Here is a 115,343-nt window from a genome sequence, read left to right on the forward strand (position 1 = left end):
GCCCGGCCCGACCACGTTGCTGGTCGCCGGCCGGATCGCCGCCCACTGGCTGACTTCCGGCGTACCGCTGGCGCTCGCGTCGCCCATCGTCGCGCTGCAATACGGCATGGAGCCCGCCGTGCTGGCCATCCTGGTCGCCGGCCTGCTGCCCGGTACCGCCGTCTTCAGCCTGGTCGGCGCGGTCGGCGCCGCGCTGACCCTCGGCAGCCGCGGCGGTAGCGTGCTCACGGCGCTGATCCTGGTTCCGCTGTATATGCCGGTGCTAATCCTGGGCTCCGGCGCCGTCGCGGCGGCGCTGACAGGCACGGACCCCGCCGCGCACCTGATGCTGCTTGGGGCACTGTCCTGCGCGGCCCTGGCCCTGGCGCCATGGGCCACCACCGCCGCACTGCGCATCGCTGTCGAGTAGTTTTCGGACGAATGGAGGCTGCCGCATGAAACGGCATGAACTGCTTACACATACCTCGGGAGAAGCCATGTTGCGCACACGGAAAGTTCCTTCCACCCTGCCCCATGCCGGGTTGTTCGCCTATGCCGCGCCGCCCAACTTCTATCGGCTGGCGGGCCGGCTGGTGCCGTGGTGCGCGGCGCTGGCCGCCATGGCCGGCCTGGCCGGGCTGGCCGTGGGGTTCCTGGTGGCGCCCAGCGACGCGCAGCAGGGCGAAGCCTACCGGATCATCTACCTGCACGTGCCCGCAGCCTGGCTGTCCATGCTGCTGTACGTGGCGATGGCGCTGTGGGCAGCGGTGGGGCTTGTCTACAACACGCGCATTTCGGCGATCATGGCCAGCGCACTGGCGCCCACCGGCGCGCTGTTTACCTTTCTCGCCCTGTGGACGGGATCGCTGTGGGGCAAGCCCACATGGGGCACCTGGTGGGTATGGGATGCGCGCCTCACGTCGGAACTGATCCTGCTGTTCCTGTACATCGGCTTCATGGCCCTGCATGCCTCGTTCGAAGATGTGCGCCGCGCCGACCGGGCTGCTGCTATCCTCGCCATCGTCGGGCTCATCAACGTGCCCATCATCTACTTCTCGGTTCGCTGGTGGAACACGCTGCACCAGGGAGCTTCGATCACCCTGACGGAAGCGCCGTCGATGGCCACGCTGATGCTCGTCGGCCTGTTGCTGATGACGGTGGCGTTCTGGGCCTACGCGGCGGCGGTCACGCTGCTGCGCGCCAGGGGCATCGTGCTGGAGCGCGAGCGCCATGCGGACTGGGCCCGGTCGCTTGTGGAGGAATCACAATGAGCTGGAACAGCCTGCAGGATTTCCTGGCCATGGGCGGCTACGGTGTGTATGTGTGGGGTTCATGCGGTGTCACGCTGGCCGCGCTGGTCCTTGAAACCTGGCTGGCCAGGCGGCGCCTGCGCCATGCGCGCCGCGTGATCGCCGATGCACGGAGGCCGGCATGAAGGCGCGGCACCAGCGGCTGGCACTGGTGGCCACGTCAGTGCTGCTGCTCGGCCTCGCCGCCTGGCTGGTGCTGTCCGCGTTCAAGGAAAACCTCGTGTTTTTCTATACGCCCACCCAGGTCGCCGAAGGCGAGGCGCCCGCGGCCGGGCTGTTCCGCATCGGCGGCATGGTCGAGAAAGGCAGCGTGCGGCGCCATCCCGATGGCCTGACGGTATCGTTTAGCGTCACCGACATGCACCGCACCATTCCGGTCCACTACCGCGGCGCGCTGCCCGACCTCTTCAAGGAAGGCAAGGGCGTAGTGGCGCAGGGACGGCTCGATGGCGGGCGCTTTGCCGCCGCGGAAGTGCTGGCCAAGCACGATGAAAACTACATGCCGCCGGAAGCGGCCTACGCACTGGCGCAGCAGGAAACACGCGCAAAGGGGGGAACATGCTGCCGGAAATCGGTAACTATGCGCTGATGCTGGCGCTCGCGCTGGCGCTCGTGCAGGGCATCGTGCCGCTGGTGGGCGCGCAGCGCGCCGACGCGCGCTGGATGGCGGTGGCCCGCCCTGCCACCTTCGCCCAGGTCGGGTTCTCGACGCTGGCCTTCGCCTGCCTCGCCAGCGCCTTCGTACAGCACGATTTTAGCGTGCTGTACGTGGCACAGCATTCGAACTCCCTGCTGCCCTGGTACTACCGCGTCACGGCAACCTGGGGCGGCCACGAGGGCTCGCTGCTGCTGTGGACCTGGATGCTGGGCGCCTGGTCGGCGGCGGTGGCGCTGTTCAGCCGCCGCCTGCCCGGCGACGTGGTGGCGCGCGTGCTGGCGGTACTCGGCCTGGTCAGCACGGGCTTCCTGCTGTTCATGCTGCTGACATCGAACCCGTTCGCGCGGCTGATCCCGGCCGCCCTCGATGGCCAGGATCTCAATCCGCTGCTGCAGGACTTCGGCATGATCATCCACCCGCCGCTGCTCTACATGGGCTATGTCGGCTTTTCCGTCGCCTTCGCGTTTGCCATCGCGGCGCTGCTGGCGGGCCGCCTCGACGCCGCATGGGCGCGCTGGTCGCGGCCATGGACGCTGCTGGCATGGAGCTTCCTGACACTGGGCATCTTCATGGGCAGCTTCTGGGCCTACTACGAACTGGGCTGGGGCGGCTGGTGGTTCTGGGACGCCGTGGAAAACGCATCGTTCATGCCGTGGCTGGTCGGCACCGCGCTGGTCCACTCGCTGATCGTCAGCGAAAAACGCGGCAGCTTCCGCAGCTGGACCGTGCTGCTGGCGATCCTGGCGTTCTCGCTGTCGCTGCTGGGTACGTTCCTGGTGCGTTCGGGCGTGCTGACCTCGGTCCACGCGTTTGCCACCGATCCGGAACGGGGAGCGTTCATCCTGGTCTTCCTGACCCTCGTCATCGGCCTGTCGCTGCTGCTGTATGCATGGCGGGTGGGCACGATCGGCGGCGGCGGCGGACGGTTCACGCTGTTCTCGCGCGAGTCGCTGCTGCTTGCCAATAACGTGGTGCTGCTGGCGGCCACCGCCGCCGTGCTGCTGGGCACCCTGTATCCATTGTTCGTCGATGCGCTCGAACTGGGCAAGATCTCCGTCGGGCCACCCTATTTCGAGACCGTTTTCGTGCCGCTGATGGTGCCGGCCCTGCTGCTCGTCGCGGTGGGGCCGTTCGTGGCGTGGAAGTCCGGCTCGGCACGCAGCGTGGCGCGCCAGCTGGCAGCCGTGGCGGCCGCCTCGGTGGTATTGGCCGGCGCCGCGGCGGTCGCCGTCGGCGCCACGCCGATGGTGGCGGTGGGATTGCTCGCGGCTCTCTGGATCGTGGCCGGCACGGCATGGCAATTGGTCTACCGGATACGGCGCGCCCCGCCAGGCATGCCGTTCCGGACGCGCCTGGCGCGAGAGCCGGCCAGCTGGTGGGGCATGCTCGTGGCCCACGCGGGCCTCGGCATCTTCGTGGCCGGCGTCACCGTGGCCAACGGGTTCGACGCCGCCCGCGATGCCAGCATGCGTGCCGGCGACACTGTCACGCTGGGCCAATACGCATTCAGGCTCACCGCGCTGGACAAGGTGGCCGGCCCCAACTACCACGCAGTGCGCGGCACGTTCGCGGTGACGCAAAACGGCAAGCCCGTCGCCGTGCTGACGCCCGAGAAAAGACTGTATACGGTGCAGAACATGCCGATGACGGAAGCGGCGATCGCGCGCGGTCCGCTGCGCGACCTGTACGTGTCGCTGGGCGAGGAAACGGCTTCCGGACGCTGGCTGGTGCGCGTGCAGCACAAGCCTTTCATGGCCTGGATCTGGGCCGGCGCGCTGCTGGTCGCGGCGGGCGGCCTTGCCGCTGCGGCCGACAGGCGCTACCGCGCGGCAATGGCGGTGCGCGCGGCGCCGGCCGCCATTGGCGAGCCGGTCCGGAAGGCGGCGCGGGCATGAACCGGCGCCGGCTCCTGATGCTGCTGCCGCTGGCGCTGTTCCTTGCCGTGGCCGCGTTCCTGGCCGTGGGACTGCAGCGCGATCCGCGCGAGCTGCCGTCGCCGCTAATCGGCAAGCAGGCGCCGCCATTCCAGGCGCCGCGGCTCGGTGCGCCGGGTGGCACGTTCGCGCCACGCGACATGGAAGGCAAGGTATGGCTGCTGAACGTGTGGGCTTCATGGTGCACGTCATGCCGCATCGAACACCCGATGCTGATGCGCTTCGCGCGGCAGGGCATCGCCCCCGTGGTGGGCCTGAACTACAAGGACAAGGCGGATGCCGGCCTGCAGTGGCTGCGGCTGCACGGCGATCCGTATGCGCTGTCCGTGTTCGACCCGGAAGGCCGGATCGGCATCGACTACGGTGTGTACGGCGTGCCGGAGACCTTCGTCATCGATGGGCGCGGCGCGATCCGGTTCCGGCATGCCGGACCGCTCACGCAGGATGTGCTCGATCGCCGCATTGCCCCGCTGATCAAGGAGCTCAATGGTGCCTAGAAGCCTGCCGCCGACCCCACACGCGGCCCCGTACGCCATCCGATATGTATTCCGCCTCGCCTTCCTGTTCGCGCTCCTGCGCTGCATGGCCTGTGCCAGCGCGGCGGCGGCGCCCGACAACGATACGCTGGAACGGCGCACGCAGTCCGTGGCGCAGGAATTGCGCTGCCTGGTGTGCCAGAACCAGACGATTGCCGATTCGCAGGCGGACCTGGCGGTCGACTTGCGCCGCCAGGTCCGCGAACAGCTGCGCGATGGCCGCAGCGAGGAAGAAGTGGTGCGCTACATGACGGACCGCTATGGCGACTTCGTGGTGTACCGGCCGCCGGTAAAGGCCAGCACGGCGCTGCTGTGGTTCGGCCCCGTGCTGCTGCTGCTGGCGGGCGCCATCGTGCTGGTGTTGCGCATCCGCCGGATGCCGCGCGACGCGGTGCTGTCCGCGGCCGAACGCGAGCGCGCGGAGCGGCTGCTGGACGGACAACTGAACAGAGAGGGAGACAGCCGATGATCCCGTTCCTCGTCATCGCCGTTGCCATGACGGCGATCGCCATGGGCTGCGTGCTGTACCCGCTGCTTCGCCCCGCTGCGGCCCGCACCGGTGGCACGCTCGACAACCTGGGGGTGCCGCGCGAACAGGTTCGCGAACTCGATGCCGCGCGCCGCGATGGCGTGCTGTCAGCCGCCGCGCATGCCGAGGCGGTCGATGAATTGCGCCGGCGCGTCAACCAGGAATCGGCCACGCCGGCCCGGCAGGGTACGCAAGGCGAATCGCGCGTGCTGGCAGGTGCGCTGGCGCTGCTGGTGCCCCTCGTGGCCGCGGGCCTGTACTACCACACCGGCAGCCCGGCGGCGCTGGCGGTGGCGAATCCGGCCGCCGAAAAACCCGCGCCACAGCACGAGATCACCACCGCCGATGTCAGTACCCTCGTGCAGGGCCTGGCCGAGCGCATGCGGCGCGACCCCACAGATGCCGATGGCTGGTACATGCTGGCCCGTTCGTACACGGCGATCGGCCGCTACGCCGATGCCGTCACGGCCTACCGGCGCCTGCTGGTACTGGTGCCGGACGACGCCGCCGTGCTGGCCGACTATGCCGACGTGCTGGCCACTGTCCAGGGCGGCACGCTGTCGGGGAAGCCGGAATCGCTGGTCGAACAGGCGTTGCAGCTTGAGCCGAACAACGTGAAGGCGCTCGCGCTGGCCGGCAACGCGGCCTTCCAGCGCGGCGATTTCAACGGCGCCGGCGAACGCTGGGAACGGATCCTGCCGCTGGTACCGCCCGGCTCGGCCCTCCACCAGGGCACGCTGGCCAGCCTGGCCCAGGTACGGCAGCGCACCGCGGCCGCGGCGCCAACGCAGACGCCGGCCGAAAAGCGTCCAGGACAAACTGCCGCAGCGGCCGGTGGCCTGACCGGCACGGTGTCGCTGGCACCGGAGCTTGCCGGCGGCGCGGCGCCAGGCGATGCCGTGTTCATCTTTGCGCGCGCCGCGCAGGGCACGCGCACGCCGCTGGCGGTGCAGCGCACGACAGTGGCGCAGTTGCCGTTCCGCTTCAGGCTCGATGATTCACAGGCGATGGCGCCTGGCCTGGAGCTGTCCGGCGCAGACCGCGTGATCGTGACGGCACGTATTTCGCGTTCCGGCAGCGCCATGCCGGCCAAGGGCGACCTGGAAGGACGCAGCGCCGCGGTGCCTGCCGATGCACGCGATATCGCCGTGCGGATCGGCGAACGCCTGGAGTGACCGTCGTGAAGGATGCAACGGTGCGCAGCCATGTCCGCAAGTTGCGCATAATGAGCCATAGCTGGCTGGACCACGCTCGATCACCGAGCCGAATACGGAGCTGAACATGGAACCCGATGTGCCTGATGTGTCTGTTGAACGACGCCGCCCTCCCACCCGGGCGGAAGAACTGAAAGCCTTCTTCTTCATCACCTGCATCCTCGCGCCCGCGCTTACCGTGGGATTCATCCTTGCCTACGGCTTCTTTGTCTGGATGTTCCAGGAAGTCACCGGCCGCCTGCCCGGCGCCTGATTTTCCCGCCGATTGGGAGTCCCGATGTCCGAAGAAATTCATATCGCCGGCGTGATCGTCGCCGTATCGCGCCAGCACACGGAAGACGTGCGCGCCAATCTTGCCGTGCTGCCGGGCGCCATCGTCCATGCGGTTGCCGACGACGGCCGCATGGTCGTCACGCTGGAAACCGGATCGGCGCCGGCCACGCTCGACTGCATGGATGCCATCCGGGCACTGCCGGGGGTGTTCAATGTCGCACTTGTTTACCAGCATGCCGAACCGGCAGCAGCCATGGAGGAGATGATTTCATGACCCACACGAGGCGAGACTTCATTACGCAGACAGCGGCGATCACGGCCGCCGCCACCGCCGGCATCCCGTTCGAGTCGTATGCCTCGAACGTGGTGACCGACGCATCGAAGACCCAGCTCACATGGAACAAGGCACCGTGCCGGTTCTGCGGCGTGGGCTGCGGCGTCAATGTCGGCGTCAAGGATGGCCGCGTGGTGGCCACGCACGGCGACATCAACGCCGAAGTGAACCGCGGGGTCAACTGCGTCAAGGGTTACTTCCTGTCGAAGATCATGTATGGCGCCGACCGCCTGACGCAGCCGCTGCTGCGCATGGCGAACGGCAAGTACGACAAGAACGGCGAGTTCACGCCGGTCTCGTGGAACACCGCGTTCGACGTGATGGCACAGCAGTTCAAGAAAGTCATCCGCGAGAAGGGACCGACGGCCGTCGGCATGTTCGGCTCCGGCCAATGGACGGTGTGGGAAGGCTATGCCGCGGTCAAGCTGATGAAGGCCGGCTTCCGCTCGAACAATCTCGACCCGAACGCGCGCCACTGCATGGCCTCGGCCGTCGCGGGCTTCATGCGGAGCTTCGGCATGGACGAGCCGATGGGCTGCTACGACGACATCGAGAACGCCGACGCGTTCGTGCTGTGGGGATCGAACATGGCGGAGATGCACCCGATCCTGTGGACGCGCGTGACCGACCGCCGCCTGTCCGCGCCGAACACGAAAGTGGCGGTGCTGTCGGTGTACGAGCACCGCAGTTTCGAACTGTCGGACCTGTCGGTGATCTTCCGGCCGCAGACCGACCTGGCGATCCTGAACTACATTGCGCACCACATCATCAAGACAAATCGCGTCAACCGCGACTTCGTCAACAAGCACACCCGTTTCGTGCTGGGCAATGCCAATATCGGCTATGGCCTGCGCAAGGAACATGCGCTGCAGCAGGCGGCGGCGAATGCCGCGAATGCCGGCGGCAGCAAGCCGATGACGTTCGAGGAATATGCGAAGTTCGTCAGTGCCTACGACCTCGACACGGTGGCGAAACTGTCCACGGTGCCGCGCGAGCGCCTCGAGCGCCTGGCCGAAATGTACGCCGATCCCAAGGTGAAGGTGATGTCGTTTTTCACGATGGGCTTCAACCAGCACACGCGTGGCACGTGGTGCAGCAACCTGCTCTACAACATTCACCTGCTGACCGGGAAGATCTCCACCCCCGGGTCCGGGCCATTCTCGCTGACGGGCCAGCCATCGGCCTGCGGCACTGCCCGCGAAGTGGGCACGTTCTCGCATCGCCTGCCGGCCGACATGATGGTCACCAATCCCAAGCATCGCGAGACGGCCGAGAAGATCTGGCGCCTGCCGCCCGGCACCGTGCCGGACAAGCCCGGCTACCACGCGGTCGAGCAGCCGCGTGCGCTGAAGGACGGCAAGCTCAACGCCTACTGGCAGATGTGCAACAACAATATGCAGGCCGGCCCCAACATCATGGGCGAGATCCTGCCGGGCTACCGTAATCCGGATACCTTCATCGTCGTGTCCGACGTCTACCCGAACGCCAGCACCACCGCGGCCGACCTGATCCTGCCGGCCGCGATGTGGGTCGAGAAGGAAGGCGCCTTCGGCAACGCCGAGCGGCGCACCCAGTTCTGGCACCAGCTGGTGACGGCGCCGGGCGAAGCGCGCTCCGACCTGTGGCAGTTGATGGAGTTTTCCAAGCGCTTCAAGATCGAGGAAGTGTGGCCGGCTCCCCTGCTGGCAGCGGCCCCCCAATACCGCGGCAAGACGCTGTACGACGTGCTGTTCCGCAATGGCCAGGTGAACCAGTACCCGGCAACGCAGATCGAGCGCGGCTACCTGAACGACGAAGCGAAGGCATTCGGCTTTTATGTGCAGAAGGGCCTGTTCGAGGAATACGCGATGTTCGGCCGCGGCCATGGGCACGACCTGGCCCCGTTCGACACCTACCACAAGGTGCGGGGCCTGCGCTGGCCGGTCGTGAATGGCAGGGAAACCCGCTGGCGCTACCGCGAGGGCTACGATCCTTACGTGAAGAAAGGCGAAGGCGTGCGCTTCTACGGCATGCCGGACGGGAAAGCCGTGATCTTCGCGCTGCCGTATGAAAAGGCCGCCGAGGAACCCGACAAGCAATACCCGTTCTGGCTGTCGACCGGCCGGGTGCTGGAGCACTGGCACACGGGCACGATGACCAGGCGCGTGCCGGAACTGTACCGCGCCGTGCCCAACGCGGTGTGCTTCATGCATCCGGACGATGCACGGTCGCTGGGGGTAAGGCGCGGCGACATCATCGAGGTGAAATCGCGCCGTGGCCTGATTCATTCCCGGGTCGAGACGCGCGGCCGCAACCGGCCGCCGAAAGGCCTGGTCTTCATCCCCTTCTTCGACGCGAGCCAGCTGGTCAACAAGGTGACGCTCGACGCCACGGATCCCATTTCGTTCCAGACCGACTACAAGAAATGTGCGGTCTCGATCCGGAAAGTGTGAGGAGCGCGCCATGAACAGGATAATCTTCTTCGCCGCCGCGCTGGTCCTGCTGGCGCAGTCGCCGCACGGCATGGCGCAACGTGCGCTCGACAGCATGCGCGGCCCCACGCCGCTGGCGGAAACCGTCAAGCCGGCGCCGATGGTCAACCCCGACAACAGCGACGTGCGGCGGGTGCGCAACTACGCGATGCAGCCGCCCGTGATTCCCCACAAGATCGAGTCCTACCAGGTCGACAAGAACGCCAACCGCTGCATGATGTGCCACGCCCGTACCCGCACCCAGGAAAGCCAGGCGCCGATGATCAGCGTGACCCACTTCCAGAACCGGGACGGCAACTTCCTGGCCGAACTGTCGCCGCGCCGCTATTTCTGCTTGCAGTGCCATGTGCCGCAGGCCGAGTTGCCGCCCCTCGTCCCGAACACCTTCAAGGATGCGGATACCATGCTGAACCAGGCCACCCCGGCGGCCCGGGCAGCCGGGAAGAAATAGGAGGCCGCCATGATCAAGCGAATCCTGCTGCGCTACTGGCGCTTCCTGACACAGCCCAGTGTGCACCTGAGCCTGGGCTTCCTGATCATCGGCTCCTTCATCGCCGGCATCCTGTTCTGGGGTGGCTTCAACACGGCGATGGAGGCAACGAACACGGAGAAATTCTGTACCGGCTGCCACGAGATGAAGGACAACGTGTACGTCGAACTGGGGCGCACCATCCACTTCACCAACCGCAGCGGCGTGCGGGCGAAATGCTCGGACTGCCACGTGCCGCACAACTGGACGGACAAGATGGCGCGCAAGATGAAGGCTTCAAAGGAAGTATGGGGCAAGATCTTCGGCACCATCGACACGCGAGAGAAGTTCGAGGCGATGCGGCTGACGCTGGCGCAGCATGAATGGGACCGGCTCAAGGCCAACAATTCCCTGGAATGCCGCAACTGCCACCAGTTCGAATCGATGGACTTCACGCGCCAGAGCAAGCGGGCAGCCGATGCGCACTCGACGCAGCTTGCCAGCGGCGAGAAGACCTGCATCGACTGCCACAAGGGTATCGCGCATACCCTGCCGGACATGGCCGGGCATTGACACAGGGGCTCGCGCAACACGATCCCCCGAACGGCTCAGCCCAGTCGCAACAGCGTTGACGGTGCCGCGGCGCCGATCTGGAATGCCGAGACGGCGCTGGCCAGGCTGGCCGCCTGGTCGCGCATCGTTTCCGATGCCGCTGCCGATTCCTCCACCAGCGCGGCATTCTGCTGGGTGACCGCATCCATTTGCCCGATGGCCTGGTTGATCTGTTCGATGCCGGCGGTCTGCTCGGTCACCGCGCTGCTGATCTCGCCCATGATGCCCGTGACCCGTTCGACGCTGGCGACGATGTCCGTCATCGTCGCGCCGGCCTGCGCCACGAGCGCGGCGCCCGCCGAGACGTTTTCGGCCGAGCTGCCGATCAGCTCCTTGATTTCCTTTGCCGCCGCCGCCGAGCGGTGCGCCAGGTTGCGCACCTCCGTGGCCACGACGGCGAAGCCGCGTCCCTGCTCTCCTGCCCGCGCGGCTTCCACGGCCGCGTTCAGCGCCAGGATATTGGTCTGGAACGCGATACTGTCGATGACGTTCGTGATGTCGCCAATGCGGTTGGCCGACGTCCGGATCGCGTCCATCGTCACCACGACTTCGCCGATCACATGGCCGCCCTTGCGCGCCACCGTGGAGGCCGTGCGTGCCAGGTCGTTGGCCTGGCGCGCATGATCGGCGCTCTGCTTGACGGTGGCGGTCAGCTCTTCCATCGAGGATGCGGTTTCTTCCAGCGAGCTGGCCTGCTGCTCGGTCCGGGACGACAGGTCCAGGCTGCCGGCGGCTACTTCGTCGGCCGCCGTGGCGATGGCCTCGGTACCGGAGCGCACCACGCCCACCGTGCGGGCCAGGCTTTCGTTCATGGCCTTCAGGGCCGCCAGCAGCTGCCCCATCTCGTCGCTGGACTGTATATCGATCTTGCTTGTCAGGTCGCCTGCGGCGACCGTGTTGGCCACCTCCAGTGCCCGCCGTACCGGCTTGACGATTGACGAGGTGATGAGCCAGGCCGTGCAGCCGGCGAACAGTACCGCGATGGCGCCAATCGACCAGGACAGCAGGCGCGCCTGGGCATAGGTCTCGGCCGCCGCCGTGGCGGATTGCTGCGTCAGCGTTTTCTGGAATTCGATCAGCGTGGTAGCGGACGATTTCAAGCGGCCCAGTACGGGGCGCAGTTCGTCGTTAAGCACCGTGCGCGCGGCTTCCTCGTCGCCGGCCTTCACCAGCCCGATCAGCTTGTCCTGCCCCGTGATGTACAGCGCCATTTCGCGCTGGATCTGCCCCAGCAGCTCGCGTCCCCTTGGCCGGTTCAGCTCACGGTCGAAATAGTGGAGGATGCGGGCGAGTTCAGCCCGCGACGACATGACGGCGGCAGCCTGGGCGTCGCGGTCCGATGTCTCATGGGCCAGGATGATGTTGCGCAGCGCGATGGCAATGTCATTTACACCCGTCAGCAATGTCTGCGTGGCCTCGATCCGGGGCATGCGCTCCACGATGATCTCGTCGGTGCTGGCCTTCACGCGGCCGAGCATCGTCGTGCTGATCACGACTACGACGACGAGTAACAGGCTGGCGATGCCGAATCCGGCCGCGAGACGTTTTCCGATGGACAGGTTGGACAACAGGCTGGACAATCTCATGATTCGTGTACTTTCGATATTCTTGCGACGAAGGACTCCATAGGCGCGTCTATTGCGTGCCGCCCGCCCGGCGATGGAGCCGTGAAAAAGCGTGATGCTGTAAGGCTTGGCACAGCGGTGCCGGAACGACTTGAAGTCTATCAAATGACGGGCCGGGGGTTTATTGATGCAGATCAAATTTCTTGAAGGCAATTAACATTCTCCGGAAATTTGCAACGAGGACGGCGTTTAACCGCGGCGGGCCCGCCGCAGCAGCGCAGCCAATGTGACGCAATGCGCTGCAGCGCCCGGTTGCCCGCCGGGTCGCCGGCTAGTGCCCTGAATCAGAAGTTCGTTGGTCAACAAATTTGACGAAATCTTCTCGAGGCAAGGCGGAACTGCCCGGTAGGGCCGGGGCCTTTCCCGGCATTTCCAACGCACCATCGGGGCAATTCACGTCGGATTTATTCAACGAATCTCTGATTCGGGACACTAGGGTACGACAATGCCTGGCTCAAATAGATATCCCGACAAATATCCCGTCACGCCGGATGGCCGCTATTTCGTCGTCAATGGCCGCCTCTGGCGCACCAGCAATCCACACCTCGCGCCGGATGTGCGGCAGGAACTGGTCGCGCAGTTGATGAACGCGCGCCGCCAGGTCGGCGCCGCGAAAAAGGCGGGCGATGCAGGGGCCGAACGCAACGCACGCGCCGCGGTCGATGACGCCAAGCGCGCCCTTGGCGAGCGGGGTCCTGTCTGGTGGACCGATGGTGCGCCGGATTTCAATCGCAGGATGGTGGCGAATACGGTGTATGCCGCCTGGTATGCGGCGCTGTCGCGCTGAAGCCAAGGTCACACGCCTGGAAATTGCCAGCCGAAGATTGGCACCGCAATGTTCTTCGGTATAAAATATACACCGTATAAATAACAGGGAGAACCGCATGACCACGGGCCACGTCTTCATTGCCACCAGCCTGGATGGCTACATTGCCCGCGCCGATGGCGACATCGGCTGGCTGCTCGCCCGGGACGATCAGGCGGAAGACCACGGCTACGACGCCTTCATCGCCGGCAAGGATGCCATCGTGATGGGCCGCGGCAGCTATGAAAAGGCGGTCACGTTCGATCCGTGGCCGTATGGCCTGCCGGTGCTGGTGCTGTCGAAGCAGCTGGCGGGCACGCCGGTACCGGCCGCGCTGCGGGGCAAGGTGCGCTTCTCCAGCCTCGACCCGGCGCAGGCGCTGGCGCAACTGGAAAAGGATGGCGTGCGCCGCGTGTATGTCGACGGCGGACAGCTGGTGCAATCGTTCCTGCGCGAGGGGCTCATCGAGGACATGGTGATCACCACGGTGCCTGTGCTGATCGGCGCCGGCCGGCCGCTGTTCGGCGCGCTGCCGCGCGACCGGGACCTGCAACTGGTGGCCAGCCGCAGCTTCCCGTCGGGCCTGGTGCAGTCGACCTACCGGCTGCTGCCATGACGCGGCCCCGTGGCCGTCCCGCCCAGGGCAGCGGCGTGGCGCGCGACGCCATCCTCGCCGCCGCGCTGGCCCTGCTGGAAGAAGGCAATGGCAGCGGCCTGACGATGAGGGGCCTGGCGGCGCGGCTGGGCGTCACGCCGATGAGCCTGTACCACCACGTGGCGGACCGGACCGCCCTGCTGGTGGCCTTGTCGGACTTGGTGTACGGCGAAGTAATGCCGGGCCCGGAGCCGGACGCCACCGGTATGGCGGCGGGTCCTCATGAAAAATGCCGCGCCGAACTCCGCGCGCTGCTGGTGCGCTACCACGACGCCGTGGCCCGGCATCCCCAGCTGACGCTGGCGATCTTCGCCGAGCCGGCCGCCTTTGCCGGGGTCACGCGGCGCATCACCGAACGGCTGGACACCCTGCTGGCAACGCTCACGCCCGCCCACCTGCTGTGGCGCGACGTGCTGGTCGACCATGCGCATGGCAGCGGGCTGGCGCTGGCGGCCGCACGCGGCGATGCGCAGGCCGCCGCGGCGATGCGGGAACAATATGGCCGGGCGCTCGACTGCCTGCTGGCGGGAGCAGCCGGCCCGGCCGCGGAGTAGCCCGCGGCCCTGCTTACTGGAACGCCACCTCGGCAAAGCTGCGCAGCTTGCGGCTGTGCAGCCGGTCCACGCCCAGGGCGCGCAGCAGTTCCAGCGCCCGGATGCCGATGCGCAGGTGCTGGTCCACGCGGTCCCGGTAGAACTGGTTGGCCATGCCCGGCAGCTTGATCTCGCCGTGCAGCGGCTTGTCGGACACGCACAGCAGCGTGCCGTACGGCACCCGGAAGCGGAAGCCGTTGGCGGCGATGGTGGCGCTTTCCATGTCCAGCGCCACCGCGCGGCTTTGCGAGAAGCGCCGCTCCGGCGTGCGCTGCGGGAGCAGTTCCCAGTTGCGGTTGTCGGTGCTGGCCACGGTGCCGGTGCGCAGCACGCGCTTCAGGTCGTGGCCCGTCAATTGCGTGACCTCGGCCACCGCCCCTTCGATCGCCACCTGCACTTCGGCCAGCGCTGGGATCGGCACCCACAGCGGCAGGTCTTCGTCCAGCACGTGGTCTTCGCGCACGTAGCCGTGGGCCAGCACGTAGTCGCCCAGCTGCTGCGTGTTGCGCAGGCCGGCGCAGTGGCCCAGCATCAGCCAGGCATGCGGGCGCAGCACGGCCACGTGGTCGGTGATCGTCTTGGCGTTGGCGGGGCCGACGCCGATGTTGACCATGCTGATGCCGCTGCCATCCTCGCGCACCAGGTGGTAGCCCGGCATCTGCGGCAGGCGCAGCGGCGGCGCGCCCAGCGTGTCCCCCGGCCGGGCATCCTGGCCCGCTCGGCGCGTGACGAGGTTGCCCGGTTCGACGAAGGCCACGTACTTGTCTTCCTCGCTGGCCGGTTCGCGGCTCATGATGGCATGGCCGAGGCGCACGAATTCGTCGATGTAGAACTGGTAGTTCGTGAACAGCACGAACTTCTGGAAGTGTTCCGGCGACGTTCCCGTGTAATGGCGCAGCCGCTGCAGCGAATAGTCGACGCGCGGCCCGGTAAACAGCGACAGCGGCAGCGCCTCGCCCGGTGCCGGATCGCAGGTGCCGTTGGCGATGCCGTCATCCATCGCGGCCAGGTTCGGCAGGTCGAACACGTCGCGCATCATCGCGCGGCGCTCCGGGCTCATGCTGCCTTCGATGTGGTCGTGCTCGGCGAACGAGAAATGGATCGGGATCGGCTGCGCCGACAGGCCCACCTCCAGCTGCACGTGCTGCTGGCCGTGGTTCTTCAACAGGAGCCGGAATTGTTCATGGTAATAGCGCGCGAACAGGTCGGGACGCGTCAGCGTGGTTTCATAGGTGCCGGGACCTTCGACGAAACCATACGAAAGCCGGGTGTCGGCGCGCGCGAACGTTTCCGTCTGCACGCGCACGAACGGGTAGCACGCGCGCACGTGGCTCGGCGTTTCGCCTTCCACGAAGCGCTGCAGGCTCTCGCGCAGGTGGCGGATGCTGCCATCGTAGATTTCCTGCACGCGCGCCAGCGCGGCGGCGGGATCGTCGAATCGTTCCGGGGGGATGAAGGGGCGGGTGGACACGGTGCACTCCTGTTCTTCTGTTGTTGTTCTTGATGTGATCCTAGCATGAGCGGCGGCGGCATGGCAGGCCGTACCGGGTGTGGCGGCGGCGGGGCGAGGCGGCGGCTGCGACGATCATTGCAGCGGACGAGATCATTGCAGCGGTACCTCGTCATGCAGCGCCCGGATCGCCCGGGCGAACAGCGCGCCGCTGTCCAGCACCGTGAACAGGGGGCCGGCGCGGACGCCGTCGTGCACGGTGTCGGCCACGGCGCCCGCGTCGAGCCCGGCGCGGGCCAGCGTCTCGGCCGCGTCGCCGGCGAACACGGCATGCGTGGCCGCCGCCATCACCCGCGCCGCGCCGTGCTCCCGGCTGGCTTCGACGGCCCGCGCCATCGTGCTGCCGGTGCCGATGATGTCGTCGAACACGATGGCCAGCTTGCCGGCCACGTCGCCGGCCATCAGGTCGCCCGTCAGTTCGCGGCCGCGGCGGTGCTTCTCGACGAAGGCCAGCGAGACCGGCCGGCCCAGCTCGCGCGCCAGCGCGACCCGCAAGCCTTCGGCCCGGCGGATGCCGCCGCCGTCCGGCGCCACCACGCACACCTCGTCGCTTCCCGCCACGCCGGCGAAATGCGCGGCGAACAGCGCGGCGCCGTCCAGGTGCTCGGTGCGGCAGCGGAAGGCGTTCTGGAAGGCCGACAGGTTGTGCACGTCCAGCGCCAGCACCGTATCGGCGCCGGCCGCCTCCAGCAGCGTGGCCACGTAGCGCAGTGTCAGCGGATCGCCGGCCTGGTGCCGCGTGTCCTGCCGCGCGAATGCCACGTAGGGCAGCACGGCCGTGACGCGCGCGGCGCCGGCATCGCGCAGCGCGCCGATGAAGAACAGCAGCCGGCACAGGCGGTCGCCGCTGCCCTGCCCCGGCCCGCCGGCCAGCGAATGGATCACGCAGGCATGGCCGCCGCGCACGGTGGCCGGGGCGCGCACCACGTACTCGCCGTCATCGAAATCCTTTTCCTCGTGGGCCGCCAGCGGCATGCCCAGGTGCATGGCCACGCGCTGGCCAAGCGGCGCGCTGCCAGCCAGCGCGAACAGGTGCAGGGTTGCGTTCATCGTCTCGTGCAAAGTATTCAAGGGGTTAAAGGATCGACGGGTCAAGGGATCGAGGGGTCAACGGGCCAAGGCCAGGGTCAGGGTCTGGCGAATCTCCTTTATTGTAGGCGCAAGCCGCGCGTCTCCAGCGTACGCGGGCGTACAAAACTGCGCCGGCCGAGCTGGTACGATGCAAACTTCAGCGGTGCACCAGCCCCGCGTGGTGGCAGACAGCGGGCGACATGACAGCCGAACCAAGCGATACCGACATCTTCATCCTCGGCCACGCGCCGCGGGCACGCGAATGGCTGCGAGCGCTGCCGTTCCGCGTGCGTGCGGTCACCGATACCTGGCTGGCGGCCGCCCAGCCGTGGCACGGCGTGCGCCTGGTGCTGTGCGCGCCCACCGTCGACGCCGGCCTGCTGGCCCGGCTGCGCGTGCTGCCGGCACTGCAGGATTGCGCCATGGTGGCGCTGTCGCCGGCGTGCGATGACGGCCGTGTCGAGTTCGACGACGTGGTCGACCTGGCCGCCAGCACGGCCGAAGCGTTCGCCGCGCGCATCCTGGCCACGCTGAACGGCGCCCGCGTGCGGGCCCGGCGCAATGCCCGGTACCGCCTGCTGCAACAGGTCGACGACGCCTTCCGCCACCTGGACGACCCGGGCGACATCGCGCTGGCCGCCGCCAGCCTGCTGGGCCGGCACCTGCGCGTCAACCGCTGTGCCTTCGCCGACGTGGAAGCGGACGAGGACACCTTCAACCTTACCGGCGACTACAATGCCGGCGTGGCCAGCATCGTCGGCCGCTACCGCTTCGCCGAGTTCGGCGCCGCCTGCCTGGCCGCCATGCGCGAAGGCGTGCCCTACGTGGTCGAGGATGCCGAGACCGACCCGCGCACGGCCGCCACGCTGGAACGCTACCGGCAGAGCGGCATCTACTCGGTGATCTGCGTGCCGGTGCGCAAGGAAGGCCGCTTCGTGGCCGCGATGGCGGTGCACACGGTGACGCCGCGCCGCTGGCGCACGGACGAAGTCTCGCTGCTGGTGGCGGTCGCCGAGCGCTGCCGCGAATCGATCGAACGGGGCCGCATCGCGCGCACGCTGCAGTCGAAGGAGGCGCGCTACCGCACCCTGGTCGAGACGATGTCCGCCGTGATCTGGCACATGGAAGGCGACTGCATGCGCGCCGGCGAGAATCCCAGCTGGTCCGCGTTTACCGGCCAGTTGCCGGAGGAATACGCCGGGGCCGGCTGGATGGACGCGCTGCACCCGCACGACCGGCCCGCCGCCGCGGCCGCATGGCACTCGGCCTTCACGCATGGCCATCCGTACGTGGCAAGCTACCGGTTGCGCCGGCACGATGGCGAATACCGCTACATGCTGTCGCGCGGCGCTGCCGTGCGCGCCGGCGAAACGGCTGTCGAGTGGGTCGGCAACTGCCTCGACGTGACCGATATCCGCCATGCCCAGGAAGCGCTGCGGGTAGCCAACACGCGGCTGCAGTTCACGCTCGATTCCGCGCAGATCGCCGACTGGGTCTACGATCCGGTGCGGCGCAGCGTCGGCGGCTCGGGGCGGCTGGCGCGGCTGCTCGGATGCGATGCCAGCGCCACCGAGTGGGAACTGGGCACGGTGACGGCCCGGGTGCACCCGGACGACCTGCCCCGGCTGGAGGCCAGTTTCCGCGCGGCCGTTGCGGCGGACCGGCCATGGCGCGACGAGTGCCGGCTGGTCGGCGCGGACGGCAGGGAACGGTGGGTGGCGGCCCACGGCAGCCGCTACAGCGACGATCCAGCCACCGGCTGGCGCCTGCTGGGCATCGTCTACGACATCACCGCCCATAAACGTTCCGAGCAGGCGCTGCGCGAGGCCGATGCGCGCAAGGATGAATTCCTCGCCATGCTGGCGCACGAATTGCGCAATCCGCTCGCGCCGATCGGCGCCGCCGCCCAGGTGCTGGCGGTGGCCGGCGCGGATACCGCCAAGGTCTCGATGGCCAGCGCCGTCATCGGCCGCCAGGTGCGCCACATGGCCGGCCTGGTCGACGACCTGCTCGACGTTTCGCGCGTCAAGCGCGGTTTCGTGCGGCTGGAAAAGCGCCGCTGCGACATGGCCGCCGTGATCGCCGCCGCGCTCGAGCAGGTGCGCCCGCTGGCCGAGCGGCGCGGCCACCGCGTCAACGTCGGACTGCCCGATCGCCAGGCCAGCGTGGATGGCGACGAGAAGCGCCTCGTACAAGTCGTCGCCAACCTGCTCAACAACGCCGTCAAGTACACGCCGGACGGCGGCGTGATCGACATCGCGCTGGCCCTCGCCGCCAGCACCGCCGTGGTCACCGTGCGCGACAACGGCGTGGGCATGAGCGCCGATTTCCTCGAACGGGCCTTCGACGTGTTCGCCCAGGCCGACCAGAGCGTCGCCCGCTCGCAGGGCGGCCTGGGGCTGGGCCTGGCGCTGGCCCGCAGCCTGGTCAACGCCCACGGCGGCGCCATCGAAGCCGCCAGCGCCGGCCCCGGCAAGGGCGCCCTGTTCACCGTCACCCTCCCGCTCACCACCGTCTAGCCCACCCCAAGTGCAAATTCCGGGGTCAGGGAGGAGTACTGGCTCGCAGGCCAGTACCGCTACGTCGGCAAGGAGCGATGCTCCTTGAAACCCCGACTACGCCCCGCCGGGGTGAAGCAGGGGTTTCGCGAAGCATGCTTCGCGCCTGCGCAACGGCCCTGGCATGCATGCCAGGGCTCCTTCCTGACCCCAGCCTTTCGCTGTTGGGGTGAATGCATTCGCTTTCAATGTGTTGGGCCGCTTGCCTTAACGGCCTGGGGCCAGACCCTGGTTTTGACTTTGAATCCACCACCGCCTCCCGCTCATCCCCATGAGCGAAATTGTGAATTTCATAATGTCGTTTCGTCGTTCTCTTAGTTGAAAACGTTTGCAAACCCTCGGATGATTCCCATGCCTTTGGGTTTTTATAAATAGAAGACAACAGCAAACAACAACCATCGATGGGAGACGCAACATGGGCATCAAGGTACAGCTGAGGAAAACAGCCATCGCCGCCGGCGTGGCGCAAGTGGCCATGCTGGCCAGCGGCGCGGCTTGGGCGCAGCAGGCCGGTGCGGAGCCGGGAGCACCCGCCGCCGCCGTGGTGACGGTCACCGGGCAGCGCGCGGCACTGAACTCGGCGCAGAAGATCAAGCAGCAATCGGACGAGATCGTCGATTCGATCGTCGCCGAGGACATCGGCAAGCTGCCGGACAAGTCGGTCACCGAAGTGCTGCAGCGCGTGGTGGGCGTGACCATCGACCGCATGCTGGCCAAGGGCGACGACGAGCACTTCTCGGTGGAAGGCTCGGGCGTGTCGATCCGCGGGCTGAACTACGTGCGCTCGGAACTGAACGGGCGCGATTCGTTCTCGGCCAACGGCGGCCGGGCGCTGAACTTCGAGGACGTGCCGCCCGAGCTGATGGCCGGCGTGGATGTCTACAAAAGCCCCTCGGCCGAGCAGATCGAAGGCGCGGTGGGCGGCCTGGTCAACCTGCGCACGGCGATGCCGTTCGACTTCAAGGGCTTCAAGTTCGGCGCCTCGCTCGACACCACGTATTCCGAACTGCGCAAGGACCGCGATACCCCGAGCGGCTCGGTGCTCGTGTCCCACCGGTGGAAGACTGGCCTGGGCGAATTCGGCGCGCTGATCGACGTCGCCTCGTCCAACAGCAAGGTACGCACCGACGGCTTCCAGGTCGACGCCTACTTCCCGCGCGACGACGTGAAGCCGGGCAGCCGCGTCTGGGTACCGAAGGCGGCCCAGTGGCGCACCATGACGTACGACCGCGAACGCGACGGCATCTACGGCGCGCTGCAGTGGAAGCTGAACAACGAGCTGAAAAGCTCGCTCACCTACTTCAAGTCGAAGTACAAGATCCACTGGGATGAGAACGCGGTGTTCGCCTCGGCCGAACCGTACCGCGTGAAGCCCAGCGCCGACACGATGTACGACGCCAATGGCGTGATGCTGGTCGGCACGCTGGAAACGCCCAACTCGACCGGCATCAACTTCGGCAACGACACGCGCTCGGCGGACCGCGAATCGTCGACCACCGACCTGGCCTGGAACGCCGAATGGCGCCCCAGCCAGGCCTGGACCCTGTCGGCCGACGTGCAGCGCATCCGTGCCCGCACCGCCGCCTTCGATTCGCTGATCGCCACCGGCATCCTGGTGCCGAAGGAACGGCTCGACCTGACCCGCGGCGTGCCGCACATCACCTTCGACGATGCCGACCGCGCCTTCCTGGTCGACCCCAAGAATTACTTCTGGGATTTCACGATGGAGCACCGCGACGCCAGCGTGGCCAACGAAACGGCCTGGCGCACGGATGCGAAATACACGTTCGACCACCCGGTGCTGCGCGACCTGCGCTTCGGCGTGCGCATGACGGACCGCGATTCGCTGAACACGAACTCGAACCCCAGCTACAACTGGGCGGCCGTGTCCGAACCGTGGATGCTCGGCTCGCAGATCGGGCAACTGGCTTCGCTGGGCGACCCGCGCTTCGCCGGCGGCGCCTCGCTGCGCACCTTCCCCAACTATTTCAACGGCGACGCGCCGGCGCCGCCGCCGATGCTGTTCCCGGACGTGGCCCTGACCACCGGCTATCCGGGCAGCTACGCCAAGCTGCACAGCTACCACGAGATCCTGTGCGCGGAATTCGGTTCCACCTGCCAGCCGTGGAAGCCGGCCGAGTGGGGCACCAACCCGGCCGGCATCAACCGGCAGGAGGAAAAGACCAAGGCGCTGTACACCCAGCTGCGCTTCGGCTGGGACGACCTGCCCTACCCGGTCGACGGCAACGTGGGCGTGCGCTATGTGCGGACCAACATGAAGGCGGCCGGCTACGTCACCTTCACGCCGCCCGCCAACCTGGTGCCGCCGGGCTACACGGTGATCGGCCCGGCCGTGCCGCAGATTCCCGCGTATGCCGAGGCGCGCGACTATGAACGCAGCTACGGCAACGTGCTGCCCAGCCTGAACCTGCGCATGAAGGTGAACGACAAGCTGCAACTGCGCCTGGCGTTTTCCAAGGGGATTTCGCGGCCCGACTTTTCACAGCTGCAGGGCTACACGAGCCTGAGCCAGTCGATCACCGCGTCGCCCGACGCGGCCACCCAGCAGCTGGTCGTGTCGAGCAACAACCTCACCGGCACGGCGTCCGGCAATCCGTACCTGAAACCGGTGTCGTCGAAACAGCTCGACCTCACCGCCGAGTACTACTGGTCGCAGGTGGGTTCGTTCACGGTGGCCCTGTTCAACAAGGACCTGAAGGACATCATCATCAAGCAGCTGTCGACGTTCACGGTCAGCGACACGTCCGGCAATCCGCAGGAATTCGTCGTCGATTCGCCCGTCAACGGCGCCAAGGGCCGCGCCCGCGGCATCGAGCTGGCCTATCAACAGTATTTTGATCAACTGAGCGACAAGCTGCCCGGCTGGCTGTCCGGCTTCGGCGTGCAGGCCAACTTCACCTATGTCGACAGCGAGAAGGACCTGTACAACCCGGTCTACCAGGAGTATTGCTCGGGCGGTTCCACCCAGTCCAACCTGAACATGGCGCTGAACGGCTGCGACACGGATGGCCGCACCTTCGGCAACCTGCCGCTGGAAGGCCTGTCCAAGCGCGCCGCCAACCTGGCGTTCATGTACGACAAGGGACCGTGGTCGGCGCGGGTGGCTTATGCATGGCGCTCGAAAAGCCTGCTGACGGCCAGCGGCACGCGCGGCGGCGAGGCGCTCGACACCAACCCGGCCAGCCCCACCTTCGGCCAGCGCAACCTGAACTGGAGCCTGCCGGTATGGACCGACCAGTATGGCCAGGTCGACGCCTCGCTGTTCTACAAGATCAACGAGCACATGACCTTCGGGCTGGAAGGCACCAACCTGACCGATGCGATCTTCCGCCAGGTGATGCAGCAGCACATCGGCATGAAGGGCCGCGCGTGGTTCGCCTCGGGGCCGCGCTACTCGGCCAAGCTGCGCGTCAACTTCTAGGGCGCCTGGGGCGGCGCGCCGCTCCCCTGCCCCGATGCCTCCCCCAATACCAGGCCGGATGGCACGATGCGCACGTCGTGCATCCGGTCCAGGTAAGCTTCCAGGTACCACTTGTGGCTGGCGCCGACGATGACCAGGGTGCGGCTTCCCGGCAGGGTGGCAATGGCTTCGCGGATGTTCGACGCCATGCGCAGGTTGCGCGTTTCCCAGTAGCCCAGGTAGCCGCGGCCGAACTGTTGCGGCGACGGTTCTTCGAGGGCCGCGCCAAAATCGCTGTCGTAGATGAGCCTTGCCTGCGCTGGATGGTTCATGGCCCGGTACATCGCCAGTATCCCCTCCGGCTTGCCCAGTCCCGCCGCGAATTGCTCGTCCAGCTGCTTGCGCCGGGCGGTCGCGGGATTGTCCCAGGCTCTGGAAATGGCCGCGCCGTACGCTACCGGATCGGCATCCGGCGCGGCCGCTGTCTGGTCATCCATCGCGATCACGCGTTCGAGGCCCAGCAACGCCGCCAGCGGCGCGGCGATCAGCGTGTCCTCGCTGCGCCGCTCGCGCAACTGGTCGAGCGCCCGGACCAGCGTGGCATCGAGGCCGCCATCGGCGCGACGCTCCGCGTGCGGCAAGCGCAGCCACTGCACCAGCGCCGACACGGGTTCTCCGCCGGCCAGGAACACCGCGGCAAGGCGGCGGCGCTGGGCCGGCGTGGGGGCCGCGGGCCAGCCCGCCAGCAGCCGGTCGATTTCCGCGGTGGCGGCCGGCACATCGAGGCCGGTGGCGGCACGTGCCGGCTCCGGGTCCCACTTGCAGAATGCCTGCACCGTCTCCTTGAAGCGGCTCGGATACCGCCGCATGAAATCGCACTGCGGACCGGAGCGCGCCTCGATGGCGACGATGCGGGGTTTCCAGGCAGCCAGGCGTTCCTGCAGCAGCCCGAGGCTGGCCGGCCGGAACGTGTCCGGAAGCGAGCGCAAGTGGGGCGTGCCGAGCACCATCACTTCGTTCGGCGTTCCCTTCGCCGGCCCCTTGAGGGCAGCCGGGTCGAATGGCTGCCGGGCGCCCGCGGCCGTGGCCGCGGCGTACAGCAGGGTAGCGATCAGCAGGCGGGTTCTTTGTCGCGGCATCCGGTTCGTCTCCGTCGGGGTTCATGGAGACGCTACTGTACGCGGGGCCAGGCCATGGAACCCGGGCCATGCGACAGACTGCCGGTTGCGCGGCATGGATTGCAGCCGGGCCGGCTACATTTTCGGACGCAGCTTGCGGCGCGCCGCCCGCGCATGCGGCACCCAGGCCTGCACGGCCCAGCGCCGCCACATGATCAGGCCGCGGATCCATTCGTCCGCGGCGAAGGCGATATACAGGCCGGCCAGGCCGAAGCCGAAGTGGATACCCAGCACCCAGCTGCCGCCGGCCAGCACCAGCGCCATCGAAGCCGCGCCGGCCATCACGGGGAAGCGCACGTCGCCGGTGGCGCGCAGCGCGTTGATGACCACCAGGTTGAAGGTGCGGCCCAGTTCCACCAGCACGCCGATCCACAGCAGGATGCAGCCTTCGGCGATGATCGCCGGGTCGCTGGTGAAGGCGCCCAGCAGCCACGGGCCGGCCAGCGCCACGGCGCCCGCCACCACGCCGCTGATGACGAGCCCGCGCCCCAGCGACGTGCGCACCAGGCGGTGAGCCTCGCCCAGTTCGCCCGCGCCGACCATGTGGCCGACCATGATTTCCACGGCGAAGGCGGTGGCCAGGCTGAACACGATCACCATGCTGCCGATCTGCTGCACGTAGGCGTGCGTGGCCAGCGCCGCGGCGCCCAGCGTGCCGGCGGCCGCCATCGCGGCCATGAAGGCCAGGCGCCAGGCGATGTTCTCGGCCGCCGCCGGAATGCCGATGTGCAGCACCTCGGCCAGTTCCCGGCGCGGCAGGTGCCACCAGTCCGGCGCGCGGGTGACCAGGCCGAGATGCTGGCGCCACAGCACCAGGTGCAGCACCAGGCCGAGCGCGCGGCTGAACGTGAGCGCGACGGCGAAGCCGGGCAGGCCCATGGCCGGCAGCGGCCCCCAGCCATGCATCAGCGGCACGGCCAGCAGCACGTGCGTGGTGTGCATGGCCAGCAGCACCAGCAGCGTGTCGCGCGTGCGCAGGTGGGCGCGCATCACGGCCGCCATCGACGCGTTCCAGGCATCGAACAGCAGCGCCGGCGCCAGCGCCATCAGGAACGGCGCCGCCAGCGGGAAGACATCGGCCGGTGTCTGCAGCAGTTCCAGCAACGGCCCGGCGCCGAATAGCGCTACCAGCGCCGTGACGACACCGATCCAGGTGCTCGCGCCGACCGACGCGAGCGCCACCCGGTTGGCACCCTCGCGGTGCCCTGCCCCGAGGCTTTGCGTGATGACCACGCCGACGCCGGAACCGACGATGCGGAACAGCAGGAACAGGGTGACGGAAATGTTATGGGCGATCGCGAACGCCGCGCCGGCCGTGTCGGACAGGTGCGACGCCAGCCACGTGCCGGCGACGCCGATGGCGACGGCCAGGACGAGTTCGACGAGCAGGGGCCACGCGAGCGTGAAGATGTGGGGACGGGGGGTAGTGGTGGAAAGAGACATGGCGGCGGCTGGGTAATCCGCCATTGTACGTGCTCCGGGCGGCTACAATGGCGCATTGCCCCATTTTGCAACGCCGCCATGTACGCCGCCGCCGATCCCGCATCCCTCACCCGCCTGGTCCACGAATTCTATGCCGACGTCCGGCGCGATGCCCTGCTGGCCGCCGTGTTCGGCCCCCGCATCGGCGACGACTGGGATGCGCACCTGGCGCGCATGGCGGCATTCTGGAGCGACGTGATGCTGGGCCGCAGGCCCGGCGTGCCGCCCTTCCAGGGCAATGTCTACGGCAGGCACATGACGCTCGAAGGCGTCACGCCGGCGCATTTCCAGCGCTGGCTGGACCTGTTCGACGCCACCGCGCGCCGCCTGTTCGAGACGCCGGTGGCCGACGAGCTGCTGGTGGTGGCGAAACGCATTGCCGCCAGCCTGCAATATGGCTTCTTCGGCAAGGTCGAGGTAGCCGGGCCTTCCGCCTGAGCCGCTGCCACCGGCACTTGCCTGGCACTTTCGTCGCCGTTACGTCACATACTGCGCCTGCCCGTTGCCGAACGACCAGTTCTCCTTCCTCACTTCGAGCAGGTTGATGAACACATCTTCCCGGCGCACGCCCGCTTCGGCATGCAGGCCTTCGGCGATACGCTGGTAGAGCAGCTTCTTCTGCTCCACGGTGCGGCCTTCGCTGATGGTGATCTGGATGAACACCATCCCGTCGGTACGCTCGATGCCGAGGTACGCGGGATCGTAGACGAAGTGCTGCTCGTCGTGCTCGTTGAGGATCTGGAAATTGTCGCGGTCGGGCACGCCGATCGTGGCTTTCAGCGCCTCGTAGACCACGGCGCCGAGCTTGCGGACATGGGAAGGGTCGGGATTCCTGCGGATATCGATGCGGACCAGGGGCATGCGTTTCTCCTCGTAGCGTTGGGCAGCCGACTATAACCCGGGAATGGCGCGTGCAACTGGTCGGCAACTTTTCACCGATACCGGTCGGCAGCGATCGTCCGGGCATCGAGGTGCCGAAGCGGCATTGGCACGCCTGTCGCCAACCCGGCTTCACAACCCCGTCAACGGCGGTACGATATCCCAAGGGACGGGAACAGGAGAACGCCATGCAGCATATCTACAAGCCGGAGGAGCACTGGAACACGGAGACCGGCTTCCCGGCCGCCCTGGCGATCGGCGATTCCTGGTTCTGGTACCTGAACGACAGCATGCTGGGCACGCTGGTGCGCCACCCGGACATGTCGGTTGACCACAGCAACGTGCAGCTGGTCGGCTACAACGGCGCCCGCCTGCAGGATTACGTGGGCGACGGCCGCTTCGCCGACACCGTCGCCCACTTCCTCCAGCCGCCCTATGCGGAAACGTTCAGCGAGTTCTATATCAGCGGCGCCGGCAACGACGCGGTGGACGTGCGCCTGGCGCTGCACCCCGATTGCAGCGGCGCCCGCAGCGCCGCCGACTGCATCGACGACGTGCGGATGGACGAGCTGCTGGGGGACCTGGCCGCCGCCCTCGACCTGCTGGTCGCCGCGATCCGCGCCGGCACGCGCGCCACCGTGCTGCCCCGCCCCATCTTCATCCACGGCTACGATTACCCGGTGCCGGACGGGCGCGGCTTCGGCTTCGGCCTGATCCGCTCCGGCCCCTGGCTGGCGCCGGCGATGGACCGGTGCCGCGTGCCGGCCGACATGGCGCTGCGGCGCGACATCGCCCGGGAACTGATCGACCGGCTGAACGACGACGTCTTCGCCCCCCTGCATGATCCGGACGGGCACGTGATCCACATCGACAGCCGGGGCATCCTGCAGAACAGCGGCAGCTATACGGATGACTGGTCCAACGAAATGCATCCGACCAACCGGGGCTTCGAACGCCTGTTCGAAACGGCCTGGCTGCCCGCCCTGCGGCGCTACGGCATCGCCCGCTGAGCTGCGTCGCTTGCCTCTGGAGAGCCGCAAAGGTCTCTCCCCGACAGTTGGTGGCGCTATTCTGATCGCCGGTCATGATCAAGGGGGGCTGACCCTGATGCCGCTTACCCTGGGCGTACTGGCATGCCGCTGGCGCGTGTAGTTACCCCAACCGCGAACTGCTGGGGTCAGACCCGGCGGGTCTGACCCCGGATTCTGCCCTTAGGTTGATCTATTCAAGCGGCATTTCGACTGACCCGGCTTTTGGCTGAAGAGACCGGAATGCACGCAATCGAACTTAACCATCCCTCTTTCAGCAGCAGCGTGATCACGTGCCGAGATCAGGGCTGCTTCAGCTGCCCGATGACACTGGCCACCTTGGTCGTGATGACATCGACCGCCGGCACATTGGCGCCATGCGGCAGGATGACATCGGCGTGGCGCTTGGTCGGCTCGATGAACTGCTTGTGCATGGGGCGCACGGTTTCCAGGTACTGGCCGACGATGCTGTCGACCGAGCGGCCACGCTCGGCGATATCGCGCTGCATGCGGCGGATGAAGCGGACATCGGCGGCGGTGTCGACGAAGATCTTCAGCGACATCATGTCGCGCAGGTCGGCGTCGTACAGCGCGAACAGGCCTTCGATCACGATGACCGGGGCCGGCTTCACCGTGATGGTCTGGCTGGAACGGTTGTCGATCGTGAAATCGTACACGGGCATCTCGATCGCCGCGCCACTGCGCAGGGCCGCCACGTGCTCGACCAGCAGCGGCCAGTCGAAGGCGTCGGGATGGTCGTAATTCTGCTTGCGGCGCACGTCGGGCGTGAGGTCGGACTGGTCGCGGTAGTAATCGTCCTGCATCACCACCGACACCGTCTCGGCACCAAAGGAAGCCAGCACCTGCTGGGATACCGTCGACTTGCCACTGCCGCTTCCGCCTGCAACACCAATGACGAACGGTAGGTAGGAAATATCGTTCATCCCCGAATGATACCGGAGATTGATACCGGAGATGGCGCCGCGGCGAGAGCCTGGAAGCTTTCAAGCCGCAAGCGACATTGCCTTATTGCTAATCGATAGCCTTCATGGCAGCATACGCAGCACTTCGATTTCACCTGCCCAGCCCATGACGAACACCCTGCCTGGCACGACTGCCGCCATCGACACCGGAACGCTGATCCACGCCAGCCTGCGCGGCCTCGACGCCCTCGTCCCGTCTCTCGGCGCCCGTGCCGCCGCCTTCGTCATCGACGGTGCCGGCGCCGGCGTCCTGGAAGAGCTGTCCAGGCTCGGCGCGCGCGGCGGCGAAGCGCTCGGCGAACCGGGCCGGCTGCGTGGGCAGCCCGGCTCTGGCGCCCCGGGCCTCGACGGGCTGGCCGCGCGCGATGCGCTGTACCGCGCAGTGGACCCGGCGGCGCCTGCCATCCCCGTGCTGGCACGCCTCGGCAAGGTGCTGGCGGCGGCCGATGGCGGCGGCTCGCTGGAAAAGACCGGCGCACCGATGCCCGACTGGCTGCATTACCTGTTGAACGACGCGCTGTGGGCCTCGTACGGGCGCTTCGACGAACGTACCGGCCCGCCGCCGCGCACGGCGTGGACGGTCGACGTGCTCGCCGCCATCCTGCGCCACGAGGGCTTGCCGGAAACGATGGTGCTGCCGATCGTGTTCGAGCGGGGCGAATTGCGCGAGTACTACCATGAGCAGACCTATCTTCCGCTGCTGGCGCCGGGCGCCCTGGATGCCTGGCTGCGCGCCCATCCGGATCGGGTGGCCGCCTGCGCGCCAGAACTGAGCAATGGCGGCAAGGTCGTGCTGGCCGCGCGCCTCGGCGCCGACGCGGCGCTGGCCGAGGCGTTCGCGCCGGTGCTGGCCGAGCTGGCGTGCAGCGAAACGAAAAGCATCCGCACGGCCGCGGCCCGCTTCGTCACCGGGAGCCCGGCATTCGCCGCGGCGCTGGAGGGTTTGCTGGCGGCGGGACCGGCCGCGCAGCGCGCCAATGCGGTCGACCTGCTGGTCCGCATGCAAGGCGCGGCGGCGCTGCCGGCGCTGGAACGGGCGTTGGCCGGACAGCCGAACAGGACGCAGCAGCAATTGCTGAACGATGCGATCAACCGCGTGCGGCAGATCGTGGATGGCGGCGAAGCGGCGCTGCCGGAACCGCCGCCACTGCCGTCCCTGCCGACCGCCGTGCTGGCGACGGACCTGCTGGACCTGGTACTGGCCAGCCATGCGGAAATGCTGGACGACTTGCGCGGCAAGGCCGAGGAAGAGGCGCAACGCGATGCCGGCGGCAAGCAGACCAGCGTGCTGGCACGCGAACGCCTGCAACGCCACCAGGATGTGACGGCCGGGGACCTGCGCCTGGCGCTGGCCGCGCTGGACGGGGACGGGTCGTCAACCGCCGCCGGCAAGCTGGCCGATGGTGCGGTCGGCAAGGTGCTGGCATGGCAGGGCCGGCTGCCGGCGCGGCCGGAATTCGGCCTGCAACACGTGCTGCGCTGGATTGCCAAGGTCCCCCACCCCAACGCCAGGGTGTGGGACGACGAGCGCTTCCGGCAATGGCTCGGCCAGCGCGAGCCAGGCGACATCGACCTGCGCCAGCTGGCGCAGCTGTCGGAAGAACACGGCCTGCCCGCGGACGCCGTGGCGCTCGCCTGCCTGCGCGGCACCTGGTACAGCGTTCCGTCGCCGCAGGCTGTCCTGCCGCCGGAGCGGATCTGGCCGTACTTCGCCGGGCGGCAGGACTTGCTCGACGAAGGCCTCGGCATGGCGCCCTCGCTGCGCGAGCGGGGCCGCGAACTGTGTCCCCTGCGAACGATGGCCGTGCTGCGCACCTTCCCCGTGCTGCCGGCCCGCTGGCAGCCGCGCGTGCTGGAGCTGGCCGTATCCGACATCGCCATGCACCGCGACGCCGCGCAAGCCACGCTCGAGCGCCTGCCCGACCTCGGCGCGAGGGTCGCCACCCTGCTGGCATCGAACCGGCAGGAAGTACGCATCGAGGCCGCGCAGTGGCTGGCACGGCTGGGTTCCGAACGGGCGCAGGAAGGCATCCCCGCCCTGCACGCCGCGCTGGCGAAGGAAACCCGCGAGGCCGCCAGCGCGGCCATGCTGACGGCGCTGGAAAGGCTGGGCGAGGATATCGCCCCGCTGCTGGCCCCGGAGCGGCTGCTGGCGCAGGCGAAGAAGGCCTTGAAAGGCAAGCCGCCGGCGGGCCTTGCGTGGTTCGACATGGCGCAGTTGCCGGCCTGCCGCTGGGAGGATGGCAGCCCGGTGCCGCCCGAGATCATCCAGTGGTGGGTCGCCCTGGCGTACAAGTTGAAGGAACCGGGCGGCAATCCGCTGTTCGACCGCTACCTGGGCCTGCTGGACCGCGCCAGCCGCGCGGCGCTGGGCAGCCACGTGCTGCGGCAATTCATCGCCCAGGATACGCGCGGCGCGTCACACGACGAAGCGGTGGCGTATGCGAACGGCAAGGCGCCGCAGCTGTATGCCGATTACCAGGAACTGGCGCAGCGCGAACCCGCATGGTTCGCCGAAAAGGGCAAGCTCACCTACGAGGAAGTGTTCGAGCAGTGCAAGCGCGAGAAGCTGGACATCTACCTGGGCACCGCGATCAACGAGAAAGGCATCCTGGCGCTGGCTTCCGGCATGGCCGGCCATGAAATGGTCACGGCCATCCGGCAATACATGCGCGACCATTACCCGCGGCGCGCGCAGGTCGAGGCGCTGCTGGAAGCGGCCGCCGCGTCCGACGAACCGGCGGCGATCCAGTTCGTGCTGGCCACCGCGCGGCGCTACCGTACCCGCTCCGTGAAGGAAAAGGCGCGCATGCTGGTCGACCGCATCGCCGCGCGCAACGGCTGGTCGACGGAGGAACTGGCCGACCGCACCGTGCCCACCGGCGGCCTGGATGACAGCGGCACGCTGCTGCTACACTACGGCAGCCGCGAGTTCACCGTCACGCTGGATGCGGCCATGAAGATCGTGCTGCGCAATGCGGAAGGCAAGACCGTCGCCGCCCTGCCCGAACCCCGCAAGGACGACGATGCCGAAGCCATCGCCGAAGCAAAACAGCAGCTCACGCAATGCAAGAAGGAAGTCAGGCAGGTCATCGAACAGCAGACCGCGCGGCTGTACGAAGCGATGTGCGCCGGCCGGGCCTGGCCGCTGGCGGACTGGCGGGAGTACGTGGAGCGGCATCCGCTGGTCGGGCGGCTGGCGCAGCGGCTGGTGTGGATGACCGATGGCGGCCTGTGTTTCCGGCCGGCCGGTGACGGCACGCTGGTCGACACGAACGACGACGACGTCGCCCTGGACGAAGGCGCCACCGTGCGGCTGGCCCACGCCGCCCTGCTGCCGGCCGAGCAGGCCGCGGCCTGGCTGAAGCATTTCAATGACTACAAGCTGGCGCCGCTGTTCGCCCAGATGACGCGCACGCTGCCGGCGCTGGACCTGCAGCGCAAGGGGGAGGAACATTCGGCGCCGCTGGAGATCGCCGATCGCCAGGGCTGGCTGAGCGACGCGTTCACGCTGCGCGGCGCGTTCACGAAGCTGGGCTACCAGCGCACGGCCGACTTCGAGGGCCACTTCTTCACCACCTACCACAAGGAATTCCCGGCCGCCGGCATCCGCGTGGCGATCGAATTCACCGGCAATGCGCTGCCCGAGGAGAACGTGCCGGCCGCCGTGAAGACGCTGGCCTTCCAGGCGATCACCCCGCGCGGCCAGGCCGACAGCCAGTTGCCGCTGGCCCAGGTACCGCCCGTGCTGCTGGCCGAAGCGTATGGCGACTATCACGCGGTGGCGGCATCGTCCCGCTTCGACGAACAGTGGCAAAAGAAGGTGCCGTGGCAGTCATAAAAAGGGTGTGCCGTCGCGGCAGGACTGGCTTGCTGGATGAATGTTTCTTGCAGCCTTGTAAATGGTCCTTCCCCATGGCAGCATACGGGCACTCCTGTCCTGTTGATTGCTTATGTTCAAAGCACTGCTCGGCGCCATCGGCGCAACCGTGCGCGTCCTGCGCTCCGATGAATCGCTGATCAAGGGCGGTGTCGCCAGCCTCGATGCGCTCGACACGCCGCTCGGCGCCCGCGCGGCCGCCTTCATCGCCCGTGGCGATGGCGTCGAGGTGCTGGCCGACCTGCAGGCGGCGGCGCCCCGTGCCGGCACGTTCCTCGGCTCGCCCGGCCGGCTGCACGCCACCTATGGCACTTCCGAACAAGGCAACGCGGCCCTGAAGGCACGCGCGGCGCTGTACACGAAAGTCGTTGCGGATGCCCCCGACATCCCGGTGCTGGTCCGCCTGGGCAAGGTGCTGGCGGCCGCCGACGGTGGCTCATCGCTGCAGCGCACCGGCGCCGCGATGCCCGACTGGCTGCATTACCTGTTGAACGACGCGCTGTGGGCGACCTGCGAGCGCCGGGGCAGCGTCGCCGACACGGAAACCCGTGCCGCGTGGACCGTCCAACTGCTGTCGGCCATCGTGGCGCATGAGGAACTGCCAGCGCCGCTGGCCCTCGTCATCGTGTTCGAACGCGAAGACGTCTACGACTACTACCGGGACAGGGTCTACCGCCCGCTGCTCGATCCGGCCACGCTGGACCGCTACCTGGACAGCCATCGGGAAGACGTGATCGCGTGCGCCGGCATGCTCTCCGTCGCCGGCAAGACGATGCTGTGCCAGCGCCTGGGCGGCAACCCGGCGCTGGCAACGGCGTTCGCACCGCTGCTGGTGGAGCTCGCGGTCGGCGAGGGCAAGACGGTGCGCGCCGCCGCCGCGCGCTTCGTGACCGCGGACGCCGCCTTCACGGAAGTGCTCGAGCGTGTCCTGGCGGAAGGCCCGGCCGGCCAGCGTGCCAACGCCGCCGAGCTCCTCGCGCGCATCTGCGGCGCCGATGCGCTGCCGGCGCTGGAAGCCGCGCTGGCCCTCGAACGGGGCAAGGCGGTGCAGCAGGCACTGCGCGACGCCGTTGGCCGTGTGACTGCGGCGCGCGATACGGCGGGCAGCGGCATGCCGGCGCCCCCACCGCTGCCCGAACTGGAAGAACGTACGCTGGGCGCCGATGCGCTCGACCTGCTGCTGGCAAATCACGCGGAGCGGTCGCAGGCTCTGCAACGCCAGGCGCAAGAGGAAGCGGAACGCAATGCCACCGCCAAGCATCGCTGGGACCATGCGCAGCGCAACTACGACGCGCAGCGGGCGCTGAAGCCGGACGATTTCCGGCTGGCGCTGGCGGCCTTGAACGGCGACACGGGCGAACGGGCCATGAAATGCCTCGCCAACGGCATGGTCCGCTCGACGCTGCAGCACGGCGGACGCCTGGCCGCACGCGCCGATTTCGGCATCCACCAGGCGTTGCGCTGGTTCGTCGCCGCCAGCCGGAACACGCCGTTCTGGTACGACTCCCTGGCGCGGGAATCCATCGGCGACCCGGAACAGGTGGACTTGCGCCAGCTGGCGCAACTGAGCCGTGCGGCCGGCCTGGCGGAGGACGACACTGCCTTTGCCTGCCTGAACACCCGATGGATCATCGAACCGCCGCAAGCGGTGCTGCCGCCCCATCGGATCTGGCCATACTTCGCGGAACACCCGGAATACATCGACGCGGGCCTGGGCATGGCCGCGCCGCCCGCCGGCACGCGCTTCGAGCCTGAGCTGGGCCGAACGCTGGAAGTGCTGCGCACCTTCCCCGCCATCGCGCCGCGCTGGCTGCCCCGCCTGATGGAACTGGCGCTGGGCGAAGGCAAGACGCACCGCCTGGCGGCCCAGGATGTGCTGGGCGCGGTGCCGGACATCGGCCGCCAGGTGTGCGAGGCACTGGGCTCCAGCAAGCAGGAAGTGCGGATCGAAGCGGCCCAGTGGCTGGCGCGCATGGGCTGGCGCGAAGCGGTTCCCGCCCTGCGCGCGGCGCTGGCGAAGGAAAGCCGCGAATCGGCCAGCGCCGCCATGCTGTCCGCGCTGGAAACGCTGGGCGAGGATATCGCCCCGCTGCTGGCACCGGAGCGGCTGCTGGCGCAGGCCACGAAGGCATTGAAGGGCAAGGCGCCGGCCGGCCTGGCCTGGCTCGACCAGTCACTGCTGCCCGCCTGCAGCTGGCGGGATGGCACGCCGGTACCGCCGGAGGTCATCCAGTGGTGGGTCGTGGTGGCCTGCAAGCTGAAGGAACCGGGTGGCAATCCCCTGTTCGACCGCTACCTGGCCCTGCTGGACGGCGCGAGCCGCGCCCGGCTCGGCAGCCACCTGCTGCTGCGGTTCATCGCCCATGACACGCGCCATCCATCCCATGAGGAAGCGGCGGCGCTGGCCAGCCAGCAGGCGCCCCAGCAGCTCGCGCAATACCAGGCGCTGGCGCAACGCTATCCGGACTACTACGCCGAAGAGGGCCGCCTGACGCTGGACCAGGTGGCCGAGCGGATCACGCGCCAGAAAATGGCCGAGTACATCGGCACGGCGATCGGCGAGAAAGGCATCCTCGCGCTGGTGTCCGGCATGCCGGGCCATGCGCTGGCGGCGGTCATCACGCAGTACATGCGCGACCATTATCCGCGCCGGGCCCAGGTCGAGGCGCTGGTGGAAGCCGCCGCGGCGTCCGACGATCCGGCCGCCATCCAGTTCGTGCTGGCCATCGCGCGCCGCTACCGCACCGCATCCGTGCAGGAACGGGCCCGCGTGCTGGTCGAACGCATCGCCGCCCGCAACGGCTGGACGCAGGATGAACTGGCCGACCGCACGACCCCCACCGGCGGGCTGGATGAAACCGGCACGCTGCGGCTCTGCTATGGCGCCCGCGACTTCACGGTCACGCTGGACGCGGCCATGAAGATCGTGCTGCGCAATCCCGAAGGCAAGGCGGTCGCCGCCCTGCCCGCGCCGCGCCAGGACGACGATGCCGATGCTGCGCGCGAGGCAAAGCAGCAGCTGGCGCTGTGCAAGAAGGAAGTCAGGCAGGTGGTGGCGATCCAGGCGGCGCGCCTGTATGAAGCCATGTGCGCAGGCCGCATCTGGCCGGCGGCGGAATGGCGCGAGTACCTGCAAGCCCACCCGCTGGCGGGCCGCCTGGTGCAGCGGCTGGTCTGGCTGACGGACGATGGCATCGCCTTCCGCCCCACCGAGGATGGCAGCCTGGTCGACACGAACGACGACGAGGTGGCCTTGCGCGATGGCGCCACCGTGCGGCTGGCCCATTTATCGCTGCTCAATGCACGCCTGCCCGATGCCGGGCCGGACGGCATGGCGCAAGCCAGCGCGTGGCAAGTCCACTTCAAGGACTACAAGCTGGTCCCGCTGTTCGCCCAGATGACGCGCGCGCAACCGGCGTTGGACCTGCAGCAAAACCCGGCGCAGCGCGAGATCGCCGACCGCCAGGGCTGGCTGAGCGACGCGTTTACGCTGCGCGGCGCCTTCACGAAACTGGGCTACCAGCGCGCGCCCGCCGAGGATGGCGGGGTGTTCACCTCGTACCACAAGGATTTTCCGGCAACGGGCATCCGCGTGGCGATCGACTTTACGGGCAGCTTTCTGCCCGAAGAAAATATCCCGGCCGCCGTCACGAAGCTGGGCTTTCATTCGCTGGCGCCGCGCCGCGCGCACCAGCCGCTGCCCCTGGGCGGCATTCCGCCCGTGCTGCTGGCCGAGGCCTATGGCGACTACCACGCCGTGGCCGGCGTGGGCGCGTTCGACGAACAATGGGAAAAGAAGGCGCAATGGTGACCATGCGGGAAGACACACTCCACGACCGCGATCCGGCAGGCATCCTGCGCAGCAGCGCCGAGCACCGTACGCGGACGAACTGGCGCGCCTGCGCGACAGCGACGCCGGCACGCGGCCCGAGGGCTGGCAGCTGTCGCCGCGCGCCGTACGCGCCTTCATCCTGGGCGACGAGGCGCTCGGCATCGGGCGCAAGTTCTACGGCGACGATCCGCTGGTGGAGCGCGCCATCGTCACGCTGATGGGCCACCAGGGCCTGATGCTGGTGGGCGAGCCGGGCACCGCGAAATCGCTGCTGTCCGAGCTGCTGAGCGCGGCCATCACCGGCGATTCCGCGCTGACCATCCAGGGCACCGCCGGCACCACGGAAGACTACATCAAGTATTCCTGGAACTATGCGCTGCTGCTGGCCGAGGGGCCGAGCCGGCGCGCGCTGGTGCCGTCGCCGCTGTACCGGGCCATGGCCGCCGGCAAGCTGGTGCGGTTCGAGGAAATCACCCGCTGCCCGCCCGAGATCCAGGACGTGATGATCTCGCTGATGTCGGAAAAGCAGCTCATGGTGCCGGAGCTGGGCGACGCGGCGCGCCTGCACGCGCGGCGCGGCTTCAACGTGATCGCCACGGCCAACCTGCGCGACCGCGGCGTGCACGACATGTCGTCGGCCCTGAAACGGCGCTTCAACTTCGAGACCGTGCGCCCGATCGCCGACCACGCGTTCGAGCTGGAACTGGTGATGGGCCAGGTGCGGCGCGACCTGGAAAGCGCCGGCGTGCAGGTCGAGGTGGAACGCGACGTGGTGGCACTGCTGGTCACCACCTTCCAGGAACTGCGCGCCGGCCGCACCAGCGAAGGCACGGCCCTGAAGACACCCGATGCGGTCATGTCGACGGCCGAGGCGGTCAACGTGGCCTATGCCGCCGCGCTGGAGGCGCGCCATTTCGGCGACGGGCGCCTCACGCCGCGCGAACTGGCCAACCAGCTGCAGGGCGTGGTGCTGAAGGATAGCGCGGACGACCTGCGCCGCGTGCAGCACTATTTCGACACCGTGGTGCAGGAGCGGGCCCGCCGCGATCGCCAATGGAAGCTCTTCCGCGACGCCGGGCGCGCGCTGTGGCCCTGAACGGCGCGGTTGCGGCAGAAGGGGTACCGGCCGACGGCGTGCCGCCCGATGTACGCGATGGCTTGGCCAGCCTGCACGGCGGGCACGGCGGACGGCTGTTCTTCGCGCCGGTGCGCCACCACAGCCCTGCGTGCGCGCTGGCGGTGCGCGAATTGATCCGCGAAGTACGGCCGGCCGCCGTGCTGGTCGAGGGGCCGGACGACTTCGATGCCCTGCTGCCGGCACTGCTGGACGGCGCCACGCGCCCGCCGGTGGCGGTACTGAGCCTGGCGCCGCGGCCCGGCGGCGGCAGCCGCGCGGCCTTTTTCCCATTCTGCGACTACAGTCCCGAATGGGTGGCCCTGCGCGCCCGTTCCGATGCCGGCGCCCGCCTCGCCTTCATCGACCAGCCATGGACAGCGCGCGCGGCGGACGACACGGATACGGCCGCGCACACGCTGATGGCCGAGCGCCACCTGGCCCACAGCGCCTACCTGAAGGCACTGGCGGCGCGCAGCGGCTGCCGCGACCAGGACGACCTGTGGGACCACCTGTTCGAGCTGCGCGGCCCGGCCGCCCTGCGCGACTGGCGCACGCTGCTGGCCGACGTGCATGCCTATTGCGCGATGGCGCGCCACGACTACGAGCCGCAGGTGCTGGAAGCGGAAGGCAGCCTGCCGCGCGAGCGGCACATGGCGGCGCACATCCGCCGGCACATGCAGGAAACGAACGGTGCGATCGTGGTGGTGACGGGCGGCTTCCATACCCCCGGCCTGCAGGCCATGCTGGCCGATCCCGTGGCTGCGCCGAAGGCGGCTCCCACGGCATCCCCGCCGCGGTCGCGCGGCGCCGCCGGCAGCGGCAACTGGCTGATCCGCTACAGCTTCGACCACCTCGATGCGCTGAACGGCTATGCCGCCGGGATGCCCGCGCCGGGCTGGTACCAGCGCGTCTGGAACAGTGCCGTCGACGATCCCGCCGGCCCCGCGCTGCACGAAGTGGCCGCCGCCTGCCTGGCGGAACTGGCGCGCGAGACGCGTACCCTGGGGCTGGCCGAGCAGGTGTCCACGGCGGACGTCCGCGCCGCCGTGCTGCAGGCCGGGCGGCTGGCCGCGCTGCGCGGCCACGCCGGGCCGGGCCGGGAAGACGTGCTGGACGCGATCCGCTCCTGCTTCGTCAAGGGCGCGCTGGGCGACGGCATGGCCGGCTTCGATGCCGATGTGCGCCGCCTGCTGTGCGGCCACGCGCTGGGCGACATACCGGCCACGGCGGCCGTGCCGCCGCTGGTGGACGATGCGCGGCGCCTGGCAGCGCGGCTGGGCGTGCGCGTCGACGACAGCGCTCCCCGCACCGCGCGGCTGGACATCTACCGCGACGAAGGCCACCGCGAGCGCAGCCGCTTCCTGCACCTGGCCGACTGGCTGGGGCTGGAGCTGGCGCAGTGGCGCGGCGGTCCGGACTTCCTGGCCGGCACCCGACTGGAATTGCTGATCGAGGAATGGCAGGTGGCGTGGACGCCGCTGGTCGAGGCCCGGCTGGTGGCCCTGTCCGCCGAGGGCGCCACGCTGCAGGACGTGGCGCTGGCCCGGCTGCGGCGCGACGAGGCGGCGCTGGCGGAGCGCGGCCTGGCCCGTTCGGCCGGCGCGGCCGCCGGCCTGCTCACGCGCGGCTGCCTGGTCGGCCTGCACGAGCGGCTGCCCGACCTGCTGGCGATGGTCGCGGCGCGCCTGGACGAGGATGGCGACCCGGCTTCCGTGATCGCCGGCTGCCACCAGTTGCTGGCGCTGTGGCGGGCCCGCGAGCCGCTGGGCGTGAAGGACGATCCGGCACTGCACGCCCTGCTGCTGCGCGCATGGGACGCGGCGCTGTACCTGCTGCCGCAACTGGCCGACACGGCGCCCGAAGGCGAGGAAGCGGCGATCGGCAGCCTGCAGTCGCTGCGCGCCTTCCGTCACGCGCTGGCGCACGCCGCGGCGGGCGACGACGCCAATGACGGCGACAGCAAGGACGACGACAGCAATGACGACGACAACAATGACAATGACGGCGCCGGCCGCTGGGCGCGCGTGCTGGAAGCGCTGGTGACGGCGCCCCGTGCCGCGCCCGGCATCGCTAGCGCCGCCGCCGTGCTGCTGTTCCTGGACGGCGCATGGAGCGAGGAGCGCCTGTGCGCCGTGCTGGCGGCCAGCCTGGGTCCCGGCGCCGAACGCGACGACGCGGCGCGCGCCCTGCAGGGCCTGCTGGCGGCGGGCCCGGAACTGCTGCTGACGCAGCCGGCGCTGCGCCAGGCCGTCGATGCCGTCCTGGCCAGCTGGGACGAACGGACGTTCCTGCGCCACCTGCCGGACCTGCGCCATGCCTTCACCCGGCTCAAGCCGGCCGAAACGGCGCAGCTGGCGGCGGCGCTGGCCGTGGCGGACGACGCCGGCCTCGGTTGGCAAGGCGAACTGGAGGCATCGGAAGCGGACATGCTGGCCGGCGCGGCGCTGCACGCGGACCTGCTGGCGGTGCTGGCGCGCGATGGCTTGCAATCGTGGACGAGAACGTCAGCGTCGACAACGCCAGGGATGGAAAAGCTCCGGACGGGCGAGGCGGTGACGGGAGGCGAGCCATGAGCGGCGCCGACACGCTGCGCCGCTGGCGCCTGGTGCTGGGCCGCTATGCCGAGCCCGAGACCGGCGACGCGCTGTCCGCCGCCGACCGCCGGGTCGACGATGCGCTCGACTACCTGTACGGCCGCGCCTACGACCGACAAGGCCTGCTGCGCCGGGACGGCCAGGGCGGCGGCCTCGATGCCAGCCAGGTCACGGCGCTCGACTGGCTGCAGCGCACACGCGAGTTGTTCCCGCAGGACGTATACGAGCGCATGCAGCGCCATGCGCTCGACAAGTTCGGCCTGAACGAGATCCTGCGCGATCCGGCCACGCTGCGCGCGCTGGAACCGGACGAGAACCTGGCGCGCGCCCTGCTGGCGATGCGCGGCCGGCTGGGCGCGGACATGCAGGACGCCGTGCGCGACGTGATCGGCAAGGTGGTGCAGGACATCACGCGGCGCCTGCGCCACGACTTCGTCAACGCCCTGTCGGGCCGCCGCAACCGCTTCCGCCGCTCGATGGTGCCCAGCGCCCAGAATTTCGACTGGCGCGCCACCATCGCCGCCAACCTGCGCCACTACGACGTGGCCAGCCGCCGGCTGGTGATCGAGCGGCCCCGCTTCAACAGCCGCGTCAAGCGCCAGCTGCCGTGGGACGTGATCCTGTGCGTCGACCAGAGCGCCTCGATGCTGGACTCGGTGCTGTACAGCGCGATCGTGGCCGGCATCCTCGTGTCGCTGCCGTCCGTGAACATCCGGCTGGTGGTGTTCGACACGAACGTGGTGGACCTGACGCGGATGGCGGCCGATCCGGTCCAGGTATTGCTGACCGTGCAGCTGGGCGGCGGCACCGATGTGGGCCGCGCCATGCGCTACTGCGAGCAGCTGGTGACCGCCCCGCAGCGCACCATCGTCGCGCTGGTCAGCGACTTCGCCGAAGGCGCGCCGCCCGGAGCGCTGCTGGCCTGCGTGCAGCGGCTGGCGCAGGCGCGCGTGCGCCTGCTCGGCCTGGCCGCGCTGGACGCGCGCGCACAGCCCGTGTACGACCGCGACATGGCGCAGCGGCTGGCCGCGCGGGGCATGGAAATCGCGGCCCTGACGCCCACCCGCTTTGCCGGCTGGCTGGCCGAGGTGATCGGATGACCGCGCCCTGGGCGGCGCTGTGCCGCAATTTCGACGACGACGCGCTGGCCGCCCTCGCCAGCACCGGCCTGCTGCGCCGCGCCGCCAAGGACGTGGAGGCGGGCAAGGTGGCCTGGGAGGCACCGCCCGGCCCGGCCGGCGGCACGTTCCGCGTCGATGGCCAGCGGGTCGCCATCGGCGCGAATGGACCGGCCGGCGCCACGTGCGACTGCCCGGCGCCCGGCATCTGCAAGCATGTGCTGGCCGCCGTGCTGTGGCTGCGCACGGACGATGCGGGGGCCGGTGCCGGCGGGGTCGATGGCGCGGCCAATGAGGTCGCCGATGAGGTCGCCAATGAGGCCGCCAATGTGGTCGCCAATGAGGTCGCAGGCGGCGCTCACGCGGCCGTGGCGGCGCCGGACGTGCTGGCCGAAGTGCTCGCGCTGGACCGTTCGGCCGTGCTGAAGGAAGCCGGGCGGGCCGCCGTGCGCAAGGCGGCCGCGCTGTTCCCCCGCGCCGGCCCGCCCGACTGCGAAGCCAGCGGCGGTGTGCTGCGCGTCGCACTGCCCGAGCTGGATTTCACGTGCCGCTACATCGGCGGCGGCGGGCTGGCCGGCATGGTCTCCGAGGGTCCGGCGGCGTCGCGCAAGGCGCTGCACCTGCTGGCACTGGCGGCGGTCTGGCAGCAGCACGGCCATGCGGTGCCCTGGCCGGCGGACGGCACACCCGAACCGCCGCCAGCGGGCCTGTCACCGGCCGAGCGGGACTTCCTGGCCCACGCCGGCCGGCTGGTACTGGAACTGTGCGGCATCGGCTGGTCGCACCTGCCCGCTCATTCGCACGATTACGCCGCTGCACAACTGCGCGCGCTCGGCACGTCGGCCCGCATCGAAGCGTTCCCCCGGCTGGCCGGCATGCTGCGCGAGCTGGCCGGCACCGCGGCGCTGCTGCAGCGGCGCGACGCGCATGCGGACGAGCGCGAAGCGATCGGCCTGGCGGCGCGCATCCACGCCCTGTGCACTGCGCTCGCCGGCGTCGAAGGTGAGGTGCCCGCAAGCTTGCGCGGGAGCGAGCGCCGCACCTTCGCCGACGGCGCGGCACTGCAACTGCTGCCCCTGGGCGCGCACTGGTGGGAACGGCGCGGTGGAGCGCGCGGCCTGGCGGTACCGTTCTGGGACCCGGCCAGCCGTACCATCGTGCAGGCCGTGCTGGCGCGCCGCGACGGCGCCGACCGCGCATTCCATCGCGGGGCCGCCTGGACCGTCGATCCGCTGTGGCAGGGCGTGACGTGCGAGCGCGCCCTCGCCGCCGGGCACTGGTCGCTGCGGGACGCGCGCCTGTCGCCGGACGGCCGGCTCGGCGTCGGCGGCGCCACCCGTGGCGAACCCCTGCCGCCCTGCGCCGCGGACGATCCGCTTTGGCAAGACGCCGGCTTCGACGACTGGGCGGCACTGGAAACCACGCTGCGTAGCGGCGCCGGGCTGGAAAGCGGTCCTTCGTACGTCCTGCTGCGGCCGGCCGGCCACGAAACGCCGCAGTTGCACGAGGCACGGCAGCGGCTCACCTGGACAGTGCTCGACCGGCACGGCCGCTCGCTCCCCCTGCAGGTACCGTGCGATGTGTTACGCCGCGAGCGCATCGAAAACCTCGATGCGTGGGTCGCCGCGGCCGGCCTCACGGTGGGCCCGACGGTTGGCCCGGCGGTGGACCGGATCGCCGGCATACTCGCGGCGGTCGAGCGGGATGCCGGTGCCGCCTGGCTGGAACCGGTCTCCCTGCTCATCGCCGGCGCCGGACGCCTGCGCGCCATCGCGCTCGACTACCAGGCGCCACCGAGCGCCACGGCCACCAACCCGGGCTTGCTGGCAAGGCTGGCCCGCCTGATGCGCCCGGCGGCGAATCCCGCGCCGGCGGCCGCCATGGCGCCCTTCCCCGCTATCGCCGCATCGGCCCAAGGGCAACGGCTCGGCGCCGTGCTCGCGGTGCTCGAACACCATTGCATGACGGGCCGGCATGCGCCGACGGCGCGCGAACGCCAGCAGGTCGACCTGGCGCGGCGCTTCTGGCTGGCAACGGGGCTGGACGTGCTGGTGCATGCCACGGATACCTGGCTCGCCGCCCCGTGCGCCGCCAATGCATTGATGCTGGTGCACCTGTGCCGCACGGCACTCGAGCTGGATCAAGGTGTCGGCGCCGGCACTCTTTCCTGAAGGATCGGTGCGGCGCTCCCGCAGCGCCGCTGCTAAGCTTTCGGCTCCGCGCCGGACCGCCGGCCAGCACGCATGAGGAGCGCCATGATGCCTGACAACCATTCCGCCATCCCGGCCCGCGGCACCGGCCCGATGCCGCGCGACGGCCGGCTCGATGCCACGCTCGCGCTGAAGCGGGACCCCTACGGCTACATCCGCAAGCAGAGCGAGCGCCTGGGCAGCGACGTGTTCCAGTCCCGCATCCTGCTGCAGCGGACCATCTGCCTGACGGGTCCGCGCGCCGCCGAACTGTTCTACGACCACGCCCGCTTCATGCGCAAGGGCGCCGCGCCGATGCGGCTGCAGGCCACGCTGTTCGGGCGCGGCGGCGTGCAGGCGCTGGACGATACGGCCCATGCCGTCCGCAAGCACATGTTCATGAGCCTGATGACGCCGGCGCGCATCGACGCGCTGGGCGAGCTGTTCGACGAACAGTGGGGGCTAGCGGCGCGCCGCTGGGCCCTGGCGCCCAAGGTCGAGCTGTACCGCGAAGTGCGCGAAGTGCTCACGCGCGCCGTCTGCCGCTGGGCCGGCGTGCCGCTGGCGGAAGACGAGGTGGCGCTGCGCACGCAGCAGCTGTCGGCCATGTTCGACCTGGCGGGCGCCGCGGGTCCGTCGCACTGGTTCAGCCGCTATTCGCGTTTTCGCGCGCAGCAATGGTGCGGCGGCCTGGTCGAACGCATCCGCGCCGGGCAAGTGGAGGTTCCTACCGACACCGCCGCACACACAGTGGCACACCATGTCGACGCCGACGGCAAGCGGCTCGATGCCCGCACCGCGGCGGTGGAATTGCTGAACGTGCTGCGGCCGACCGTGGCGATCGCCGTGTATATCGTGCAGGAAGCCCATGCGCTGCATGCCTTCCCCGCCTGCCGGAAGCCACTGCTGGACGATGCCGATGGCCGCCATGCCGGCTGGTTTGCCCAGGAAGTGCGGCGCTTCTACCCGTTCTTCCCCGCCACCGTGGCGCGGGTGCGGAAGGATTTCGACTGGCAGGGCTGCCATTTTCCGGCCGGGCGCCGTGTGATGCTGGACCTCTACGGCACCAACCACGATCATCGCGCGTGGGAGGAACCGCTGCGGTTCCGGCCCGAGCGCTTCGCCGACTGGCGCGAGAATCCGTTTACGCTGGTGCCGCAGGGCGGCGGCAACGCGGCCACCGGGCACCGCTGCCCCGGCGAATGGATCACGCTGGAACTGATGAAGCGCGCCGCCCGCTGGCTGGCCGGCGGCATGGACTACGAGGTGCCGCCGCAGGACATGACGCTGGACATGGCCCGCCTGCCGGCGGTCCCGAAAAGCGGCTTCGTGATCGCGGTGCGCGGGGCTTGACGGGCTTAGCGCTCGTCGAAGGCACGCGGATCGTTCCCGATCCACCCGGCGAGGCTGGCCACGAAGTCCTGCACATGGCGCCTGTCGCCGCGCTGCAGCCCGTGGCTGGCGCCTTCGTATTCGATGAACCGGAACGGCTTGTCCGGATGGCGCTTGTAGAAATCCTTCAGCGCCCTGCCGGACTCGATCGGTTCGCTTTCATCCTTCTCGCCCATCGCCACCACCACCGGGATGTCCAGCCGGGCGAAGTCGGGCAGCGAGTCATGGAACAGGTGCGAGCTCCAGTAGGCATACGGATGCCCGAAGAACGATTTGTCCAGCGCGGACGGGTCGGCGGCGATGGCGGCGAACTGCTTTTCCAGCAGCGCCCTGGAAGAAGGATTGGCGTACGGCGCGACGCCGCGGTCCGCGAACACAAGGAAACCGTCGGACTGCCGCATGCCGCCCTTGCCCGCCACCGCCAGCCAGCCGACCTTGCCGCTGCGGCCGGCCACGATCGGCGCCACGCGGCCGCCTTCGGAGAATCCCACCAGCGCGATGCCGCGCGGTGCCGAGCGTGCCAGCACCGGTTGCTGCTCCAGGAACGCCAGCGTGTCCCGCACCCGGCGCTGCAGGTTGTCGGCCTGCTCGAACGCCGGCGAACAGGTGCCGGGTTCGCCGGTCGCCCCCTTGCCGACATGGGGCTTCTCGAGATGGTAGACATCCACCGGCGCCGGATACTTTTCAAAGAAATACGGCAGGCGCGAACCGAATTCCGCGCAACCGGAACCGCTGACGACGACGATCACCTGCGCACCCTCCTTCGCTTCGGTATCGTGCAGGCGGAAGTAGCGGCCCGGCTGGCCGTCGATCGCGATCGGATGTTCTTCGATCACGCGCGCGGCGTGGGCCGGCACGCCCAGGATGAACGATGCGGCGGCGGCGATCAGCGCGTTCCGCCAGGTGGATGTCAGAGTCTTCGCAGTCATGGTTCGGCTGGGTTGGTCAATCGGTCTGTCGGCCGCCAGCTTAGCCTCGCCTTGCCATGAATGCAACTCCCCCGGCAGCGCCACCGCCTGCGCTGCCACGAAGCCGGGTACGGCTTACAGCTTGCCGGACAGCGTGAAGAACACCTGGCGCGGCGCGCCCGACAGCAGCGTCATCGAGGTGCCCTGCGGGTCGGAGGCCGAGAAGCCGTTCGAGCCGATGGTGCCGAAGTAGCTCCGGTCGAACAGGTTCGTCACGTTCACCTGCAGGGTCAGGTCCTTGACCATGCCGGCCGAGCCGAGGCGGTAGCCACCGGACAGGTTGGCCACCACGAAGGACGGCACCGAATTGTCGTTCAGGTAGGTGTAGTAGCGCTTGTCTGTGTATTTCGCGCCCAGGCGGGCGTAGAAGCCGTTGGCGTCGTACGCCAGCTCCGTGTTGAACATCTTCTTCGGCGCGTCGACCACCTGCTTGCCTGTCACCGCGACCAGCTTTCCATTGTCCGTGTAGTTCGATTCGTAGGTGGAATCGTTGTACGTGAAGGTGTTGAACCAGCTGACCGAGGGCGCGATCTTCCACACGGCCAGCGCTTCCAGGCCGCGCGTCTCCACCTTGCCCACGTTGACGATCGTGCCGGCGCAGCCGACGATGCCGGCGCAGGTGGCGATCCCCATCTGGCGGTCGTCGAACTTGGCGTAGTAGACGGCGACGGAGCCCTGCACCTGCTGTTCACCAATCGCACGCTTGAAGCGCATGCCGGCGTCGAACGTGGTCGAGGTCTCCGGTTTCAGGCCGGCGATCGACAGCGCGTAGCCGGCGCGGGTCTGCGAGAACGGGCCGTTCACGCCCGGCTGGTACGAACGCATGTTCTTCGCGCCCGAGGCGAACAGCTCGTCGCTGCGCGACAGCTGGTAAGTCACGCCCGCCTGCGGCAGGAAGGTCTTCTTCGCCGTGATCGCCCCATCGGCACGGTCGCCGGTGAAGGTATGCGCGTCGATCTCCACCTTCGGGCTCTTGAAACCGGCGTTGATCTTCAGGCGGCCATCCAGCAGCGCGATGGTGTCCTGCACGTAGAACTGGCGGGTATCGGTGACGAACGACTGGCGGAAGCCGGTGCTCATCGGGTCGCGCAGGAAGTCGTCGATGTAGCGGCCGTCGGTCACGGCATAGAAATTGCGCGTCAGCTCGTGCTTGTTGCGCTCGGCCCAGAAGCCGGCGTTCAGCGTATGCATGCCCAGTTCCCACGTCACGTCGCCCAGCACGCCGTTGCGGCTGATCGTGTACTCGGTGGTGCGGATCGAGATCGGCACCTCGGCCGACGTGGGGGTGTACGGCGTGTACCAGTGGCCCTGGCCTTCGTTGCCGTGGTGGTAGGCGGTGAGCTTGCCGGCCAGCGCCGGCGCCAGCTGCAGGTCGAGCGTGGCGCCGCCCAGCTTGTCCTTGCGCAGGCCCTGGCCCAGGTAGTAGGCGTCGTCCAGGCTGTTGACCGCGCCGCTGTAGACGCCCTTCGACGCGTTCACGGCGCGCTGCCAGTCCGGGTAGTAATTATCCCAGTCCATGCCCAGGCGGCGCGCCATCTCGTGCGACAGGTCCTGGTAGTCGACCTCGCGGCGGTCCGAATAGTTGAAGAAGACCGACAGCGTGTGCTCGCCGATGCGGCGTTCGACCTTGCTGTTGAACTGGTCCTGGTCCTGCGGTCCGGCGCCTTTCCATTTTTCCGAGCGCATGCGCGTGCCGCTGATATAGAACCGGGTGCCGCCGGCGAAATCGCCACTGTCGAAACGCACGAAGGTGCGTGCCGTGTCGTCGCTGCCCAGCGTTTGCGCGGCCGTGACGGCCTGTTCGCTGGCCGGGCCCAGCGTGACGAACTGCACGGTGCCGCCCAGGTTGTTGGTCGATGCGGTGCCCAGCGCGCCGGCGCCCTGCGACACGGCGACGCGGCCGATGTTCTCGGCGGAGATGGCGCGGGAAATGTGCAAGCCGTTGTTGTTCCCGTAGCTCATGTCGCCCAGCGGGATGTCGTCCAGCGTGAAGCCCAGCTGGTTCTGGTTGAAACCGCGGATCGAGAAGCGCGTCGACCATTCGTAGCTGCCGAACGGGTCGGCCGACTGGAAACTCACCCCGGGCAGTTTTTCCAGCGTCTTCAGGGGGCTGGTGCCGGGTGCCGCCTGCTGCAGGTCGGCACGGGTGATGTTCTGCACCTGGCGCGACTGGCCGGTGCGCGTCACTTCCACGATCGCCGTCGGCGGCGCCCCGGCCGGGTCCGGCGCCGGGTCGGCTGCGAACGCGAGCGCGGGCAGCGCGGCGAGCAGCGACAGGCAGAGGGGTCTCAGGCGTGGGCGGAACAGAAGCGGGCAAAGCTGAGGCTGGCGCATCGGCATCTTTCAGGCGAAGTTGGCTAAATGAAAACTGTGCCGAATGGTAAAGAGTGGATGTGACGACGCCATGACAGCCCGGCCTTCCCCGCCGGCCAGTGGCTTGGCCGCGACAGCGGGTGGACAGGAGCACTTGCTCGACAGTAATTGACTATAACTCTGCAAGCCGAGCTGATAGACTTGCAGGTTGATTTCACCTCGCCGCCGACAATAATTAACAATTTCATCACGTCGCGCGCGGGGTCCCGACCTGAAAGAGAAGCAATGCAACATCACCGCGGTAACCCCACCCTGCTGGCCGTCCTGGCGGCCGCCGCATGCGCCAATGCCGCGCACGCGCAGGTGGCCGATGGACAGCTCCAGGAAGTCGTCGTCACCGCGCAGCGCACCGCCTCGCTCGAATCGAAGACGCCGGTCGCCATGAGCGTGCTGTCCGGCGAGGCGCTGCGCGAGGCCGGCTTCGGCACGCCGGCGGAACTGGCCAAGCGCCTGCCGAACGTGCACCTCGACGGTGCCGCCGACGGCCTGCGCATCACGATCCGCGGCGTGTCGAATTCGGATGCCACCGACAAGGGCGATCCTTCCGCCGCCTTCATGCTGGACGGGATCTACATCGCCCGTCCGCAGAACCAGAACGGCCTGCTGCTGGACGTGGACCGGATCGAAGTGCTGCGCGGCCCGCAGGGCACGCTGTACGGCCGCAACACGACGGCCGGCGTCGTCCATGTGATCTCGCGGGCGCCGACGCGCGCGCTGGAAGGGGCGTTCGGCGTGGAGGCCGGCAACTTCCGCAGCCGCTAGGCGAACGGCATGCTGAACGTGCCCGTCACCGGCTGGCTGGCGCTGCGCGCCGCCGTCGCCGTCGACCGCCACGACGCCTACCTGCGCAATGGCCAGAGCACGCCGCACACGCCGGGCCAGGACGCCGACCGCCGCGCCGCCCGGCTGTCGGCCAGGGTGGCGCTGGGCCCCGCCGCTTCGCTGCTGCTGCGCGCCGATCACGCCCGCAACGACTACAACCCGGACAGCTTCGTGTCCGACAACAACTTCTTCCGCCACGCCGACAGCGGCAAGCCGGAGTGGTACGGCGCCGCCGCGCGGGACCGGCTGACCAACCGCTTCGTGCCGCGCAACGTGGTGCCGGAACAGGGCTGGGGGCGCAACCGCAGCGCCGGCGCCGGCGCCGAGTTCACGTGGAACCTGGGCCCGGCCACGCTGCATTACCTGGGCGCCCACCGCAAGTTCGACCTGGATTTCCTCACCAACTACATCTACCGGGTGGCGCCGCAGGCCACGCTGGGCGTGCGCCAGAATTTCACCGGCGGGCAGCGCCAGGATTCGCACGAGCTGCGCGTGGCCACCGGCGGCGATGGCGCGCTGTCCGCGCAGGCGGGCCTGTACTGGTTCGACGAACGCTCGCATTCGAACTACGTGTTCCGCGACTTGGCCCCGATCGGCCTGACGCCGTACTATGCCTTCCCCACCGACCCCACCGTGGCGAAGAGCCGCGCCGCCTTCGGCCAGCTGGCATACCGCGTCACCGGCCGGCTGCGCGCCACCGCCGGCCTGCGCCATACCGAGGATGAAAAATCGCGGGTGGGCGCCACCAGCTTCCAGCAGGGTCCGGCCTTCAACCCCGCCACCGACTTCCAGCTGCCGAACGCGGCGCGGATCGAGACCGGCAAGCGCACCTGGCGCCTGGGCCTCGACTACGACCTCGCGCCGTCGGCCTTCCTGCCGGCCACGTTCGTCTACGGCACGCTGTCCACCGGCTACAAGGCCGGCGGCTTCAACGACGGCTGCCTGGCCGGCCCGGCCTGCCCGGCGGCGGCGGCGGTGGCGCCCGGCTACCTGTTCTACCGGCCGGAAACGCTGAAGGCCCTGGAACTGGGCGCCAAGACGCGTTTCTGGCACCGGCGCGCCAGCCTGGACGCGGCCGCGTTCAAGTACGACTACACCAGCCTGCAACTGTCCGGCAATGCCATCATCGCCGGCGCGCCCCGCTTCATCACCACCAATGCCGGCATCGCCAGCGTGCGCGGCCTGGAACTGGACGGCAAGGTGCAGGCCAGTGCGGACGACCGCTTCAGCTATGGACTGACCCTGCTCGATGCGCACTACGTGTCGTACACGCCGGACGGCATCCATTCGTGGAACGGGCGCAAGCTGGACCGCTCGCCGTCGCACGTGCTGTCGGCCGGCTACCAGCGCCGCGTGCGCCTGGCCGGCCATGAAGTGCGCGCCGGCGTCGACGCGCGCCGCAGCGCGGCCTACATGATCGGCGTGCCGTCGAAGCTGGTGCAGTACCGCGTGCCGGCCATGGCCACCGTGGACGCCACGCTGGCCTGGCGCCCGGACGATGCGCCGTGGACCCTGGCCGCCTACGCGCACAACCTGGGCAACCGCATTGCGCCGGCCACCATCGACAGTTTCGGCATGGCGGTACCGGGTGCGCCGCGCGTGGTCGGCGTGCGCTTCGACTACCGCTACCAGTAAGCGGAGACGGCCATGCATCCACCCCGCCAGCCCGCCCGCCATGGCGGCGCGCTGCCCGCGGCCTTCCTTGCCCTCCTTGCCCTCCTGCGCCTGGTGCTCGCCGCCATGGCCTTCGGCTGGAGCACGCTGGCCGCGGCCGCGCCGGTCGTGCTGGACGACGCGCTGAACGAGGCCGACGCGTGGTCGGCGATGACGGTGCTGTCCGACCCGGATCGCCAGCTCGACGCGGCCGCCGCCCTGGCGGCCCGGGACCGGTTCGCGCCGCCCGCGCTGGCACGCGGCACCACGGGCAAGTACGAGCGGGTGCTGTGGCTGCGCATTCCGGTGCGGGTTCCCGAAGGCGCGAATGGCCAGTGGGTGCTGGCGCTGAACTATGCTCTGCTGGGCCGGGTCGATACGTGGATCGTCACCGATGGCCGCCCCGGCGGCCACCAGGCCGCCGGCAACCGCCTGCCGCCGCCCGAGCCGCACATGGGCGCGCGCGTGCCCGCTTTCGTGCTTACGCTGCCGCGGGGCGAGCACACGCTGCTGCTGCGGGTCGAGGCGCGCGGCCCCATCATCCTGCCGGTGCGGCTGGAGAAGGCCGCGCATTTCCACCGCACGGAACTGCTCGAGCAGATGATCCAGGGCCTGCTGGCCGGCCTGGCCTTCTGCCTGCTGGTCTACAGCCTGTCGCACTGGGTCACGCTGCGCGACAACACCTTCGGCAAGTTCGCGCTGGCCACCTTCGGCCTGGCGCTGTACGGCGTCGACTTCTTCGGCATCGGCCAGCAATACCTGTGGCCGGGCAACCGCTGGATGATCGAGCATGCCGGCGGCATCACGGCGATGATCGCCTCCTGCGGCTCCTACCTGTTCGTCGAGCAGGTACTGGCGCGGCGCGGCATGGACCGGCGTTTCAGCCTGCTGATGAAAGGCTGCGCGATGCTGATGGCGCTGACCGCCGTCACCTACGCGCTCGACATCCTGCCGATGAACGGCCTGCTGCTGGTGGTCTCCACGCTGGGCGCCGCGCCCAAGCTGTTCGGATTGCCCGGGGCATGGCGGCTGATGCGCCGTGGCGATCCGGTCGGCTGGTACTTCACCTCCAGCTGGATCATTTCCTTCACGGGCGCGGTGGTGCTCGGCCAGGTCTTCGCCGGCCAGCTGGAAGCCACCTTCTGGACCATGCATGCGCTGCAGCTGGCCAGCGCGGTCGACATGCTGGTGTACATGCGCATCCTCGGCCTGCGCACGCAGGGCATGCAGACGGCCATGCTGCGCGCCGAGGCGGCGGCGCGGCTGAAGGCGCAGTTCATGGCCAACATGAGCCACGAGATCCGCACGCCGATGAATGCGATCCTCGGCATGAGCCGGCTGGCCTTGATGGCCGGCCCGGACGCGCGGCTGCGCAACTACCTGGTCAAGATCCTCGGCGCCGGCGAGCACCTGCTGGGCATCATCAACGACATCCTCGACTTTTCCAAGATCGAGGCCGGCAAGATGACGCTGGAGCGGGTGCCGTTCAGCGTGCAGGCACTGCTCGACAACCTGGCCAGCCTGGCGGCGCCGGCGCAGGAGGGAGCATACGAGGGGGCGAACAAAGGGACACATGAGGGGACACATGCGGGGAGCGCGGTGTCGCTGGTGTTCCGCGTCGGCACCGGCGTGCCCCCGGCGCTGGTCGGCGACCCGCTGCGGCTGGGCCAGGTGCTGCTGAACCTCACCGGCAACGCCCTCAAGTTCACCGAGCGGGGCGAGGTGGTGGTTGCGGTGGAAGTGGACGGCCCGGCCACGGGCGACGGTTCGGCCGGCGTGGCGCTGCGCTTTTCCGTCAGCGATACCGGCATCGGCATGGGCGAGGACGAGCTCGCCAGCCTGTTCCACGCGTTCAGCCAGGGCGACGCTTCCATGACCCGCCGCTACGGCGGTACGGGGCTGGGCCTGACGATCTCGCAGCAGCTGGTGCAGCTGATGGGCGGCCGGATCACGGTGCACAGCCGGCCCGGCATGGGCAGTACGTTCATGTTCACCATCCATGCCGGCGTCGCCGACGCGGGCGCCGCGCCGCTGCGTCCCGATGCGGCGGTCCGCGGCGGCGCCGTGGCTGTACCGTCGCAGGCCAACCTGGCGCGCCTGGCGGGCGCCCGCGTGCTGCTGGTGGACGACAACGCCAACAACCGCGAAGTGGCGCTGGACTTCATGGCGGCCGCGCCGCTGCGCGTGGACGTGGCCACCAGCGGCCTGGACGCGCTGCGCATGGTGCAGGCGCACGACTACGACCTGGTACTGATGGATATCCAGATGCACGGCATGGATGGCCTGACGGCCGCGCGGCGCATCCGCACCCTGCCCGGCCGCGTCGGCCTGCCCATCGTGGCGATGACGGCGCACGCGCTGGCCGGCGACCTGGAAAAGAGCCTGGCGGCCGGCATGAACGGCCACCTGGTCAAGCCGATCGACCCGGAACTGCTGTTTGCCGCGCTGCTGCGCTGGATCGATCCGGCTCGCGTGGCCAGGCGCGCCGCCCCGCCGCTGCCGGCGGTGGTACCGGCGCCGTGGGAACCGTCGCAAGCGGGAACGCGCGAAGCCATGCAGCAGCCGACGCAGGAAGCCGCGCAGCTGCCGGCGCTGCCGGGCGTCGACTGGCATGCCGCGCTGGCCAGCGTCGATGGCCAGCGTGCCCGGCTGCAGAAGCGGCTCGATGGCTTCGTGCGCGAGTATGGGGCCGCGCCCGCGGCGCTGCGCGCCGCGCTGGCGGCCGGCGATCGCGACACGGTGGCGACGCTGGCGCACAACCTGAAGTCGAGCGCAGCCTACATCGGCGCCACCGACCTGTCGCGGGTGGCCGGCAGCGTCGAGCATGAGCTGCGCGCCGGACCCGACGCCGGTACCCATGCGGATGATTCCGGCGGCCTCCCCGTGCTGGTGGCCGAACTGGCCGGCGTGCTGCAGACCTTGCTGGCCGGCCTGGCACCGCTGGCCGCCGCGCCGGCCGTGGCGCGCGCCGGCGGCACCGACGTGCGGGCGCTGCTGCGCGAACTGGCCGCCTGCCTGCACGCCGACGATGCCCGCGCCGAAGACCTGCTGCGCGAACTGCAGGCGCTGCCTGCCGTGGCCGGCCATGGCGCCCTGCTGGCCGGGATCGGGCGGGCCGTCGCCGATATCGAGTATCATGCGGCAATCCAACCGCTGGGCCGCCTGGCGCATGCGCTGGATACGACCCTCGAAGACCCTGCATGAACGCCTTGCAAAAAGTGCTGGTGGCCGACGACGACGCGATCAACCGCGGCGTGCTCGCCGAGCTGCTGAAACCCGAGTACACCGTGCTGCTTGCCAAGGATGGCACGCAGGCGCTGGAACGCGCCTGGCGCCACCTGCCCGACCTGATCCTGCTGGACGTGCTGATGCCGGACATGGATGGCTTCGAAGTGCTGCGCCGGCTGCGCGACGACCCGCGCACGGCGGACATCGCGGTGATCTTCGTTTCCGGCCTGGGCCGGCCCGAGGACGAGGCGCAGGGCCTGAAACTGGGTGCCTCCGACTACATCGCCAAGCCCTTCAACGCCACCGTGGTGATGGCGCGCGTGGCCCTGCACCTGCAGATGGTGCGCCAGCGCCGCATGCTGGAGCGCCTGGCGCACGTGGACGGGCTGACGGAACTGGCCAACCGGCGCCGCTTCGACGAGACATTCGAAGCCGAACATGCGCTGGCGCGCCGGCGCGGCACGCCGCTGTCGCTGGCGCTGCTCGACATCGACGCGTTCAAGCAGTACAACGACCACTACGGCCACCCGGCCGGCGACCGCGCGCTGCGGGCGGTGGCGCGCACGGCCGCGGCCAGCGTGCGCGGCCCCGGCGACCTGGCGGCGCGCTACGGCGGCGAGGAACTCGTGCTGCTGATGCCGGGCGCGGATGCCGCCACGGCCGGCGCGGTGGTGGACCAGCTGCGCGATGCGCTGGGCCGGCTGGCGATCGACCACGTGGCGTCGCCGGTGGGGCCGCTGCTGACAGCCAGCGTCGGCGGGGCCACGCTGCTGCCCGGCGAGGACGCGGCGGCGCTGTTCGCGGCCGCCGATGCGCACCTGTACCATGCCAAGCAGGCCGGCCGCGACCGCGTGGTGTGGCGCGCCGCGCCGTGACCGGCGCGCAGGCGGGCCACGAACCACCGGGCGAAACGCAGATGGACGAACCGCAGGCGGACGACGGGCATGCCGATGCATCGTCGCCAGATCGGACGTACGCCAATGACTCGCAGGCGGATGGCACGCCGGCCGCCGGGCCGCGCTGCGGCTTCCTGCTGACCCGCCACTGGCGCGATACCGACGCCGGCACCGAAGTCGAATTCTGGATCGCCACCGAAGACGGTCCGCGCTGCGTGCGGCTGCCGCCGCAGCCGTCGGTCGCGTTCATCCCGGCCGAGTGGCTGGAGGCGGCGCAGGCGGTACTGCGCTCGGAGCGCGGCTGCGAACTGCGGCCGCTGGCCTTGCGCGATTTCCGCCACCGCCCCGTCGCCGGCCTGTATTGCCGCCATTACCGGCAACTCCTGAAGCTGGAAAAGCGCCTGCGCGAGCACGGCATCGACGTCTACGAAGCCGACGTGCGGCCTCCCGAACGCTACCTGATGGAACGCTTCATCACGGCATCCGTGTGCTGGGAGGGCAAGGAAGACCAACAAGCTCGAGGCATCGTCGTCGACGCGCGGCTCAAGCCGCACGACGGCTACCGCCCGGCGCTGCGCCTGGCGTCGCTCGATATCGAGACCACCGCGCACGGGGACCTGTACTCGATCGCGGTGGAAGGCTGCGGCGCGCGCGACGTGTACATGCTGGGACCGCCGAACGGCGACCCGGCCGGCATCGACTTCGACCTCACGTATTGCGCCGACCGCCCGGAACTGCTGGCGCGGCTGAACGGCTGGATGGCGCGCCACGATCCGGATGCGGTGATCGGCTGGAACGTGATCCAGTTCGACCTGCGCGTGCTGCAGAAGCATGCGGAGCGCTTCGGCGTGCCGCTGCTGCTGGGCCGCGGCGGCACGCCGATGGAATGGCGCGAGCACACCAATGGCCAGCACTTCTTCGCGGCCGCGCCGGGCCGACTGCTGATCGACGGCATCGAGGCGCTGCGCTCGGCCACCTGGAGCTTCGCCTCGTTCAGCCTGGAGAACGTGGCGCAGACCCTGCTGGGCGAAGGCAAGGCGATCGACAACCCGTACGACCGCATGGACGAGATCAACCGCCTGTTCGCCGAGGACAAGCCGGCGCTGGCCCGCTACAACCTGAAGGACTGCGAACTGGTCACGCGCATCTTCGCGCACACGGGCATTCTCGACTTCCTGCTGGAGCGCGCCAGCGTGACGGGCCTGCCGGCCGACCGCAGCGGCGGCTCGGTGGCCGCCTTCGAGCATTCCTACATGCCGCTGATGCACCGCGCCGGCTTCGTGGCGCCGCGGCTGGGCGACGTGGCCAATGCGGACAGCCCGGGCGGCTTCGTGATGGATTCGCGCTCCGGGCTGTACGATTCGGTGCTGGTGCTCGACTACAAGAGCCTGTACCCGTCCATCATCCGCACCTTCCTGATCGATCCGGTCGGCCTGATCGAAGGCCTGCGCGAGCCGGAAAGCGATACCGTGCCCGGTTTCCGGGGCGCGCGCTTCTCGCGCAAGGCGCACTGCCTGCCGGAGATCGTCACCCGGGTCTGGCAGGGCCGCGAGGCGGCCAAGCGCGATGGCAACAAGCCTCTGTCGCAGGCCCTGAAGATCATCATGAATGCCTTCTACGGCGTGCTGGGCTCGTCCGGCTGCCGGTTCTTCGACCCGCGGCTGGCCAGCTCGATCACCATGCGCGGCCACGAGATCATGCACCGCACGCGCGAACTGATCGAGGAACGGGGCTACCAGGTGATCTACGGCGATACCGATTCCACTTTCGTGTGGCTGGGCCGCGGCCACGGCACGCGGGAAGCGGACGATATCGGCCGCGCGCTGGTCGCCCACGTCAACGCTTGGTGGCAGGCGCACCTGCAGGAGGAATTCAAGCTGGCGAGCGCGCTCGAACTGCAATACGAAACGCACTACCGCCGCTTCCTGATGCCGACCGTGCGCGATTCCGACGAAGGCAGCAAGAAGCGCTACGCCGGCCTGGTGCTGCGCCCGGACGGCAGCGACGACATCGTCTTCAAGGGCCTGGAAACGGTGCGCACCGACTGGACGCCGCTGGCCCAGCAATTCCAGCAGACGCTGTACGGCCTGGTCTTCCGCAATGAACCGTACCGGGACTATGTGCGCGACTATGCCGAACGGATGCTGCGCGGCGAACTCGATGACCTGCTGGTCTACCGCAAGCGGCTGCGCCGCGCGCTGGGCGACTACGACCGCAACGTGCCGCCGCACGTGCGCGCCGCCCGCATCGCCGACGAAGTCAACGCCGCGCAGGGCCGCCCGCTGCAATACCAGAACCGCGGCTGGATCCGCTACCTGATGACCACCGCCGGCCCCGAACCGCTGGAACGGCGCCGCTCGCCGATCGACTATGCGCACTACCTGGACCGGCAGCTGAAGCCCATCGCCGATGCGATCCTGCCGTTTTTGGGGGACAGTTTTACGGGGTTGACGAGCCGGCAGCGGGTGCTGTTCTAGCCGAGGCGCCTGGTGCCGGGTGGCAGGCTGTCCCAGTCACTATCACGTACCGTCCTGCGGTTGACGCGCGCCCGGCAGGAGGATATGTTCTCGATATTTAAATGTTATCGAAAGATCATGACATGTTCACCATATCCTCGACTCCGCTGGGCTGGATCGACGTCGGGCGTGCCACGCAAGGCCTGTTCTTCAAGAGTTTCCTGCGGGTCCTGCCGTATGCGCTGGTGCCGGTGGTGCTCCTGATTGGTCTGCTCGGCCTGGGGGTCTGGGTCGCCGGCGAGCATGGCGACCGGGAGTGGATCCTTTACCTGTGCGCCCTGCTACTGCTGGTGAGCCCGGCGCTGATGTCGCCGCTGCTCCACCAGGTCAATGCGTGCGCCCACGCGCGCCCTGCGGTCGCGCGCGAGTCGCTGGCGTGCGGCCTGCGTTGCCTGCTGCCGTGCCTGGCGGCATCCGCGCTGTTCATGCTGGCGGTGGGCAGCGGCGCGGTCTTGCTGCTGCTGCCCGGCCTTTACCTGTTTGTCGCGCTGTCGTTCTGGTGGCCAGCGCTGGTCATCGACGGTGTGGGACCGGTCGAAGCGCTCAAGGCCAGCCGGCGCCTGGTGCGGGGACACTGGTGGCGCGTGGCGATCGGCTACTGCCTTGTCCTTGGAGTGGCGGTATTGGTCGATCGCTTCGACATCAGCACGGTATCGCTGCCCGACAACCTGGCCGGGGCGATCGCCGCATTGCTGCTTTCGGCCGCCGTCACGGCCCTGGTGCCGATGTTCGTATCAGCGAACATGGTCGTGCTTTACAATGACCTGGCACTGCGCGACCTGGCACTGCGCGACCTGGCACTGAGCCGCAGCCAGGTTCCGCCGGATCGCCTGCCCGCTTGACGCCGGCCCCTGCCACCGCACGTTAAAACCGATGTCAGACACTATTTAGACACTATTTTCCTGCGAAAATAATGTCTGACACCAGGCGCTAAGCTCCTGCGACCTGATCAACCCCTACTGCCCCATCAGCTTCCTTCCCGCCTCCAGGTACGGCGCGGCCTTCGGCGCATTGGTCCACGCTGGCCGCTTCGCATCGTTGGCGATGTCCTGCAGCCCCAGCGCGACCATGCGCGTGACGCGCGCCATGTTGTCGTAGTCCAGCTTTGACCAGTCGTCGTCCTTGCCGTGGTAGTCGGGGAAGCCGAAGGCCACGGCCAGGGTGTGCGCCGGCACGCCCACGTCGGCCAGCGCCTGGTTGTCGCTGCGGGCGAAGTAGCGGTCGCTGTTGGCCTCGTGCTTCCACAAGCGCACGCCGGAGCGCTCGCCGGCCTTCTTCAGGTACTCGGTCACGGTGGAATAATCGAAGCCGGTCAGCGTGGCGGTGCCCACCTGGGCGCCTTCGCTGTCATCGGTGCGGCCGATCTGTTCCAGGTTCAGGTGCGCCACCGTATCCTTCAGCGGGAACACCGGATGGCGGCCGTAGTAGCGCGAGCCGAGCAGGCCGAGTTCCTCGCCGAACAGCGCCATGAACACGATGCTGCGGCGCGGGCGGGTCTTCTCGGCGGCCAGCGCGGCGGCGATGTCGATCACCGCCACGGTGCCGCTGCCGTCGTCGTTGGCGCCGTTATGGATCACTCCGTTGCGGATGCCCAGGTGGTCGTAGTGCGCCGTCAGCATCGCATAGGTATTCTTCAGCGCCGGATCGGTGCCGCGCAATACGCCGATGACATTGCGCAGCTTCACCGCGCGCAACTGCGGCACGGCGATCGTGGCCGCCACCGTGGCATCGGCTTCCTGCAGCGCCGTGGCGGCCGCCGCGTCGTGCAGCACGACGACCGGGGCCGCGCCGGCGGGCGCCACCTGCTCCGGATCGATCAGCCAGCCGTCGCCCCGGTTGCGCTGATAACCCTTGGTATCGGCCAGCACCACCAGCGCGGGACGCGACTTCAGGCCGGCGCGCAGCACGCCGGCGGCGTCGGGCACCGGCGCGGCGGGTACCACGAGCACCTTGCCGTCGACTTCCGATCCCGCCGCCAGCGCTTCCTGCCATGTCATGCGCACCACGCCCGTGGCGGCCAGCGCCACCGGCTGCACGAAATTGGCGGTGGCCGCCGAGTGCGGCACGGCGAAGGTCTTGCCGCCCGCCTGCACGGTGAACGTGAAGTCCCGCGCATCGCGCTGCGCCTGCTGCCAGTTGGCCGTCTGGAAATAACCGTCGTCGCCCACCGCTTCCAGGCCGGCGCGGCGGAATTGCGCGGCGATGTATTCGGCCGCCAGGTCCAGTCCGCGCGACGGCGTGCCGCGCCCTTCCAGCAGGTCCGAGGACAGGAAGGACAGGTGGCCGCGCAGCGAATCCGCCGAGATGCGGTCGGCCACGGTGCCGGAAGGCGCCTGGGCGCAAGCGCCGGCGGCGGCGAGCGCGAGGGAAAGTGCGGTGAGGAGATGACGCATGCAATCGCTTTCTTAACAGGAAGAACATTCAATATTGCATGGGAGTTGCCGGTCAGTCAATGATGCGCGGCCGAGTGCGGGATTGCGGCAGAATGTGCCATCCCGCCGTGAGCCACGCACAACACTTTTAGCAATATTAGTTGATGGTAGGAAATATCAAGAGTATCGTCGCGGGGTTCGTGCCGAAATCGATTTCAAAGTGACTTCTTCCCCAGCCAACCGCCGTATGCACCGCCTGATGCACCGTGTGATCGCCGCGTTGGCGATGATCACGGCCGGCTTGCTGGTGTGGCACCACTTCGGCATGGAACGGGTGATCGACCTGACCACGCGGCCCGGCGTGCGGCGCGACGTCATGGACGACCGGTGGATGGGCGGCACCAGCCGCGTGGCGCTGGAACGCCACGGCAATGCGCTGACCATGCGCTGCCAGCTGGCGCGCACGATCGACTGGCCGGCCTGCAAGTACCAGTTCGCCATGTCCGATACGGAGACCGGCATCGACCTGTCGGAGTTCGACAGCGTGTCCTTCGACGTGACCTACCGTGGCCCCGGGCGCCGCTCGCTGCGCCTGATGGTGCTGAACTTCGAAGCGGGCATCTCGAAGCTGGACAACCCGATGTCGCAGAAGGTCAACGAAGTCGAATTCGAGGTGGGCGCGCCCGGCGTCATCCGCGTGCCGCTGAACGTGCTCCATACCGCGACATGGTGGATCGACTACATGAAGGTGCCGCTCGACGACACCGACATGCGCATCGATAACGTGACGCGCATCGAACTGCTGACCGGTGCCACCAGCACCGCCGGCGAGCACGTGATCGAACTGCGCTCGCTGCGCCTGCATGGCAAGTGGCTCACCGCGGACGAGCTGTACATGGGCCTGATGGCGGCGTGGATCCTGTGCGCGGTCAGCTGGCCCGCCCTGGCCGCGCTGCAGTTGCGCCGCGAACTGGGCGACAGCGGCCGGCGCCTCGCCCTGCTGGGCGAAATCAACGCCGCCCTGCAGCTGGAGGCGCGCGAACTGGTCGAGCAGGCCAATACCGATCCGCTGACGGGGGCGCTGAACCGGCAGGGGCTGCGGGCGGCGCTGATGAGCACGTCATCGCTGCTGGCGCCGCCGATGGCGGTGGTGTTCGCCGACATCGACCACTTCAAGCGCGTCAACGACCGGCACGGCCACGATACCGGCGATGCCGTGCTGCGCGATTTCGCCGCGACGATCCATTCGGAAATCCGCGCCAACGACAAGCTGGTGCGCTGGGGCGGCGAGGAATTCCTGATCGTCTGCCCCGCCACCGGTGCCGAGCAGGCGCGCCAGCTGGCCGAGAAACTGCGCGCCGCGCTGCATGCGGCGGCCTGGCCGGCCGGCCTGCGGGTCACCGCGTCGTTCGGCATCGCCTCGCGCGGGCAGGACGAGGACATCGGCGCCGTGATCAAGCGTGCCGACGCCGCCCTGTATGCGGCGAAAGCCGGGGGCCGCGATTGCGTCGTGCTGGCCGGGCCGCCCGTCTTGCCGGGCGCGGAGTCGCCCAGGCACCCCCTGGGCGCGCAGTACGACTGACGGGCCCTGCCTGGCGGTCACTTGCGAATCCGCAACAGTCGATATTGATCATAAGCAATCTTTTAGCGATTCCGGCACTTTCCCGGCTTACACTGGCCCCAGCGGCATCCGGACAGCGGCGCCGCACCGATCAACCGAGAGACATCGATGCCCACGCTTACCCAGTTCTTTGCCGACGTTAAACTGCCCGTCATCCCCGAGGTGGCGCATGCCCTGATCGCCACGCTCGACGACGAGGATGCCTCGTCGAAGAGCGTGGCCGCGATCATCGCCCGCGACCCCGCCCTGACGGCCAAGCTGATGCGCCTGGCGAACAGCGCCCGCTTCGGCTTCTCGCGCGGCGTGAGCTCGCTGGACGACGCGGTGGCGCTGGCCGGCCTGTCGCATATCCGCACGCTGGCGCTGGCCGCCTGCTTCGCCGAATCGTTCCCGCAACTGCCGGGCCTCGACTCGGACGAATTCTGGAAGAGCAGCATGGCCTGCGCCGGCTATTCGAAATGGCTGGCCACGGGCCTGGGCTGCGACGGCGGCGAAGCCTGGCTGGCCGGCATGATGCTGCGGCTGGGCGAACTGCTGATCTACCAGGTCTCCCCCGCCCAGTTCGCGGAAATCGAGCAGCAGCCGCACCTGCCCGGCGGCCGCTGGGAACGCGAACAGCGCCTGCTGGGCTTTTCCGAAGGCCAGATCACGGCCGAGCTGGGCCGCCGCTGGAACTTCCCCGCCCGGATCGTGCATGCGCTGGAAAGCTCGTCCGACCCGATGGCCGCCCGCCCGTTCTGCCAGCTGGCCGGCGTGATCCACCTTGCCAGCCTGCTGGCCGACACGCCCAGCGACGACCCGGAAACCATCGGCACCCTGCCGGCCGACGTGGTCGACGCGCTGCAGTTGCGGCGCGAGTGGATGATGGCCAGGTTCCCGTCGCACGAGTCGTTTTCGGCAGCGCCTTGAAGGCCGAATAGTTGCCTGCCGGCGCAGTTGGGACCAGCCAGCCGCCGTGAAGTACTGAGGCTGGCTAGAGGTTGCAAATAGCGGCTGATCAGCAGGGGTCTGTCCCCGCCAGTTGCTAGCGCTGGCCTTGGTCAGCGACGCCAAACCAGGGGACTGACCCCGGTATTTGCCAGCGCCACATCAGCGCACGCGAACACCGGGGTCAGTCCCCTTGATCCATGCCAGCGACCAGGCTTGTAGTCAACAACTGGCGGGGACAGACCCCTGCAGCTCACCCGCCAGCCGCCACATCGACCACACCAAACCGGTACCGTATACTTGCGCTTTTCCCCCGCGAGTCCCCGATGCTGACACCCGACCAATTCTTCCCCTTCCTGCTGGCCGCGATGGTGCTGACGGTCTCGCCCGGCCCGGACAACCTGATGGTGCTCGGCATGGGGATGGCGAAGGGGCGCAGGCAGGGCATCGCGTTCGGGCTGGGCTGCGCGTTCGGGTGCCTCAGCCATACGGCGCTGGCGGTGGTGGGCGTCAGCGCGCTGATCGCGGCATCGCCGACGGCGTTCACGGTGCTGAAGGTGGCGGGCGGCCTGTACCTGATCAAGCTGGGCTGGGGTGCCTGGCGCCATGCCGGCGCCGTCAACCTCGCGGCGTCGGGAGTGCCGGCCGAGTCCCCTGCCCGGCTGTTCTGGAAAGGCTGCCTGGCCAATGCCATCAATCCCAAGGTGGTCCTGTTCTTCCTGTCGTTCCTGCCCCAGTTCGTGGTGGCTTCGCGCGGCGACGCGCCCTGGCAGCTGGCTGCGCTGGGGGTCACGTTCACGCTGCAGGCGGCCGTGCTGTTCGGCCTCCTCGGCTGGTTCGCCGGCGCCATCGGCGGATGGCTGAGCCGCAAGCCGCGCGCGGGCGTGGTGCTCGACCGCCTGGCCGGCGCCGTGTTCATCGCGCTGGGGCTGAAGCTGATCGTGAGCCGCTAAGCGCTGGCAAACAAGCGTCGGCAAACAAGCATCAGCAACTCGCCTGCAAGCAAGCGCCTGCAAGCAAGCGTTTGCAAGTAAGCGTTTGCAAGTAAGCGTTTGCAAGCAAGCGTGAGCGGACAAGCCCGGCGTCCCCTGCGCCTGCCGGACGCGTCCGTGAAGTATAGTGCCGCCATCCGCAACAAGGAGCTGCCATGGCCGAGCACAAGACTTCCCTCGATCCCGACGACTGGTCGGCGCTGCGCGAGCAGGGCCACCGCATGCTCGACGACATGTTCGACTACCTGGAACACCTGCGCGAGCGGCCCGTGTGGCAGCCGGCGCCCGCCGAGGTGCGCGCGACATTCCAGGCGCCGCTGCCGCGCGCCGGCAGCGACCTCGCCGGGCTCCATCGCACCTTCATGGACGACGTGCTGCCCTACGCGGTCGGCAATGCGCATCCCGGCTTCTTCGGCTGGGTGCACGGCGGCGGCACGCCGGTCGGCATGCTGGCCGAGATGCTGGCGGCGGGGCTGAACGCGAACGTCGGCGGCCGCGACCAGGTTCCCGTCGAGGTCGAGCGCCAGGTGGCGCGCTGGATGGCGGAGCTGTTCCGCTTCCCGGCCGGTGCCAGCGGCATTTTCGTCACCGGCACGTCGATGGCCAACATGATCGCCGTGCTGGTGGCGCGCCGCCGCATGCTGGGGCTCGAGGTGCGCGACGCCGGCCTTGCCAGCATGGGACAGGGCCTGGTCGCCTACACGTCGGCCGCGGCGCACGACTGCATCGCCCAGGCGATGGACCTGACCGGCATCGGCCGCGCCGCGCTGCGCCTGGTGCCGCTCGACGACGACTTCCGCATGGACACTGCGGCGCTGGAACAGGCCATTGCCGCCGACGTGCGGGCCGGCCTGCGGCCCTTCTTCGTGGCCGCCACCGCCGGCACGGTGGACACCGCCGCGATCGACCCGCTGGCGCGCGTGGCGGCGATCGCCCGCGCCAACGGCCTGTGGTTCCATGTCGACGGCGCGTTCGGCGCGATGGCGATGCTGTCGGCGGAACTGGCGCCGCTGCTCGACGGCATAGAGCAGGCCGACTCGATCGCCTTCGATTTCCACAAGTGGGCGCAGGTGCCGTACGACGCGGGCTTCGTGCTGGTGCGCGACGGCGAGCTGCACCGCGACACCTTCGCCGCGGCGCCGCGCTACCTGAAACGCGAACCGCGCGGCATGGCCGGCGGCTCGCCGTGGCCGTGCGATTTCGGGCCGGACCTGTCGCGCTCCTTCCGCGCGCTGAAGACCTGGTTCACGCTGCAGGCCCATGGCGCCGACCGGATGGGCGGTGCCATCGCCGGCACGTGCGCGCTGGCCCGTTACCTGGCCGACGAGGTGCGCCAGCGCCCCGCCTTCGAGCTGCTGGCGCCGGTGGCGCTGAACATCGTGTGCTTCCGCTATAAAGTGACCGGCATGGCGGACGGCGTGGATGCCGACGATTTCAATGCCGCGCTGGTGGCCGACTTGCAGGAAGCGGGCATCGCGGCGCCGTCGCTGACCACGTTGCGGGGCAAGGTCGCCATCCGCGTGGCGATCGTCAACCATCGCAGCGAGCGGCGCGATATCGATGCGATGCTGAAGGGGCTCGAGGAGCTGGCGGCGCAGCGGCTGGAGGCGGCACGGTAGAACGTGGCGTTCCAGGATCGGCGGCCTGGTGTCGGACATTTTTTCCGGGCGCTTCATCCGGAAACGGTGTCGGACACCCGTGGCACATACGTCAGCGGCGGGTACGGGCATTCTCCAGCAGTTGCCGGAACGCGGTAAAGATCTTGCGCATGGCGGGCTTCTTGTACGGATACATGGCTTCGTCATCCATCGCGTGCACGATCATCGCGTTGTCGACTTCGAACACGAGCAGCTTGCCGTCCGGCGTCTCGGCGCAATCCATGCCCACGTAGGGCAGGCCGATGCGGCGGTCGATCTCGGCCAGCGCGGCGCGGTGGCGTGCCGCGAAGGTAGCATCGAAGTGCTCCATCGCTTCCGCCTCCAGCGCCCGCTTGGCCGCGCTTTCCCCCATGCCGGCGTTCAGGTAGTGCACCATCCAGTGCTCGGAGCTGGCGAAGTGCGCCAGGTACGGCACGCCCTCGACCAGTACCACGCGGTACTTGCCGAACAGGCCGTTCGCGCCGCGATAATCGACGAAGCGCGACAGGTAGAACGCTTCGGCCGGCACCCGCTCCAGGTAAGCCGCCAGGTCGGCCGGCGTATCGATCTTGTCGAGGTCATGGCCCGCGTGCGATCCCAGCGGGCGCACGATGAGGGGGAACACGCCGTCCGGCAGCACTTCGCGCAAGGTGTCCGGCGCGGCCGCGAGGGCTGCCAGCTGCGCGCGCGGCAGCCGCACGGTTTGCGGCATCTCCACGCCATCGATGCCGGCCAGCGCGTTGCAGACGCCGTCGCGCGACAGCACGGCGATCCGCTCCGGGCCGTTGAGCACGGGGCGCGGCCAGCCCGCGATCCATTCCGACAGCCTGGCCAGCAGCGGCTGGTTGGCATCGTTCTCGCCCATGCACACCATCATCACGTCGTGCTCGGGCACCACCTCCGGCCAGGGCGCATCGGCGGTCACGTACAGCATTTCCAGCGTGACGTCGGCGTCTTCCAGCAGGAATTCGATCGGCGTGTTCGCCATCAGGTCGCCCAGCCCCATGATCACCAGCAGGCGCAGCATCTCGCCCTGCCGCGCCGGCAGCGTGTAATGCGGGCGGATGCGCACCGCCTCGGCCTGCACGTCCAGCGCCACGTCGCGGTCGCCTGTCAGTTGCAGCGTGATGGCGAAATCGAGGTACGCATTGGCATCCAGCTGGTCGGACTCCGCGCGCGCCAGCAGCGCCTGCGCCACCGGTGCCATGTCGATCTTGTCGAAGGCGCGGCGCATCAGCGGCGCCGTGCCCACCAGCGGCGCGAACGGCAGCGCGGCGGCGGCCACCTGCGGATCGGGTTCGTGCGCCACGTCCGGCACGAAGCGCTTGAGCAGGGCCAGCTTGCCGGCCAGGCGCGGCGCATCCCAGCGCGGCGCGTAGTCGTACGGCGTGGCGCCGTCGAACACCCGCACGCTGTAGGGGCGGCCGGACAGCACGATGTGCGCGTACAGCGCGAACGCTTCGGCGAAGTCGTCGAGCGGGCTTTGCGCGCTGGCCGGCGTCAGCCATGCGGTGCTGTCCAGCGCGCGATATGCGGCGGCGGCATCGGGGCCGGCGCGCCGCAGCGCGTCATCGGCCGGTACCACATGGCCCGCGTCGTCCACCTGCCACGACAGCGGCAGGAACGAGTACTCGCCCTCCACGCCCTCGGCCCACCAGTCGGGGATGAAGCGCCGGCCGGCGGCCAGCGCCTTGCCCGCCTCGCGCAGCAACAGCAGGCGCAGCGCATTGGCGCGGGTATCGGCGGCATCGTCCTCGACGCGCACCTCGACCAGCGAGGCAGACGATGGAAACACCGCGCTGGCACGCGTCGTGGCCCAGCCGTTCGCGGTCGCATCGGCCAGCTTGCCGGCATCGAGCAGCGTGGCGATGCCGAGGAAGTCGCCGTCCGGCGTGACCACCAGGTCCGTCAGCGCCTCGCGCTCCAGCCCGTCGACGGCCCAGGCGCCCAGCCAGTTGGGATGCAGCCGCGCCAGCACGGCCGGCGGCAGGCTGCCCAGCGCCTGGGCCAGGTCGGCCTCGAAACCGGGCGTGGCGGCGGCCGCCAGGCCGGGATGGGACGCACGCAGTGCCGCGAGCAGGTGCTCCGGCGCGGGACCGTGGCGCCGTTCCGTCGGTGGCTGGATGGCGTCGTTCCAGAAGTCGATTTCCGGGCTGATGATCATGGATGCACTGGCTAAAAGTGTCGGGAGCCCAGTATACGACGGAAGAATGAAGATGAGCGGAAGCTTGAGCGCAACCGGCCGGGATCCCGCTCTACAATGGAAAAACACTCCAGGGAGACCCATGAAACCCGCCATCACCGCCCTTTCGCTTGCCATTGCCCTCGCCTGCGCCATGCCGGCGGCCGACGCCCTTGCCGTCGAGCTGCTGCCGCGCGCCGGCGCCACCGGCGTCAATCCGGACACGCCGCTGCGGCTCGTGTTCGACAGCCCGCCGGTGCCGGGCACGCGCGGCCAGGTCCGCATCTACGATGCCGCCGACGACCGGCTGGTGGACACGCTGGACCTGTCGATCCCGGCCGGCCCGGCGACGGGCCGCACCGCCCCGCGCGCGCCTTACCTGCCGCACCCGTACCCCTATGGCGGCCCGCGCCGCACCAACGCGGACACGAAGCCCGGCACGCCCACGCCCGGCGTCGATCCGGTGCCGGTGGCCGCGCCGGGCGACTACCAGCTGACGATCATCGGCGGCTTCACCGAGGGCTTCCACTTCCACCCGGTGATCGTGCGCGGCACCATGGCACTGGTCACGCCGCACCACAACCTGCTCGCCTATGGCAAGACATACTACGTGCAGGTCGATCCGGGCGTACTGGCGGGCGACGGCTTCCAGGGTATCGCGGGCAAGGACTGGCGCTTCACGACAAAGCGCGCGGGCCCGGCCAGGGATGCGGCGCTGGTCACCGTGAGCGCCGCGGGCGACGGTGACTTCTCCACCGTCCAGGGAGCGCTAGATCACGTGCCGGACCAGCCGGCACAGCCGGGAAAGCGCACGACGATCTTCGTGAAGAACGGCGACTACGAGGAGATCGTCTATTTCCGCAACAAGCGCAACCTGACGATCGTCGGCGAGGACCGCGGCAAGGTGCGCATCCACTACGCCAACAACGAGGTGTTCAACCCGCATCCGCTGAACGTGGCCACCAACGAGCGGCCCGGCACGTTCCCGTCGCGCCGCGCCGCCTTCATGGCGGACAACGTGCAGGACATCGCCCTCGTCAACCTGACGATCGAGACCACGGCGAAGGGCCAGGCAGAGGGCCTGCTGCTGAACGGCGAACGCAATATCGTCACGCATGTGACGGTGCGCGGCTCGGGCGATGCGCTGCAGACCAATGGCAGCGCCTACTACAGCCACTTCTCGCTGGTGGGCGGCGGCGACACGATCCTCGGCCGCGGGCCCGCCTGGTTCCGCGATTGCGACATCGCCTCGAAGGGTGCCTTCATGTGGATCCGCAATACCGAGGCGAACCACGGCAACGTGTTCGTCGGCTGCCGCTTCACCGCGCTCGGCGGACCGGCGGAAATCGCGCGCCTGCCGGACAACAAGGGCAGGAACTATCCGCATGCGGAAGCGGTGCTGATCGATGCCACGCTGGACGGCATCAGCCCGGCCGGCTGGGCGGACGTGGGCGCCGGCGCCACGCATGCGAAGTTCTGGGAATTCAATTCGCGCGGGCCCGATGGCAAGCCGGTCGACACCAGCGCGCGCCATCCCCGTTCGCGCCAGCTCGACGCCACGCGGGACGCCGCCGTGATCGCGCAGTACCGCGACCCGGCCTGGGTGCTGGGCGGCTGGCAGCCGGCACTCGCGCCGGTCATCCTGGCGCAGCCAGTCGTCGGCCAGGACGGCACGCTGACCGTGCGGGCAGCCGGGGTTCCCGAGCCTTCCTACCGGTGGTACCGGGATGGCAAGGCGGTTGCGGGCGCCTCGGACGCGACGCTATCGGTGCGCGCACCGGGCCGCTATACCGTCGAGGTGTCGAACGGCAGCGGTCGCGCCGTCAGCGCGCCCGTGGCTGTGGGCCTGTAGGCATGGCTGGCGGCGGGCCATGCCCGCCGCGTGCCCGGTAGCGCCATATGATCACGTTCGGTTAGTTGCATTTTTCGAAGACTATGCGCAGGCAGTGCCTGTTGTGCCGCATGGGCGCGATCATGAAAGCGGGAGATCAAAGGCAACGCGGCGCCCATCCCGCAAGGAATGGACGCCGCGGCAGGCACGACGGTCCCCGGATGAGGAACCGTCACGCGTGCATCAGAACTTCATGCGCAGGCCCAGGGCGAAGGTGCGGCCCGGGTCGTATTGCGACATCGTGGCGTTGGCGAACTGGAAGTAGCCGCTGCGCTTGGCCTTGTTGATGTTGACGACGTCGAACGTCAGCATCGGCAGGCCTTCGCGGTCGAAGATCTGGTCCAGCTCGAAGCTCGACGAGAAGTCCGCCTGCTTGTAGTCGCGGCCGAACAGGGCGGCCTGCGTGATGCCGCTCTGGTTCGCGTTGGCCACCTGGCTGCCCTGCGAGTACGTGTGCGACAGGCGCAGCATGTAGCCGTAGTTCTCGTAGTAGATGCTGAAGTTGTTGGTTTTCTTCGGCACGCCCAGCGCGATGAAGCCCTGCGAACCCTCGCCGCTGGCCTTCTGGTTGATCAGCGTGAGCGTTTCGTTGATGCCGAAACCGCGCCACGGCAGGATCTTGTCGAGCGGCTGCACCCAGCCGATTTCCAGGCCGCGGATGCGCAGGATGCCGTCGGCATTGCTCGGCCGCGTCATCACCACGGTGGCGTTGTTCGGGCCGCCGCGCGAATCGATCGCCACCTGCTGCGCCGGGATCAAGGTGTTGTAGTTGATCCCGTACTGGGCCAGCGCGGAGAACGGCATCGAAATGTTCTCGTTCACCGTGAAGCCGTTCAGGCGCTTCTGGAACGCGGTGACCGACAGGTAGCCTTCGCGGCCCGTGAACCAGTCCACGCCCAGGTCGATGTTATCCGACAGGTACGGGTTCAGGCCCGGGTTGCCGATCGTGCCCACGTCCGCCGAGACGCCGGAGAAGTTGATGCCCGGGCGCAGGTCGTTCGGGTTCACGCGCGTCATGCTGCGCGAGGCGGCGGCGCGCAGCACCACGTCCTTGGTCAGGTCCAGCGCCACGGTACCGGATGGCAGTGTGTTGCTGTACTCGGTATCCTGGTACACCCACTGGCTGATGTTCGGGTACTTGCTGCCGTTCAGCGTGAGGCTGGCGTTGCGCGGATCGGAGATCGAGTTCAGCGAGCCCACCTGCTGCTCGGTGCGCACGTAGCGCACGCCGGCATTCCAGCGCAGGTTGTAGCCGGCCGGCTTCAGTTCGCCGTTCGCTTCCACGTAGATCGCCTTCGACTTCTCGCGGATGAAGCCGGCGCTGGCGCCGGTCGACGAGGCGCCCGAATCCGGCGCGTTGTCGTTGAAGAAATCGAAGTTGGAATCCTGGCGGAAGCGGTCCCAGTCCAGCGCCAGGCGGCCGTACGGGCCGGGCACCAGGTAGTTCTGCAGCGCGGCGTTCGGGATCAGCGAGCCGCCGTAGGTCAGCGGCGCGCTCTGGCCCGCGGTAAAGCCCGTGCCATAGCCCGGATACAGCGCGGCGGCCGAGGCGCCCGGCGTGCTGGCGCCGTCGCATGGCGGCGCGCCGCTCGGGCCCTGCAGGAATACGCTCGGGTTGTTGCCGCACACGGCGGCCTGCCACGCGGCGGAGTTGTCCTGCGCGCGGATGCGGCGGTTGATGTCGTCCCAGGCGAAGCCGCCGCGGATCGTCAGCTTCTTGTCGCCCCATGCCAGGTTGGTGTGGAAGCCCTTGGTTTTCGTTTCACGCAGCTCGTTCTGGATGTTGACGCGGCCGCCGACCCACTGGTAGCTGGCCGGATTGTTCAGGTCCAGGTTCGAGACGATCGACGGCACGCCGCCATTGTTCTCGTACGTGATCGTGTTGCCGCTGTTCGGCGCCGTGATCGGCATGATGGTCGGCGCTTCGTGCGTGAAGCGGCTGCGGTTCCAGTTGCCGGCCGCGTCGAACGTCAGCTTCGGCGTGATCTTCCATTCCACGCCCGGGTTGATGCCCAGCAGGTCGACCTTGTCGCGGCGCGGGCCGAACTCGATGAAGTTCAGCGCGTTGGCGAAGGTGCCCTTGGTGACCACGCAGCCGCCGGCGCAATCGCTGCGGTCCACGGCCATGTCCAGCGGGATCGACGCATTGTTGCGCACTGCCCACGTGTAGGCGTTGCGCTGCATGTCGTCGTCCTTCTTGCTGTACATGGTGTCCAGGTAGAAGTGCAGGTTTTCGGTCGGGCGGTATTCGCCGGCCAGCACGGCCGAGATCTTGTCGCGGGTGCCGTAGTACTCCATCGTGCGGCCCAGGCGCGGCACGATCGCGTTGTCGATCTGGTCGATCGTCAGGCCGGGATTGCGCGACAGCAGGAACGCCTGGTCGATGGCCGTGCCGGCCACCAGGCCGTTGCCGGCGTTGGCGGGCACGGTGGCGGGAATCGTCCAGTTGCCGCCGCCGGTGGCGTTGCGGGTCGGCGAAGTGCTCTGCGCGGCGGTCAGGTTCGGGTTGGTCCAGCCCACGGTCTCGAAGCCGCTGGTGCGGTTTTGCTGGCGCGAGAACGAGATGCCGCCCAGCAGGCCGAACTTGCCGTCCCACGTGTTGGAGGCGATCACGTTGCCGCGGAAGCCGGCCTTGTCGGCGATCTGCTGCTTGGTGCCCGTCAGGCCCATCGACAGCTGGCGGCCTTCCTTGTCGAACGGGCGCGCGCTGCGCAGGTTCACCACGCCGGCAGCGCCACCCTCGATCTGGCCGGCGGTCGGGCTCTTGCTGACGGTGAGCTTGGTGAACAGGTCGGTCGGCAGCAGGTCCAGGTCGACTTCGCGGTTCGTGTTGGCGCCGTCGATCGGGCCGGACGACGCCACCGCGATCGGCGAGTTGTTCAGCAGGATCTTGGTGAACGAGGACCCCAGGCCGCGGATCTGGATCGTCATGCCCTCGCCCGTCACGTCGCGCGCCACCTGCACGCCCGGTACGCGGCTCAGCGATTCGGCGATGTTCTTGTCCGGGAATTTACCCAGGTCTTCGGCGTTGATGGAATCCTGGAAACCCACGGATTCCTTCTTGTCGCGCGCGGAAGAAAGCAGGCTGTTACGGTAGCCCGTGACCTGGACGGTCTGCATCGGCGCTTCGGCCGCGGCGGGAGTATTGGTGGCGGTAGCGGTGGTGGCGTCCTGGGCGTATGCCTGGGCGATCAGGCTTGCCATCGCGGTCAAGCCGAGCGCGACGCGCCGGCCGGCGGTCGTTCGATGATTCATGGTCTGTCTCCTGTTTTTATCAGCACTGCCGTGCTATCTGTTGCCTTTTGGTAGCACAGCGAAGTCGAGTTTAGGAGCCGCACGAAACAATGTCAACATTTTTTAACATCGTTTGTTAAGCGCTACCATTTGCGCAACAACGAGGGTCGCATGCGCAATTTCCCCTATGGCGGGGCGGGTTTCGACTGGTCAGGCCATGATGATATGCGCAACCATTTGGTAGCGCATATCAATTGCACTAACGATATGTTCTGTTACCTGATATTACCTAACGGGGAACGCGGCGCCAGAGGTTCCGGCCGCGAGAACAGGCACAGGCTCCAATGCCGCGAAGTGACGTGCCAGCCGAGACCTCGGACCGCAAGCGTTCACCCCAACAGCGAAAGGCTGGGGTCAGGGAGGAGTGCTGTCATGCATGCCAGCACCGTTGCGCAGGCGCGAAGCATGCTTCGCGAAACCCCTGCTTCACCCCGCCGGGGCGTAGTCGGGGTTTCAAGGAGCATCGCTCCTTGCCGACGAAGCGATACTGGCCTGCAAGCCAGTATTCCTCCCTGACCCCGGAATTTGCACTTGGGGTGGGCTTATCGCACAAAAAAAAAGCGACACCTCGACGGTATCGCTTTTTTCCATGCAGGGCGCCTCGCGGCGCCGCCATCAATGGTGGCCGTGCTCGGCCTCGTAGGCATCCGCCTCGGCCTTGTCCTTGTGGATCGTGCCGTCCGGATGCTCGGGCGGCGTGTACAGCGTGTACAGCTTCAGCGGCTCGCTGCTCGTGTTGATCACGTTGTGATGCGTGCCGGCCGGGATCACGACGCCCACGCCGTCTTCCAGCGCATGTTCCTCGCCGTCGAGGATCGCCTTGCCCTGCCCTGCTTCGACACGGATGAACTGGTCGGTGTCGTCGTGCTTCTCGGCGCCGATTTCCTCGCCGGCCTGCAGGGTCATCACGACCAGCTGGCTTTGCGGCGTGGTGAACAGCACTTCGCGGAAGTTTTCGTTGGACAGGGTTTTTTCTTCGAGGTTGATGCTAAAGCCGGGCATGATTGCTCCTTCTGGGTTACTGGTCCTGCTTTGTACCATATCGGCAAGGAATGCGTCGGCAGCGGCGCCGCCGCCGCTGCCCGGACATCGCCTCGCGGTTCAGCCCAGCGCGACCTGGTGCAGCCAGCCGTGCGTATCGGCCGCGGTGCCGCGCTGGATACCCAGCAGCGCATCGCGCAGGGCCAGCGCGACCGGGCCGTTCTCATTGTTGTTGACCGTAACCTCGAAGCCGCGGCCCTTGATCAGGCCCACCGGCGTGATGACGGCGGCGGTGCCGCAGGCGAACACTTCGGAGATTTCGCCCGAAGCGATCGCCTCGCGCACTTCCGTGAGCGACAGGCGGCGTTCCTCGGCTTCGTAGCCTTCGTCGGCGGCCAGTTGCAGCAGGGTCGAACGCGTGATGCCCGGCAGCAGCGTGCCGGTCAGCTGCGGCGTGACGATGACCGGCTTGCCCTCTTTCCGGTAGACGAAGAACAGGTTCATGCCGCCCATTTCCTCGATGTACTCGCGCTCGATGGCGTCCAGCCAGATCACCTGGTCGCAGCCATGCTGCGTCGCTTCGGCCTGCGCCAGCAGGCTGGCCGCATAGTTGCCGGCGCACTTGGCTTCACCGGTGCCGCCGGGCGCGGCGCGCACGTATTCCTTGCTGGCCCACACGCTGACCGGCTTCAGGCCTTGCGGGAAGTACTCGCCGGCCGGCGAGGCGATCAGCAGGAACAGGTATTCATTCGATGGCCGCACGCCCAGGAACGGGTCGGTGGCAATCATGAACGGCCGCAGGTACAGGCTCTCGCCCGAACCGCCCGGCACCCATGCCTGGTCCAGCTTGACCAGCGCATCGGCCGCGCCGATGAACAGTTCCTTCGGGATCGCCGGCATCGCCAGGCGGTGCGCGCTGCGGTTGAAGCGCTCGGCGTTCTGTTCGGGGCGGAACAGGCTGATGGAATTGTCCGGCTGGCGGTAAGCCTTGAAGCCCTCGAAGATCGCCTGGCCGTAGTGCAGCACGGAAGCCGACGGGTCGAGCGACAGCGGGCCATAGGGCTTCACTTCCGGATCGTGCCAGGTGCCGTTGCTGTACTTGACGACAGCCATGTGGTCGGTGAACACGCGGCCGAACTGGATGGCCTGCAGCTTCTGTTCGCGGTCGGCGGTGGAGGCCGGGGTGGTCGAGGGGGTGATCTTGAACGTGGTCATGAGGAACTGCGGGAAACGGAGTTGATCGTCGGGGGAGTTTAACATGCGACATCATGTCGGCGCCGGTGCCGCATGCGGACCAACCGCATCCGATTTCACCCCAACAGCGAAGGGCTGGGGTCAGGGAGGAGTGCTCGCCGGTAGGCGAGCACTGCTACGCCGGCAAGGAGCGATGCTCCTCGAAACCCCGGCTACGCCCCGGCGGGTCTGACCCCTGATGTTGCACCTGGGGTGGAACACGATCAATAGTTGACCGGATAATCCTTCGGGAACTTCGCCCCCGAATACGCCTTCTTCTGCGTCCAGTCCTGTGCCGGCGAGGTCCAGTAGCTGTCCGTGGCGGGCAGCCCGAGCGACAGGAAGCCGGCGGAGGCGATGTACATGCTGCCGTTGTTGGAGTACCAGTCGCCCAGCTCCGGCTGGTGGCCCATGAAGCCGATGGTGAGATAGCCATCCGGCGTGAAATTCGATGGCGTGGTCCAGATCGCGCGGTGGGCAGCGTCCAGCGCGGCGCGCACCTGGCCTTCGGGCAGCGACTTCGGCAGCTTCTTGCGCCATGCCAGCAGCGCCAGCGGCTGGAACACGGCGGTGCGGTAGGTCAGCGAGCGGCCCACCGGCGGCCAGGTGCCCTGCGGCGAAATGAAGCGCTCCAGGTGCTCGCCATAGCGCTGCATGCGCTGGTAGGCCTGGGCCAGCAGCTCATCCGGCTTGCCGTTCCAGAACGGCCCCTTGTGCCTGGCCAGCACTTCGAGGATTTCCACCAGCATCGGATACATCACGTAGGAGCTGTAGTAATCGAAGTGGAACGCTTCGCCATCCTTGATCCAGCCATCGCCGATATACCACTCGTTGATCTTGCGGATCGCCACGTTCATCCGCATCGGATCGTGCTCTTCGCCGATCGACAGCAGGAACGCCTCGTTCATCGCCGCGAACAGCAGCCAGTTGATGTACGGCGGCTCGATGCGGCGCAGGCTCTTGATCTCTGCGACGATGCGGCGCTTGGTCGTCGCATCCAGCGGCTCCCACAGGGCCTTCGGCGCGCGCATCAGCGCGTTGGTGAAATACGCGGAATCGACCAGCGTCTGCCCCGGCCCCTTCCACAGCAGGTAGTCGGGGCTCTTCGGGTCGACCGAGTGGATGTAGCTCTGCACCGCCAGCTCGCGCAGCCGCTTGCGGGATTTCCCCTCGGCCGTGCCATCGTCGGGCAGCTCCAGCCACGGCGCCACGCCGGCGATCAGCCGGCCGAAGCATTCCAGGTACGTGACGCCCTTGTCGCGGCCATCCCAGGTGGGGCTGACTTCCAGCTGGAAGGTTTTCTTCAGCTGGCCCTTGGCCATGTTCGCCAGCACCGGCTCGGCCATCCGCTGCATCAGGCCGAGCTGGAAGGCGCGCGCATCGGCGGGCGAGGACGGGGCCGGTCCGGGCTGGCCGGCAGCCAGCGCATCGCCGCCACCGGCCAGCAAGGCAGTGGTACCAAGCGCCGGTGCCGCGGCCAGGCCGCGCATGAAGTTACGACGTTCCATCAATTGACTCCTTTCGCCGTTGCGCCATCGATCAGGCGCACCATTTCCGCGCCGGCCAGCAGGAACGCGCCCACGCCGAAGTGCGCGGTCGAGTTCCGGTCCACCACCTGCCCGGGAATCGCCCGGTCGCCGATGGGCTGCACGTAACCCAGGCGGCCGTCTTCCTGCACCGCGGTCGTGGTGAGGTATGCCCAGCCCTTCTGCGCGGTCGGCAGGTAGTCGGCCTTGTCGAGCAGGCCATTGTTGATGCCCCACAGGAAGCCATACGTGAAGAACGCCGTGCCGCTGGTTTCCGGCCCCGGCGCGTGGGCCGGGTCGAGCAGGCTGCGCGTCCAGTAACCATCGGCCTGCTGCGCCTTCTTCAGCGAAGCCGCCATGTCGCGGAACACCTGTTCATATTCGGCGCGGTGCGGATCGTCCTTCGGCAGGTCGTCCAGCACGCGCGGCAGCGCCGCGAATACCCAGCCCACGCCGCGCGACCAGAAATCCTTGCTGCCATTGACGCTCTTGTGCTTCGGGTAGACGTAGCGCGCGTCGCGGTAGAACAGCTTCGCGTCCTCGTCGTACATGATCTTGCGCGAGTGGGTAAAGTACTCGTGCATCTTGGCCAGGTACTGCTTGTTGCCGGTGATGCTGTACATGCGCGTCATCACGGGCATGGCCATGTACAGGCCGTCCGACCACCACCAGTAATCGTCGTTCGGGGTGCTCATCTGGTATTCCATCACTTCGCGGGCACGGGCGATCTTCACCGGGTCGGGCTGCATCCTGTACAGATCGGCGTAGACCTGGAAGCAGGTCTGCCAGTCGCCGAACAGCACGTGGTCGTCCGTTTCGCCGTAGGTGTATTTCCATGTCGACCTGTCGGTGGACTTGGCGCCCATCCACTTGTTGTGCTCCGCCCAGTCCTGGGTGTAGCGCAGGTAAGCGGCGTTCTTCGTGATCTTGTAGGCTTCCAGGTTGCCGGTGTGGTAGGCGGCCACGTTCCAGAACGGCCATTCCGTTGCCGGCGTGGTCTTCTGCCAGTAGCCATTGACCTTGTCCATCGCGGCGACCACCGCCGCCCTGTCCTGCGCTCCGGCAGGCTGCTGCGTGGATTGTTGCGCGGATTGCTGCGCCGCGCAGCCGGCCAGCACGAATGCCGCGGCCAGCAGCGCGCCCTTCGCAGCGTACCCGTTCCTGCATTGATACCCAAGCTGATGCTTCATCGATTCCACTCCTTCGGTTTGAACGCCAGCACGCGCACCATCGTCGGTGCCCCGCGTGCCAGTCCTTCGCCATCCGCCTGCCGCACATCCTGCACGAACAGGCTCAGTTCCCCGCTGCGGCGCCACCGCTCCGGGTCCAGGTTCGGTTCCCACGCGCCGACCGGCGCCTCGGCCAGGTCGCGCACCGTCCAGCTGCCGCGCGCGATATCGACCAGCGCGGCCGACACGCGGTTGCCGCGCTCCTCGTCCCGGAACAGCAGCAGCGCATTGGCGCCCCGTTCATCGACCACCAGCTGCGGCCGCGAAACGGGAATCGCCTTGGTGCCCATGCCGGACAGCGAGAACGGCGTGCGCCGGAACGGCAGGTCCAGCGTGCGCCAGCCCCCCTCGCCCAGGTGCACGATGCGGTACTGCGGCACCGTTTCGCCGGCCTTGCGCCAGTAGGTGGCGATGTAGGGCCGGCCGGCGCCGTCCGCATACATCGCGGTCTGGTTGATCAGCTCACTTTTCTGCGGCACGCGGGCCGCCACTTCGGCCCCGGCTTCGGTGATCGGCAGCGCCATCCTGCGCCCGCCGCTGTCTTCCCACGTGACACCGCCGTCGCGCGAGCGCGCATAGGCGATATCGTGGTTGCTGGCCACGTCCGGCGATTCGCGCCACGTCCACGACACGTGCACCGTGCCCTGCCCGTCCACGGCGGCCTGCCAGTAGGCATTGCGCCTGCCTTCGCCGGAAATCAGGTTGTCGTGCAGCCGCGACCACTTCCTGGCGGCCGGATCGTAGCGGTTCACCACCAGGTTGCCCCGGCCGGAACCGCCGTCGCGGTACAGGAACAGCATCGCGCCGCCCGCCAGCGAATGGAATTCCGGGTACGTGACGGAGCGCTCGTCGCGGCCCGTCATCGGTTCCTCGGCACCCAGCGCCAGCGCGTGCGGCGCCGTGCCGCGGGCATAGCGCAGCGGCCCATTGTGGTGGTCGAACGCCACGTGCAGCACGCCGGCGGCATCCAGGCCGATGCTGATGCTGTTGTGGGCGTCGCGCACATTGCCCTGGTACTGCGTGGGCGACAGTTCCCAGCTGGTCCCGGCAAGCTTGCGCCGGCCGAGTACCACGCGTCCTTCGGCGTCGTAGAACGCGATGAACTGCCACTCGCGGTCGCTGACCAGCGCGTGGCGCCGGAAGATGACGGCGTTGACGGAGTTGTCCGCCCAGCCGGGCGCCACGTCGATGAGCCGCACATCGGCGTGGCCACCCGGCTGGCCGCCGCCGGCGCAGCCGGCCAGCAGCGGAACCAGCAGTGGAACCAGCAGCGCGGCGGCCAGCGCGGTACCCAGGATCGGGCGCCGCATTACAGCGAACCGCGGATGCCGATCTTGATCGTGCGGCCGTCGTACTTGGCGTAGTCCATCCGGGTCTTCTTGCCGCTGCCGTACACGCCGTTGGCATCCTCGAAGTAATCGTAGGCCAGCGTGTTGGACAGGTTCAGCGCATCGATCCGCAATTCCAGCTTGTCGCTGATCTTGTAGCTGATGTTGCCGTCCAGGTAGCCGCGGGCGGCGCGCCAGCGGATCAGGTCATCGCCGTTGTTGCGCGGATTGTCGCCATGCAGCGAGCGGCCCTTGTAGTTCCACGACAGGCGCACCGCCAGCGGGCCCCGCTCGTAATAGCCGGTGGTGCTGTACGCGAACTTCGGCACCGAGTTCACCTCGATCTCGCGGCCGGAGTTGGTGATCCAGCGCTGGCTGTTGAAGGGATCGATGTGCGTGAAGCTGGCCAGCGCGCCGAAGCCCTTGAACGGATCGGGCAGGAAGTCGAAGGCCTGCTGGTAAGCCAGCTCGTAGCCCTTCAGTACCTGCTTGCCTGCGTTCGAATAGGTGCGCAGGGTCATCGGCAGGTTCGGGTCGACGCGGCCGTTGGCATCCTGGAAGATCGGGCCCAGCGACGTGTCGGGCAGGCCCAGCGAACCGAAGTTCACGATCTGCGTGGTCGACACCGTGGCATCCGTCAGCACCTTGCGGAAATAGCCGGCGGACAGCAGGCTGCCCGGCTTGAAGTACCACTCCAGGCTGGTGTCGAAGTTCTTCGACTGCTGCGGCTTCAGGTTCGGATTGCCGGCGGTGGCCGTGTTGTCGAACTGGTTCGGGATCACGGTCTGCGCGGCGATGATGCCCAGCGATGCGCGCGAGATCGTCTTGCCCCACGAAGCGCGCCACATCAGGGTGTCGGTCACGTCGAAGGCGGCGCTGACGGCCGGCAGCACGTTGCTGTACTTGCCCTCTTCCTCGTTCGGCACATAGGCGTTGTTGGCGCCGGCCTGCTGGAAGTTGTCGATGTAGGTCCTGGTTTCCGAGTAGCGCACGCCGGCGTTGAAGCGCAGTTCGCGGCCGAACACCTCGCCGCGGAAGTCGGATTGCACGAACGCCGTGCTGACTTTTTCCTGCGCGGTGAAGCTTTGCGCCGGGGTGAACGTGGAGTTCGGGTTGTATTCCAGCGGGTTGAAGGTGGAATACGTGTAGCCGCGGTCGAAGGTGCCCCACGCGCCTGGCCAGCCGCCACCCATGTCGAGGTTCGAGATCGGCAGGTTCGACGTCATGCCCGAACGCAGTCCGGCGGTGCCCAGCTGGTTCAGCCGCGCCGTGGCCAGCGCGGTGCCGTTGCGCTTGTCGATGCCCTTGGTGGTTTCCACGAAGGAGAAGCCGCTCTTCATCTTGCCGGTCCAGCCGCCCGGCAGCTCGTACGAGTACTCGGCCGCGGCCCGCGCCTGGCGGCCCTTGTCGGTTTCCTTGGTCCAGCCGGTGCCGATCTGGAAGCCCTGGAAGTTGTTCGGGTCCGTGTAGCTGGTCGGCGACGACAGCGACGGGTACACGTGGTCGTCGCCATAGTCGATGGTCGACGTGATGCCGAAGATCTGGCCGGACAGCGTGCTCTGGTACGACAGCGCGCTGCTGTTGTTGGCGCTGGCCTGGGCCGTGAACGTCAGCTTGTCGCTGGCTTTATAGGTCAGGTTCAGGGCGCCGTAGCCGAATTCGGTCTCGTCGTTGGCGTACGTGACGCCGCTGCTGTACGAGGTGTTGCCGAAGGTTCCTTCCAGCAGGTTCGACGACGGGTCGATGGAGACGTCGAGCGGGATGAAGCCGTTGTTGCCGTTCTGGCCAGCCGGCGCGTTGCGGTTGGTGGTGCGGCTGTTGCGCACCAGGATGCCGAAGTACATCTCGTCGCGCTCGTTCTTCAGCTTCGAGTACAGCGTATCGAAGCTGATGTTCAAGCCGCCGTTCTTGTACTGCAGCGACGAGACCAGGCCGTCGCGGGTCCGGTCGTTCTGCGACCCGTAGAAGCGGTAGATGCGCGGCAGCAGCGCGCGGTCGACCTGGTCGCGGGTGTAGCCGCCCAGGTTGGCCAGCGGCGAATCGTAGTCCAGCGCCACGGCGAAATTGCCCTTCACGGGGCTCTGGCTGCCGTTGAACGAGCTGTTGTAGCCGCCGGTCGCTTCGAAGCCGGAGCGGTTGTTCATGCTGCCGGAGTGCGAACCGCCGACCAGGAAGCCCCAGTTGCCCCAGGTGTTCGAGTACAGCGCGAAGCCGGCCGGGTTGAAGCGCTCGGACATCGTGTTGTAGCCGGCCGTGATGCCGTAGCGTACCTGGCGCTTCGGATTGTCGAACGGGCGCGGCGTCTGCAGGTCGACGATGCCGCCCAGGCCACCCTCGGTCAGTTCGGCCAGCGGCGACTTGTAGAAGTCGATGCGGCCGAACAGTTCGGACGCGAACACGTCGTAGTTGAAGCCGCGCGCGGCGCTGCCGATGGTGCTGGTCGAGGTGGTGTTCACCGGCGCGCCGTTCAGCGTGGTGACGGAATATTCGGTGGGCAGGCCGCGGATCGAGATGCGCTGGCCTTCGCCGGAGCTTTCGTCCCGGTTCAGGATCACGCCCGGCACGCGCTGCAGCGACTCGGCCACGTTCGCCTCGGGGAACTTGCCGATGTCCTCGGCCACGATCGAATCGCGCACGCCGATGGCCTGCTGTTTCAGGTTCAGTGCCTTCTGCAGGCTGGAACGGAAGCCCGTGACGACGACGGTGCTCACCGGTTCCTGGCCGGCAGCAGGGCCACCGCCGGTCGTGCCGGCCGGGGTCGATTGTCCCGAGGCGTCGGCCCCCGGTTGTGCGGTCGCCAGCGGCGCGCCGGCATCCGCCGTGCTGGCTCCCTGTGTGCTTGCTGCCTGCGCGCTGGCTTCCTGGGCACTGGCATGGGTGCCGTAGGCCGCGGCCAGCGCCAGCGGCAGCAGGGTGGCGAGAAGCTTCTTGTTCATCTCCGTCTCCGATCTATATGGTTATCTCGATGCCACGAGTTATGGTCACGTTACCACACAGTCTTTTCATCGAACTGCTCACAAAATTGAGCGGTTTCACGCCGCGAACGTAAACCATTGACTTCATTGAATAAAGTCCGGAGGGCAAATTTGGCCGATGTGGTAACGTGACCACATTCCCGCCAGAATCATGCGTGCTCTGGTACAGTCGGGCCTCCCGAACAGCACATTCGCCACCGTACAGCCCCCATGCGCAAGACCAGCAAGCTCAGTGAAGTGGCAAAAATCGCCGGCGTCTCGCCGATCACCGCATCGCGGGCCATCCGCGGCGTCGGCTACGTGTCGGAATCGGCACGCGCCCGCATCATGGAAGCGGCGGCCCAGCTGAACTACACGCCGGACATGCTGGCGCGCCGCATGCGCGGCGACAAGAGCAACCTGATCGGCGTGTTCGTCAACAACTACGGCTCGCTGGTACTGCATGAAGTCACGCGCGAGATCAGCGCCGAAGCGCGGGCACGCGGCTACGACATCCTGCTGTTCAACGCCGAGCGCTTCGACAGCCCGGCCCGCGCCGGCACGGTCGACATGTTGAGCAAGCTGTGCGACGGCCTGCTGCTGGTGATGCCGAACGGCGCGGACGGCTACCTGGACGTGCTGGAGCAGCACCGCATGCCGTGCGTGCTGGTGCACTACGACGCGCGCGCCGTGCGCCTGCCGGTCGTGGCGCTGGAGAACCGCAACGGCGCGCGGATGGCGGTGGAACACCTGCTCGCGCTGGGCCATCGCCGCATCGCCTTCATCGCCGGCACGGCGGGCACCGGCCAGAGCGCCGAACGCGAAAAAGGCTACAAGGACGCGCTGCGCTCGGCCGGCATCCGCGTCGATCCGGCGCTGGTCGTCGGCGGCGCCTTCAACCAGGCTGCCGGGAACGCCGCCGCACAGCAGCTGCTGGCGCTGAAGCGCCCGCCGACGGCGATCTTCGCCGCCAACGACGAGATGGCCTATGGCGCGATCGACGCGATCCACAGCCGCGGCCTGAAGGTGCCGGCGGATATTTCCGTGATCGGCTTCGACGACATCCCCCTGTCCAGCCACGTGTTCCCGCCGCTGACGACGATGCGCCAGCCGCTGGCCGAGCTGGCGGCGCGCGCCGTGGGCGACGTGGTCACGCTGGCCCAGGGTGGCACGGTGCCGCCGGACAGGACCGCGTTCCCGATGGAGCTGGTGATCCGCCAGTCCACCGGCCCCGTCGCGGCCAGCGGCGCCGTTTCGGTGGCCGCTTCCTCCAACGATTCGGCTGCGGATTCCGCCGCATAACGCATGATGCGCCAGGCCGCCGGCACCGCCCTGCCCCGCCACCCCGTCGAGGGGACGGCCGCGGTTGCGGGCGCGCCAATGCCGGCTCGCGCAGGCACTAAAAGCAGCAAGGCAGGCGCAGGAGTTGGAAGCAGCGCGGCCGGCGCAGGAGTTGGAAGCAGCGCGGCCGGCGCAGGAGTTAAAAGCAGCGCGGCCGGCGCAGGAGTTAAAAGCAGCGCGGCCGGCGCTGCAGCCCTGGCCGGGATGCTGGGCTGGCTGTTGCTGGGCGACCTGGGCATTGCCATGCGCGACCGCGCGGCGCTGCCGTCGGCGCTGGAACTGCTGCGCGTGGCCGGTGCTTCCGATACCGCCACGTCGCTGCTGCTGTCGACCGTGCCGGCGCTGCTGTCGATGTTCATCGTGCCGATCGTCGGCTGGCGTTCGGACCGGCACCGTGGCCGCCTGGGGCGCCGCCGGCCCTTCCTGCTGGTGTCGGCACCGGCCGGCTGCCTGGCCCTGCTCGGGCTGGCCTTTTCCCCCGCGCTGGGCGCGGCGTTCGACGCGGCACTGGGCGACTGGTCTCCCGGTGCGCGGTTCTGCCGGCTGGCGGCGTTCGGCCTGTTCTGGACCTTGTTCGACTGCGCCGCGCTGTGCGCGCTGTCCCTGTTCACGGGGCTGGTCAACGACGTGGTGCCGTTCGGCTGGCTGGGGCGCTTCTACGCGCTGTTCCGGATCGTCGGCCTGGGGGCCGGCATCGCCTTCCACACATGGGTGTTCGCGCTGACCGACCATCACCTGGCCGCCATCCTCGCCTGCACCGGCCTGGTCTTCGGCGGCTGCCTGGTGGCGATGTGCGTGGCCGTGCGCGAACCGCCGGCGCCCGCCGTCGCCGTCGATGTCGCCGAAGCGGCCGACGGCGCCGGCAGCGCCGGCTCCCCCGAACCGTCCGCGCGTGGCCCCGGCCTGCCCAGGGGCTTCATGACCCCGCCGATCCTGTGGGCGGTCGCGATGTTCGTCTGCGCCGCTGTCACGTTCAACCCGTTCAACACGTTCTACCAGTTCTTCGCCCATGCCAGCGCCGTACCGAAGGCCACGCTGGGCATGCTGACCGCGGTCGGCTACGCGGTGTCGATCGGTTCCGCGTTCGCCATCGGCTGGCTGGTCGACCGCTGCGGCGCGATGCGCATTTCGGCGCTCGTGATGACCCTGTACTGCGCGCTGGCCGCACTGGGCGCGCTGGTGGTCGACGATGCCGCCAGCTTCCAGGCCATCTACCTGTGCCACGTGATCGTCTCGGGCGCCTGGTGGACCGCCGCCGCGTCGATGCCGATGGCGCTGTTCCCGCGCGAGCGCTTCGTGCAGTTCAACGCCAGCAAGGATTTCGTGGTGGTCTCGGCCAGCATCCTGCTGGGCATCGTGCAGGGCCCGCTGCTGGACCTGTCCGGCCACGATTACCGTCTTACCCTGGGTTGCGGCGCCGTTTTCTCGGCGCTGTGCCTGGTTTGCCTGGCGCGCCTGCGCGCCCTTCATCCACCTGGAACCAGAAACACATGACCAACCAGCCTTCCCGCCGGCGCGTATTGCTCGGCACCGCCGCTGCCGTCGGCAGCACCCTGCTTCCCTCGATCGCCGCCGCCGCCCCCGCGCACCGTTTCGCCGTCGGCGACAACGACTTCCTGTTGGACGGCAAGCCCGTGCAGATCCGCTGCGGCGAGGTGCACTTCGCCCGCGTGCCGCGCGAATACTGGGGACACCGGCTGAAGGCGATCAAGGCGATGGGCCTGAATGCCGTTTGCGCCTACCTGTTCTGGAACTACCATGAATGGCGCGAGGGCCGCTATGACTGGAGCGGCCAGCGCGACGCCGCCGAATTCTGCCGGCTGGCCCAGGCCGAGGGCCTGTGGGTGATCCTGCGGCCCGGCCCCTATGCGTGCGCGGAATGGGAAATGGGCGGCCTGCCATGGTGGCTGCTGAAGAGCCCGGGGGACGCATTCTTGCGCACCCGCGACGACAACTTCGTGCAGCCGGTGCGTCGCTGGATGCGCGAGGTGGGCCGCGTGCTGGGCCCGCAGCAGGTCACGCAGGGCGGCCCGATCCTGATGGTGCAGGTGGAGAACGAATACGGCTTCTTCGGCGAAGACCTCGAATACATGCGCGTGATGCGCAAGGCGCTGCTCGACGGCGGCTTTGACGTGCCGCTGTTCCAGTGCAACCCGACCAACGCGGTGGCCAAGACGCATATCCCGGAACTGTTCTCGGTGGCGAACTTCGGCAGCGATCCGCAGCGCGGCTTCGCCGAACTGGCCAAGGTGCAGAAAGGCCCGCTGATGTGCGGCGAGTATTACTCCGGCTGGTTCGATACCTGGGGCGCGCCGCACCGCACCGGCAGCGCCGCCAAGGCGGTGGCCGACATCGAGGCGATGCTGGCGGCGAACGGCTCGTTCAGCCTGTACATGGCGCATGGCGGCACGTCGTTCGGGCTGTGGGGCGGCTGCGACCGGCCGTTCCGGCCCGATACCACCAGCTACGACTACGATGAGCCGATCAGCGAGGCCGGCTGGGTGGGCGAGAAGTTCGACGCCTACCGCGCCGGCATCGGCAAGCACCTGGCGCCGGGCGAAGCGCTGCCGCGGCCGCCGGCGCACATGCCGGTCATGACCATCCCGGCATTCACGCTGGCCGAAACGGCGCCGGTGTTCGCCAACCTGCCGGCGCGCGTCATCCGGGATGTCACGCCGAAGCCGATCGAGCAGTACGACATCAGCCGCGGCGTGATCGCCTACCGCGTCACCCTGCCGGCCGGGCCGGCCGCCACGCTGGAGGCGGCCAAGGTGCGCGACCTGGCGTGGGTGTACATCGACGGCAAGGAAGTAGGCACGCTGGACACACGCTACCGCCGCTTCCGCGTCAACCTGCCGGCGCGCAGCAAGACCACCACGCTGGAAATCCTGCTGTACACGATCGCGCGCGTGAACTTCGGCGTGGAAATCCACGACCGCAAGGGCTTGCACGGCCCCGTCACGCTGCGGGAGAAAGGAAAAGAAGCGGTCGCGCTGGAAAACTGGGAGGTCCGCGCGATCGACTTCGATGCGGACGGCGTGCTGCCGCCGCTGCAATGGAAGGCCGGGAAAACGAAAGGGCCGGCCTTCTGGCGCGGCAGCTTCGACGCCGCCAGCGCCGCCGACACCTTCCTCGACATGACGACGTGGGGCCAGGGCATCGTGTGGATCAACGGCCGCTGCCTGGGCCGCTACTGGAGCATCGGCCCGACCCAGACGATGTACCTGCCCGGCCCGTGGATCAAGGCGGGCCGCAACGAGGTCGTGGTACTGGACCTGACCGGCCCGCAGGACAACCGCATCGCCGGCGTGGCGAAACCCGTGCTCGACCGGCTGCGCCCGGAGCGCGACCTGGCACGCCCGCCCAGCACGGCGCGCCTGGCGCTGCAGGGCGTGCAACCGGTGCACGAGGGCCGCTTCCAGCCGGGCGGCGCAACGCAGGACGTGCCATTCGCGCAAGCCGCCAGCGGCCGCCAGCTGTGCATCGAGGCGCTCGATGCATTCGACGGCAAGCCATTCGCCGCGATCGCCGAACTGGCGTTGCTGGGCAAGGATGGCAAGACGCTGAACCAGACGCTGTGGACGATCGCCTTCGCCAGCAGCGAGGAAGCGTCGAAGGAAGACGGCACCGCGCTGAACGCGATCAATGGCCAGAACACCGACTTCTGGCATTCGGGCTACAGCAAGTCGGTGGCGCAGCCGCCGCACCGGCTGGTGCTCGATTTGGGCGCCACGTTCGAGGTGGCCGGCCTGCGCTACACGCCGCGGCAGGGGCCGGAAGGGGTGACCGGCCGCATCCGCCGCTACCGCGTGTACGTGGGCGACAAGCTGGTGACCGAACAGGCATGACAGAGCGGCCACTGACACTCTGACCAGGAGTGCACACTCACCGCGCGCACGGTTGACCGGGCCGTGCGCGCCGCCAATACTGGGGCTCTTCCATTGTTTCAAGGGCTCCCGGCATCCATGGCAACCGTTGCACAAGCTACCAGCACCACCCTCTCCGGCTACAACCATATCGACGCACTGCTCGGCAACCTGCCGAACTGGAACTACGTCACTCCCGGCACCAATACCCTCTACTATTCGTTCTCTGTGGCCAGCAACCTGGAGGCGGGCAATACCATGCTGCTGAGCGCCCCGAAGGCGTTCACGACGGCCCAGGCGGCGGCCACGCGGGGCGCCATGTCGTACGTGACCAAGCTCACCGGCATCAACTTCGTGGAAACGGCCGACGCCAACCTGGCGCAGGTGCACTTCGCGAATGCCAACCTTGCCGGCTCCGGCACCACGGGCCTGGACAGCAACCGCATCGGCTACTCCTACAACAGCAGCGGCGTCGTCACGAAGTTCAGCGCCGCTTCGTATGTCTATCTCGACAACGCCGAATGGGGCGGCATGAACGCCAACCTGGCGCGGGGTACGCAGGGTTATGAAACGCTGCTCCACGAGCTGGGGCACATGCTCGGCCTGAAGCATCCGTTCGAAGGCACGACCAGGCTGCCGTCCGCGTCGGACGACACGTCGCACACGCTGATGTCGTACACACACACCGGCGGCATTCACTCGACGTTCAGCGAGTACGACATCGCCGCGCTGAAGTGGCTGTACGGCGGCGACGGCCTGGCCGGCAGCATCGGTGTCAATTCGGCTACCGGCGCGCGCTGGCTCGCGGGCACGGGCACGGCCAATTCGCTGACCGGCGGCGGCGCCAACGACATCCTGGAAGGCGCCGGCGGCAACGACGCGCTCAATGGCGGCGCCGGCACCGATACCGCGTTCTACAACGGCTTGCGCAACGCCTACACGGTCGTGCGCACCGGCACCGGCGCGTGGACCGTGGCCGGCGCGGAAGGCAGCGACACACTGTCGAACATCGAACTGCTGCGCTTCGCGGACACGACGCTCACGCTGTCCACCGGCGCCCTCGCGCTGGCCGCACCGGTGTCGTCGAAGGTCGTGCCGGAGGCACCGGTGCTGGATACCGATGTGCTGGCGCTGCAGTTCGAGACCTCGAAAGACGTCGCGCTATTTCGCGAGGCACCGGCACCGGAAGCCGCCGCCGCCGACGTGCCGCTGGTCGGCCAGCAGGAGCAGTTCCTGGGGTATTACGACCTGTCGTGATGGACTGCGGGGCGGGTCGGCATGCAGCGCCGCCGCTTCAATCCATCGCCGGGATCCTCTCCTTGAATCGCCGGCTTCATATCGGTTCTCCTTGCCATTGCAACAAAGTGTAATCCCGCCGCCCGCGCCGCGCGCGGCGGGATTATGCTGTCGCAAACCCACTTGCGAGGCAACCGATGGCATCGTTCCCCTACCTGCAGCTGTCCAATGCCGACATGGCGACAGCCGACCACCTGACCTTCGGCCCGCGCACGGCCGATGATGGCTACGACAACAGCGCATATTTCGTCGATACCGCGCCGGACGCGGCCGATTTCCCCATTTTCAGTTTTACCGCCGTGGCGGGTGCGCTGTATACGGTCACGTCGGAAAGCTGGTTCGACCCGTACAACCTCGTGCTGTACGACGATGACGGTTTCGCGCTGGCCGAGGATGACGGCTGGGGCCCCATCGGCCAGGATGGCCTGAGCTTCATCGCGCCCTACTCCGGCACGTACTACGTGGACGCGTCATGGGACCAGGCCGACCCGCCGCGCAGCATGGTCGACCTGGAAATCCTCGAAGACCTCGATACCGTGCCGCTGGCGCTCGGCCACGGCACCGCCAATGACGACGACATCACCGGCACCGATGCCAACGATGCGCTGTACGGCCACGCCGGCTGGGATCTGCTGGAGGGCAAGGGCGGCAGCGACCTGCTCGACGGCGGCAGCGGCATCGATACCGTGTGGTACGAGGGCGACCTGGACGAATACGACGTGGCCGTGTCCGGGCATCGGCTGTTCGTCAACGATACCGTGGGGCTGGACGGCAGCGACACGCTGGTCAATGTCGAACGGCTGGACTTCTTCGACGTGGCGCTGGCCTTCGACGTCGACGGCCCCGCCGGCGAAGCCTACCGGCTGTACCAGACCGCGTTCGACCGCACGCCGGACCAGACCGGGCTGGGCTTCTGGATCGCCGCCCTCGATGGCGGCGCCAGCCTGCGCAGCGTGGCCGATGCCTTCGTCGCGTCGGACGAGTTCCACCGCCTCTACGGCGACAACCCGGGCAACGCGGCGATACTGACGGGCTTCTACGCCAATGTGCTGAACCGCGCACCGGATGCCGAAGGCTTCGCTTTCTGGCTCGACGTGCTGGACAAGGGCCACGACACCGCCGCCGGGGTGCTGATGGGCTTCAGCGAAAGCGCCGAAAACTACAGCCAGCTGGTCGGCGTGATGCAGGAAGGGATGGCGTACCAGGCCTGGGGCTGAGCGGGCTTTCCGCGGACGCGAGCATCCCCCGCGGATATCGGCCGTCAGTTCGACGCCTTGGCTGCCGCCGGCGCGGTTTGAAACCCGCGGCCCGTCGCGGCCCAGTAGATGCCGCCGTACAGGTGGTGGCGGAATACCGGGTCGCCGTAGGTTGCCGGCAGGTGGCCCAGCGCCGTATAGAACGCGCGGCCGCCGTCGTACTGCTGATACCAGCTGATGGGGTGGAACGCGCCCATCCCCTTGCCCTTGGCGGTCTCCGGGCGGTACGTGGCCTCGTCGACCGACAACAGGTAGCGCAAGCCCGTCGATTGCGCCGCGCCGTACTCGTACCATTCCTCCGTCACCAGCGTGCGCGGCGCGAAGCGCTCCATGCCGGGGAAATTCGCATCCTCCACCTTCAGCACGGCCGACTGCACCGCCGGATGGGTCACGAACATGTGGCCGACCAGCTGGCGGTACCACGGCCAGCCATGCTCCGTATCGGCCGCCGCGTGCACCCCGACATAGCCGCCGCCGGCGCGGACATAGCGCTGGAACGCGCGCTGCTGCTCGTCGTCGAGCACATCGCCCGTGGTCGACAGGAATACCACCGCCTGGTACCTGGCCAGTTCCTTGTCGTTGAAGACGCGCTTCGCATCCTCGGTCCAGAACACGTTGAAGTCATGCAGCCGCCCCAGCTCGCGCAGCGCCGTCACGCCCTCGTGGATCGACTCGTGATGCCACCCCGCCGTGCGCGAAAACACCAGCACATCGAACTGCGCCGCGAACAGTGGTGCCGATGACAAGGCAAGTAATGCCGTTACCGCAAGTTTCATGTCCCCTCCAAAATATTCCTCAAATCGGGGTCAGACCCCAATTCCAGGAAACTTTTATTATTTCCCAGAACCGGGTCAGACCCCGGTATCGGGAAAGTTTGTCAGATTCCTACGGCCGAAATCCCGTGCCGTTAACAAAATTGCCCAAAACCAGGGTCAGACCCCGGTTCTGGGCAACTAATTTCCGAAAACTGGGGTCGGACCCCGGTTCCAGGAGAGTCTAAGCCAAGCATGTGTTGTCAAAACGCTGGGGACTGTCCCCCTGGGAGGGACTGTCCCTGTTGTTTTCCTGTTGTTAGAACGCTACTTCGGCAAGGCCAGCGTGGTGCGGGCGGTGATGGCGTCGGAGGCGCCGCCGAGGTGGAACTCGTAGGTGCCGGGGCGGCGCTGCCAGTCGCGGGTCTTCGGTTCCCACACGGCGAGGATGCGCGGATCGACGGTCACGCTGACGGACTTGCTTTCGCCCGGCTGCAGGGCCACCTTGTCCCAGCCGGCCAGGCGCCGCGGGGCTTCCCAGCCGGCGGCCTTGGCGGTGCCGGCGGCGGGCCCCACGTACACCTGCGGCACGGCCTGCCCGGCGCGCTGGCCGGTGTTGGCGACAGTGAACGACACCACCACCTTGCCGCCATCGTTGCGGGCCTTCAGGTCGCGGTATTCGTACGTGGTGTACGACAGGCCGTGCCCGAACGCGAACAGCGGCTTCCTGCCGGTCTTCTCGAACCACTTGTAGCCGACGGCCGCGCCTTCGATGTTGTAGTCGGTGGTGAAGCGGCCATCGCGGCTGGCCGGGTCGCCATCGATCTTCGGGCGCGGCAGCTGGGCTTCCGCGGCGGGGAACGTGGCGGCCAGGCGGCCGGAGGGATTGACTTCGCCCGTCAGCAGCCGCGCGATCGCCTCGCCGCCCGCCGAGCCGGGGAACCACGCGGCCAGCACGGCGCCCACCTTGTCCAGCCATGGCATGGTGACGGGATTGCCCGTTTCCAGCACGACTACGGTGCGCTGGTTCGCGCCAGCGACGGCGGCGATCAGCGCATCCTGGTTGTCCGGCAGCGCCATCGACGGCGCATCCAGGCTCTCGGCGGCCCACTGCGTGGCGAACACGATGGCGATATCGGCCGAAGCGGCGGCTTTCGCGGCGGCGGCCGGATCCTTGCCGTCGACGTACGTGACACGCGCCTTGGTGCGCGCCTGCAGCGCCTTCATCGGCGACGACGGCAGCCAGATGATCGGCCCCGGGAAGCCCTTCGGCCCCTCGCCTTTCACCGCGCTGCCACCGTGCGGATGCACCTGCGCCGCGCCGCCGCCGGAGATCACCGCCTTGTCGGCATGCCCGCCGATGATGACGATGGATTTCACCGCACTGGCACCATCGACCGCCAGCGGCAGCAGGTTGCCGGCGTTCTTGAGCAGCACGCTGCCCTCTTCCGCCACCTGCCGCGTCACCTTGGCATGCGCCGCGAAGTCGATCTTCTCCGGTTCCACCTTCGGCTGCGGCGCATCCATCAGCCCATTCGCATACATGGCGCGCAGGATGCGTTTCGCCATGTCGTCCAGCCGCTCTTTCGGCACGTGGCCATTGTCGACGGCTTCCTTCAGCGCGGGGCCGAAGTACATCGACTTGTCGAACGGCCAGCCGGACTGCTGATCGAGCCCGCCATTGGCGGCCTGCGTGGTCGAGTGCGTGGCGCCCCAGTCGGACATCACGAAGCCCTTGTAGCCCCAGTCCTTCTTCAGTACCTGGTTGAGCAGCCAGTCGCTTTCGCACGCGTACACGCCGTTGACCAGGTTGTACGCGCACATCACCGAACCGGGATCGCCGCGCTCGATCGCGATGCGCATCGCCAGCAGGTCGGACATCTGCCCGGCCGGCTCGTCGATCTTCACGTCGATCGTGTTGCGGTTGGTTTCCTGGTCGTTGAACGCGAAGTGCTTGATCGTGCCGACGAGGTTGTTCGACTGGTTACCGCGGATCTGCTCGCCGGTAATGATGCCGGCCAGCAGCGGATCCTCGCCGGCATACTCGAAGTTGCGGCCGTTGCGGGGATCGCGCTGCAGGTTCACGGCGCCGCCCAGGATCACGTTGTGCCCGGACAGGCGCGCCTCGCGGCCGATCATGGCCCCCGCTTCGTACGCCAGCTTCGTGTTCCAGCTCGACGCCGTCGCCATGCCGGACGGCAGCGCGGTCCGTTCGCGCGGCGCCGGCGACGGCTGCGTGGCCACGCCCAGGCCGGCATCGGTCTGCCACTGCGGCGGGATGTTCAGCCGCGGGATGCCCGGCACATAGCCCGCCGTGTATGGAATCGCATCCTTGGGCGGCTTCACGCCGGCGAATTCGGCACCGAAGTAGCCGAACACCAGCAGCAGCTTTTCCGCCTGCGTCATCTGCGCCACGGTGTCCCGGGCACGCTCGTCGGGATCGGGCGCAGAGTATGCCGAGGCCGAGAACACCGCGGCCACGGCTAGTACGATTGCTTTCTTCATCACCACCATTACAGTTTCACCGTCACTGGTTTGCCTTCATACGTCACTTCCTTGTCCGCCGTATCGAACGTGTCCGAGCTCGATACGCCCGGCTTCACGAAGTGCACGCGGAACGTGCGCTTCGCCACCATTCCCTGGTAGCCGTCGCCGCCGCGCTGGCCGATCGTCAGCGTGCCGCTCTTCTCGTCCCACGACAGCGGGATACGCGAGTACTTGCCGCGCTGGTAGTCCTCGCTCACGCCATCGTCCTCGTAGAAGCTGAACTGGCCGTTGGCGCCCGTGTACACCTTCAGCGTGATGGGCGCATCCGGCTTCTCGTCCACGTACTGCGTGACAGGGCCCATCGGCACGATCGAGCCGGCCTTGACGAACAGCGGCATGCGCGTTTCCGGCGCGGCGGCGGTCACCGTGCGGCCACCCTGCTGGCGTTCGCCGGTGTAATAGTCGTACCACTGCGCGCCCTTCGGCAGGTACACCTTGCGCTCGCGGGCACCGTACTCGGATACCGGCGCGACCAGGAAGGCATGGCCGAACAGGAATTCATCCTTGACGTCCTTCGAGCCCGGATCAAGCGGGAAGTCCATCACCAGGCCGCGCATGATCGAGCCTTCGTTGAAGTACGTGCTCGATGCCGTCGCGTAGATGTACGGCATCAGGCGGTAGCGCAGCTTCAGGTACCACACCATCGAGTCGCGCATCGGCGAACCTTCCGGCGCGATATTGTGGATCTCGCGCTTGACCACTTCGCCGTGCGAGCGGAACAGCGGCGTGAACGCACCGAACTGCCACCAGCGCAGGTTCAGCTCGCGCCATTCCTTCAGGTCTTCCGGCTTGACTTCCACGCCGCCGATACCGCGGTTTTCCTGCGCCGAACCCAGCTCGCCGCTCTGGAAGCGGGTTTCCTGCGCATAGCCGCCGATATCGTGCGTCCAGTTCGGCACGCCGGACATCGACGAGCTCACGCCGGCCGAGATCTGGTCGTACAGGTTGTTCCAGCGGCCCACCGTGTCGCCGCTCCACGTGGCCACGTAGTTGCGCTGCACGCCGGCAAAGCCGGAACGCGACAGGATGAACTGGCGCTTGTTCGGCTGGTCGCGTTTCAGGCCGTCGTACAGCGCCTGCGTCTGCACCAGGCTGTACGAGTTGAAGGTGATCTCGCCGGGGCCGTAGACCGTCGGGCCGATCAGCTTCTTGAAGTCTTCCAGGCGCGTGTTCGACAGCACGTCCGGCTCGGTGTTGTCGAGCCACCAGGCGTCGAAGCCCAGGTCGACCAGCTTGGTCTTCATCTGGCGATAATAGATGTCGCGGGCTTCCTGCGTGTACGGCGAGTAATGGCTGTTCTTGTAGCCCGGGCCGACCCAGTCCAGCGCGCCATCCTCGACGTTCTTGGTCCACATGTGGCCCTTGGCCTTCAGTTCCTGGTAGTTGTCGGTGTTCTCGTAGAACTTGCCCCACACGGACAGCATGATGCGTGCATTCATCTTGTGCACTTCATCGACCATGCCCTTCGGGTTCGGGAAACGCTTCGGATCCCAGTCGTGCGAACCCCAGCCGTTTTCCGGCCAGTAGAACCAGTCCTGCACGATGTTGTCGAGCGGCCAGCCGTTCTGGCGGTAGGTCTTCACGGTGTCGAGCAGCTGCTCCTGGGTCTCGTAGCGCTGGCGCGACTGCCAGAAGCCGTAGGCCCACTTCGGCATCAGCGGCTGGGTGCCGGTCAGCACGCGGTAGCCGCCGATCACGTTGTCGATGCTGGTGCCGCGGATCACGTAGTAGTTCAGGCCCTCGGCGATCTCGGACGAGAACTGCAGCGAGTGGCGCTCCGCTTTCGGCAGCGGGTTGTTGTGCGCCACGTAGATCATGCCGCCTTCCGGCTTCCATTCCAGCTTGAAGTCCACCGGCTTGCCGGCGCCGAAGTTCACTTCGAAGTTGTGGTACCACGGGTTCCAGCCCTGGCGCCACACGTCCATCACCTGCTTGCCATCCACGGTCAGCGTGGCGTAGTCGGACGAGTACAGCTTCATCTTGTGCACGCCCGGCTTGTCGCTCGCGAGCTTGCCTTCCCAGACGACCTTCACATCCTTCAGTTCCTTCAGCGGCTTGAGTTCCTTCGGCCAGAACTCGGCGACATCCTTCAGGTACTGGTAGTTGATGTTGTCTTCGCGGCGCTCCAGCGCCAGCTTGCCGCCGATGTAGTAACGGGCGGTCAGCGCGCCTTCCCTGCCGGCGGCATCCGTCAGCTTCAGGTCGCGGCCGATCGGGCCGTAGGGACGGGCATCGCCGAAGCGGGTGATGCCGTTGTTGTCCCACAGGATGCCGTAGTTCTTGTCCGAGACCACCAGCGGGATGGCGATGTCCATGTTGTGCTGCAGGAGATCGACGTCTTCACCGTTCAGGTTCATCTGGTTGTTCTGGTGCTGGCCGGTGCCGTAGAACGCATCCTTCGTGCCGTAGTTGAAGCCCTGCTTCACGGCCAGGTAGGGTTTTCCACCGACGGAGACCGGTTTCATGTCCTCGGCATCCTGCTTCAGGAACACGGCGCCGCCCTTGTCGGCGAACTGCACGCGGCCATCCTTCAGCGACACGGTGGCCACCAGCTTCTTCGTCGCCAGCGTCACGGCATCGCCGCTCTTCTTCACGTCGAAGGTGCAGGCGCACGGCTTGGCGATCGTCATCAGCGACGGCGTCAGCTCCTTGCCGGCCTGGTCGACTTTCACGACATGGACGATGTTATCGGCCATTACCTGCAGGCGGATTTCTTTTGCTGCACCGTTGTCCGGCGCGATCGTCACGCCGGTGGAGGTTTGCTGGAACGTGCCGGCCCATGCCGGGGCGCCCGCTGCCACCATCAGGCATGCCAGGCTGACTGCCTTGATATTCGATTTGATCATTGATAAGTCCCCAGTTTGATTTTGAGTACGAAAGGCCTGGCGCCGAAGTTGAGGCCATAGTCGGTCTGGTCGCCGTTCCACACGCGCTCCATCACCCATTTGCCATCGGCGTACTGCCCTTCTTCCACGCGCGCGTACATCGAAGGTTTCCCGGCATTGCGGCCGGCCGGATCGAACTTGATGCGCGCGTTCTGCGCCACGACGATGAATTCATTGTCGGCGACCTGCGCGATGGCCAGGCCGCCGTTCGGCTTTTCCGTGCCTTCGAGCGGATCGTTCTTTTCCATCGAATCGCCGAACTGGCGCTGGCGGAAGCTGACAGTGGCCTTCCAGCCGTCGAGGGCGATGCTTTGCGGCTTGCGGTCGTCATGTTCGAACACGCCGCGGGTGCGCCCTTCGAAGCCCCACTTGGCCCACTCGCGCATCATCGGCCGGAACGCGCCGTACACCTTGCCGAACGGCTCGGTCATCGTCTTGTCGGTGGCCTTCGAGCCGAGAGGATAGTTGGAGAACGCAAAATAGTCGATGCCGAATGGCGCGAAGCCGATGCCGCCCTGGCCGAACACGGCATACGCCACGCGCGCGAAGTCTTCCGAGTTGCCGATCTCCGGCACGAACAGCGGATTGTCCTTGGTGTGGAACTGCTCGAGCGTCTTCGCCACCTTGTCGGACTCGTGCAGGTAGATGTCCGGGCCGGCCACGTCGATGTGCGGCGCGGCCGCCTCGTAGATGCCCAGCACGTCGTAGGTCGGGCCGCCACTGGCGAAGTTGCCCTTCCACGGCGCCATGGGTTCCACCGGATCGCGCAGCGCGTTGTTCACGAACATCGGCAGGTCGTAGACGGCACGGCCGGCCTTGGCGATCTCCTCGATGTAATTGGCCACCGCCCACGTGTGGAAGTACTGGTCGGCGTAGGCGCCATAGACTTCCTTCCACGTGCCGGAGCGCTTGCCGGCAACGGGAGATTTCTGCTTCGCCAGCACGGCGGCCGGCACGGGGCCGTTGAACGCCTTCTGCGCGGCCGGGCTGTGATCCCTCACCAGGCCGTAGGTGCCCACTTCGTTCTGCACCTGCACCATGATCACGGTCTGCCTGTCGCCGTCGATGGCCTTCAGGTGCTTCATGAATTCGACGAAGGCGCGCTTGTCCAGCTTCAGCGTCTCGGTGCCGAACGGCGAGTGGCTGTAGCTGCTCTTTCCCTTCTCGTCGACCATGCGCGGGAAACGCTTGTTGTCGAACTTGACCCACTCCGGCAGGTAGGCCGGCGCGGTGTTCTTCCAGGTGCCGAACCACAGCAGCACCAGGCGCACATCCTTCTCGCGCGCTTCCTTGACGAGCGTGTCGACGAAGCTGAAGTCGAACTTGCCTTCGACCGGCTCGACCTGTTCCCACGCGATCGGGATCTCCAGCGTGTTGGCTTGCGCATCGGCGACGGCCGCCCATACCTGCGGCAGCGCCTTCGGGTAATTGCTGGAGTTGTGCGCCTGCGCGCCCAGGATCAGGTACGGCGCGCCATCGACCATCAGGGCGTGGCGCCCGTCCTTCGATACGACGCGCGGCAGCTCGGCGGCCATGGCCGCCGATACCACCACCGCGCACGCACCGGCCAGCAAGCTCTTCGTGAAAATCTGCTTGGCGGTTTTCATCGGCTCCCTATTAGAACGAGTAGTTCAGTTTCGCGGAATAGCGCGGGCCCGAGACGAACCATGCACGGCCCATCATGCCGATCCCCTGCTGCATCAGCTGCTTGTACTTCGAGTCCGTCAGGTTCGAACCGTCGACGACGATCTGCATGCGCTCGTTGAACTGGTACGACACGGAAGCGTCCAGCTGGCCATAGTCGTCCGCCCACGTCGGCAGTGCCCAGCCGATGTTGGTGGCGCCCGGGGTGGCGCTGTTCGGATTGGTATCCGTGCCGTCGCCGCCGCGCGTGCCGTTCACGTTCACGCCCTGCAGGTTCTTCGAGCGCCAGCTCCATGCCGCGCGGGCCGACCACTTGCCGTAGTCGTACAGCAGCGCCAGGTTGTAGGCGTTCTTCGACAGGTATTGCAGCGGCAGGTCGCCGAAGGACTGGCCGTTGGTATCGCAGCCGTTCTGGTTCAGGTTCACGTTCGCCACGTTGTTGCCGCCGGTGCAGTAGGCGGTGAACGTGCTGGTCGACAGTTTCGTGTTGCTGTCCACGTAGGTGTAGTTGGCCTGCACGCCGAGGCCGGCCCAGGCGCCCGGCAGCTTGTCGAAGTACTGCTGGTAGGCCACCTCGAAGCCGGTGGCGCGGCCGCTCGCGCCGTTCACCGGAGCGGTCACGTTGAAGTTGTACATGCGGCCGTTCACGTCCGGGATCGCGTACTGGTACGTCTGGTTGACGATGATGTCCTTCAGGCGCTTGTGGAACATGGCCAGCGTGATCGAGCTGGATTTGCCGAAGTACCATTCGCCCGTCAGGTCCAGCTGGTCGGACTTGATCGGCTTGAGCATCGGGTTGCCCTTGCCTTCGCCGGTCTGGTTGACGGCATTGATGTTGACGTTGGACGGCCGGCCCGGGAAGGTGGTCGTCGTCGTGTCCGTCGACTGCGACAGCGTGGTGTAGCCCTGCAGCTGCGAGAAGTCCGGCCGCGAGATGGCACGGGCCAGCGCGAAGCGGAATTGCAGGTCGTCGCGCGCCTTCAGGCGCAGGTTCAGGCTCGGCAGCACATTGCTGTACGAATTCTCGTAGTTCTGCCCGGCCGAGTAAGCGGGAATATTCGGGATCGGCACGCCGCTGAGCGTCTGCGGCGGATTGACCACGGCGCTGGTGTTGTTGAACACCGTGTAGCCGTTGGCATCCATGTCGGTCTTCACGTAGCGCACGCCGATATTGCCGTCGATCGGCATCTTCAGGTCATCCCAGCCGAAGCGCAGCTGCGTGTAGAACGCCTTGGTCTTTTCTTCCTGCTCGTTGATGCCGGACGGGTTGCCGCCGAAGGCCGCCGGGGTCCATGGCGCGCAATTCGGTGCGGTACCCGCGTTGGCGGCCGCTTCGCGGCACAGGATCTGGTAGTACTCGTGCAGCGCGGCGTAGCTCTGCGGGAAGCCGGTGGCCACCGACACGTTCGGGAACACCACGGACGGCACGTTCGCCTTGCCGTTGAAGAAGTTGTCGAAGGTACCCAGGTAGGTGTTGCCGGCGAAGCGCGGATCCGACAGGTAGGCCAGCTTGCTGATCGAGGAACCCATCCATGGCGCCGTGACGGCTGCCCAGTGGTAGTCCGGGTTCGACAGTTCGGTGGTCGCGTCGCGCTTGGTGAAGCGCACGCCGAAGCGCACGTCGCGCAGCACCGGGTTGTCGAAGGTGTACTTGGCGTCCAGCTTCAGCGCCTTCGACTCGGACTCGCTCTGGTCCAGGTGTTCCTGCGTGAAGTTCCAGTAGTAATTGCCCGGATTGGCCAGGTGGGCGCGCTGGGCGTCGTTGAAGATCAGGTTCGGGCGGTCGCCGGTCAGGTCCAGCGTCTGGGTCGGCATCTTGACCGCGGTGGCCACGGTGGAATCGAAGCCGTTGCTCTTGGCCTTGATGCGCTGCAGGTCGGAGGTGAAGGTCCAGCTGTCGCCCACGCGCCATTCGACGTTCCAGGAAATGTCGGTGGTGTCGGATTTGCGGCTGGCCACGCGCGTATCGGCACCGTAGTCGATGCCGCCGTCCTGCGGCGAGGAGAACGTGCCGGTCAGGAACTGGCCGTTGGCACCCCACGTCGCGCCTGGCGCGACCTGGAAGTTATACGGGTTCGACGCGGCGAAGATCGCGTTCTCGTCCCACTGCATGTCGTACTTCGACTTGAAGAAGGTGACGTGCGAACGCAGGTTGGCATCCTTCTTCCACTGCAGCGCGCCGTACAGGCCCTGGCGTTCGCGGTTGAAGTTCAGCGTGCGCCACTGCGCGCCCTTCGGGATCCAGACAGTGCGGCCGTCGACGATATTGCTGCGCGGGTAGTACGGCTCGACCTGGAAGCCGTCGGTACGGGTGCCGCTCTCGGAGTGCGCGAAGTCGACCAGCACGCCCACTTCGCCGATGCCGGTCTTCCAGCGGTCCGACAGCAGGATCGACGCGGACGGCGACCATTTGCCGCCCTTCAGTTCCGAATACGTGGTGGACGCCGACAGCGCGACCTTGCGGCCCTTGAAGTCGAACGGCAGCGCGGTGCGCAGGTTGACCAGGCCGCCGATGCCGCCTTCGATCTGCTCGGCGGACGGGTTCTTGTAGATGTCCACGCCGGCCATCAGCTCGGGCGGCACGTCCTCGAAGTTCAGCGAGCGGCCGCCGTTGGCCGAGAACGAGTCGCGGCCATTCAGTTCCGAACGCACCCACGACAGGCCGCGGATCGACACGCCGGAGCCTTCGACCGAATAGTGCTCGGGATCGGAACGCGACATGGTGCGGTCGATCGTCACGCCGACCACGCGCTGCAGCACCTCTGTCACCGACTTGTCGGGCAGCTTGCCGATATCGGCGGCGACGATCGAATCGACGATCTCGTCCGAGTTCTGCTTGATCTTCTGGGCGTTTTCCAGCGATGCGCGCTGGCCCGTCACGACCACGGTCGCGGTGGTGGCATTGCCGGCATCGGCGGTTTGCGCGTGGGCCGCACCGGCCATGAACGCGATCTGCGCGGCGGCAAGAGCCATCGCATTGAGCTTGAATTGTTTCACCTGCATCTCCTCAAAAATAATTTTCCGGGCCCTGGTGTCCAGGGCTTCCACCGCACGCCTGGCGGCGGACTCGGCGCTACAGCGCGCCGAGCTCCCTTGCTTCACCCTGCTTCACTTTCAGAATCACGGTCTTCGCACCCGTGCGCACGCGCACGGTGCCGGACCCGTTGCCCGGTTTCGCCTTGACGGTCGCCGACGTCAACCGCCCGTCGCGCCACGTCATGTCCACTTCATAGCCGCCCCGCCCGCGCAGGCCGGTCACCGAGCCGCTGCGCCACGCCGCGGGCAATGCCGGCAGCAGGTGCAGTTCGCCGTCGTGCGATTGCAGCAGCATTTCGCAGATGGCCGCGGTGACGCCGAAATTGCCGTCGATCTGGAACGGCGGGTGCGCGTCCAGCAGGTTCGGATACATGCCGCCCGCCGTGTTTTCCTCGGTGCCCGGTTTGTGCTCCTGGGCGCGCGCGCCCGGCGTGGCGATCACGCCGCGCAGCATGGCGTGGGCCTTGTTTCCATCGCCCAGGCGAGCCCAGAACGCGGTCTTCCATGCCATCGACCAGCCAGTGCCGGCGTCGCCGCGTGCCGCCAGCGACACGCGGGCCGCCTCGGCCAGCTTCGGCGTGCGCGCCGGGGTGATCTGCCGGCCGGGGAACACGCCGAACAGGTGCGACACGTGGCGGTGGTTGTCGTTCGGCGTGTCGAGCACCGGATCTTTTTTCTCTTCCATCCATTCCAGCAGCTGGCCCCAGCTGCCGATCTTCGGCGCCGCCAGCCGGTCGCGCGTGGCGGCCACCTGCCGGGCAAACGCGGCGTCGGTCTTCAGTTCGCCGGCCGCTTCCACCGTGTTCTGGAACAGGTCCCAGACGATCTGCTGGTCGTAGGCCACGCCGTCTTCCACGGGGCCGTGCTCGGGCGACCAGCCGTTCGGCGCGACCAGCGTGCCATCCGGCAGCTGCTTCAGGTAGTCCAGCCAGAACTGGCTGACTTCCTTCAGCAGCGGGTACGCCACCGTCTTCAGGAACGCCTTGTCGCGGGTGAACGCGTAGTGTTCCCAGAAGTGCTGCGCATACCAGGCGTTGGCCGTCTTGTTCCACTTCCACTGCATGTAGCCGAACGGGTTGGTTTCGGTACGCACGGTCCAGCCGCGCACCGGCTTGCCATCCTTGCGCAGGAAGGTCTCGACAACCTGCCCATCCTCGGCATCGCGCGACGGATTGGCCGCACTTTCCGCCACCAGCCGGCGGTACGACGGCACCATCGATTCGACGAAGCCGAACAGCGGCTGCGCCAGTTCGGACAGGTTGGCCGTTTCCGCCGGCCAGTAGTTCATCTGGATGTTGATGTTGGTGTGGTAATCGGCATTCCACGGCGGCGTGAGGCTGTTGTTCCACAGGCCCTGCAGGTTGGCCGGCAGCGGGCCGCGCGAGCTGCCGATCAGCAGGTAGCGGCCATACTGGAATACCTGGGTCTCCAGTTCGGGATCGTTGCCGTTCTTCGTGTAGGCGGCCAGGCGGCGGTCGGTCGTCAGCGCGCGGCGCTCTTCGGCGATACGCGGCTCCCAGGCCCCGTCCACGTCGAGGCTCAGGCGGCCGAACAGGCTCTTGAAATCGTTTTCCTGTTCAGCCTGCAAAACGGACCATGGGCGTGCCGCGGCGCGGTCCACTTGCGCGGTGACACGCGCCAGCGGATGCGCGCCCTGGAAATCCACGCTGCCATCGCGGACATAGCTGGTGCCGGCGCCCAGCACCAGCGTCAGCGCGTCGACGTTTTCAAAACGTACCGTGTCGCCTTCCATGGCCACCTTGCCGCCTTCGTGCACCACCTGCACCTGCGCGGCGTAGTCCATCTGGTTGCCGGTCAGCGGCTGCTGCGCCGGCGTCCACTGGTTGCCCCGTTCGCGCGGCACCACGAAGCCGGCCAGCGAACCGGTGGCGCGGATGCGGTTGCCGAAGGCGTTGACGTGCGCGCCATGCTGGTCGGTCAGGCGCACCACGCCGGTATGGGCGCCCGGCCTGTCGGCGGTCAGGCGCAGCACGATCACGTCCGCCGGATGGCTGGCGATGGTTTCGCGCTGGTAGCGCACGCCGTTCACGGTGTAGCGCACCGTGTGCAGGCCGCGGGCCAGGTCCAGCGTGCGCGAGTAAGCGGTGGCGGCGGCGTGGGCAGGCAGGTCGACGAAGACATCGCCGAACGGCTGGAACGCGCCCATCGATTTCGCATCGCCCGTCCACAGCGTGATGTCGTTGAACTGCAGGTGTTCGCGGTCCGGCTGGCCGAACACCATCGCGCCGATGCGGCCATTGCCGACCGGCAGGGCCTCGCGCTCCCACCCCTCGGCATTGTCGGTGGCCGGGCGGTCGTAGCGCAGCACCAGGTCGGGCGCCGCCTGCACGGCGGCCGCCACGAACAACATCGCGGTCAACAATATCCGCCTCATTTTGCAATCTCTCCCATCACGATGCCCCGGCCGGCGCTGCTCATGTACACGCGCCCGAATGTATTCATGTCCCCGACGACGAAACCGCCATCGCCCGGACCTCCGTACTGGTGCGCGTCGTCGTTGATGCGCACCCAGTCGGCGCCCTCGTTGATGGAACGCCAGAGGCCGCGCTGGCCGTCGACCGTGCCCCACAGGTAAATGGCCGGGTAAGCGCCATCGCGCCCGGCCTTGCCGAAGCCGATCGCGCCGGCATACGTCACGCCCTTCAGCAGCGAAAACGCGCCGCCGCCATCGACCGAGCGGGCCAGGCCGCCATTCTTCAGTGGCACCCAGACGTCGCCGGCGCGGCCCGGCGCGGCGCGCACCAGGTCCGAGCCGCCCTTCGGCAGCTGCGCCCTGGCGGCGAAGGTGCGGCCGGCGTCGGTACTGACGAGGAACGCACCGTCCTGGTAGGCATAGAAACGCTGCGCGTCGACCGGATCGGCCACCGGGCGCGCGCCAGCGATGCCTTGCGCGGGTGCCCAGCTGTCGCCATCGTCTAGCGATCGGAAAGTCACGCGCGACCTTTCAGGAGAATGCAGCAGCACCTTGCCGTCGGCCGACAGCGCCAGCTGGCCCTTGATGCCGTCGATGCCATTGGCGCCGCGCCCCAGCCGCCACGTGGCGCCGCCATCGCGCGTCACGTAGACCGACTTCCCCACGCGCGCCAGCACCTGCGGCTGCAGCGCCGCGTAGGCCAGGCCGAAGGTGGTGCCCATCTGTGGTTCGTGGATGCGGCCGTACTGTTTCGGGTCCGGGTGGATGAAGCCGTCGTAGTCGCCGATGGTCGACACCAGCGGCGCGCCCGGGCGGCTGACGAGGCCCAGCGGCACCGTTTCTTCCAGTCCCTTCACGTCGAAGCGCCAGGTGACGGTCGCCGCGCCGAGGTCCGATGTCTTGAATACGCCATTGCCGGAGGTGACCCAGGCGGCCTTCGGATCGAATGGATCGAAGACGATCGAACTGGCCCAGTGGATCGCGTGGCCCTTCACCCATGGCACGCCGGCGCGGTCCATCGCGAACCCCCGTGCGACCAGGTCGGTCCACGTGGTGCCGCCGTCCGTCGACAGGTACAGGCGGTCGCCCTTGGCATCGCCCTTTTCCCGGCCTTGCGGCGCATACAGCGAGATGGTCGAGGCCAGCAGGCGGCGCGGATCGTTGCGGTCCACGCTGATGCCGGAGTAGGAGGCTGGCTGTCCCTTCGGTGTCACGTCCTGGCCGGAGCGGGCGGCGATGCCGTACTTGCGGATCGCGCCGCGGTCCATCTTCTCGTCGCCGCGCGGGTGCGGGCCGGCGCCGTTGGCGAACGTCACGTACAGGTGGCCGGCACCGTCGAGCGCGGCGCGCTGCGGCATCAGGCCGTCCGGCGTGGCATCCATCGGCACGAAGGTGGCGCCGCCATCGTCGCTCCTGAAAAGGTTGGTGCCGCCACGCGATACGCCGACGAACAGGCGCTGCGCCGTGCCGCCGGCCTTCACGCTGGCCGGATCGGGGATGACGAAGGCGATGCCGGCGCCGTTCGGCGTGGTGGTCACGTCCAGGCCCGGCAGGCGCTGCCAGGTCGCGCCGAAATCGTCGCTGCGGAACAGGCCGTTGGCGCGCGTGCCCACGTACAGCACATTGCCCGCGCCGGGATCGACGGCCAGGCGTTCGCCGTTGTTGCGGCCCGCGCCATTGCCGTGGGTCTTGAACTGCGCGGTCACGTCGGTGACGGCGAAGGTCTTGCCGTAATCGCGCGAACGCAGGATCGCCGTGCGGCCGCCGTTGTGGTACGCGATGCCGGCCAGCAGGTAGACTTTCGAGGCATCGCGCGGGTCGGCCGCCAGCGCATCCACGCCGAGCAGGCCGGTCTGCTCTTCCGACAGCCAGTCCAGCAGCGGCACCCACCGGTCGCTGGTCCAGCGATAGGCGCCGCCGACGTCGGTGCGCGCATACACCACGCCCCGCTCCGTGGTCGGGATCACCGCCGGCACGAAACCGCCGCCGCCGATCGGCACGCTGTCCCACCGGTAGCCGGTCAGCAGCGGCTGCAGGATCGGGTCCATCGCCTTGCCCCAGATTGCATAGCCGCGCGCGTTGGGGTGCAGCAGGTCCGGCATGATGTCCTTCGACAGCGTGCCCGCCTCGTCGAGGAAGGCGCTGCCGATGTCGGCGAAGAACACGCGGCGGTTGTCGGCGAATGCCGCGATGCGCTGGTTGATGGCGTTGTTGATGCGGCGCGACTGGCTGTCGGCCGCGTCGCGCGGGAACACGCCCAGCAGCAGGATCTTCGCGTTCGGCAGGCGTTGCTGGAGCTCGTCGATGACGCGGCGCAGGCCGGCCGCCGTGGTTGCCGGATCTTCCTGCCGGCTGCCGGTGTTGTTGGTGCCGGCCATCAGCACCGCCACTTTCGGGTCGATGCCATCGACTTCGCCATGCTGCAGGCGCCACAGGATATTCTCCGTGCGGTCGCCGCCGAAGCCCAGGTTGACCGGGTGGTAGCGGGCGTAGCGCCGCGCGAATTCTTCCTTGCCTTCCTTGGCCCAGCCTTCGGTAATCGAATCGCCGATGAACACCAGCTGCGGCGGCGTGCCGGCGGCGCGCAGCTGCGCATTTTCCTTCACCCGCTGCTCGTGGCGCGGCATCCACCAGTCGATGGCCCACGATTCGTTCAGCGGCTCGGCGGTCACGGAGCGCGTGCGGTAGTCGGGGCAGGCGGTATTCGGCGTGCCGGTCTTCAGGATGCGCAGGTTGGCGATGGCCACTTCGCCCTGCCCCGTCGCTTCCACTGAAAACGGTTTCATGACCGATTCAAAAGTATCGCCCTGGCGCTGGAAGCAGCTCAGCGCGAACGACACGCTCTTCCAGCCCTGGCCGGACGCGGCGCGGCCCGGCAGCACGTACGGCACCTTGCGCTCGCAATCCTTGCCGCAATCGAGCTTGAAGTCGATGCCGCCGTTCTTCATCTCGCGCACGTTCAGGTCGAAGGCGACGATGCCCCTGGCGAGGTAGGGGCGCAGGTCCAGGGGGGCGTGTTCGAAGCGCAGGCTGGCATACCAGGTCTTTTGCCATGCCAGCGTGAGGGCATCGCGGCCCGCCACCTTGCCGGCGACGGCGCGCACGACAGCGTCCGGTTGTTTGATCGATTTGGGAACGACGGTGCCGGTGCCGGCCAGCGGCACGCTGTTTTCCGGGTCCGCGACCGTCACTTTCCAGCCGGCGGCCGGGCGGTTCTTGAACAGCGTCAGTGGATCAGGCGTATCCGCTCCGGCGGCCGCCGCATGTGCGGCAGCAACCGCCAGCAGCAGCGCAAGGGAATGGCGCATGGCGTCTCGTCGTTATGGTTTTGGCACCTTACGTGGTGCTGACAGCATTCTGGCGGTGGACGGTTGCACGCATCAATTACGAAATTGACCAGTTGCCCGAACGATATTTCAGCTTTGTAGCGACACTCGGTATACGGTGGTCTGCCGGTACACCTGGCCAGGCCGCAGAATCACGGCCGCGGCGCCCTTGCCGTTGAGCTGGTCGGGATAGGCGCCCGCTTCCAGGCAGAATCCGTCGTGTCGCGAATAAGTCACACCGTGGCGCCCGCGCACGCCCGTCAAGCCATTTCCGCTGTAGAACTGCAGCCCCGCCTCGGTGGTGGCCACGTCCAGCTGGCGCCCCGAACCGGGATCGATGACGCGCGCCACGTTGCGCAGCCGGCCCGGCTCGCGCGGGTCGGATGGCAGGCAATAGCAGTGATCGAAGCCGCCGGCCACGCGGATCTGCGGGTCGGGCCAGCGCATGCGCGGGCCGATCGCGGCCGGCTGCCGGAAATCGAACGGCGTGCCGGCCACCTCGGCGCGGCCCAGCGGAATGCCCAGTTCATCGATGGCCAGGTAATGGTCGGCATCGATGCGCAGCATGTGGTCGCCCACGTCGGCGCTGCCGCCATTCAGGTTGAAGCACGGGTGCGAGCTGAGGTTGACCGGTGTCGGCGCATCGCAGGTGGCCTGGTATTCGATCGACAGGCTGCCGTCGTCGTCGAGCTGGTAGAACACCTGCACGGCCAGCGTGCCGGGGAAACCGCCCTGCCCGTCCGGCGACACGTACGACAGCGCCAGGCCGCCGTGCGCCAGTTCGCCATCCCAGTGCGCCGAAAGGAAGCCCGCGTCGCCGCCATGCAGGTGGTTGCCGCGGTCGTTGACGTCGGCCTGCACCACCCGGCCATCGAGCTTGAAGCGGCCGCGCGCGATGCGGTTGGCCCAGCGGCCGATGATCGCGCCGAACCAGGCATGGCGATGGTGGCGCAGGTATTCGTTCTCGGGATAGCTGAGCAGGATGTCGGCCATGCGGCCGTAGCGGTCCGGCGCCAGCCACGAGACCAGTGCCGCGCCGCGCTCGCTGATCGTCACGCGCATGCCCCAGGCGTTCGTCAGCGTGAATTGCTGGGCCGTGGCGGCGGAGGCGGCGATGGGCGGCATGATGTTCATCCGGGGACGTCGCCGGTGGTTTCGGCGCCGCGCTGGCGTTCCTGCCAGGCGCGCGGCGTGCAGCCCAGTTCGCGCTTGAACACCGAGTGCATGTACTGGCTGGAGGTAAAGCCGCAGCGCACCGCCACGTCGGCCAGGTTGCAGCCGCCGCGGGCCAGGAAGCCGGTGGCCGCCTCCAGGCGCAGGCGCAGGATCTCGTCGTGCACGCTGCGGCCCAGCTCCGCGCGGAAATGCGCTTCCAGCGACGAGCGCGAGATGCCGACATACTCGGCCACCTGGTCGGTCTTGATGCCCTGGCAGGCGTATTGCCGGATGAAGTGGCGCGCGCGCATCACGTGCGGGTGCTTGCCCGCCTCGTGCTTGCTGGAGGCCAGCACGTTGATGCCGGCCGGCGGCACCAGGATGCGCGTGTCGGGCAGGCGCACGCCGTGCAGCATCTGGTCCAGCAGGTGGGCGGCGGTGCGGCCCATTTCCTGGGCGCCCTGGATCACGGAACTCATGGGAATGCGCGTCAGCATGCGCGCCAGCGGATCGTTGTCGATGCCGATCACGGCCACCTGCTCGGGCACCTCGATGCCGGCCAGCGCGCAAGCCTGCATCAGCTGGCGGGCGCGCGCATCCGTCACCGCGATGATGCCGACCGGCTTGGGCAGGCTGTGCAGCCAGGCGATCTGCTGCTCGACGGCCTCGCTCCAGTGCTGCGCGCTGGTGGCGTGGCCGCGGTACACCTCGGGCTGCAGCTTGTCGCGCAACAGCAGCTTGCAATAGGCCTTCTCGCGCTGCTGCGCCCAGCGGTTTTCCTGCGCCTCGGGCAGGCTGAAACAGGCGATGTTGCGCAGGCCCGCCTCGATCAGGTGATCGTAGGCCAGCTTGATCAGCTTGAAATTATCGGTGGCCACGTACGGCACGCCGGCCGGGTAGTCGGCGGCATTCTCGTACGACCCGCCGACGGCCACCAGCGGCACCCGCGTCGACGCGAGCGCGCTGGCCACCAGCGGATCGTCGAAGTCGGCAATGATGCCGTCGCCCTGCCAGCCGTCGATGCCGGCCAGGCGCAGCCGGAAGTCCTCTTCCAGGAACAGGTCCCACGCGGTGCGGGTACTGGCCAGGTAACCGGCGATGCCGGTGATGACTTCACGGTCGAAAATCTTGTTGGCGTTGAAAAGCAGCGCGATGCGGTGCGTCCTCAGCATCTGGTTTGTCTCCCCATGCTCCGTTCGGTGGGCGCCATTGTAATAGTTGAGAGGGCGCAACGGGCGATCGTGTGGCAATTCTGCTCACGGGGGAAGCGGCGGGCAATTATGAAATTCACCGGCGGGCGTTGCGATTCTTGATAACGTTTTCAAGCTCGCGCGGAATTGGACCGGTTGCACGCTGCCCGCGCGAACAGCGTGCAGGAAAACGATCAGCGGCGGCGGCGGCGGGCCAGCATCAGCGTGCCCAGGCCAAGGCCCAGCATCGCGATGGATGCCGGCTCGGGAACAGGGCTTGTGCTGGTGACGAACTTGGTCTCCGGCGTCCAGGTCCAACGGGTAATATGGCCCGACTCGTATCCATGCCATCTGTACTCGTAGAATTCGCCGGTTTTTACCGAGTTATAATGAGCGTTGTGTTCGACACTGACGTTATGGTATGCATCGATCGTCAAGCCTTCGCTGGCGGAATACGAAAAGGCTTTGACGCAGTAGGAGATGAAATAACCGTCCGAATAACTTTCGCAAACGTTCCCGAGGTTGAGCCTGCCGATTTTCAATGACACCAGTTCGTTCTTCGAGTAGGCGCCATCATTGTTCAGATCGTTGGCAACGAAATGCCCTGTCAGGCTCTCATCGGGCTTCAGGACGCCATTGTATGCGTCATAAAATCCCTTGTAGGCGAAGTACAAGGTGTCGGCTGACGCACTTGCGGATACCAGCGCACCGAGGATGCCAGCAAGGATGACTTTCTTCATTTTTGGCCCCGTTTGTGCCAATAGCAATTTATTCTTCACGGCCATTACCTCCTTCTCGCGTCGAGTAAAAGTCCAAAGTCTGGCACGGCTCAAAAAATCTGTTAAGTTAAATTCAATACTGTTGTACGTTGTTCATTTCATATGGCAAGCCATCGGAGCGTTGGCATGGAGACAGGCCGGTCACGCCGCATGGCGCAGCCGCTCCACCAGTTGCGCGTGCAGCGCTTGGTCGCCGCAGGCCAGCACGGTGCCGCCCTGCTGCGCATCGCCGCCGTCCCAGGAAGTGACGATGCCGCCGGCGCCCTCGATGATGGGCATCAGCGCCTGGATATCGAACGGTTTCAGCCCCGCCTCGACGACGGCGTCGATGTGCCCGGCGGCCAGCATGCAGTAGGCATAGCAGTCGGCGCCGAAGCGCACCAGCTGGGCGTCGGCGGCCAGCGCATCCCAGGCGGCGCGCTGGGCGGGCACGCGCAGGATTTCCGGCGCCGTCGTCATTACGCGCGCCGATGCCAGGCTGGCGCAGGGCCGCGTGCGCAGCGGCTCGCCGTTCAGCCAGGCGCCATGCGGCGTGCCCGCGTAGAACTCGCGTGTAAACGGCTGGTACATCGCGCCCACCACGGGCCGGGTGCCGTCGTTCAGCGCGATCAGCGTGCCCCACAGCGGCAAGCCGCAGATGAACGCGCGCGTGCCGTCGACCGGATCGAGCACCCAGTGGTACGGGCTGCTGCCGTGATGGATGCCCTCTTCCTCGCCGACGATGCCGTGCTCCGGATAGCGCGCGCGAATCAGTTCGCGCATGGCCCGCTCGGCCGCCCGGTCGGCGATGGTGACGGGATCGTAGGCGCCCTGCTCCTTGTTTTCCACCTCCAGGCGGGTGCGGAAATGCGGCATGGCCGCGTTGGCGGCGGCATCGGCCAGTTCACGGGCGAACTCCAGGTACTCGGTCATCGGATGGTCCTCTCTGAAAGTTGCTGGTACAGGTAATCGGCCACGCGGCGGGCGCGTGCCGGCAGCGGCCATTCGGCACGGTGGATCAGCCACAGCGTATCGACCACGGGCGCGGCCATGTCGATGACGCGGATCGCTTCCTGCCGCGCGAATGCCCGGCGTGCATGGGTGGGAATGACGGTAAAGCCCAAGCCCCGCGCGACGGGTTCGAGCAGCAGGCCGACCTGGTTGGAAAAGCCGCGCGCCGGCACGGTGGCGATGCCCGGATTGCCGGGGAAGGCGCGGCTCAGCAGGCGCGTCGCCATCGCATGGCCTTCCGGGTGGTCGATGAAGCCCAGCGCCTGCAGGTCGGTCCAGCCGCGCACGCCGGAAGCCGCCGGCACCACCAGCTCCAGCGCTTCCTCGGCGAACGGCGTGGCGGCCAGGCGCGCATCGTCCGGCTTCAGGGCGACGATGCCCATGTCGTAGCGTTTGTCCAGCACCTGGGCCAGCGTTTCCCGGTCGGGCGCGAAGCGGTGGCGGATTGCCAGGCCGGGATGGGCCAGCTGGAAGTCCAGCAGCAGCGGATACAGGAACAGGCCCAGGCTGCCGGGCGTGATCAGCCCCACGTCGCCGCAGCAGGCTTCCTCGTCGGCGATGCGCACGGCCAGGCGCCGGTCGGCTTCCTCGATCTCGGCGCAGTACTGCAACAGCGCGCTGCCGGCCGGCGTCATCTCGATCGCGCGGGGCCGGCGGATCAGCAGGGGCCCGAGCCGGTCTTCCAGCTGGCGCACATGCTGGCTCACGGCGGCCTGCGTGAGCCCCAGCCGTTCCGCGGCGCGGGTGAAGCTGCCGGTGTGGGCCAGCGCGGTAAACGACTGCAGCCATTGCGGCGGATGCATAACAAACTCTAATGGGAGAGATAAGGTGCCATCAGTTTACATGATGCCATGCCGCGCTTACAGTGCTTCCTCCTCATTTTTTCACACACCCATGTCCGCACTCTTCACCGAATTCACCCTCAAAAGCGTCACGCTGCGCAACCGCATCGCGGTACCGCCGATGTGCCAGTACAGCGCCGTCGACGGCTATACCAATGACTGGCACCTGGCCCACTATACGAGCATCGCGCGCGGCGGTGCCGGCCTGGTGATCGTCGAAGCCACCGCTGTCTCGCCGGAAGGCCGCATCACGCCGGGCTGCACCGGCCTGTGGGAAGACGGCCAGGCCGAGGGCATGGCGCGCATCGCCGCCGCCATCAAGGCCGGCGGCGCGGTGCCGGGCATCCAGATCGCCCATGCCGGCCGAAAAGCCAGCGCCAACCGCCCGTGGGAAGGCGACGACCACCTTGCCGAAGGCGACCTGCACGGCTGGCAGACCATCGCGCCCTCGGCGATCGCCTTCGGCGCCAACCTGCCGAAAGTACCGCAGGCGATGACGATCGCCGACATCGAGCGCGTGAAAGCCGACTTCGTGCAGGCCGCGCGGCGCGCCCGCGATGCCGGTTTCCAGTGGCTCGAGCTTCACTTTGCCCACGGCTACCTGGCGCAAAGCTTTTTCTCGGCGCACTCCAACCAGCGTGACGACATCTATGGCGGCAGCGCGGAAAACCGCGGCCGCTTCCTGCTTGAAACGCTGGCCGCCGTGCGCGAGGTATGGCCGGAGAACCTGCCGCTGACGGCCCGCTTCGGCGTCATCGAGTACGACGGCCGCGACGAGGAAACCCTGCTCGAATCGATCGCCCTGACGCGGAAGATGCGTGCCGGCGGGCTGGACCTGCTGAACGTGTCGGTCGGCTTCACGATCCCGAAGACGGCGATCCCGTGGGGCCCGGCCTTCCTGGCGCCGATCGCCGAACGCGTGCGCCGCGAAGCCGGCCTGCCCGTCGCCGCCTCCTGGGGCATCGATGCGCCGGCCAATGCCGACCGCGTCATCGCGGATGGCCAGATGGACCTGGTGATGGTGGGCCGCGCGCTGCTGGCCGATCCGCACTATCCGTACCGCGCGGCGAAGGACCTGGGCCTGGCGCGCCCGTCGTGGGTGCTGCCGGCGCCGTATGCGCACTGGCTGGAACGCTACGCGATGCAGGCCTGATCGCCGCTGGCGGCAGGCGTTGTTCCGGAAAGCGGATCAGGCGAGCGTATCGATGATGCCGCTGGTATAGGAAGCACCGATGACGAACGCTGCGGCGGATGGATTGGCCTTCAGGATCGCCGCCCATTCGCCGCTGTTGGCGAGGCCCCCGGCGCTGTTATCGGTGCCGGTACCGCTGCCGCCGGGCGTTGCCGATGCGGTGCCGGCCTGTGCCAGGGTATTCAGGAGTCCGGCCGGAGAATACAGCTGCGCCGCCGGCGAGCCGCCCAGCGTGGCCACGATGTCGGCCGTCGACGACAGGCTGGTCGCCTTCGCGGCCAGCGCGGCATTGCTGGTGCGGACGACCGTGGTCGTGGTGGGGGTGTAGACGCCGGAAGCGAGCGCGCTGGTTGCGGAGATGGCCATGGCCCCATGCTAGCGCTGAAAATGCCATAAAGCAATATCTCGACGCCAAAAGCCGGGCTGGCACAGCAGGTTTCCCGCTGCGCTACAACATGGCCTGCGGGATCTTCACAACGGATCCCGCGCTGCGCTCAACGCAGTTCGCCGCCGGACGAAGCGCAGTTGAAGCTTCCCTTGTCTTCCAGCTTGACGGCCACGCCGGTGCCCACCGGCCGCGCCCATGCCCAGGCGCCCATCTTCTGGCTGGTGTTCAGGTTGATCACGGTATCCGCGCCGATGGCCCGCGCATCGGCCGCCATCAATGGCAGCAGTTCGTTGACGCTGCCGTAGGTCTGCTTGGAACTGTTGATGTTGCCGAGGACCTTGTGCTTCACCCCTTCCGGCAACGGCGAGCGCAGCATGCATACCTGGCCGACGTGCGGTGCCATTTTGGTGGCTTGCGGATCGGCCAGCTTGACATTGGAACGTGCCGCACAGGCGGCCAGGGTGGCGCAAAGGGCCAGCAGGATGATCTTTTGCACGTCATTTCCTTTCGCAAGATTCGGGTGCCCGCATTATGCAAGGTAGCTGCGGAAGAAAATGTATTGAATTGTCACAAACACAAAATTTTCCTGCCAGGTGCCGGGGTCAATGCGGCACGCCGGTGACCTAGGAGAATGTCGAGGCTTCCGTCCGCGCCTGAATTACACTGCTTCCGTTATCGTTTCCGGGAGCATCCAGTGTCCGACTCCATCGCTGCGTACCTGAACCTGGCAGGCGCCGTCCTGCCCGGCATTGCGCCATCCCTCGACACGCTGGCCCGCCTCCAGCGCGGCCATATCCAGGCCATCCCGTTTGAAAACCTGAATCCGCTTGCCGGTGTGCCGGTGTCGCTGGCGATCCCGGCGCTGCTGGAAAAATTCGCGGCGCGCCGGGGCGGCTACTGCTTCGAGCACAACACGCTGTACCGCCACGCCCTGGCTTCGCTGGGATTCCTGGCCACGCCGCTGCTGGCGCGGGTGCGCATGACCGCGCCGCCGGACGTCGTCACGCCCCGCACGCACATGCTGCTGCTGGTGGAGATCGACGGCGAACGCTTCATTTCCGACACGGGCTTCGGCAAGATGACGCCGACCGCGCCGCTGCGCCTGGTCGCGGACAGCGTGCAGCACACGCCGCACGGGCGCTACCGCCTCGCCAGCCTGGGCGACGAATGGCGGCTGGAAGCGGAGGTCGATGGCGACTGGCTGCACCTGTATGTGTTCGACCTGCGCCCGGCCTACCCGGTGGACTTCGAGATGCCGAACTGGTATGTGTCGACCCACCCCGTCTCCCATTTCACGCGCGACCTGATCGCCGTGCGCACGGTCGACGAGGGCCGGCACGTGCTGCACAACACCCGCTACTCGTTCCAGCCGACGGACCTGCCCGCCGTGCGCCGCGAACTGGTATCGGGCGAAGAGATCGCCGACGTGCTCGAAAATACCTTCGGCCTCGCCGCCAGCGGCGTGCCCGGCCTGGCGGCAAAGCTCGACGGCATCGCCAGGCGGCCGGACTGATGGATGCCTGCTAAGTGTGCAAGTGATGGTCGTGCATGGTTTCACCCCAACGGCGAAGGGCTGGGGTCAGGAAGGAATGCTGGCATGCATGCCAGCATCGTTCCGCAGGCGCGAAGCATGCTTCGCGAAACCCCTGCTTCACCCCGCCGGGGCGTAGCCGGGGTTTCAAGGAGCATGGCTCCTTGCCGGCGTAGCGGTACTGGCCTGCAGGCCAGTACTCCTCCCTGACCCCGGACTTTGCACCGGGGTTGCTTCATGCACGACTGGCGCACCGCCCATCAGAACTTGTAGCTCGCCCCCAGCACAAAGGTCCGCCCCGACTTCACGAACAGCAGCGTGTCCTGCCGCTGCGTATCGTTGTAGTAGCGCGTCGGTTCGTTCGACAGGTTCTGCGCCTCGAACGAGATGCGCAGGTGCGGCGTGACCTGGTACGACGTGCTCATGTCGTACGTGGTGGTGCCGTCCGCGACCAGGTAGTCGTGGCCGTCCACGTTGCCGCGGATGCCCCGGTAGTAGCTGGACCGGTTGGCGCGCGAGACGCGGGCGCTGAACTTCTCGTCGTCGTAGTAGACCGTCAGGTTGTTCGCGCGTGGCGACAGGCCGGTGAAGTTCGTGATCATGAACAGTTCCTCGTTGCCCGGCGTGCGCGGGTTGTCGAGGCGCGTCAGGTACTTGATCTTCGACTTCACGCGCGTCACGTTGGCCATCATGCCGAAGTTCGACCAGGCGCCCGGCAGGAACGAGAACGGCGTCTGCCACGAGAATTCCGCGCCGTTCAGCGGGCCGCCGCTGGTGTTGACCTGGCGGCTGACCGACACCATCGTATCGGGCAGCGTCGGGCAGGCCGGCGTGCCGCCGGTGATCGAGCAGCCGGTCGGCGTCTGCAGCAGGTCGTTCGGGATGCCCAGCGACGCGTAGGTCTCGAGCTGCGAAACGCCCTGGATGAACGACTTCATGTCCTTGCGGAACACGCCCAGGCCGATCATCGCGTCCTTCGCGTAATACCACTCGCCCTGCAGGTCGAAGGTGTTGGCGCGGATCGGATCGAGGTTCGGATTGCCGATCGAGACCGACTGGCCGGTGGTGTTGACAGACACCGATGGCGTCAGCCCCACGTAGTCCGGCCGGGACATCACCTTGCCGGCCGAGAAGCGCAGGAACACGTCGTTCGGCAGGATCGCCGTCAGGTTCAGCGCCGGCAGCCAGTCGCGGTATTTCTTGTAGCCGTAGTTCGGCTGCAGCTTGCCGTTGACGTTGATCAAAGCCATCGAGTTGAGCTTCGTCTCGGCGCCGCGCACGCCCAGGTTGCCGCGGAAGGTCACCGGGCCCACGTCATAGTTGAAGTCCACGCTGGCGAACACCGCGTTGATCTTTTCCTCCACCCAGCGGTTCGATTGCGTCAGGTAGTTGTACTCGGAGCCCGGCACGGCGGCGCAGTGGCACTCGATGTCCCAGGCGGCGCGGAACTTGTCCAGGTCCACCGTGGCCCACGAGGTCGGCACACCGGTGCCGCCCAGGTTCTTGCCGAAGCCGGTGATCTGCTGGGTATAGTCGCCCACCGTGGTGCCCGCCGGCAGCGTCAGGCCATTGCCGCCCGAGCCCAGTTCGAGGTTGCCCCAGCGGTTCTTGCGCGCCGACAGGCCCGTCTTCAGCGTGATGTTGTCGTTCACTTCCCATTCCACGTCGGCCTGCGTGGTCTGCAGCCGGTTGGTGGTCTTCAGGTAGCGGCCCACGAACTGGCCGTGCAGCGTGCCGTTGGTCTCCTGCGGGCCGAACGTGAAGTTGTCGGGATCGGCCACGTCGATGCCGAAATTGATGACCGGTACGTCGCGGTTCCGGCGGAAATCGAACGAGAAGCCATCCACGTTCGGCGCGTCGAACTGCACGGTGGCGCGCATCGGCTCGTCCAGCTTGGAGTCGGACACGCCGTGCATGAAGTTGGCGCGCAGCGTGTCGGTGAAGCGGTGGCCGACCGTGAACACGTGCTGCTTGAAGATGGTCTGGTAGACGTCCACCAGGCCCTCGGTGCGGATGTCGACGTCGTTGAACTTGCCGTACA

At 67.9% G+C, this 115,343-nt stretch carries 78 protein-coding genes (2 of these 78 cut by a window edge); 45 read left to right on the forward strand and 33 right to left on the reverse strand.

What is annotated here, in order from left to right; all coding sequences use genetic code 11:
• From ccmB to OU994_RS22125, 13 genes are all read left to right on the forward strand, one after another.
• Positions 1-409 carry the 3' portion of a heme exporter protein CcmB gene (gene ccmB, locus OU994_RS22065; RefSeq protein WP_281607675.1) on the forward strand. 260 nt of this gene lie to the left of the window's left edge, so only the last 409 of its 669 coding nucleotides appear in the window; the start codon falls outside the window, past its left edge; it ends in the stop codon at positions 407-409.
• Positions 410-476: 67 nt separating this feature from the next.
• On the forward strand, positions 477-1,250 hold the full coding sequence (locus tag OU994_RS22070; RefSeq protein ID WP_281607676.1) for a heme ABC transporter permease: 774 nt from the start codon (positions 477-479) through the stop codon (positions 1,248-1,250).
• The gene (gene ccmD, locus OU994_RS22075) at positions 1,247-1,414 is read left to right on the forward strand and encodes a heme exporter protein CcmD (protein ID WP_281607677.1); all 168 of its coding nucleotides are present in this window, start codon (positions 1,247-1,249) and stop codon (positions 1,412-1,414) included. The genes OU994_RS22070 and ccmD overlap by 4 nt, the downstream gene beginning before the upstream one ends.
• On the forward strand, positions 1,411-1,878 hold the full coding sequence (gene ccmE, locus OU994_RS22080) for a cytochrome c maturation protein CcmE (protein WP_281607678.1): 468 nt from the start codon (positions 1,411-1,413) through the stop codon (positions 1,876-1,878). Before ccmD ends, ccmE begins: the two co-directional genes overlap by 4 nt.
• Complete coding sequence (locus OU994_RS22085) at positions 1,848-3,842, forward strand: heme lyase CcmF/NrfE family subunit (RefSeq protein WP_281607679.1); 1,995 nt, start codon at positions 1,848-1,850, stop codon at positions 3,840-3,842. Before ccmE ends, OU994_RS22085 begins: the two co-directional genes overlap by 31 nt.
• Positions 3,839-4,378: a DsbE family thiol:disulfide interchange protein gene (locus OU994_RS22090; protein ID WP_281607680.1), complete on the forward strand. Its 540-nt coding sequence runs from the start codon at positions 3,839-3,841 to the stop codon at positions 4,376-4,378. Before OU994_RS22085 ends, OU994_RS22090 begins: the two co-directional genes overlap by 4 nt.
• Entirely contained in the window at positions 4,368-4,886 is a 519-nt protein-coding gene (locus OU994_RS22095; RefSeq protein WP_281607681.1) for a cytochrome c-type biogenesis protein, read from the forward strand. The genes OU994_RS22090 and OU994_RS22095 overlap by 11 nt, the downstream gene beginning before the upstream one ends.
• A complete protein-coding gene (ccmI, locus tag OU994_RS22100; RefSeq protein ID WP_281607682.1) occupies positions 4,883-6,121 on the forward strand; it encodes a c-type cytochrome biogenesis protein CcmI in 1,239 nt (412 codons plus the stop codon). The genes OU994_RS22095 and ccmI overlap by 4 nt, the downstream gene beginning before the upstream one ends.
• Positions 6,122-6,227: 106 nt before the next feature.
• Positions 6,228-6,413 (forward strand): periplasmic nitrate reductase, NapE protein, encoded by a 186-nt coding sequence (locus OU994_RS22105; RefSeq protein ID WP_281607683.1) that lies wholly within the window; start codon positions 6,228-6,230, stop codon positions 6,411-6,413.
• 24 nt (positions 6,414-6,437) lie between these two features.
• Positions 6,438-6,707 (forward strand): chaperone NapD, encoded by a 270-nt coding sequence (locus OU994_RS22110; RefSeq protein WP_281607684.1) that lies wholly within the window; start codon positions 6,438-6,440, stop codon positions 6,705-6,707.
• Positions 6,704-9,199 (forward strand): nitrate reductase catalytic subunit NapA, encoded by a 2,496-nt coding sequence (napA, locus tag OU994_RS22115; RefSeq protein ID WP_281607685.1) that lies wholly within the window; start codon positions 6,704-6,706, stop codon positions 9,197-9,199. The genes OU994_RS22110 and napA overlap by 4 nt, the downstream gene beginning before the upstream one ends.
• Before the next feature lie 70 nt (positions 9,200-9,269).
• A complete protein-coding gene (locus OU994_RS22120; protein WP_281611688.1) occupies positions 9,270-9,689 on the forward strand; it encodes a nitrate reductase cytochrome c-type subunit in 420 nt (139 codons plus the stop codon).
• Positions 9,690-9,698: 9 nt separating this feature from the next.
• Positions 9,699-10,280, forward strand: a complete 582-nt coding sequence (locus OU994_RS22125; RefSeq protein ID WP_281607686.1) for a NapC/NirT family cytochrome c — start codon at positions 9,699-9,701, stop codon at positions 10,278-10,280.
• 35 nt (positions 10,281-10,315) lie between these two features.
• Here the strand turns inward: OU994_RS22125 and OU994_RS22130 are convergent, their stop codons facing one another.
• A complete protein-coding gene (locus OU994_RS22130; RefSeq protein WP_281607687.1) occupies positions 10,316-11,905 on the reverse strand; it encodes a methyl-accepting chemotaxis protein in 1,590 nt (529 codons plus the stop codon).
• A 484-nt stretch (positions 11,906-12,389) separates the two neighbouring features.
• Between OU994_RS22130 and OU994_RS22135 the strand changes: the two genes are divergently transcribed.
• The 3 genes from OU994_RS22135 (at position 12,390) to OU994_RS22145 (ending at position 13,958) form a co-directional block, all read left to right on the forward strand.
• Positions 12,390-12,731, forward strand: a complete 342-nt coding sequence (locus tag OU994_RS22135; protein WP_281607688.1) for a hypothetical protein — start codon at positions 12,390-12,392, stop codon at positions 12,729-12,731.
• Between the two features lie 97 nt (positions 12,732-12,828).
• Positions 12,829-13,365, forward strand: a complete 537-nt coding sequence (locus OU994_RS22140) for a dihydrofolate reductase family protein (RefSeq protein WP_281607689.1) — start codon at positions 12,829-12,831, stop codon at positions 13,363-13,365.
• Positions 13,362-13,958, forward strand: a complete 597-nt coding sequence (locus OU994_RS22145; protein ID WP_281607690.1) for a TetR/AcrR family transcriptional regulator — start codon at positions 13,362-13,364, stop codon at positions 13,956-13,958. Before OU994_RS22140 ends, OU994_RS22145 begins: the two co-directional genes overlap by 4 nt.
• 13 nt (positions 13,959-13,971) lie before the next feature.
• Here the strand turns inward: OU994_RS22145 and OU994_RS22150 are convergent, their stop codons facing one another.
• Together OU994_RS22150 and OU994_RS22155 are read right to left on the reverse strand one after the other, a co-directional pair.
• A complete protein-coding gene (locus OU994_RS22150) occupies positions 13,972-15,507 on the reverse strand; it encodes an AMP nucleosidase (protein ID WP_373922628.1) in 1,536 nt (511 codons plus the stop codon).
• 93 nt (positions 15,508-15,600) lie between these two features.
• Entirely contained in the window at positions 15,601-16,557 is a 957-nt protein-coding gene (locus OU994_RS22155) for a ribose-phosphate pyrophosphokinase (protein ID WP_281607691.1), read from the reverse strand.
• Positions 16,558-16,778: 221 nt separating this feature from the next.
• Here OU994_RS22155 and OU994_RS22160 point away from each other — a divergent pair, with 221 nt between their 5' ends.
• Complete coding sequence (locus tag OU994_RS22160) at positions 16,779-19,097, forward strand: PAS domain-containing protein (protein ID WP_281607692.1); 2,319 nt, start codon at positions 16,779-16,781, stop codon at positions 19,095-19,097.
• A 454-nt stretch (positions 19,098-19,551) separates the two neighbouring features.
• Positions 19,552-22,578, forward strand: a complete 3,027-nt coding sequence (locus OU994_RS22165; protein ID WP_281607693.1) for a TonB-dependent receptor — start codon at positions 19,552-19,554, stop codon at positions 22,576-22,578.
• Here the strand turns inward: OU994_RS22165 and OU994_RS22170 are convergent.
• Complete coding sequence (locus OU994_RS22170; protein WP_281607694.1) at positions 22,575-23,696, reverse strand: DUF5694 domain-containing protein; 1,122 nt, start codon at positions 23,694-23,696, stop codon at positions 22,575-22,577. The genes OU994_RS22165 and OU994_RS22170 overlap by 4 nt on opposite strands.
• Before the next feature lie 114 nt (positions 23,697-23,810).
• Positions 23,811-25,202, reverse strand: a complete 1,392-nt coding sequence (locus tag OU994_RS22175; protein ID WP_281607695.1) for an MATE family efflux transporter — start codon at positions 25,200-25,202, stop codon at positions 23,811-23,813.
• 54 nt (positions 25,203-25,256) lie between these two features.
• Between OU994_RS22175 and OU994_RS22180 the strand changes: the two genes are divergently transcribed.
• On the forward strand, positions 25,257-25,655 hold the full coding sequence (locus OU994_RS22180) for a group III truncated hemoglobin (RefSeq protein ID WP_281607696.1): 399 nt from the start codon (positions 25,257-25,259) through the stop codon (positions 25,653-25,655).
• Between the two features lie 39 nt (positions 25,656-25,694).
• Here the strand turns inward: OU994_RS22180 and OU994_RS22185 are convergent, their stop codons facing one another.
• Positions 25,695-26,078, reverse strand: a complete 384-nt coding sequence (locus tag OU994_RS22185; RefSeq protein ID WP_281607697.1) for a tautomerase family protein — start codon at positions 26,076-26,078, stop codon at positions 25,695-25,697.
• Positions 26,079-26,284: 206 nt separating this feature from the next.
• Between OU994_RS22185 and OU994_RS22190 the strand changes: the two genes are divergently transcribed.
• Positions 26,285-27,106, forward strand: coding sequence for a hypothetical protein (locus OU994_RS22190; RefSeq protein WP_281607698.1), 822 nt, complete (start codon positions 26,285-26,287; stop codon positions 27,104-27,106).
• 320 nt (positions 27,107-27,426) lie between these two features.
• Here the strand turns inward: OU994_RS22190 and udk are convergent, their stop codons facing one another.
• Positions 27,427-28,068: a uridine kinase gene (udk, locus tag OU994_RS22195; protein ID WP_281607699.1), complete on the reverse strand. Its 642-nt coding sequence runs from the start codon at positions 28,066-28,068 to the stop codon at positions 27,427-27,429.
• 145 nt (positions 28,069-28,213) lie between these two features.
• Here udk and OU994_RS22200 point away from each other — a divergent pair, with 145 nt between their 5' ends.
• The 7 genes from OU994_RS22200 to OU994_RS22230 all read left to right on the forward strand — a co-directional run bounded on the left by OU994_RS22200 (position 28,214) and on the right by OU994_RS22230 (position 44,190).
• The gene (locus OU994_RS22200; RefSeq protein ID WP_281607700.1) at positions 28,214-31,948 is read left to right on the forward strand and encodes a DUF4132 domain-containing protein; all 3,735 of its coding nucleotides are present in this window, start codon (positions 28,214-28,216) and stop codon (positions 31,946-31,948) included.
• 112 nt (positions 31,949-32,060) lie between these two features.
• Positions 32,061-35,798 (forward strand): DUF4132 domain-containing protein, encoded by a 3,738-nt coding sequence (locus tag OU994_RS22205; protein ID WP_281607701.1) that lies wholly within the window; start codon positions 32,061-32,063, stop codon positions 35,796-35,798.
• On the forward strand, positions 35,728-36,915 hold the full coding sequence (locus tag OU994_RS22210) for an AAA family ATPase (RefSeq protein WP_281607702.1): 1,188 nt from the start codon (positions 35,728-35,730) through the stop codon (positions 36,913-36,915). Before OU994_RS22205 ends, OU994_RS22210 begins: the two co-directional genes overlap by 71 nt.
• Entirely contained in the window at positions 36,873-39,509 is a 2,637-nt protein-coding gene (locus OU994_RS22215) for a DUF5682 family protein (RefSeq protein ID WP_281607703.1), read from the forward strand. Before OU994_RS22210 ends, OU994_RS22215 begins: the two co-directional genes overlap by 43 nt.
• Entirely contained in the window at positions 39,506-40,630 is a 1,125-nt protein-coding gene (locus tag OU994_RS22220; RefSeq protein ID WP_281607704.1) for a VWA domain-containing protein, read from the forward strand. The genes OU994_RS22215 and OU994_RS22220 overlap by 4 nt, the downstream gene beginning before the upstream one ends.
• Positions 40,627-42,819 (forward strand): SWIM zinc finger family protein, encoded by a 2,193-nt coding sequence (locus OU994_RS22225; protein ID WP_281607705.1) that lies wholly within the window; start codon positions 40,627-40,629, stop codon positions 42,817-42,819. The genes OU994_RS22220 and OU994_RS22225 overlap by 4 nt, the downstream gene beginning before the upstream one ends.
• Positions 42,820-42,903: 84 nt before the next feature.
• Positions 42,904-44,190, forward strand: coding sequence for a cytochrome P450 (locus OU994_RS22230; RefSeq protein ID WP_281607706.1), 1,287 nt, complete (start codon positions 42,904-42,906; stop codon positions 44,188-44,190).
• A gap of 5 nt (positions 44,191-44,195) precedes the next feature.
• Here the strand turns inward: OU994_RS22230 and OU994_RS22235 are convergent, their stop codons facing one another.
• On the reverse strand, positions 44,196-45,158 hold the full coding sequence (locus OU994_RS22235) for an alpha/beta fold hydrolase (RefSeq protein WP_281607707.1): 963 nt from the start codon (positions 45,156-45,158) through the stop codon (positions 44,196-44,198).
• Positions 45,159-45,272: 114 nt separating this feature from the next.
• Positions 45,273-47,531 (reverse strand): TonB-dependent receptor, encoded by a 2,259-nt coding sequence (locus OU994_RS22240; RefSeq protein WP_281607708.1) that lies wholly within the window; start codon positions 47,529-47,531, stop codon positions 45,273-45,275.
• Positions 47,532-47,795: 264 nt separating this feature from the next.
• Between OU994_RS22240 and OU994_RS22245 the strand changes: the two genes are divergently transcribed.
• The 6 genes from OU994_RS22245 to OU994_RS22270 all read left to right on the forward strand — a co-directional run bounded on the left by OU994_RS22245 (position 47,796) and on the right by OU994_RS22270 (position 57,527).
• Positions 47,796-48,332, forward strand: a complete 537-nt coding sequence (locus OU994_RS22245) for a TonB-dependent receptor plug domain-containing protein (RefSeq protein ID WP_281607709.1) — start codon at positions 47,796-47,798, stop codon at positions 48,330-48,332.
• Positions 48,333-48,341: 9 nt separating this feature from the next.
• Complete coding sequence (locus OU994_RS22250) at positions 48,342-50,027, forward strand: TonB-dependent receptor (RefSeq protein ID WP_281607710.1); 1,686 nt, start codon at positions 48,342-48,344, stop codon at positions 50,025-50,027.
• A 12-nt stretch (positions 50,028-50,039) separates the two neighbouring features.
• On the forward strand, positions 50,040-53,249 hold the full coding sequence (locus OU994_RS22255; protein ID WP_281607711.1) for a hybrid sensor histidine kinase/response regulator: 3,210 nt from the start codon (positions 50,040-50,042) through the stop codon (positions 53,247-53,249).
• Positions 53,246-54,148, forward strand: a complete 903-nt coding sequence (locus OU994_RS22260) for a diguanylate cyclase (RefSeq protein ID WP_281607712.1) — start codon at positions 53,246-53,248, stop codon at positions 54,146-54,148. The genes OU994_RS22255 and OU994_RS22260 overlap by 4 nt, the downstream gene beginning before the upstream one ends.
• The gene (locus OU994_RS22265; RefSeq protein ID WP_281607713.1) at positions 54,130-56,646 is read left to right on the forward strand and encodes a DNA polymerase II; all 2,517 of its coding nucleotides are present in this window, start codon (positions 54,130-54,132) and stop codon (positions 56,644-56,646) included. The genes OU994_RS22260 and OU994_RS22265 overlap by 19 nt, the downstream gene beginning before the upstream one ends.
• 122 nt (positions 56,647-56,768) lie before the next feature.
• On the forward strand, positions 56,769-57,527 hold the full coding sequence (locus OU994_RS22270) for a hypothetical protein (RefSeq protein ID WP_281607714.1): 759 nt from the start codon (positions 56,769-56,771) through the stop codon (positions 57,525-57,527).
• Positions 57,528-57,641: 114 nt separating this feature from the next.
• Here OU994_RS22270 and OU994_RS22275 read toward each other — a convergent pair whose 3' ends face one another.
• Entirely contained in the window at positions 57,642-59,078 is a 1,437-nt protein-coding gene (locus OU994_RS22275) for a M28 family peptidase (protein WP_281607715.1), read from the reverse strand.
• 199 nt (positions 59,079-59,277) lie between these two features.
• Here OU994_RS22275 and OU994_RS22280 point away from each other — a divergent pair, with 199 nt between their 5' ends.
• The 4 genes from OU994_RS22280 (at position 59,278) to OU994_RS22295 (ending at position 64,216) form a co-directional block, all read left to right on the forward strand.
• Complete coding sequence (locus OU994_RS22280) at positions 59,278-60,639, forward strand: GGDEF domain-containing protein (protein ID WP_281607716.1); 1,362 nt, start codon at positions 59,278-59,280, stop codon at positions 60,637-60,639.
• Between the two features lie 147 nt (positions 60,640-60,786).
• Positions 60,787-61,587: an HDOD domain-containing protein gene (locus OU994_RS22285; protein WP_131145044.1), complete on the forward strand. Its 801-nt coding sequence runs from the start codon at positions 60,787-60,789 to the stop codon at positions 61,585-61,587.
• 344 nt (positions 61,588-61,931) lie between these two features.
• On the forward strand, positions 61,932-62,558 hold the full coding sequence (locus OU994_RS22290) for a LysE family translocator (protein ID WP_281607717.1): 627 nt from the start codon (positions 61,932-61,934) through the stop codon (positions 62,556-62,558).
• Between the two features lie 194 nt (positions 62,559-62,752).
• Entirely contained in the window at positions 62,753-64,216 is a 1,464-nt protein-coding gene (locus tag OU994_RS22295) for a pyridoxal-dependent decarboxylase (protein WP_281607718.1), read from the forward strand.
• A 91-nt stretch (positions 64,217-64,307) separates the two neighbouring features.
• On the opposite strand, the gene OU994_RS22300 is transcribed toward OU994_RS22295, so the two are convergent.
• Positions 64,308-66,398, reverse strand: a complete 2,091-nt coding sequence (locus OU994_RS22300; RefSeq protein ID WP_281607719.1) for a hypothetical protein — start codon at positions 66,396-66,398, stop codon at positions 64,308-64,310.
• A gap of 121 nt (positions 66,399-66,519) precedes the next feature.
• Here OU994_RS22300 and OU994_RS22305 point away from each other — a divergent pair, with 121 nt between their 5' ends.
• Positions 66,520-68,268 (forward strand): pectinesterase family protein, encoded by a 1,749-nt coding sequence (locus tag OU994_RS22305; protein WP_281607720.1) that lies wholly within the window; start codon positions 66,520-66,522, stop codon positions 68,266-68,268.
• 222 nt (positions 68,269-68,490) lie between these two features.
• Here OU994_RS22305 and OU994_RS22310 read toward each other — a convergent pair whose 3' ends face one another.
• From OU994_RS22310 to OU994_RS22340, 7 genes are all read right to left on the reverse strand, one after another.
• Positions 68,491-71,562 carry a TonB-dependent receptor gene (locus OU994_RS22310; RefSeq protein WP_281607721.1) on the reverse strand — a complete coding sequence of 1,024 codons (3,072 nt, stop codon included), beginning with the start codon at positions 71,560-71,562 and terminating at the stop codon, positions 68,491-68,493.
• Positions 71,563-72,216: 654 nt separating this feature from the next.
• Positions 72,217-72,603, reverse strand: coding sequence for a cupin domain-containing protein (locus tag OU994_RS22315; RefSeq protein ID WP_281607722.1), 387 nt, complete (start codon positions 72,601-72,603; stop codon positions 72,217-72,219).
• Positions 72,604-72,702: 99 nt separating this feature from the next.
• Positions 72,703-73,797: a branched-chain amino acid aminotransferase gene (locus OU994_RS22320; protein ID WP_281607723.1), complete on the reverse strand. Its 1,095-nt coding sequence runs from the start codon at positions 73,795-73,797 to the stop codon at positions 72,703-72,705.
• Positions 73,798-74,039: 242 nt separating this feature from the next.
• A complete protein-coding gene (locus tag OU994_RS22325; protein ID WP_281607724.1) occupies positions 74,040-75,323 on the reverse strand; it encodes a DUF2264 domain-containing protein in 1,284 nt (427 codons plus the stop codon).
• Positions 75,323-76,531: a glycoside hydrolase family 88 protein gene (locus OU994_RS22330; protein WP_281607725.1), complete on the reverse strand. Its 1,209-nt coding sequence runs from the start codon at positions 76,529-76,531 to the stop codon at positions 75,323-75,325. Before OU994_RS22330 ends, OU994_RS22325 begins: the two co-directional genes overlap by 1 nt.
• Positions 76,528-77,880, reverse strand: a complete 1,353-nt coding sequence (locus OU994_RS22335; protein WP_281607726.1) for a BNR repeat-containing protein — start codon at positions 77,878-77,880, stop codon at positions 76,528-76,530. The genes OU994_RS22330 and OU994_RS22335 overlap by 4 nt, the downstream gene beginning before the upstream one ends.
• Positions 77,880-80,834, reverse strand: a complete 2,955-nt coding sequence (locus OU994_RS22340; protein ID WP_281607727.1) for a TonB-dependent receptor — start codon at positions 80,832-80,834, stop codon at positions 77,880-77,882. The genes OU994_RS22335 and OU994_RS22340 overlap by 1 nt, the downstream gene beginning before the upstream one ends.
• Positions 80,835-81,083: 249 nt before the next feature.
• On the opposite strand from OU994_RS22340, the gene OU994_RS22345 reads away from it, so the two are divergent.
• The 5 genes from OU994_RS22345 (at position 81,084) to OU994_RS22365 (ending at position 88,572) form a co-directional block, all read left to right on the forward strand.
• Positions 81,084-82,154: a LacI family DNA-binding transcriptional regulator gene (locus OU994_RS22345; protein WP_281607728.1), complete on the forward strand. Its 1,071-nt coding sequence runs from the start codon at positions 81,084-81,086 to the stop codon at positions 82,152-82,154.
• Between the two features lie 243 nt (positions 82,155-82,397).
• The gene (locus OU994_RS22350; protein ID WP_281607729.1) at positions 82,398-83,687 is read left to right on the forward strand and encodes an MFS transporter; all 1,290 of its coding nucleotides are present in this window, start codon (positions 82,398-82,400) and stop codon (positions 83,685-83,687) included.
• On the forward strand, positions 83,684-86,041 hold the full coding sequence (locus OU994_RS22355) for a beta-galactosidase (protein ID WP_281607730.1): 2,358 nt from the start codon (positions 83,684-83,686) through the stop codon (positions 86,039-86,041). Before OU994_RS22350 ends, OU994_RS22355 begins: the two co-directional genes overlap by 4 nt.
• Before the next feature lie 117 nt (positions 86,042-86,158).
• Positions 86,159-87,316, forward strand: a complete 1,158-nt coding sequence (locus OU994_RS22360; RefSeq protein WP_281607731.1) for a reprolysin-like metallopeptidase — start codon at positions 86,159-86,161, stop codon at positions 87,314-87,316.
• A 176-nt stretch (positions 87,317-87,492) separates the two neighbouring features.
• The gene (locus OU994_RS22365; protein WP_281607732.1) at positions 87,493-88,572 is read left to right on the forward strand and encodes a DUF4214 domain-containing protein; all 1,080 of its coding nucleotides are present in this window, start codon (positions 87,493-87,495) and stop codon (positions 88,570-88,572) included.
• Positions 88,573-88,616: 44 nt separating this feature from the next.
• On the opposite strand, the gene OU994_RS22370 is transcribed toward OU994_RS22365, so the two are convergent.
• The 12 genes from OU994_RS22370 to OU994_RS22425 all read right to left on the reverse strand — a co-directional run bounded on the left by OU994_RS22370 (position 88,617) and on the right by OU994_RS22425 (position 110,152).
• The gene (locus OU994_RS22370) at positions 88,617-89,387 is read right to left on the reverse strand and encodes a ThuA domain-containing protein (RefSeq protein ID WP_281607733.1); all 771 of its coding nucleotides are present in this window, start codon (positions 89,385-89,387) and stop codon (positions 88,617-88,619) included.
• Positions 89,388-89,690: 303 nt separating this feature from the next.
• The gene (locus tag OU994_RS22375; protein WP_281607734.1) at positions 89,691-91,868 is read right to left on the reverse strand and encodes a glycoside hydrolase family 3 protein; all 2,178 of its coding nucleotides are present in this window, start codon (positions 91,866-91,868) and stop codon (positions 89,691-89,693) included.
• Positions 91,869-91,876: 8 nt separating this feature from the next.
• Positions 91,877-94,756, reverse strand: a complete 2,880-nt coding sequence (locus OU994_RS22380) for a TIM-barrel domain-containing protein (RefSeq protein ID WP_281607735.1) — start codon at positions 94,754-94,756, stop codon at positions 91,877-91,879.
• Positions 94,753-96,402, reverse strand: a complete 1,650-nt coding sequence (locus tag OU994_RS22385) for a DUF5597 domain-containing protein (protein ID WP_281607736.1) — start codon at positions 96,400-96,402, stop codon at positions 94,753-94,755. Before OU994_RS22385 ends, OU994_RS22380 begins: the two co-directional genes overlap by 4 nt.
• A 10-nt stretch (positions 96,403-96,412) precedes the next feature.
• Positions 96,413-99,442, reverse strand: a complete 3,030-nt coding sequence (locus OU994_RS22390; protein WP_373922478.1) for a TonB-dependent receptor — start codon at positions 99,440-99,442, stop codon at positions 96,413-96,415.
• A 70-nt stretch (positions 99,443-99,512) separates the two neighbouring features.
• Positions 99,513-101,846, reverse strand: coding sequence for a glycoside hydrolase family 95 protein (locus tag OU994_RS22395; RefSeq protein WP_281611689.1), 2,334 nt, complete (start codon positions 101,844-101,846; stop codon positions 99,513-99,515).
• A gap of 20 nt (positions 101,847-101,866) precedes the next feature.
• The gene (locus OU994_RS22400; protein ID WP_281607738.1) at positions 101,867-105,217 is read right to left on the reverse strand and encodes a GDSL-type esterase/lipase family protein; all 3,351 of its coding nucleotides are present in this window, start codon (positions 105,215-105,217) and stop codon (positions 101,867-101,869) included.
• A gap of 108 nt (positions 105,218-105,325) precedes the next feature.
• Entirely contained in the window at positions 105,326-106,360 is a 1,035-nt protein-coding gene (locus OU994_RS22405; protein WP_281607739.1) for an aldose epimerase family protein, read from the reverse strand.
• A 5-nt stretch (positions 106,361-106,365) separates the two neighbouring features.
• On the reverse strand, positions 106,366-107,562 hold the full coding sequence (locus OU994_RS22410; RefSeq protein ID WP_281607740.1) for a DNA-binding transcriptional regulator: 1,197 nt from the start codon (positions 107,560-107,562) through the stop codon (positions 106,366-106,368).
• Positions 107,563-107,774: 212 nt separating this feature from the next.
• Positions 107,775-108,365 carry a PEP-CTERM sorting domain-containing protein gene (locus tag OU994_RS22415; protein ID WP_281607741.1) on the reverse strand — a complete coding sequence of 197 codons (591 nt, stop codon included), beginning with the start codon at positions 108,363-108,365 and terminating at the stop codon, positions 107,775-107,777.
• Positions 108,366-108,500: 135 nt separating this feature from the next.
• Complete coding sequence (gene hisN, locus OU994_RS22420; RefSeq protein WP_281607742.1) at positions 108,501-109,271, reverse strand: histidinol-phosphatase; 771 nt, start codon at positions 109,269-109,271, stop codon at positions 108,501-108,503.
• Positions 109,268-110,152, reverse strand: a complete 885-nt coding sequence (locus tag OU994_RS22425) for a LysR family transcriptional regulator (RefSeq protein ID WP_281607743.1) — start codon at positions 110,150-110,152, stop codon at positions 109,268-109,270. The genes hisN and OU994_RS22425 overlap by 4 nt, the downstream gene beginning before the upstream one ends.
• A gap of 91 nt (positions 110,153-110,243) precedes the next feature.
• Between OU994_RS22425 and OU994_RS22430 the strand changes: the two genes are divergently transcribed.
• A complete protein-coding gene (locus tag OU994_RS22430; RefSeq protein WP_281607744.1) occupies positions 110,244-111,344 on the forward strand; it encodes an NADH:flavin oxidoreductase/NADH oxidase in 1,101 nt (366 codons plus the stop codon).
• A gap of 36 nt (positions 111,345-111,380) precedes the next feature.
• Here the strand turns inward: OU994_RS22430 and OU994_RS22435 are convergent, their stop codons facing one another.
• Entirely contained in the window at positions 111,381-111,749 is a 369-nt protein-coding gene (locus OU994_RS22435; RefSeq protein ID WP_281607745.1) for a hypothetical protein, read from the reverse strand.
• 128 nt (positions 111,750-111,877) lie between these two features.
• Positions 111,878-112,267, reverse strand: a complete 390-nt coding sequence (locus tag OU994_RS22440) for a hypothetical protein (RefSeq protein ID WP_281607746.1) — start codon at positions 112,265-112,267, stop codon at positions 111,878-111,880.
• A 198-nt stretch (positions 112,268-112,465) separates the two neighbouring features.
• Here OU994_RS22440 and OU994_RS22445 point away from each other — a divergent pair, with 198 nt between their 5' ends.
• Positions 112,466-113,284, forward strand: coding sequence for an arylamine N-acetyltransferase (locus tag OU994_RS22445; RefSeq protein ID WP_281607747.1), 819 nt, complete (start codon positions 112,466-112,468; stop codon positions 113,282-113,284).
• Between the two features lie 278 nt (positions 113,285-113,562).
• Here OU994_RS22445 and OU994_RS22450 read toward each other — a convergent pair whose 3' ends face one another.
• On the reverse strand, positions 113,563-115,343 hold the 3' portion of the coding sequence (locus OU994_RS22450; RefSeq protein WP_281607748.1) for a TonB-dependent receptor. It continues 1,420 nt past the right edge of the window; only the last 1,781 of its 3,201 coding nucleotides appear in the window; its start codon lies off the right edge, out of view; its stop codon occupies positions 113,563-113,565.

The sequence above is a fragment of the Pseudoduganella sp. SL102 genome (assembly GCF_027856995.1).
Taxonomy (GTDB): Bacteria; Pseudomonadota; Gammaproteobacteria; order Burkholderiales; family Burkholderiaceae_D; genus Rugamonas; species Rugamonas albidiflava.

What these genes read in the sequence shown, in the direction of transcription:
- OU994_RS22070 (WP_281607676.1), top strand. Translation starts at nt 477, where the DNA reads ATGTTGCGCACACGGAAAGTTCCTTCCACCCTGCCCCATGCCGGGTTG.
- ccmD (WP_281607677.1), top strand. Translation starts at nt 1,247, where the DNA reads ATGAGCTGGAACAGCCTGCAGGATTTCCTGGCCATGGGCGGCTACGGT.
- ccmE (WP_281607678.1), top strand. Translation starts at nt 1,411, where the DNA reads ATGAAGGCGCGGCACCAGCGGCTGGCACTGGTGGCCACGTCAGTGCTG.
- OU994_RS22085 (WP_281607679.1), top strand. Translation starts at nt 1,848, where the DNA reads ATGCTGCCGGAAATCGGTAACTATGCGCTGATGCTGGCGCTCGCGCTG.
- OU994_RS22090 (WP_281607680.1), top strand. Translation starts at nt 3,839, where the DNA reads ATGAACCGGCGCCGGCTCCTGATGCTGCTGCCGCTGGCGCTGTTCCTT.
- OU994_RS22095 (WP_281607681.1), top strand. Translation starts at nt 4,368, where the DNA reads ATGGTGCCTAGAAGCCTGCCGCCGACCCCACACGCGGCCCCGTACGCC.
- ccmI (WP_281607682.1), top strand. Translation starts at nt 4,883, where the DNA reads ATGATCCCGTTCCTCGTCATCGCCGTTGCCATGACGGCGATCGCCATG.
- OU994_RS22105 (WP_281607683.1), top strand. Translation starts at nt 6,228, where the DNA reads ATGGAACCCGATGTGCCTGATGTGTCTGTTGAACGACGCCGCCCTCCC.
- OU994_RS22110 (WP_281607684.1), top strand. Translation starts at nt 6,438, where the DNA reads ATGTCCGAAGAAATTCATATCGCCGGCGTGATCGTCGCCGTATCGCGC.
- napA (WP_281607685.1), top strand. Translation starts at nt 6,704, where the DNA reads ATGACCCACACGAGGCGAGACTTCATTACGCAGACAGCGGCGATCACG.
- OU994_RS22120 (WP_281611688.1), top strand. Translation starts at nt 9,270, where the DNA reads ATGGCGCAACGTGCGCTCGACAGCATGCGCGGCCCCACGCCGCTGGCG.
- OU994_RS22125 (WP_281607686.1), top strand. Translation starts at nt 9,699, where the DNA reads ATGATCAAGCGAATCCTGCTGCGCTACTGGCGCTTCCTGACACAGCCC.
- OU994_RS22130 (WP_281607687.1), bottom strand. Translation starts at nt 11,905, where the DNA reads ATGAGATTGTCCAGCCTGTTGTCCAACCTGTCCATCGGAAAACGTCTC.
- OU994_RS22135 (WP_281607688.1), top strand. Translation starts at nt 12,390, where the DNA reads ATGCCTGGCTCAAATAGATATCCCGACAAATATCCCGTCACGCCGGAT.
- OU994_RS22140 (WP_281607689.1), top strand. Translation starts at nt 12,829, where the DNA reads ATGACCACGGGCCACGTCTTCATTGCCACCAGCCTGGATGGCTACATT.
- OU994_RS22145 (WP_281607690.1), top strand. Translation starts at nt 13,362, where the DNA reads ATGACGCGGCCCCGTGGCCGTCCCGCCCAGGGCAGCGGCGTGGCGCGC.
- OU994_RS22155 (WP_281607691.1), bottom strand. Translation starts at nt 16,557, where the DNA reads ATGAACGCAACCCTGCACCTGTTCGCGCTGGCTGGCAGCGCGCCGCTT.
- OU994_RS22160 (WP_281607692.1), top strand. Translation starts at nt 16,779, where the DNA reads ATGACAGCCGAACCAAGCGATACCGACATCTTCATCCTCGGCCACGCG.
- OU994_RS22165 (WP_281607693.1), top strand. Translation starts at nt 19,552, where the DNA reads ATGGGCATCAAGGTACAGCTGAGGAAAACAGCCATCGCCGCCGGCGTG.
- OU994_RS22170 (WP_281607694.1), bottom strand. Translation starts at nt 23,696, where the DNA reads ATGCCGCGACAAAGAACCCGCCTGCTGATCGCTACCCTGCTGTACGCC.
- OU994_RS22175 (WP_281607695.1), bottom strand. Translation starts at nt 25,202, where the DNA reads ATGGCGGATTACCCAGCCGCCGCCATGTCTCTTTCCACCACTACCCCC.
- OU994_RS22180 (WP_281607696.1), top strand. Translation starts at nt 25,257, where the DNA reads ATGTACGCCGCCGCCGATCCCGCATCCCTCACCCGCCTGGTCCACGAA.
- OU994_RS22185 (WP_281607697.1), bottom strand. Translation starts at nt 26,078, where the DNA reads ATGCCCCTGGTCCGCATCGATATCCGCAGGAATCCCGACCCTTCCCAT.
- OU994_RS22190 (WP_281607698.1), top strand. Translation starts at nt 26,285, where the DNA reads ATGCAGCATATCTACAAGCCGGAGGAGCACTGGAACACGGAGACCGGC.
- udk (WP_281607699.1), bottom strand. Translation starts at nt 28,068, where the DNA reads ATGAACGATATTTCCTACCTACCGTTCGTCATTGGTGTTGCAGGCGGA.
- OU994_RS22200 (WP_281607700.1), top strand. Translation starts at nt 28,214, where the DNA reads ATGACGAACACCCTGCCTGGCACGACTGCCGCCATCGACACCGGAACG.
- OU994_RS22205 (WP_281607701.1), top strand. Translation starts at nt 32,061, where the DNA reads ATGTTCAAAGCACTGCTCGGCGCCATCGGCGCAACCGTGCGCGTCCTG.
- OU994_RS22210 (WP_281607702.1), top strand. Translation starts at nt 35,728, where the DNA reads ATGGCGACTACCACGCCGTGGCCGGCGTGGGCGCGTTCGACGAACAAT.
- OU994_RS22215 (WP_281607703.1), top strand. Translation starts at nt 36,873, where the DNA reads ATGGAAGCTCTTCCGCGACGCCGGGCGCGCGCTGTGGCCCTGAACGGC.
- OU994_RS22220 (WP_281607704.1), top strand. Translation starts at nt 39,506, where the DNA reads ATGAGCGGCGCCGACACGCTGCGCCGCTGGCGCCTGGTGCTGGGCCGC.
- OU994_RS22225 (WP_281607705.1), top strand. Translation starts at nt 40,627, where the DNA reads ATGACCGCGCCCTGGGCGGCGCTGTGCCGCAATTTCGACGACGACGCG.
- OU994_RS22230 (WP_281607706.1), top strand. Translation starts at nt 42,904, where the DNA reads ATGATGCCTGACAACCATTCCGCCATCCCGGCCCGCGGCACCGGCCCG.
- OU994_RS22235 (WP_281607707.1), bottom strand. Translation starts at nt 45,158, where the DNA reads ATGACTGCGAAGACTCTGACATCCACCTGGCGGAACGCGCTGATCGCC.
- OU994_RS22240 (WP_281607708.1), bottom strand. Translation starts at nt 47,531, where the DNA reads ATGCGCCAGCCTCAGCTTTGCCCGCTTCTGTTCCGCCCACGCCTGAGA.
- OU994_RS22245 (WP_281607709.1), top strand. Translation starts at nt 47,796, where the DNA reads ATGCAACATCACCGCGGTAACCCCACCCTGCTGGCCGTCCTGGCGGCC.
- OU994_RS22250 (WP_281607710.1), top strand. Translation starts at nt 48,342, where the DNA reads ATGCTGAACGTGCCCGTCACCGGCTGGCTGGCGCTGCGCGCCGCCGTC.
- OU994_RS22255 (WP_281607711.1), top strand. Translation starts at nt 50,040, where the DNA reads ATGCATCCACCCCGCCAGCCCGCCCGCCATGGCGGCGCGCTGCCCGCG.
- OU994_RS22260 (WP_281607712.1), top strand. Translation starts at nt 53,246, where the DNA reads ATGAACGCCTTGCAAAAAGTGCTGGTGGCCGACGACGACGCGATCAAC.
- OU994_RS22270 (WP_281607714.1), top strand. Translation starts at nt 56,769, where the DNA reads ATGTTCACCATATCCTCGACTCCGCTGGGCTGGATCGACGTCGGGCGT.
- OU994_RS22275 (WP_281607715.1), bottom strand. Translation starts at nt 59,078, where the DNA reads ATGCGTCATCTCCTCACCGCACTTTCCCTCGCGCTCGCCGCCGCCGGC.
- OU994_RS22285 (WP_131145044.1), top strand. Translation starts at nt 60,787, where the DNA reads ATGCCCACGCTTACCCAGTTCTTTGCCGACGTTAAACTGCCCGTCATC.
- OU994_RS22290 (WP_281607717.1), top strand. Translation starts at nt 61,932, where the DNA reads ATGCTGACACCCGACCAATTCTTCCCCTTCCTGCTGGCCGCGATGGTG.
- OU994_RS22295 (WP_281607718.1), top strand. Translation starts at nt 62,753, where the DNA reads ATGGCCGAGCACAAGACTTCCCTCGATCCCGACGACTGGTCGGCGCTG.
- OU994_RS22300 (WP_281607719.1), bottom strand. Translation starts at nt 66,398, where the DNA reads ATGATCATCAGCCCGGAAATCGACTTCTGGAACGACGCCATCCAGCCA.
- OU994_RS22305 (WP_281607720.1), top strand. Translation starts at nt 66,520, where the DNA reads ATGAAACCCGCCATCACCGCCCTTTCGCTTGCCATTGCCCTCGCCTGC.
- OU994_RS22310 (WP_281607721.1), bottom strand. Translation starts at nt 71,562, where the DNA reads ATGAATCATCGAACGACCGCCGGCCGGCGCGTCGCGCTCGGCTTGACC.
- OU994_RS22315 (WP_281607722.1), bottom strand. Translation starts at nt 72,603, where the DNA reads ATGCCCGGCTTTAGCATCAACCTCGAAGAAAAAACCCTGTCCAACGAA.
- OU994_RS22320 (WP_281607723.1), bottom strand. Translation starts at nt 73,797, where the DNA reads ATGACCACGTTCAAGATCACCCCCTCGACCACCCCGGCCTCCACCGCC.
- OU994_RS22325 (WP_281607724.1), bottom strand. Translation starts at nt 75,323, where the DNA reads ATGGAACGTCGTAACTTCATGCGCGGCCTGGCCGCGGCACCGGCGCTT.
- OU994_RS22330 (WP_281607725.1), bottom strand. Translation starts at nt 76,531, where the DNA reads ATGAAGCATCAGCTTGGGTATCAATGCAGGAACGGGTACGCTGCGAAG.
- OU994_RS22335 (WP_281607726.1), bottom strand. Translation starts at nt 77,880, where the DNA reads ATGCGGCGCCCGATCCTGGGTACCGCGCTGGCCGCCGCGCTGCTGGTT.
- OU994_RS22340 (WP_281607727.1), bottom strand. Translation starts at nt 80,834, where the DNA reads ATGAACAAGAAGCTTCTCGCCACCCTGCTGCCGCTGGCGCTGGCCGCG.
- OU994_RS22345 (WP_281607728.1), top strand. Translation starts at nt 81,084, where the DNA reads ATGCGCAAGACCAGCAAGCTCAGTGAAGTGGCAAAAATCGCCGGCGTC.
- OU994_RS22350 (WP_281607729.1), top strand. Translation starts at nt 82,398, where the DNA reads ATGCTGGGCTGGCTGTTGCTGGGCGACCTGGGCATTGCCATGCGCGAC.
- OU994_RS22355 (WP_281607730.1), top strand. Translation starts at nt 83,684, where the DNA reads ATGACCAACCAGCCTTCCCGCCGGCGCGTATTGCTCGGCACCGCCGCT.
- OU994_RS22360 (WP_281607731.1), top strand. Translation starts at nt 86,159, where the DNA reads ATGGCAACCGTTGCACAAGCTACCAGCACCACCCTCTCCGGCTACAAC.
- OU994_RS22365 (WP_281607732.1), top strand. Translation starts at nt 87,493, where the DNA reads ATGGCATCGTTCCCCTACCTGCAGCTGTCCAATGCCGACATGGCGACA.
- OU994_RS22370 (WP_281607733.1), bottom strand. Translation starts at nt 89,387, where the DNA reads ATGAAACTTGCGGTAACGGCATTACTTGCCTTGTCATCGGCACCACTG.
- OU994_RS22375 (WP_281607734.1), bottom strand. Translation starts at nt 91,868, where the DNA reads ATGAAGAAAGCAATCGTACTAGCCGTGGCCGCGGTGTTCTCGGCCTCG.
- OU994_RS22380 (WP_281607735.1), bottom strand. Translation starts at nt 94,756, where the DNA reads ATGATCAAATCGAATATCAAGGCAGTCAGCCTGGCATGCCTGATGGTG.
- OU994_RS22385 (WP_281607736.1), bottom strand. Translation starts at nt 96,402, where the DNA reads ATGAAAACCGCCAAGCAGATTTTCACGAAGAGCTTGCTGGCCGGTGCG.
- OU994_RS22390 (WP_373922478.1), bottom strand. Translation starts at nt 99,442, where the DNA reads ATGCAGGTGAAACAATTCAAGCTCAATGCGATGGCTCTTGCCGCCGCG.
- OU994_RS22395 (WP_281611689.1), bottom strand. Translation starts at nt 101,846, where the DNA reads ATGTTGTTCGTGGCGGCCGCCGTGCAGGCGGCGCCCGACCTGGTGCTG.
- OU994_RS22400 (WP_281607738.1), bottom strand. Translation starts at nt 105,217, where the DNA reads ATGCGCCATTCCCTTGCGCTGCTGCTGGCGGTTGCTGCCGCACATGCG.
- OU994_RS22405 (WP_281607739.1), bottom strand. Translation starts at nt 106,360, where the DNA reads ATGCCGCCCATCGCCGCCTCCGCCGCCACGGCCCAGCAATTCACGCTG.
- OU994_RS22410 (WP_281607740.1), bottom strand. Translation starts at nt 107,562, where the DNA reads ATGCTGAGGACGCACCGCATCGCGCTGCTTTTCAACGCCAACAAGATT.
- OU994_RS22415 (WP_281607741.1), bottom strand. Translation starts at nt 108,365, where the DNA reads ATGGCCGTGAAGAATAAATTGCTATTGGCACAAACGGGGCCAAAAATG.
- hisN (WP_281607742.1), bottom strand. Translation starts at nt 109,271, where the DNA reads ATGACCGAGTACCTGGAGTTCGCCCGTGAACTGGCCGATGCCGCCGCC.
- OU994_RS22425 (WP_281607743.1), bottom strand. Translation starts at nt 110,152, where the DNA reads ATGCATCCGCCGCAATGGCTGCAGTCGTTTACCGCGCTGGCCCACACC.
- OU994_RS22430 (WP_281607744.1), top strand. Translation starts at nt 110,244, where the DNA reads ATGTCCGCACTCTTCACCGAATTCACCCTCAAAAGCGTCACGCTGCGC.
- OU994_RS22435 (WP_281607745.1), bottom strand. Translation starts at nt 111,749, where the DNA reads ATGGCCATCTCCGCAACCAGCGCGCTCGCTTCCGGCGTCTACACCCCC.